Genomic DNA, 110,684 nt, shown 5'->3' with positions numbered 1-110,684 from the left:
CCGATTATCAAAATCAACGATTCATCAAGAAAAAACCCCGGCGGTTGCCCGCCGGGGTTTTCTAGTTTGCGCGATCGATGATCAGAAGTTGCGCTGAGCGCGCAGCAGCATGCTCACCGAGTTCTGATCCTTCAGCTCGTACACAGCTGCCGGCTTCGCCGCGGAGGCAATGCCCGGGCTCGCGATGGCGCCAGAGTACTTCTGGTCCAGACGCGACCAGCTCAGGTCGGCAGTGAACGCCAGGTTCTTCACCGGAGTCCACACGGTGTTGACACCGAGGACCGAGAAGTTGAAGTCCGGATTGCAGGTCGAACCTGCCACGGAGATCGCAGCGAAGTTGGTGCAGATCAGGGCCTTGCCCGTATTGCCGTACTTCAGCTGAGCATAACCACCGTAGATGGCGCTCGCCCAGTTCGGGCTCCAGTTGTGGGTATAGCCACCACGGAGACCCCAGGTCTTGACGGTATCGATGCCGGTAGCAGTTCCAAAGACGCCGTCAGAAAGACCGGCGAAACCGGTGCTCTGATACGCCGTGCTGCTGCCGCTGAACATGAAGAAGCTCTGCGGAAACAGGCTCTGGAAATTGTAACGAGTTGCACCGTCCGTGTAGACGGCCTGCAGGTTGATGTTGTCGCCCGCACCGGTCGGGATGTTCTTGATCGACAAGGAGCCCTGCACAGCCCAGCCCCACTTGTCTTCGGGGTGACCGCTGACTTCCGTCGCGCCGTAGTAGCCGGCATGGAGGTCATGCGCGACAACCGAAAGCTGGGCTAGACCCCAAGCCTGGTCAACACGGACCGCACCAATGATATCGGGTGAACGCGTTCCACCCCAACTGTTGGCACCGTAGACACCCGTCACGAACTGAGAGGCCGTACCCGCCGACACGTTCCAGAGGTTCGACTGGCCGTTCGACGCCGTCGTTTCCTCCTCCAACGCGAGCGAAGCGGTGATGCCTTGGCCGAAGTCGGCCGTGTAGGCAGCCTGGTTCACACCGTTGACGTGGTTGGAGCCGCCCGGAATGGAGTCGGGACCGCCAGCCGGATAGCTCTGCCACGGGGCATCGAAGATCGAGACCGTGCGGCCGAAGGTGAAGCCGGCGAACTGGATGAACGCATGGAAGAGACCGAGCGCCGGCGCACTGGGCGAGATCGCCGACGGGCTACTGCCGGTGACGTTCGACGTATCATAGGTGAAAACCATGTCGGCGTAGGTGCGAACAACGCCGTATTCGGTCGCCGTGCGGGTATCGACGTTGAGGTCGAAACGAGCGCGGCTGTAATAGTAGTTGGTCAGACGGTTGTTTGACCCACCGTTCGCAGAGCTGGTGCTGTTATTGAAACCATAGTCGCCAGCGCCGCCGAGAATTGCGTCAGCGCGCAGGTAACCACCCAGCTTGATGCAGGTGTCGGTGCCCGGCATGTAGTAGAAACCCGCACCGTAGAGCGAGCAGATCTTCACGTATTCGACCGCCTTGGCCTTGACCGGAAGATCAGCCGCCTGAGCTCCACCGACGGCGATCAGGGTCGCCGCAGTGCCGAGCAAAAGGCTCTTCACCACTTTCATATAAAACCTCCAAGTTGCTCATTTTACGGAGACCGGACCGTGAGGCCCCCCAGATCCCCGTCTCTTCATCAAATCCGCTCGGCCGCTTCGCGCTTTCGGACGTACCCGCATTCGACGCGAGGGACGTAAGCGAACCACCTGCAACGGGACGATTGAGAACCCCCCACCGTCACGATCAATATGCCTGCGCCGTTCCGTTAATCAAAATAGTTTATTAGATCAGCTTTCCGGTTTCCCTAACTCTGTGTCCGCAGCGCAACACCCGATTCTGACCCCGAAAATACTGATCTGATCATATTTGTAATTTCTGTGACACAATAACCCTGCTCTGCACTTGCGTCAGGGCAGACTTGCGTGGACTATGACCACGCGAACACTGGCCAGAAAGAAATCAGTTTGCGGGAGTGAATGTGTCAGCGACGAGGAAAGAAGGGGCGCGCCTCCGCTCCGTCGGCAATCTCGATATCATCAGGCGATTCACCTGGGAGATATCGTCGATCAACATGTATCTGGAGGAGCTGCGTCAGTTCTGGGCCAGGACGCTCGGCATCAGCGGACCGCAATGGCTGATCCTGATGGCGATTTCCGACCTCGACAAGGACGACGGCGTGCCCGTCAACGTGGTCTCCAAGCTGCTTCATGTCGACCCGTCCTTCGTCACCACCCAGTCCAAGCTGCTGGAGAAGAAAGGCCTGCTGCGCCGCCGCCCCTCGCCGACCGACGCCCGCGTGGTGCGGCTGTCGTTGGTCGAAAAGACTCAGAAGCACATTGCGAGCCTCAACGAGCAGTACAAGACGATTCGCGAATTCGTCTTCCAGGAGTTCGACGAGAACGAACTGACCGAATTCACCACGAAGCTCGCGACGCTGAAGACCCGGCTCGAGAAGGCCTGCGTCAGGATCTCCCTCGACTTCTAGGGCGCAAAGCCGCTTCTAAGCTCAGCGGCCGCGCTCAGATCCGCTTGCCGGTGGTACCGAGCCGCGATTCGAGCCAGTCGAAGATGTATTCGTTCGCGAGGCTCGGATTGTCTGCGTGGGCCTGCGCCGCGCCGGTCTCCGCCGCGGTGAACACCTTGAGCACAATGTCCGAACTGCCGAGCCGGGACTTCTGCACGATCTGACGCGCCCGGTCAGCCTCGAGCCAGCCGTCCTCGCCAAGCGTGATCAGCACCGGACATTCAGCGCCCGAGGCCATCAGCGGCGCATGCGGCACCGGGACGATGCTGAGGTCCCTCATCGCAAAGCGGCTGGCAAAAAACGACCGCTCGTGCAGGTCCCAGAGGCCGCCGTCGCAGACAGCCGCAGCAAACCGTGGCTCCTGCAACACCGCGCGTGCCACGAAAGAAGAGCCCCACCCGTCGGCCACGATCGCGACACGATCGAAATCGACGTCCTTGCGCTGCTCCAGATAATCCATCGCGCTGGCAACCGAGCTTTCGAGATCCCGGCGCTGCATAAGCATGTCGGTGTAATCGTCGCGTTGGTCGCCCAGCAGATCCAGGGCAAGCATCGACAACCCGCGCTCGCGCGCATGGGGCGCGAGCTTGAACAGGAACTCTTCCTTGCGGTGGCCGGGCTCGCCGATGCAGATCACCGTCGGTGCGCGACCGTTCGCCGCAGGCGCAGGCAGGAAGTAGCCCTGCAACGCATGTCCTTCGGCCCAGGGAATCGTCACGACCTCGCCGGCCGGTCCGCGCGCCGTGACGAATCGGCGGGCGCATTCCTGCATCGCAAGGACCGCGACCCAGCGGCGCTCGTCCGCGGGATCGAGCGGCATCGCGGCCGCGCCGTAGTAATTCATCGCGCGCAGCCAGTTGCGCTGCGCCGTCGCCAGATGGCCTTCCGCAAACGCCGCCTCGGCGCGCTGCCGGTTGGCTTGCGCAAGCCTCTTCCACTCGCGATGCCAGGACTGCTCGTCACCGCGCTTCAGCTGCCGCGCGATCATCAGGCATTCGGCGATGGTGGCGCCGCCCTCCTGGGCCGCGGTGAGCAGCCGCGTGAATTCAGCGGAGATATCCTCTCTCTCCGGGCAAAGGACAAAGTCGTCGGAGAGGCATGCGGGTATCATCTGAGCTACGCTCTATCGTGGCATTACCCTTGATTGGGTAAACTATTTTAGTTCGCCAACCAAGCTGGCTTGCGCCGAATGAGACACGTTCGAGATCACCATCGCTTGAACGCATGTCATATGTCGCATGCGTGACATTCCGTATCGTCATAAGACGACGAATGCGCGCGGGGCGGAAGGTCAAGTCACCTGAGTAAAATGACTCGCGCGCCTCTTGCGATGATGATCATCATGCCTACATACGCGCGCGATCGTCGATGGTCTCAGCCAAGCCGCCAGCCGACTTCCTGGGTGAAACTTTCGTAGAAGGCGCGGTCATAGGCTTGCTCGGGCGCCGCGCGCACCCGCCCGTCGAGCAGCTTGGCGTCTTCGCCCACCAGGATGCGCCAGCGCTCGGCCTTCACGCCGTCCAGGATGATCTTGGCGGCCTGCGCGGCCGTCGTCGGAGCATCCTCGAGGAAGCTGCGGGCGCGTTCGGCGAACCCCGCCTGGATGTCGTCGTCCGACATTATGTCAGCATCTGGCACACCGGCCGCGACCATGCGCTTGCGGGTCAGCACGATTTCATCGGGATTGAGACGCTCCGATCCATCGCCGCTCTGCACCTTGCGTGAGTTGGAGACGATCGAGGTGCCGATATGGCCGGGCATCACCACCGAGCATTTGACGTGCGGCGCGTGCAGGCGGAGGTCGTTGATCAGCGCCTCGCTAAATCCCTTCACCGCGAACTTTGCCGAACTGTAGGCGGTGTGCGCCTGGTTCATTCCGATCGAGGCCCAGAAGCCGTTGACGCTGGCGGTGTTGATGATGTGGGCTTCATCGGCCTTGACCAGCATCGGCAGGAAGGTGCGGACGCCGAGATAGACGCCACCCCAGCAGATGTTGAAGGTGCGCTCCCACTGCTCGCGCGTGTTGGAGAACAGGCTGCCGCCACCGCCGATGCCGGCGTTGTTGAACAGCAGATGGATCTTGTCGGTCTTCTGCTGATCGGCGAGTTCATCGCGAAAACGCTTGAGATGATCCTCGATCGACACGTCGGCGACATGCGTGGTGACGCGCAGGCCCTGCGGCAGCTTCTCGACTTCGCAGAGCCGCCTGGTCTCCGCCATCGCGGCTTCCGAGACGTCGCACATCGCGACATTGCAGCCCTCGGCAACAAGCTGCCGTGCGAGTTCGCGCCCCATACCCGTGCCACCGCCGGTGATGACGGCGATCTTTCCAGCAAATTCCTTCATGGGACTTCGGCCCCTCCCCTTATCGGCATGTTTCTTCGTCGTTGGCGCGTCGCGCATGCGGCGCGCGCGAAATCTAGCAGCGCCGCATCAGCAGGTAAAAGCCAATCGGCGCCGCTGTCTTCAACATCAGTTATTTCGACGTGCAGACTATTCGGCTGCTTCGACGCGCACCCCATTCAGGGCACCGAGTGCCTCCAGCGCCTTGCGGGTCGCAGCCTGCTGTGTCGCCGAGGCCTCCGGCATCGGTGCACGCGGATAGGTTCTCGGCAGGCCCTGGAGAGTCTGGGCGTAGCGGGTACAGGCCGGCAGATTGTCGGCGATGACGGCGTTCCACAGCGTCAGCAGCTTCTTGTGCAGCTCCAGCGCGAGCGGATGGTCGCCCGCCTTCACCGCATCCCACAGCGCCACGGAAGCATGCGGCGCAGCGGTCAGGATCGCGGCGATCGAGCCATGGGCTCCCAATGTGTAGGACGGATACATCAGGGCATCGACCGCGCTGTAGATCAGCTTGTCCGGCGCCATCATCATGAGGTCAGCAAACAGCTTGAGGTCGCCCGCGCTCTGCTTGACACCGACGACCAGCGGCACCTCGGTCATGATCCGCGTCAGCAACGCCGGCGACAGATACGACCATGGCACGACGTTGTAGATGATGATGGGCATGCCGGTCTCATCCGCCATGGCGCGAAAATGCGCCACCATCGCCTCGTCATCGGGCTTGAACAGGTAGTGCACCGGCGTGACCTGGAGTGCGGCCACATTCATGTCGCGCACGAGCTTGCCGCGGCGGATCGCATCGCGGGTTGAGTCCACAATGATGCCGGCGATTACGGGAATGCGTCCCTTCACCGCATCCACCGTCGCTTCCATCAGGTCGCGATATTCCTCGTGGTCGAGCGTGTGCCCCTCGCCGGTCGAGCCGCCGGCCGCAACGCCATGCGCGCCGGCACCGATCATCCAGTCGACCTGGGGCGCCACGAGCTTATAGTCGATCTCGCCGTCTTTCCGGAACGGCGTCGTCATCGGCGGGATCACGCCGGTCGGTCGTGCCTTCATGGTCTGCCCACGCGTTTCCTTTGGTCCTGTGGCGGTCCCGCTCTTTTGACGAGTATCCGCACGCTTCCGAGCCTATCGGCTGTGCCGGCCTTGTGAAGGGCGGCTCGCGCGGCGCTGCCCCCACAATCGCTCATTCCTGCCATTTCCTTGTGAGTTCCCCGTAGTTGTCCGGCTTCGGTTTAGGGATAATCTTTTTACAATCCGAATCGTCAAATGGGGTTGGACGCTGGGTCGAGTCGGCCAGGCCAGCGTGTTGTTTGCGTCACAGGCTCTGGCACTCCGCTTGCATCCTCTTCGTGATCGAAACGACCGATGAGGTGACTGGAATGTTCATAACCGTCGTTGCCGTGCTCTGCCGGCTTAGCGCTGCTGCCTCAGGCAGCTGTGTCGAGGAAATCGTGACCGACAGCAACATGACGCCCGATATGTCGATGATGGCGTGTGCTGTCGGTGCGCAGGCCCCGCTTGCAAAATGGATGGGCGAGCATCCGATCTATCACGCCAACTGGCGCCTTGACCGCTACAAATGCGTGCCGGGTCACTACGAGATCAAGAGCCACGCCTAAGGCTCCGCAAAACTATTGATATCGAGGAAACGCCCGGGGCCGCCCTTTCCCCGCGCGAGCTTGCAGCGCCAGAGCCATTGCGGCGGCGCCTGCGTGACAAAGATCACGCCTTCCCCTTACACCACCGCACGCAGAATATTCGCGCGCGCCTGCCTTCCCTCCGGCGTCGGCATCAGCGCATAATTGTGCGGCTGGTCACGGAGCAGATGCAGATCGACCGACACGCCCGCCGCCCTCGCCCGCTCCGCAAGATCGACGCTGTCGGGATAGAGCAGATCGCGCGTGCCTGAAAAGATCGTCATTGGTGCGAGCGAACGGAAGGCACCATTCAACGGGCTGACGAAGGGATGGCCGATATCGAGCTCGCCGGCATAAAGCCGCCCCGCCTCGATGATTCCCGGAATGTCCTGGATCGGATCGCGCGCCGCGATCTCGACCTGCTCCAGACGGCTGATCGATGCATCGGCCGCAGGCGAGATCAACACCAGCCGGTTCGGTTGCCGATGGCCGCGGTCACGTAGCCATTGGCACGCGGCAAGCGCGAGGCCCGCACCGGCCGAATTGCCGACCACCGTGACCTTTGCCGATCCAACATCTTCCAGCAGCATCCGCAACAGCGCGGCCGTCGCCGGCACGACGTCCTTGGCGGTCGCGCGCGGCGCAAGCGGATAGATCGGCACGACGCAAACGACACCTGCCTTGCGCGTCATCTGCCCGACGAAGCGCCAATGCGCGGGCACGATCTCGTTGATGTAGCCGCCGCCATGCAGGAACATCACGTGGTTGCAGCCTTCGTGCCCCGATGACGGCGCGGTGTAATAGACCGGCCATCCGCCCATCTTGGTCAGCGTGACCTCGACGCCACGGCCAAGCCCGGTAGGCTCATATGAGGCTGGCGCCAATGCGAGCTTCTGCACATGCGCCTGCACGGCCTCCGCTGAGGCAAGCTGCTCCTTGATGGGGAGCTGCCCGAGCAGCAAGTTGAAGACGCGGCTCTGCAAGCTCGGCGCGGGATCGCCTGAAAGCTTCGCCCGCGAGAAATGTCCTTCGCAAAGCCGCCCGATCGACAGCATCTTCGCAACGCTCATGCTCCTGCCCTCATTTGCTGCGCCGGCCGACGCCAACTTGCTTCTATCAATTGGCCACCGACGCGGCCTATAATGCGAGCATTCACTCGCTTTTCCTACTCGCATTCGGAATGCAGGATCATGGCGCGCAAGCCACCGACAAAACCCCGGAAAAATGCATCGCAGGAGCGATCTCGCGCCACCGTCGACGCGCTGGTCGAGGCGACTGCTCGCATTCTAGTTCGAGAGGGTTTTGAGAAGTCGAGCACCAACCGGATCGCCGAGGTCGCCGGCGTCAGCGTCGGCTCGCTCTATCAGTATTTCCCAAGCAAGGAGGCGCTGGTCGCCGCCGTGATCGACCGTCACAACGAGGAGATCATGGGGCTCGTCCGCGCAACCCTCACCGAAGTCGCCGACATGCCGATCGAGAAAGCCGTGCGCCGCCTCGTCACCGTCGCGATCGACGCGCACCGCATCAACCCCGAACTCCATCGCGTCCTCGCCGAGCAGATCCCGCGCGCCGGAAAGCTCGACGTCGAAGCCTTCAACCGCGAGGTCCACAGCCTCGTTCGCGCCTATTTCGAGCGCCACCGCAAGGAAATGCGCAAGATCGACCTCGATGTCGCAACCTTCATCTGCGTCAGCGCGATCGAAGCAGTCGCGCACAACACGGTGCTGAACGAGGCTGAGATGCTGTCGGAGAAGATGGTGCGAACGCTGGTGGACGAGACGGCGAGGATGGTGGTGGGGTTTTTGAGGCCCTCCGCCTAGCATTCGTTGTTGGACAAAGCTCCGGCGCTGGACGTGATCGAATCAAAGCCGCATCAGGTCGCGGCGATCAGAACGACACGCATCACCTCGTTAAAAAATTGTCGCGCTTCAAGAACGCGTCCGCAAACCCTCCGAGGGGTTGAATCGTACACGGAAGCACATACCTTATGAAGTCAGATGATTAAGTCACCAGAATGGAAGGCAATCGCCGTCGCAGTAACGGTTGCGCTTGTGTCAATATCCCTGTTGGCAGTCGACGCGGCGCTGGACCTGAACGTCAGCGGGTTGGCTAAACGTCTGGAGCGCGCGCAAGCCTCCTTCGTAAACGCGATGGGGCGGCATCAACTCGCCTTCGCCGTTCCGACATGGGCCCGTGACAAGGCCCGCGGAGCAGGAGTGCCCGCGAAGCCGGTGCTGACTGCCGACCGCTGACACTGGATTGCTCAGAACACAGGAGATCGCATGCACGATCCATGATCGTGCAGACTGTTGGTCGATCTCAGAAGAAATGGTCGGAGCGAGAGGATTTGAACCTCCGACCCCTAGTCTCCCAGTGATTCCACGGGCAAAAGTCACGAAAGCCCACCGCGTACCTAGCGATAGAATTAACGTCGTAAATTCAATACGATAGGTCCTATCAACTCGTATCACTAGTTACCAACGGTAACCGGCCAATCCCGCGCCGATGTTTCCCAAAAGTTTCCCAAATCGGCTATAAACGGCTCCGGCACACCATTAGAGACTAGGGCGCTAGGAGGGGTAGGAACATGGCTACAGGTCGAAACAGGCTCGCCGCTAAAGCGGTCGACAAGGCCATTGCGGAGGCCAGGGATACGGGAAAGCGGGTCGAGCTGAGCGACGGGGGCGGATTGGTCTTGCGCTGCCCGCCGTCTGGCGTGGCGAAATGGACCTACGCCTATCGCTCCCGGGCCAAGGGCGGCATGCGCCGGGTGACGCTGGGGCTGTACGGCGCCAAGGCCCCCGCCCTCAGCCTGAAGCTCGCCCGGGACGCACGGGACCGGGAAGAGGCCAGGAACGGCCAGGGCGAGGACCCGAAGGCCGCACAAGAGCGTGAGCTTGTCGAGCACCGTAAGGGCGTCGTCACGTTTGGCGAGCTGTGCGACCAATACCTAGCGCACATACAGGCTATCGACCCTCGCACCGGCAGGCCCCGCAAGAGCAGTTGGAAAAACGACGAGGGATACCTGAACCGCCCCAAAGCGAAGTTCGGCAAGCGCGCCGTAGGTTCGATTACCCGGGGCGAGATCAGGGAGTTTCTTGAAGAGATCGCCAAGACCTCCCCGTCTTCGGCGAACCGAACTCAGTCGGTCACTCTCGGGCTTAGCGTTGCTTTCAGAGGCCAGACTGGAGATGCCTCGTTTTTAGGCCTGCGAAATTCGTGCAGTGGATGTTTCGTCAATTCGGGAGATGCAGAAGTCCAAATGCTTTCCCTATCGAGTGCGCTGGTACAAAGCATGCTGGCAGTCAGCATCGAGTCCGACTTGCCGCGCGAGCAGGCGCTCGGCTCGCTCAACGCTGAAGACCCCCTCGCGGGGCTCGCAGCTCCAAAAGGCATTTCGCCCGAAGACTGGGCTAAAGCCAAGATCGACTTTTACAATAACATCAAAGTCGATTTGCAGCCGGGAGTCATCAACCATCTGCTTCGCGGCGACAAGATGCACGTTCAGGGGGACCTTCCCATCGCTCGGGAAGACGTAGAGCCCGACCTGTGCGAACTGGAATGCGTTCTTCTTGTTGCGCGATCTACGCGCACCCGAATTGTCGATTCGGTCGATTGTCATCGAAATTTCTTTCTGAGAGACTTGGAGACTTTTTGTTTGGGATCAGCGCGCAGAGCTTCCAGCGCCTTGCGACCACGCGAGACGTTCTGCCTCACCGCCGCGGCGCTGATGCCGAGTTCAACCGCGATCTCTTCCGAGGAAAATCCAGCTCCCGTTAGCTCCAGGCATCTCCACATTTCCGGACCGATAACTTTCGCGGCAAGCTCAATGAGGTTTTTCGCATCGAGCTGCTTCTCTCGTTCGCCTAAGGTCGTTTCGTCGGGAATGGTCGACACGAAGTCTTCCGCCTCGACTTCGGAATTTTCTCCCGCGGTGTCAGGATCGAGTTCACAGAAGAGCTTGCAGCGCTGGCGGCTCTTGTGCTGATCGTGGGCGACGTTCTTCATGATCTGCCGCAACCATGCAGTCATCGCTCCTTGCGCGCTGTACGCCGCCTCGCGCTTAAGGGCGCGCGAAAGCGTTTCCTGTAGAAGGTCGTCGGCAAGATCGGCGCCGCCTAGCTTGCCTGCATATCGACGGAGCGCGGGTGCGCATTTCAGCAATTCGTCTCGGAACGCGGACGCAGTGGGTGCATGAGAATCGGCGCGGCAAAGCGCGTCGGGCGGAATGTGTTTCAAATTGAGTCCTCGGAACGGTCGACCAAGAGCGCAGGTGCGAGCCGCCGTCGAAGGGCGGTCACTACAGCGCGGGTCGCGGGCTCTATCGGGAAGGATTCAGGGCTAGTGCGCGGTGGGGCGGGCGCCAGTCATCGCTCGAAGCCAGCGTCGCGCACGGCCGCCATCACGGACTCGGGCCATCGATTTAGATGACCCAGCTTCCGAGGCTGCGGGATTTTTCCGGCCGCCAACCAGCGATTGAACGACGTGACGGACGGGCCGCCGAGCACCTCAATGAAGAGGTCGCGTCCACCAAGTCGGGCGGGATGGGGGAAGTCGTGAGGGATGGTTTCGCGCGTCGCGCGGTTCGCATGGGCAGTCATAGCTATGGCTCCAAGTTGGTTGATTCTCGGAGCCCGCCTGCGCATGCGGGAATTGGTGCTTGTTAAGCGCTTGTGGGGTCCACCGGGGCGGACGGCCTGCCTTCCGGCAATACCTGCGGGTGTTCGCCGCTACACAACCGGGGAGGACAGCTCTTGCGGCTGCCTAGTCCCCCGCTCCACGCCGCGCACATCTCCGTTGCGCGGCGCTTATCCTTCAAATCGATACACGAGGCTGGACCGTCTCGGCAACTTGTGGGGCATGACGGCCTTCCCTGCCTCTCGGTGGTCTAAGTAGAAATCTAACGCCCCAACCCCAACCATTTCTTTTTCGGAGGCGCGAAAAAAAATCGTCGCGACGATACCCCTCCCGCCAATGTTTCCCGGGTGTTTCCCAGCGCGAATTTTGAGGGTGCAAGGCTTCCGGCTAAGCCTTTGATTTTATTGGTCGGAGCGAGAGGATTTGAACCTCCGACCCCTAGTCTCCCAGACTAGTGCGCTAACCGGGCTGCGCCACGCTCCGAACGTCGTTCCATTAGCTAGGATCGCTGCTTTGCGCAAGGCGAGCCCGACCATTTTGGTATCTTGGCCAAAAGCCCAGGGAACGGAGCGCAAAGGCGACGAAAAGCGCCCTCAGCCTTCCTTCAGCGCCTGATCGAGCATTTCCCGGCAGGCGACGAGGTCGGCGAGCACCCGTCCGAGCCGCTCCCGGTCCATCGCGCTCGGGCCGGCCGGCGCGGCGGGGGTACCGCCCTTGCGGAAGGTGGTGAGGATGTCCTCGTCGTCGACCTCCGTGAAGCGGAAGTCGATGCCTTCCTCTTCGTTGCCCTGGTAGTCGTCATCGTCGGCATCAGTGACGCCCTTGATGGGCGGTTCGTCGTCGGGCTCCATCAGGCTCGCCCCGATGGCGTCCTCGATCGCCCCGAACGAGACCGCGGCCGAGCCATCGGCCAGCCCTTGCACCGATTTGACGCCGTGCTCCTTCAGGATCCGCTGCACCCCGCGGATGGTGTAGCCCTCCCCGTAGAGGAGCCGGCGGATGCCCTTGAGCAGGTCGACGTCGTCGGGGCGGTAATAGCGGCGGCCGCCGCTGCGCTTCATCGGCTTGATCTGGGAGAATCGCGTCTCCCAGAACCGCAGCACGTGCTGCGGAATGTCGAGTTCCTGCGCTACTTCGCTGATGGTTCGGAACGCATCCGGCGCCTTGTCCAAATGCCAAATCCTTCGCGCAGGCGCGACTTACGCCTCGGGTTGAGCCTTGCTGGCGTCGCCATTGGTGCGGTGCTGGGCGTTGATCCGCTGTTTCAGGATCGCCGATGGCTTGAACACCATCACCCGGCGCGGCGAGATCGGCACCTCGGTGCCGGTCTTCGGGTTACGACCGATGCGCTGACCTTTCTTTCGAACCATGAAAGACCCGAACGAAGACAGCTTCACCGTCTCGCCCTTTTCAAGGCAATCGGTGATCTCCTTCAGCACCAGTTCCACGAACGCAGACGATTCCGTCCGCGACAGCCCCACCTTCTGGTAGACGGCTTCGCAGAGATCAACACGCGTTACGGTTTTACTTTGATCGGTCATCGCCCTGCCCCACATCACGGCGAACAATTGTTGTCTGAAATTATGAGGTTACGATACGACGGTCAACAGCGCTCATCAATGCAGACGCATCGATAATCCGCGCTGATTCGGGCAAAATTTTATCGATTGTGGCTCTACCAGCGCACCAGCGCGGAGCCCCAGGTGAAGCCGCCGCCCATCGCCTCCAGCAAAACCAGGTCGCCGCGCTTGATGCGGCCGTCATTGCGGGCCACCGACAGCGCCAGCGGGATCGAGGCGGCCGAGGTGTTGCCGTGACGGTCCACCGTCAGCACCACCTTCTCCGGCGCGATATGGAGCTTGTGGGCGGAAGCATCGATGATTCGCTTGTTGGCCTGGTGCGGCACGAACCAGTCGATGCTGTCTGCATTGAAGCCGGTCGCCTCGAAGGCGTCGACGATGACGTCAGTGATCATGCCGACCGCATGCTTGAAAACCTCGCGGCCCTCCATGCGCAGATGGCCGACCGTCTGGGTCGAGGACGGCCCGCCGTCGACAAACAGCTTTGCCTTGTGACGGCCGTCAGAGCGCAGATGCGTGGTCACCACGCCGCGGTCGGTCGCGGCCTTGCCCGGCTGCTCCTGCGCCTCCAGCACCACCGCACCGGCACCATCGCCGAACAGCACGCAGGTGCCGCGATCATTCCAGTCGAGGATGCGCGAGAAGGTCTCGGCACCGATCACCAGCGCGCGTTTGAAGGCGCCGGTGCGCAGGAAGTTGTCCGCAGTCGCAAGCGCAAACACGAAACCCGAGCACACCGCCTGGAGGTCGAAGGCCGCGCCGTGATTGATGCCAAGCCCGTGCTGCACGGCAACCGCGGTCGCCGGAAAGGTGTTGTCCGGTGTCGAGGTCGCGAGCACGATCAGGTCGATCGACTGCGCGTCCAGCCCGGCATCGGTGAGCGCGGCCTGCGCCGCCTTGATCGCAAGATGCGAGGTGAACTCGCCCTCGGCCGCGATGTGCCGCTCGCGAATGCCGGTGCGCTGCACGATCCACTCATCGGACGTGTCGATGCGCGCCGCCAATTGGGCGTTGGTCACCACCTGCTCCGGCAAATAGGAGCCGCAGCCCAGCACGACCGAACGAATTTGAGTCACGAAACATCCTCCGGCGCGGTTGGCACGTAACCGAGCGCACTCCCCTCGCGGTTGAGCATCTGATTGATCTTGTTCAGAAGATCGAATTTGACCATCTCATAACCAACATCGGTCGCATAGGCAAAGCCTTCGGCGCCAGCTCCGCCATGGCTCTTGACCACTAGTCCCTTCAAACCCAGGAAAACACCGCCGTTGGACTTGTTCGGGTCCATCTTGTTGCGCATGGCCTGGAAGGCATTGCGGGCAAAGAGATAACCGAGTCTGGACAGCCAGCTCCGCTGAATCTCGTTGCGGAGCAAGTCCGCCATCTGGCGCGCCGTTCCCTCGGCGGCCTTGAGTGCGATGTTACCGCTGAAACCCTCGGTCACGATGACGTCGGCCAGCCCCTTGCCGATGCCATCGCCCTCGACGAAGCCGATATAGTCAAGCTCCGGCAGATTCCTCCCACGCAGGATTTCGCTGGCCTCGCGAATCTCCTCGTGCCCCTTGATCTCCTCAGCACCGATGTTCAGCAGGCCGACTGTGGGCCGCTTCTTGTCGAACAGCACGCTTGCCATCGCGGCGCCCATGAGCGCGAGCGACACCAGATGGTGCGCGTCGCCGCCGATGGTGGCGCCTAGGTCGAGCACAACGGACTCGCCGCGCCTGGTCGGCCATATCCCGGTGATCGCCGGGCGGTCGATGCCCGGCAAGGTGCGGAGATTGAAGCGCGCCATCGCCATCAGCGCGCCGGTATTGCCGGCGGAAACGGCAACATCCGCCTCGCCCTTCTTCACCGCATCGATGGCGAGCCACATCGAGGAGGTCTTGCGGCCGCGACGCAGCGCCTGACTCGGCTTGTCCTCCCCGCTGACGGCAACGTCGGTATGGATGATTCGGGAGGCGGCCTTGAGCTTCGGGTGGCGGTCGAGCTCGGGCTCGATTCTTGCGCGATCCCCGACCAGCAGAAACTCGGTCTCGGGATGCCTGCCGAGCGAGATGGCCGCGCCTGGAATGACGACAGGGGCGCCGACGTCGCCCCCCATGGCGTCAAGCGCGATACGAACCTTGCTTGGCATCAAAATCCCGGAAACCTGGTCTGGCGCGGTCGTCGATCAGCGGGGCCGCGGAATGGGTTCGCCATGGACACGGCGACCGGCCAAGCGCCACGCCGCGCCCGGACCGGGGCGGACAATAGCGTTTTGTTATCCCGAAACAACCTCTTGCCCCCAGCCTTTTGGATTAAGGGCGACCCGCCGGCCAACACTCGAATTCACAAAAATCGCTTGGAAATCAAAGAGGTGGGCTAATCCTTCAAACCAGGCCCGCAAACACTTCACACCCGGTAGCACAGCGGTCTTACGGGGAATGCCCAGCTATTTGCCCTTCTTCTTGCCCTGCTTGTTGTCCTGCAGCGCCTTCAACGCCGCGAACGGATGGTCCTCGGGGTCCAGAGCGGTGACCTCCGCCTCGAACACAACACCCGGCTTGCGGGGATAAGGATCGATCGCCAGGAACAGCGCATCGGTCGCAATCCGGCCGAGATCAATGATCCCGTTGACGATGGCCTCCGGCGGATCGGCAACCTCCGGGGACTCGTCGTTGTCCCGCCCTTCTTCAACAAGGTCCTCCAGCGGCCGCGCCTCGGCCTCTGGCACAAATGTCAGGTCGATCTCCTCGTCGATCTCGCTCTCGATCGGATCGAGCGTGACCACGCAGGTCTGGCCGATCCGGGCCCGGACATGGCCCGTGACCTGGACCCGGCCGCCGCTCTTCGGCACGACCTCGAAGGTAGCATGGGCCGATAGGACGTCGCGCAGGCCCGCCATATCGGCCATGGCCTCACGCTCGGCAGCCGAAGCCTCGACCTCACGATGCAGGCCGGTATCGGGAATCTGCGCCACGGTTACGGGCGAACGCCAGGGGTCAGGTCCGGACCCGGTCATCGGTCGGTTCATAGCGTTCCATCCTCCCGAAGCGGTGCGGGAAACGAGAAAGATCCGCGCAGCAGCGCGGGGTCGGTGGTCCGGCCGAAGTCGGCGTTGGCGGCCACTGCATAAGCGGCGAGCCGCCGCGCCTGATCCAGCCCGGCACCATTCAAGATATTCTTGCAGATTGCCTGCGCCAGCGCCTCCGCGCCAGTTTCGATCGCCTGGTCGTAGGCCTGGACGCGGCCGTAAAAGGCCTCGCCGAACGCCCGCATCCGCTTGGGGACGGTCTGGTCACCCACGCCCATTTCCCGCAGATTGTCGTCCATGTCCTCGCAGAAGCGATCGAACAGGGCCTGCGACAACTCCGTCCCGCCTTGGGCCGCTATCCGCAGCCGTCTCAGCAACAGCCAGAGGTGCAGAAGCAACAGGTCGAAACGGCCGTTAACCGTATCAGGCACGCCCAAGTCCCGGTAAAATATGGGTTCTCGCGCCTGCGTCACGATCATGCCATAGATGGCCTCGATGGTGCCGGCTTGGGCTAGCCGGGGTTTCCTGAAGTGATTGAACGGCCAAAGCATTGTGGTTTCCGCAAGCGGGCGCGCGCGAGTTGCATTCAGAGCCTCCGCCCGGTACTTCAGCGCCTCGCGCGACGCAAGGGGACGGAATCAGTTCCACTATGACGATAACGAACCAGACCAGCCTGCGCGCAGACAAGCGGCGCGGCCTTTCTGCACGCTGGCGCTGTTTGCGCATGCTTGCGGCCGTGGCTCTGGTCGGCGGCGCCCTTGCGGGCTGCACCGGCGAGCAATTCCAGAAGGGCTACATCCTGCCGCCCGGCGCGCTCGAGCAGATTCCGATCGGCGCGAGCCAGGATCAGGTGCTGATCGTGATGGGCACCCCCTCCACGGTCGCGACCCTGGACGGTGAAGTGTTCTACTACATCTCGCAGCGCTCCGAGCGCATGGTCGCCTTCATGAACCAGAAGGTGGTCGATCAGCGCGTCATCGCCGTTTATTTCGACAAGAACCGGCGCGTGCGCCGCCTTGCGAATTACGGTCTCCAGGACGGCAAAATCTTCGACTCCATCAGCCGGACCACGCCGACGTCCGGTCAGGAGATGAGCTACCTCGCGCCGCTGTTCAAGCTGCTCAGCTTCAACTGAGATCATGAGCTGACTTTTCGGCCTGCGGCGTCGTGCCGCTCTCCGCACGATGCCCACCGCCGCATGCGACTTGCCGTTGCACGCCTGGTTCCATACGCTCTCTGCAAAATAAGAAGCAGGGAGTGGATTCGTGCCCAAGAAACCTCAAAACAGACTTCAGAACAAATTGCTGTCGCGTCGTCGCGTGCTCGCCGGCGCGGCCGGTCTGACGGCAGCAGCCATCTTACCGCGATCGAGCCTTGCCGACTGGAAGCCGACCGAGAATATCCGCATCATCGTGCCGGCCGCGGCCGGCGGCTCGACCGATGTGATGGGACGCTTGCTCGCAGCCCATCTCCAATCCGCTTGGGGCCAGACCGCGGTCGTGGAGAATCGTTCGGGCGGCGGCGGCACGATCGGGACGGCCGAAGTCGTTCGCTCCAAGGCCGACGGCCACGCCGTCCTGATCGGCAATCCCGGTCCGAACGCGATCGCCTACAGCATCTTCAAGAACCTCAATTACAAGCCGGACCAGCTCCAGCCGGTCTCCAACATGATCCGGATCCCGAACATCGTGTCGGCGCATCCGAAGACCGGCATCAAGTCGGTCGCCGAGCTGATTGCCTTTCTCAAGGCCAACCCGGACAAGCTCAGCTACGCCTCGTCCGGAGTCGGCCAGAGCCCTCACCTCACCGGCGCCTGGTTCCTCCAGCTTACCGGGCTGAAGATGACGCACATCCCGTTCCGTGGCGCCGGGCCTGCACTTCAGGCTGCGCTCGCCGGCGACATCCAGATCCTGTTCGACAATCTCTATCCGAGCCTGCCGCAGGTGCAGAACGGCACGCTCAACGGCCTCTGCGTCACCACGACTGAGCGGAGTGATCTCGCACCGAACCTGCCGACCATGCGCGAGAGCGCGCCGGAGCTCGCGAACTTCGACGTGTCGTCATGGTTCTCGGTGTTCCTGCCGAAGGGAGTCCCGGCGCCCGTGCTCGAAGCGCTCAATCTCCAGGTCAAGGCGATGCTGGAGCGCGACGACATGAAGAAGCAGATCACCGCCATGGGCGCCCGCGCCGACTACGGCACGCCGCAGCAGTTCTCCGAATTCGTGGACGCCGAGACGAAGAAGTTCGCCGGCATCATCCAGAAGGAAGGGCTGCAGATGGACGTGCAGTAGCTCCAAAGCGAGCACTAACCGCCCTCCGTCATTGCGAGCGCAGCGAAGCAATCCAGAATCCCTCCGCGGAAAGACCTTGGATTACTTCGTCGCACCAGCGCAAAATTGCTTCGCAATTTTGTCGCGGGCTCCTCGCAATGACGGGGTGAGAGCAACCAAACAAAAACCCCGCGGCTCGCACCGCGGGGTTCTGTCTTGCAAAGTTGACTCCGCTCAGTGCGCCAGGATCGCCAGCAGCAGCAAAGCCACGATGTTGGTGATCTTGATCATCGGGTTGACCGCAGGTCCCGCCGTGTCCTTGTAGGGATCGCCGACGGTGTCGCCGGTCACGGCCGCCTTGTGGGCATCACTGCCTTTGCCGCCGTAATGGCCGTCCTCGATGTACTTCTTGGCGTTGTCCCAGGCGCCGCCACCCGAGGTCATCGAGATCGCGACGAACAGGCCCGTCACGATCACACCGAGCAACATCGCACCTACGGCCGAGAACGCTGCCGACTTGCCGGCCGCGCCGCCGCCCGCGATGAAGTAGATCAGGAAGTAAACGACGATCGGCGACAGCACCGGGAGCAGCGAGGGGATGATCATCTCCTTGATCGCCGCCTTGGTGAGCAGGTCGACCGCCCTGCCATAGTCCGGCTTGTCGGTGCCCTGCATGATGCCTGGCTTCTCACGGAACTGGCGGCGGACCTCCTCGACGATCGCGCTGGCCGCGCGGCCGACAGCCGTCATGCCCATCGCGCCGAACAGATATGGCAAGAGGCCGCCGAACAGCAGGCCCACCACCACGTAGGGGTTGTTGAGCGAGAAGTCCGGATTGACGCCGGCGAAGTAGGTGTGGTGCGCGGAGTCCGCAATGAAGAACTTGAGGTCCTGATTGTAGGCCGCGAACAGCACCAGTGCACCGAGACCGGCGGAGCCGATCGCGTAACCCTTGGTCACCGCCTTGGTGGTGTTGCCGACCGCGTCGAGCGCATCGGTCGACTTGCGCACCTCCTTCGGCAGGCCCGCCATTTCGGCGATGCCGCCGGCGTTGTCGGTCACCGGGCCAAAGGCGTCGAGAGCGACGACCATGCCGGCCAGCGCCAGCATGGTGGCGGTCGCGATCGCGATGCCGAACAGCCCTGCCAGGCTGTAGGTGACCAGGATGCCAGCGATGATCACGATCGCAGGCAGCGCGGTCGACTCCATCGAGATCGCCAGCCCCTGGATCACGTTGGTGCCGTGGCCGGTCACTGACGCCGCGGCAATCGACTTCACCGGGCGATAGTCGGTGCCGGTGTAGTATTCTGTGATCCAGATGATCAGCGCGGTGACGATGAGGCCGACCACGCCGCATTCGAACAGCGACATGCCGGTGTAGTCGACACCGTCGAGTTTGCCGAAGCCGATCAGGTAGTAGATCACGCCGGCAATGCCGATCAGCGACAGGATGCCGGTGGCGATCAGCCCCTTGTAGAGCGCGCCCATGATCGACTGGCTCGGCCCAAGCTTCACGAAGAATGTGCCGATGATCGAGGTGATGATGCAGATACCGCCAATCGCAAGCGGCAGCGTCATCATGTTGGCCAGGATCGGAGTCTTGGCGAAGAAGATCGCCGCGAGCACCATGGTCGCAACCGCGGTCACCGCATAGGTCTCGAACAGGTCGGCGGCCATGCCGGCGCAGTCACCCACGTTGTCACCGACGTTGTCGGCGATCGTGGCCGGGTTGCGCGGATCATCCTCCGGGATGCCCGCCTCGACCTTGCCGACAAGATCGCCGCCGACATCCGCACCCTTGGTGAAGATACCGCCGCCGAGACGGGCAAAGATCGAGATGAGCGAGGCGCCGAAGCCGAGCGCCACCATGGCGTCGATGACGGTGCGGCTGTCAGGTGCAAGGCCCAGGGAATGGACCAGGAAGCCGAAATAGAGGGTCACGCCGAGCAACGCGAGACCGGCCACCAGCATGCCGGTGATGGCGCCCGCCTTGAAGGCGAGCTCGAGGCCGCCAGCGAGCGACGTCGTCGCGGCCTGTGCGGTGCGAACATTGGCACGGACCGAGACGTTCATGCCGATGAAGCCGGCGGCCCCCGACAGGATGGCGCCGATCAAAAAGCCAATGGCGACGTAGAGACCAAGGAAGTAGGCGAGCAGGACGAAGATGACGATGCCGACCATGCCGATCGTCGTGTATTGGCGCCGCAGATACGCCTGTGCACCCTCAGCGACCGCTCCCGCGATCTCCTGCATGCGCGGTGACCCCGCATCCGCACTCAACACCGAAGACGTCGCCCAAATCGCGTAGACGACGGAAAGCACTCCGCAGAGCACAATCAACCATAATGCTGTCATGTGATTTTTTGCCTCAGATCCTTGATGTACGTACCCCCGGCGCCTTTTGTTTTTCCGTCAAGCGGTGGCGCCCTTATGTTGAACAGGGCCGCCCCTTGCACGAAGGTGTGGCCCCAGTCGGTCACAAGCTTGCCAAAATCAAATTGAGGGTGCAACGCCGGATAGGGTCGAAAAAGCCGATCTCGGCAAGTATTTAGACCTAATCGCGAGCGTCTGGCCGCCGGCTTGGCGCGATTCCTAGAAGTGGCTGTAGGACAACCGCTTCAAGACCAGTTCCTGGCCCTGTCCATCGAGGAAGCGCGGCCGCTCATGGCCCGCTACGATTGTGCCGATCGCCGTGACGGCAAGGCCCGCCGCCCGCCCCTTGGTAATCAGCGCATCGCTCTGTGCTGGCGGTACCGTGCACAGCACCTCGTAGTCGTCGCCCCCGGCAAGCAGCGTCTCAACGCAAATAGCGTTGCAGGCGATCAGCCCGGCCGCAGCGGATGACAGGGGCACGCTTGCCGCCTTGACCGTGGCCGAGACGCCGGACGCTGCACAGAGTTTCGTCAGGTCGCCGGCGAGCCCATCGGAGACGTCCATTGCCGCAGTCGCGTAGTCGCGCACGGCCTGCGCCAGCACATTGCGCGGCTGAGGGACGCGATAGCGTGAGATCAGCGCTTCCTTTGCCGCTGGATCGGACGTAAGCGCTGTGGCCACCGCGCCGCCCGCGAGGACGTCCAGGCCGAGCGCGGCATCGCCGATCGTACCCGTCACCAGGATAAGGTCACCTGGCCTGGCGCCGGTTCGGCCCACCATTCGCCCCTTCGGTACGCGGCCGAAGGCAGTGATCGAGATCATCTGCGGCCCCGGCGTCGACACGGTGTCGCCGCCGAGCAGAGGGCATCCGAAGCTCTTTGCGTCCTCGCCGAGCGCATCCGCAAACGGCCGCAGCCAGCCATCCTCCTTGCTGCGCAGCGCCAGCGTCAGCACGAAGCCGGCGGGCGCAGCTCCCTTGGCGGCGAGATCGGACAGGTTCACCCGCAGCGCCTTGCGCGCGATAGTGTCGGGGGGATCGGTGGCAAGATAATGCACGCCCTCGACCACGGCATCGGTGGTGACGACGATGTCGTCGCCGGACGAGGACAGGATCGCGGCGTCATCGACCAGGGCGAACGCACCGGGATCGGTCGCCAGCGGCTTGAAATAGCGCGCGATGAGGGAGTCTTCGGCGGAGGGATCGTTCGGAGTGGTCATCGGCTCGATCCGTCATCTCCCGCCGTCATTGCGCGCGAAGCGAAGCAATCCAGGCTGCCTCTCCAGAAATAGTCCGGATTGCTTCGTCGCTGCGCTCCTCGCAATGACGACCCCAAATTACCCCCGCCCGAACTCGTCACCGCGAAACTGGCGGCCGATCTGGTCGAGCACCGCGTTGACCATGCCGGTCTCCTCGCGGTCGACGAAGGCATTGGCAACATCGACGTATTCGGAGACGACGACGCGGCCCGGCACGTCCTTGCGGTGTTCCAGTTCGTAGGCCCCTGCCCGCAGCACTGCGCGCAAAATCGCCTCGATCCGCTTCAAAGGCCAGCCCTTCGACAGCGCCTCGTCGATCAGGGGATCGAGCTTCTTCTGGTCGCGCACGACGCCGGAGACGACGTCGCGGAAGAACGCGGCTTCCGCCGGCAGATAGGTGTCGCCCTCGACTTCGTTGCCCAGCCAGTGGCTTTCGAACTCCGCAAAGATGTCGTTGATACCCGCGCCGGCGATGTCCATCTGATACAGCGCCTGAACGGCTGCGAGCCGCGCCGCACCGCGCCGGTTCGCTTTCTTCTCCGCAGGCCCCGCCGGTTTCCTGGTGTCAGCCATCGCTCAGGCCCGCGCCATGCGGCGTTTGATGCGCAGCATCGCAAGTGCTGCGCGCGCGGCATCGCCGCCCTTGTCGAGCTCGCTGGCGCGCGCCCGCGCCCAGGCCTGGTCCTCATTGTTGACGGTAAGGATGCCGTTGCCGAGCGGCAGCTTTCGCGCCACCGCAAGGTCCATCAGCGCGCGCGAGGATTCCTGCGAGACGATCTCGAAATGGATGGTATCGCCGCGGATCACGCAGCCGAGCGCAATCACCGCGTCGTAGGGCTTGCCGTTCGCTGCAGCCGCGTCGACCGCGATGGCGACCGCCGCCGGGATCTCCAGCGCGCCGGGAACTGTGATGACGTCATGCGTCAGCCCGGCCGCCTTCAGCTCGGCGACCGCGCCGTCCAGAAGCGCGTCCTGGAGATCGTCATAGAACCGCGCCTCGACAATCAGCGCACGCGCGCCGGAAATGTCGGTCTGGTCCTTCAGGGGTGCGCGCCGCGCGTCTGCCATCGTCTCAATCCGTTTAGTTAAGTCGTCTCATGGTTGGTCTCTTGGGTCGGCGCGTTATGTAGTCGCCGCAAGCGGATAAGCCAAGTTTTAAACCGTCATCTCCGTCAGCCGCGCTGCATAGCGAGCCATCAAATCGACCTCGATATTAACCTCGCTCCCGGCCTTCCAGCCCCCGATCGTCGTGACATCCAGCGTATGCGGGATGATCAGCACCGAAAAGGTCACGTCCTTGACCGTATTGACCGTCAACGAGACACCGTCGAGCGTGATCGAGCCTTTGGTGGCGATGAAGCGGGCCAGCTCCCGCGTTGTCGAGAGCTCGAACCGTGCCATGTCGGGCAGGTCCTCGCGGCTGACGATGGTCGCGATCCCGTCTGCGTGGCCGGCGACGATATGGCCGCCGAGCTCGTCGCCGATCTTGAGCGCGCGCTCGAGATTCAACCGCGTGCCTTCTTTCCAGTGCTTCGCGGTTGTCAGCGCCAGCGTCTCGGCGGCGGCATCGACATCGAACCAGGTCCTTTGAGCAGAGTTTTTGCCGCCCGCGACGCCGGAGGCGACCACGGTGAGGCAGACGCCGTTGCAGGCAATCGAGGCGCCGTCGGCAATGGTGGTCTGATCATAGCTGCAGGCGATGCGCAGCCGGTGCAACTGGCCCTGCGCCGTTGGCGTGAAGCCGACGATCTCGCCGATATCGGTGACAATGCCGGTGAACATGTTAAGCGCGCTCGTAGATGGTGAGAGTATCGTGATCAAATGTCTCGCTAGCATGAACCTTATAGGCCTGCGACTGCGTGATTTTCGACAGCGGCAATGCATCGAGCGCATCGACGCCGCCAGCGCCAACCTCTTCCGCGCCGCGGAACAGCCAGATCTCGTCGACAAGGTCGGCGGACACGAACGATGCCGCAACGCGGCTCCCGCCCTCGACCATCAAGCGTGTGATGCCCTTCTCGGCCAGCGCATGCAGCACGGCCGGAAGGTCGAGCCCGGATGCATTGCCAAGCGCCATTCGCATGATCTGCGTGCCGGAAGCGCCAAGGCGGGTCGCGGCCGCAGCCTCTGCAAGCTCAGAGCCGATCACCCAGACCGGCGTCTCGCGCGCGGAACGCACGAGCTGGCTCGAGGCGGGAATGCGCAGGCTCTGGTCGAGCACCACGCGTACCGGCGAGCGCGCCGCCATGCCCGGCAGGCGGCAATTGAGCTGCGGATCGTCTGCCAGCACCGTGCCGATGCCGACGAGGATGGCATCGCTCGAGGCGCGGAGCAGATGCACGCGGTTGCGTACCGGCTCGCCCGTAATCGCGAGCGGCTTGCCGCCGGCAGCGCCAATCTTGCCGTCGGGCGAGACCGCGAGCTTCAGGATCACGTGCGGGCGCTTGTCGCGGATGCGGCGGAAATGGCCGGCATGATCGAACGCGGCCTCCGCCGCGCACAGGCCGACATCCACCGTGATGCCGGCAGCGCGCAGGCGCGCATGGCCCTGGCCTGCGACGTCCGGATTGGGATCCTCGATCGCCGCCACCACCCGCTTGATGCCGGCGGCGATCACCGCATCGGCGCAAGGCGGCGACTTGCCGAAATGCGAGCATGGCTCAAGCGTGACGTAGAGCGTAGCACCGCGCGCCGCCTCGCCGGCCCGGCGCAACGCTTCGGGCTCGCCATGCGGCCGTCCGCCAGGCTGCGTCCAGCCGCGGCCGACGATGACACCGTCCTTGACGATGACAGCGCCCACGGCCGGATTGGGCCAGGTACGCCCCTGTCCGCGCCGACCCAACGCCAGCGCCAGCTGCATGAAGCGGCGATCGGCGTCTTTGGTCTCGCGGATTTTCTGGGCGAACTGATCTTCCAGGATGCGGAAGATCATTTGCGGATCGCGGCGAGCCGCGCTTCCTCCTCACCGGAGAGCTCGCCGAGCACGTCGGCGAAATCCTTGGCCTCGCGGAAATTCCGGTAGACCGAGGCGAAGCGTACATAGGCGACGTCATCGAGCGTGCGCAGATGCTCCATCACGGTCTCGCCGATCACCTCGGACGAGATCTCGGCCTCGCCCCCGGTCTCGAGCTCGCGCACGATGGTGGAGACCATCTTCTCCACCCGCTCCGGCTCAACCTGCCGCTTGCGCAAGGAGATCGACACCGATCGCATCAGCTTGTCGCGGTCGAACGGCATGCGGCGGCCGTTGCGCTTGATCACCGTGAGTTCGCGCAGCTGCACGCGCTCGAAGGTGGTGAAGCGGAATTCGCAGGCGACGCATACGCGACGCCTGCGGATGACGGAAGAATCCTCGGTCGGACGCGAGTCCTTCACCTGCGTATCGAGACTGTTGCAGTTCGGGCAGCGCATCCGTTTACCTTGACCGGTTTACTTGGACCTTACTGATAGATCGGGAACCGGTCGGTGAGCGCCTTGACCCGTTCCTTGATCGCGGCTTCGACCAGCGGCGCCTTGCCGTCGTCGGACTGCGCAATCGCGTTGAGGACCTCGGCGATCATGCCGCCGACCTGCTGAAACTCGGCGACGCCGAAGCCGCGGGTCGTCGCCGCAGGCGTGCCGAGACGCAGGCCCGAGGTGACGAACGGTTTTTCGGGGTCGAACGGAATGCCGTTCTTGTTGCAGGTGATGGCGGCGCGGACCAGCGCCTTCTCGGAGACGTTGCCCTTCAGACCCTTCGGCCTGAGGTCAACGAGCATCAGATGGTTATCGGTGCCGCCGGAGACAATATCGAAGCCATGGCTCTTCAGTGTCTCGGCCAGCGCCTTGGCGTTCTCGACGACGTTCTTCGCATAGACCTTGAAGTCGGGACGTAGCGCCTCGCCGAAGGCCACAGCCTTCGCCGCGATCACATGCATCAGCGGGCCGCCCTGGAGACCCGGGAAGATCGCCGAGTTGAGCTTCTTGGCCAGCGCCTCGTCGTTGCTCAGGATCAGGCCGCCGCGCGGGCCGCGCAGCGACTTGTGCGTTGTGGTGGTGGTGACGTGGGCATGCGGCACGGGCGAAGCATGCACGCCGCCGGCAACGAGGCCCGCGAAGTGCGCCATGTCGACCAGCAGATACGCGCCGACCGAGTCCGCGATCTCGCGGAAGCGCTTGAAATCCCAGGCGCGCGAATAGGCCGAGCCGCCGGCGACGATCAGCTTCGGCTTGACCTCTTCGGCCTGCTTGGCGACCGCGTCCATATCGATGAGCTGGTCCTCGCGGCGCACGGTGTAGTGCGCGGCCTTGAACCACTTGCCGCTCATGTTGACGGGCGAGCCGTGGGTGAGATGGCCGCCCGCCGCGAGATCGAGACCCATGAAGGTGTCACCGGGCTGGAGCAGCGCCAAAAACACCGCCTGGTTCATCTGGCTGCCGGAGTTCGGCTGCACGTTGGCGAAGTTGGCACCGAACAGCTTCTTGGCGCGATCGATCGCGAGGTTCTCGGCGATGTCGACCCACTCACAACCGCCGTAGTAGCGCGCGCCCGGATAACCCTCTGCGTATTTGTTGGTCATCACCGAGCCCTGCGCTTCCAGCACGGCGCGGCTGACGATGTTCTCGGAGGCGATCAGCTCGACTTCATGGCGCTGCCGGCCGAGTTCGCCCTTGATGGCGGCGGCGATTTCCGGGTCGGCCTGCTCGAGCGAGGCGGTGAAAAACGAATCGGGCGCGGAGGCGGTTTTGGCGAAGGTCATCTTGCGAATATCTCCACCGCCGCAGCCTTTTGGCGGGCTACGGGCGGGTCTGGTGTGGTGATCGGAAGCGGCGAGCGCGATCTACCACATCGCCCGCCCCCGGCCAAGGGTTTGCGGGTCGGGCGTGATATTTATGCAAGATATGGTGGGCACTGAAGGATTTCGGCGCCCGGATGGCTCGCTGGAACCGCCCCGATCCGATCATCCCAGAAGGGCCCGCTTCGGACCCTAATGACGCCCCAGGGCCGGCCGGATCCCCCTCTACAGCCCAGTATACCCCGCCTTCACCGGGTCCACGCTGCCGTCGAGCTGGCGCAGATAGGTCAAGCCGCAGACTGTCAACCTGTGGGTGTCTTTCTCGCCGGCTTCCATCAACGTATTGAGGTAGTTCGTCACCTTCAGACGCGCCTCTGCACTCGCCGCGGACGTGCGGTTGGCGAGCAGGTCATAGGTCTGCATGATGCGGTCAATGGCGGCTTCCATAGCACCCTCTGTTTCTCTGGGATTTTGGGAGGCTTGATCAAGCGGCTCGGGCACCGGAGTGCGCCTCGAACCTGACGATGGCCTTGTTGGCCAGTCTGATCTTGTTGAGTTCACCGTGCTGGAGCAGCTTGATGATGATCTCGAGCAGGTGCTCATTGGTGACGAGCGTATCGGGAATCGCGCCGGAGCGACGGAGGTAATTCGCGGCGATCGCATAGGCATCGCTCACGAGCTCGACGTTCATTGCCTGCAACCCGCGTTCGACCAGCATCGTATCCTCCGATCCGGAGAGACAACTGCGGTGCGGGGAACTGGTTCCGCCTTGCCGGCACTTTTTTTCGCAAGCGCGAGATGACGACAAAACGCACCGGTCCGGGCAGAAGCCGGGCCGGCGCGCTTGGGGAAGTCTAGGCACGTTCGGGACGGCTTGCCGGTCTTGTTGCGGGCCGGCTTGGCCAAATCCCTTCGAAAGCTCAGAGCCGATACAGGATCTGGTCGGTCCAGAACCGCTCGAGGCGGTGCAGCGACTTGTTGAGGGTCGAGAACTCCTCGCCCGAGATGCCGCCGACCTGTTCCACCGTCTTGACGTGCTTCTGGTAGAGCGAGTCGACGATGCGACGGACTTCCTGTCCCTGCGGCGTCAGGCGGATGCGCACCGAGCGGCGGTCAACGCGCGAGCGCTGATGATCGAGGAAGCCGAGCTCGACGAGCTTCTTCAGATTGTAGGAGACGTTGGAGCCGAGATAGTAGCCGCGCGTGCGCAGTTCGCCCGCGGTCAGCTCCTTGTCGCCGATGTTATAGAGCAGGAGCGCCTGCACGGAATTGATGTCGGCGCGGCCACGACGATCGAACTCGTCCTTGATCACGTCGAGGAGACGGCGATGCAGCCGCTCCACCAGAGTCAAAGCTTCCAGATAGAGCGTCTGCACCGAACCCTGCGGGCCCGAAACGCGTTCCGCGGTATCTGCCGCAGTTGCGACGGCTTTCATCATGACACTTCCCCTGTTGTCGTTTTTATCGACACTCATTCGACGAAACTTGTGTCCCGTCTGATAGGTGCAACTTAAGGGGGGCGTTTGAAGATCGGCTTAAATAAGAGAATAAAGAGATCATGAATTTAAGACAGTGAATTGCGGATTAAGCCTGTCCCACAAGGGCTTTTCGCAACCCTCTGTTGACCGTCGCAAGGTCCTGTTCACCCTCCGTCCGCACCGATTGTCGCATTCCAGAACAGCCTCGCCCCGTTTCGAAACGCACGCGTAAGAGGTGTGGCGGATATCGCTAGGTCAACGAAAAGTTACCTCGAATTTTACGCAACGAGTGGTCAACCAAGCGCGCGTGAAACCTCTGGTGTCCCGGAGCTGAACAGACCGTAGGATGGGTGGAGCGAAGCGAAACCCATCATGCTCGCGCGGTTGCATCGATGGGTTTCGCTTCGCTCCACCCATCCTACAAGATGCCTGCGCGCGATCCCTATGGCGGCCGTTCGCGCGCGGCCATCCAGGCCAGCGCGAGATACGCAGCGAGCATGAAGGCCTCGACGCCGACCACGACCAGGCTGCCGCCGTAGATTCCCGGGAACATCAGCTCGATCACCGCCATCGAGACCACGGTCGTGAGCCACACCACCGCGCCCCAGGGCGTGGCGAGCCAGAGGCCGACGGCGGCCACGAGTTCGATGACGGCGAAGTAGATGGTTGAGGCCTGCCAGGCCATCGACTGGTTCTCGAATGCCTCGTCCTCGCCGCCGACGAAGCCCGTCACCTGCGCCCAGTGATAGAGACCCTTGAGGATCGACAGCAACGCCATCACCCGCAGGAACAGCACCAGCCGGCGCGTCCAGACATTGTCGTCGGACTCGGGGCGCTCCGACGAGATCGCCGCCACCGACATCGCATTGTCTCGGGCGTTGTCTCTGACGGCGTCCCTGGCATTGGCACTATCGCGGGTGGAGATCTCGGACATGGCCCCCTTCTGGCTGTTTCGTCCAGCAAAATCAATCGGCAGCGCAAGTCGGTTCACTCAAGCCGGTTCAATTCTGCCTTGGGGCAGGTCAAGCCGCGGTGACGGGAACCATGCGAGCTGGTATAAGAATAATTCCAGACGGAGGAAGAGTGATGGCGATCAAATACGGACGTCCGATCGAACTGCGCGAGGTTGCGCGCGGGACGGGTGCAGCCGTGCCCCATGCCCTCGACCTGACCGTCCGCCCGCGCCGCAACCGCAAGGCCGAATGGGCCCGGCGCATGGTGCGCGAGAACGTCCTCACCACCGACGATCTGATCTGGCCACTGTTTTTGATCGACGGCAACAACAAGCGCGAGCAGATCGCCTCGATGCCCGGCGTCGAGCGTCTCAGCGTCGACCAGGCCGTGCGCGAAGCCGAGCGCGCCATGAAGCTGACGATCCCTTGCCTTGCGTTGTTTCCCTATACTGATCCCTCCTTGCGCGACGAGGAAGGCACGGAAGCGACCAACCCGAACAATCTGGTCTGCCAGGCGGTGCGCGCCATCAAGAAGGAGTTTCCTGAAATAGGCATCCTCTGCGACGTCGCGCTCGATCCCTTCACCAGCCACGGCCATGATGGCCTGATCGTCGACGGCAAGATCCTGAACGACGAGACGGTCGCGGTGTTGGTGCGTCAGGCGCTGGTGCAGGCCGAAGCCGGCTGCGACATCATCGCGCCCTCCGACATGATGGACGGCCGCGTCGCCGCGATCCGCGAGGGCCTGGACCGCAGCGGTCTGCTCGACGTGCAGATAATGGCCTATGCGGCCAAGTATGCCTCGGCCTTCTACGGCCCGTTCCGCGACGCCATCGGCTCGGCCAAGACGCTGACCGGCGACAAGCGCACATACCAGATGGACAGCGCCAACACCGACGAGGCGCTGCGCGAGGTCGAGCTCGACATCTCCGAAGGCGCCGACATGGTGATGGTGAAACCCGGCATGCCCTATCTCGACGTGGTCCGCCGCGTGAAGGACACGTTTGCGATGCCGACCTTCGCCTACCAGGTCTCCGGCGAATACGCGATGATCGCAGCCGCCGCCAACAACGGCTGGCTCGACGGCGACCGCGCGATGATGGAGAGCCTGCTCGCATTCAAGCGCGCCGGCGCCGACGGCGTGCTCAGCTATTTCGCGCCGAAGGCGGCGGAGAAGCTGCGCGCCCACGAGTGAGCTGTCGTAGGATGGCCAAAGCGTAGCGTGCCCACAAAGCGTAGCGTGCCCACTTTTTGGTAGCGATGGCGACAAATCGTGGGCACGGCGCAAACGCGCCTTTGCCCATCCTAGCGCGGTTGCGCCAGCGGCTACCCCGCCCCCGAATTGCCGGAATATTTCGGCTTGTTAACCCCTGAGCACCCTTGGCAGGGGAAGAGCCTGTTCCCATGTCCTGCCACGGGAGTTTTCCCTGGGAGGACGGACGATGTCGTATGACTCGGGTAGTTCAGGCGCCTGGCGCAGTGATGGCGCGGCTCACGCCTACGATCCGTATCTGCATCCGGAACTGTTCCGCGGTGTCGCGACGCGGCGGGTGCTCGCGTTCCTGATCGACATGGTCGTGATCTCCGTGCCCGTCATCCTCGGCTACATCTTCATCGCCGTGTTCGGCGTGGTGACGCTCGGGATCGGCTGGGCGCTGTTCTGGCTGGCCTGGCCGGCCTCCGTGGTCTGGGCCATCGTCTATTACGGCGCCTGCATCGGCGGTCCCTCGTCGGCGACGATCGGGATGCGGATCATGGATCTGGAGCTGCGCACCTGGTACGGCGCGCCCGGTTATTTCGTACTCGGCGCCACCCATGCCGTGCTGTTCTGGGTGACGGTGTCGTTCCTGTCGCCCTTCGTGGTGCTGGTCGGCCTGTTCAATAGCCGCCGGCGCCTGTTGCAGGATTTCGTGCTGGGAACGGTCGTGATCAACAATTCCGTTCGTGCGCCTGTGCCCCAGACGGCAAGGACCTACTAACCAGGACCCGCTAGACTGAGTGATCTGACCTGCCGAGCGGACCGATTGACCGGGGGCTTTCGTAGCGCGATGCTGATACTCACTTCGGAGGCCCACGACGTCCCTTGACCCAGCACTCGCGCGACACCCCACAATTTTACCTCACGGCGCCGTCCCCCTGCCCGTATCTGCCGGGGCGGCATGAGCGCAAGGTGTTCACGCACCTCGTGGGTGAGCGCGCCGGCGACCTCAACGACCTCCTGACCCATGGCGGGTTCCGCCGTAGCCAGTCGATCGCCTATCGGCCGGCCTGCGACCAGTGCCGGGCCTGCGTCTCGGTCCGGGTGGTCGCCAACGAGTTCCGCCCGTCCCGCAACTTCCGCAAGGTGATGGCGCGCAACGCCGACATCGTCGGCGAGCAGCGCAGCGCGGTGCCGACCTCCGAGCAATATTCGGTGTTCCGTGCCTATCTCGACTCCCGCCACCGCCATGGCGGCATGGCCGACATGACCGTGCTCGACTACGCCATGATGGTCGAGGACAGCCATGTCGAGACCCGCATCATCGAATACCGCAAGCGCGGTCCCGACAGCGGCATCACCGGCCGCGGCGAGGAGTTGATCGCGGTGGCGCTCACCGACGTGCTCAGCGACGGCCTGTCGATGGTCTATTCGTTCTTCGAGCCCGGCCAGGTCAGCCGCTCGATGGGCACCTTCATGATCCTCGACCACATCGCGCGCGCGCGCCGGCAGGGCCTGCCCTACGTCTATCTCGGTTACTGGATCGAAGGCTCGAAGAAGATGGACTACAAGGCCCGCTTCCTGCCGCAACAGCGCCTCGCGCCGTCAGGCTGGCTGCGCATCGACGCGCAGGGTGACGCGGCGTCCGAGCCGCAGGATTAGCGCGCTCACCCGAACAGCGTATCCACCAGCAGCTTTACATTCAAAACCACGATCACCCCCGCCACGATCCACGCGATCGCGGCGACATACGGCGAAATCGCGAACTGGCCCATCTTGCGGCGGTCGGAGACGAATCGCACCAGCGGGATGACGGCGAAGGGCAGCTGCATCGACAGCACGACCTGGCTGAACACCAGCAGATCCGCGGTGCCGCGCTCGCCGTAAATCGCGGTGACGACGATCACCGGAATGATGGCGATGCCGCGCGTCAGCAGGCGGCGCGCCCAACTCGGCAGGCGCAGGTCGAGAAAGCCTTCCATCACGATCTGGCCGGCCAACGTGGCCGTGACGGTTGAATTGAGGCCCGAGGCCAGCAGCGCCACCGCAAACAGCGTTGACGCAATGCCAAGCCCGAGCAACGGCGAGAGCAACTCAAACGCCTGGCCGATCTCGGCAACGTCCGAATGGCCGCTCTTATGGAATGTCGCGGCCGCTACGACGAGGATCGCGGCGTTGATGAACAACGCCAGCATCAGCGCGATGGTCGAGTCCGTCGTCGCCCATTTGATCGCTTCGCGACGGCCCTCGGCGTCGCGCGCATAGGCGCGCGTCTGCACGATCGACGAATGCAGATAGAGATTATGCGGCATCACGGTCGCACCGATGATGCCAATCGCGATGTAGAGCATTTCAGGGTTGGTGAAGATCTCGGACTTCGGCACAAATCCCTGCAGCATCTCGGCAACCGGCGGCGCTGCCGCGGCAAGCTGGACCGTGAAGCAAACTGCGATCACGACCAGCAGCGCGATGACGAAGGCCTCCAGGAAACGGAAGCCGCGATTCATCAGGATGAGGAGCAGGAACGCATCCAGCGCTGCGATCAGCGCGCCGCCGACCAGGGGGATGCCGAACAGAAGTTTCAGAGCGATCGCGGTGCCGATGACCTCGGCCAGATCGCAGGCGATGATCGCCGCCTCGCAGGCCAACCAGAGCAACAAGTTCACCGCGGGTGAATAGGTCGCGCGGCAGGCCTGCGCGAGGTCGCGATCGGTGACGATGCCGAGCCGCGCCGCCAAGGACTGGAGCAGGATCGCCATCAAATTCGAGAGCAGGATGACCGAGAGCAGCGTGTAGCCGAACCTCGACCCGCCGGCGAGGTCGGTCGCCCAATTGCCAGGGTCCATGTAGCCGACCGAGACCATGTAGCCCGGGCCGACGAAAGCCAGCAGCCGCCGCCACCACGCCCCCGCCGTGGGAACGGCCACGGTGGCATTCACCTCAGCCAGGCTCTTGGTGATCGGCGCGTCGGTGCGCCAGCCGGCGGCGTCTTGGGTCAGGTCCTGGGTCAGGTCCTGGGTCAGATCGGGCGATCGGGCATCCATGGGGCGACAATACCGATGTCAGGCCTTATTGCAACTAATTTGCAACTGCATCTAGCCGCATCGGTTCCCGGTTGCCCGCCCGTTTTGCCCAGCGCTGTCGGGAAGCGGGTGGGTTTGGCCGCCCCCGAAAGCCGATATTGGCGCCAGCCCGACTTTGCAGGAAATGAGCCATGTCGAATCCGCCCCATCTCCCCGACACCTTCAACCGCCTCGCCTGGTCCAATCTCGCGGCGCAATCGGCCGAGCAGATCGCGCTGGCCGCGGCCCCCATTGTCGCGGTGCTGACGCTGGGTGTGGCGGAGGGGCAGACCGGCCTGCTCCAGACCGCCCTCACCCTGCCCTTCGTCCTGTTCGCAATTCCCGCCGGCCTGCTCGCCGACCGCATCTCCCGCCGCTCGCTGATGGCCAGCGCCGAGGCGCTGCGCGCGGTGGCGCTCGCGGCGATCGTGCTGCTGCTCGCGGTCGGCGAGCTAAATTTGCCGCTGCTGGCGCTGCTGGGCTTTACTGCTGTGTGCGGCACCGTGGTCTACAGCGTGGCCGCGCCGGCGCTGGTGCCCTCACTGGTTAGCGGGGAGCTGTTGCCGGCTGCGAATGCCCGGATCGAACTCGCGCGCACCATTGCCTTCGCCAGCGGCCCTGCGCTCGGCGGCGCGCTGGTCGGCTGGTGGGGCGCGAGCCCGGCCTTCGGCTTTGCTGCGGCGCTCTCGGCCATCGCCGTCGTGCTGCTCTCCGGCATCTACGAACCCGAGCGCGCGCCCGTCCCTCGCCGGCATCCGTTCCAGGACATCCGCGAGGGCGATGCCTTCGTGTTTCACCATCCGCTGCTGCGGCCGGTCTTCATCACCCAGTTCATTTTCAACACCGGCTGGTTCCTCCAGATCGCCGTGTTCGTGCCTTACGCCGTGCGCCATCTCGGACTGACCGCCGCCGGCGTCGGCATCGTGCTGACAATGTACGGCGTCGGCATGGTGATCGGCGCGCTGTTCGCCACGCGTGTGATGAAGCGCATCGCGTTCGGCACCGTGGTCGGCCTCGGCCCGGTCACCGGCTTCGTCGCCGCTGTCGTAATGGCGTTGACGGTGCTGGTGCCTTCACCCTGGCTGGCCGGCCTCAGCTTCTTCCTGCTCGGCGTCGGTCCGATCCTGTGGGTAATCTCGACCACGACCTTGCGCCAGTCCGTGACGCCGCCGCGCTTGCTCGGCCGCGTCTCCGCCATCAACATCATGAGTTACGGCGCCCGTCCGCTCGGCTCGGCGCTGGGCGCGATCGTCGGCGGCTTCTGGAGCGCGGAAGCGTGCCTCTATCTGGCGGCAACCGTGTTCGGCGCGCAGGCGCTGGTGATCTGGCTGTCACCGGCGGTGGCGCTGGATCGGCAGCCGGCCATGGTGGGGGACGAAGCGACGGCGCGGTGCTAAATTAGTTCGCCAGATACCGCTCGTAGCTCCCCGTCACCGGCTCGCTCGCGTCGACCTCGAGATCGAGCGTGTAGAGGTCCTGCGCGCGGCCGATGCCGCGCAGCGCGTAGCGGCCGGTGGAGACGAGGTAGCGGCGGCCGGCGGCATCCAGTCCCTTGTAGAATTCCGCTGACGCCAGCAGCTCGCGATCGACCGAGCGGCTCATCGAGGCGATGCGGCTGACTTCGTTGACAGTCGGGCCGACCACGGTGAAATCGAGCCGGTCCTCACTGCCGATATTGCCGTAAAGGACCTCACCGACGTGCAGGCCGATATAGGCTGATGTCGTCGGACGGCTCTCCGCCGCCCGGCGTGCATTCAGAGCCGCGACATTCTTGCGGAACAAATGCTCGGCGCGTAGCGCGGCGCGGCGGGCATCCGCCATGTCCGCAGCCGTGAACATCGCGAGCACGCCGTCCCCGATCAGCTTCAGCACGTCGCCGCCGGCATCGTGGATCGCGTCGATCACGGCCTGCGCATAGTCGTTGAGGAACGGGATGATTTCGTCCGGGCCGATGCTCTCGCTGATTCCGGTCGAGCCGCGCAAATCCGAATACCAGAGCACGGCATTGATGCGCTCGGTGACACCGCGCGAGATGCGCCCGCGCAGGACTTGCTCCGACGCATCGCGTCCGAGATAGACGCGTCCCAGCGTCCGAACGATATCGACCTGCTGCGCCGATTTGATCGCGAGGCCCAGCACCGGCACCAGATCGCGCAGCGCGGCGAGTTCAGCCTCGCTGAATCCTTCCTCTCGCCGTGTCGTCCAGTTCGAATAAAGACAATCCATCTGGCCGAGCGCGCCGGTCTCACCGAAACGGTGGACAAACGCGAGATAGTGGCGGTGCCCTTGTTCGATGAGATCGCCAAGCTGCGAGAAATCGAATGAACCGGAGCCTGTGAGATCGAGAAGCATTTCGTCGTGGCCGTGCTCGAGCATGTGGAAGAAGGTCGAGCGCCGCCAGTTCCGGGCCGCATCGCCCTCCGCGGTCGAACCATATTCGATGACGTCGCTCTCATTCGTCGGCACGTCGCTCCAGCGAAACCCGCGTCCTTCATAGATCGGATGCAGCGTATCGATCAGGACCAGTGCACGCGCCAGTTCCAGCCCTTCGGCGCGGCAGCGCTCGCAGAAGCCGCGAAGCAGCTCGTTTTCGGGAAGGCCGGTGAGGCCCTGACCGGTCAGCCAGTTCATCAGCGCAAGGCGCGAGGTCAATTGCATACGCTATTATGGCGTGCGTTCGCGATGAGCGAAAGGCCGAGCACAACCAAGGCTCCCTCCCGCAGCAGGTCGAATATGCCGCGGACGCTGTTGACGCGCGCGCGCCTAGGGCCGCAAATGCAAATGATGGGATCAACGATCACACATATGGCGACATGAGCCAGCGCCAGCTTCCAATCATCCTGGCGCTCGGCACGACGCAGACGTTGGCGTGGGCCTCCAGCTATTATTTGCCGGCCCTGCTCGCCGATCCGATGGCGCACGACCTGGGCATCTCAACGAACTGGATCTTTGGCGCGTTCTCGGCCTCGCTCGTGATCTCCGCGATGCTGGGGCCGCGCATCGGGCGGCAGATCGACCTCGTCGGCGGGCGGCAGGTGCTGTCGGCCTCCAACCTGATCATCGCCGCCGGCCTTGTCCTGCTTGGCTTCTCGCAATCGGTGGCCGTGATGGCGTTCGCCTGGCTCGTGCTCGGCATCGGCATGGCGATGGGGCTCTATGATGCCGCCTTCGCCGCGCTCGGCCGCATCTATGGGACCGAGGCGCGCAGGCCCATCACCGGCATCACGCTGATGGCGGGCTTTGCCTCGACTGTGGGCTGGCCCCTCACCGCTTGGGGACTTTCCCATATCGGTTGGCGCGACACCTGTTTTGCCTGGGCCGCCGCCAACATCCTGATCGGCCTGCCCCTCAATTTCTTCATGCTGCCGGCGATCAAGGGCGCGAAGCAGGCCGCGGCGACCACGGAGAAGCCGCACCTCCCGCTCGACCGCACCATGATCCTGCTCGCCTTCGTTTTTGCCGCGGTCTGGACCGTCACCGGCGCCATGGCCGTGCATTTCCCGCGTATCGTCGAGGCAACGGGCGCAACGCATGTCGAGGCGATCGCGGCCGGCGCATTGATAGGTCCGGCGCAGGTGATCGCGCGCATCCTCGAAGCGAGCGTTCTCTCCCGCTTCCATCCCCTGTGGTCGACGCGGCTCGCCTGTCTCACCCATCCTATCGGAGCTGCCGTCGTCGCTATCTTCGGCGCTCCTGCCGCAAGCGCCTTCGCGCTGCTGCACGGCTCCGGCAACGGCATCCTGACGATTGCCCGCGGAACGCTGCCGCTCTCAATCTTCGGCCCGAAAGATTTCGGTTATCGCCTCGGCGTCATCGGCGCGCCGGCGCGGATGGCGCAAGCCGTAGCGCCGCTGGCCTTCGGCCTGCTGATCGACGTCATGGGGACCAAGGTGCTGATGGTTTCGTCCGCGCTCAGCCTGTCCGCGCTGGCGGCGCTATTCCTGATCCGCGCAGAGCGGCGTTCGGATTGACCGGGCTACCGCTTTCGCGCACAAGCGCACCATGACCGAAGACAACCGCCCGCCCCGCACTTTCAAAGGCCTTCTGCGCTGGGCGGTCACGCCACCGCAGGCCTGGGGCGTCTATCTGCTGGCCATCATCCTGGTCTGGCTGCTCTCGTTCTATGCCGGCACGATGAAACCGAAAAAGACGCCGGAAGGCGGACCGCCGCCGGTGACCGCGCCGCGGAGCTAGGCCGCCTCGCCTCCCATCCCATCCCGGAGCCTTTGGGGGCGCCTAGCACATCCCTGCTGCCACTACTGTGGCAACAGGGCCGCCGGCGAAGCTAGTCATAAAACTCCGGCGACATCTTCTGGCTGTCGCGCTGAGCCTTGTCGTGGTTGATCCAGAGCTGCCCTTTCTCCTTGGTCAGCGTGTCGGCGATCTTCTGCATCGAGGCGACCGACTGGTCCTTGCTGACATTGTTGACGGGAACGCGCCGGTTCTCCCAATTACTCTTGAAGTGGGCGGCATCGCCGGAGAGCACGACCGCCCCGGTCTTCGGCAATTTCACCAGCAGCGACTGATGCCCCGGCGTGTGACCGGGCGTCGACAGGATGGTGATGCTGCCATCGCCGAAAACGTCCTTGTCGCCCGCGAGCAGCTCGACCGGATGCGAGGGCTTGAACCGCGGCTCGTTGTTGGCGCCCGGCCAGTCATATTCGGCCTTCTGCACGTAGAGAGTCGCCTGCGGGAACATCTCGACATTGCCGATGTGATCGGGATGCGTATGCGAGACGCCCATTGCCTTGACGTCGGCGGGTTTCACGCCGATCTGCTCGAGCTGAGCTGCAAGCGTCTTCGGACGTCGCCAGGTGACGGCCTTCGGATCGGCCGGCGCAAGCCCGTTCGGCATCGCGGCGACGGCATCGGGAATGCCGGTGTCCCACAGGAACCAGCCCTGGCTGTGCTTGATGAGATAGCAGGTGTCGACGAAATCCATCGACTTGCCTTCGTTCACCCCGGGCGACCAGCGTCCGATGTCGCCGGCAACGCCCTCCCCGCAATTGAGAATGTAGAGTTTCTCGACACCCGGCTTCTGCGCGAACGCAGCCTGGGCGGACAGCGCGAGTGCGGCAACGACGAGAGCGAGCGTGATCTTGCGTGTCATCCTTGATCCTTCCCTGCAGCGCTTTCTTGCTGCGACCGAGGGTCAACCCCGCCCCCGCCGCAGAATTCCGCTTCCACACGGCCAGTATAGGCCCGAGCCACATATCTTTCTGACGTTCAGTGCCGGCGAAACCTTCGATTGACAGGCCGGCGCGGTTTCGCTGTAATCAGCGCCATGGGGATCGAGCGATCTCCCCACGAGGCGACATGCCCAAGTATCGCGTCCCCCGATTTTTCGAGGACGCATCATGTCAAGTTTCACAACCATATCATCTGACAAATTGGCGCGCCTGATCGGCACGGCCAATGCCCCCGCCCTGATCGACGTGCGGACGGAGGAGGATTTTGCCGCCGACCGGCGGCTGATCCCCGGCTCCATCAAGCTAAGCCACGACAACGTTCCCGACTGGGGCGCCGCCTTTGCCGGCCGCACCGCCATCGTCTCCTGCCTGCGTGGCGCCAAGCTCGCGCAGGGAACGGCCGCCTGGCTCCGCCAGCTCGGCGTGGCGGCCGAGACGCTCGATGGCGGTTTTGAGGCGTGGAAGGAAGCGAAGCTGCCGCTGCTCGACACGCGCAAGCTGCCGCCGCGCGATGCCAAGGGACGCACTGTCTGGGTGACGCGCGCACGGCCCAAGGTCGACCGCATCGCCTGCCCCTGGCTGATCCGCCGCTTTGTCGATCCCAATGCGGTGTTTCTGTTTGTGGCGCCATCCGAAGTTGTCCCGGTCGGCGAGCGCTTCAACGCCGCGCCCTTCGACATCGAGAACGTGTTCTGGAGCCACCGTGGCGAGCTCTGCACCTTCGACGTCATGATCGAGGAGTTCGGCATCGCCACGCCGGCGCTGCTGCGGCTCGCGACACTGGTGCGCGGCGCCGACACCGCGCGGCCGGACCTTGCGCCGGAAGCGCCCGGCCTGCTGGCGGCGTCCCTCGGGCTGTCGCGGATGTACGATGACGACCTCGAACAGCTCGAAGCCGGCATGCTGCTCTACGACGCCTTCTATCGCTGGTGCCGCGACGCCACGGGCGAAACTCACAACTGGCCGACCAACAAGGTGAAGGCGTGATGGATACCCGCAGCCTTCAAACGGGAGCTGATGCCGGTCACGGCATCAGCTCCGGTGAAGCCTTTCGCGTCTGGCTCCGCGTCGCCTGCTTGAGCTTTGGCGGGCCCGCGGGCCAGATCGCGGTGATGCACCGCATCCTGGTCGAGGAGAAGAACTGGATCTCCGAGGGCCGTTTCCTGCATGCGCTGAACTACTGCATGCTGCTGCCGGGACCTGAGGCGCAGCAGCTCGCGACCTATGTCGGCTGGCTGATGCATCGCACTGCCGGCGGACTGATGGCGGGCGGGCTGTTTATCCTGCCCGGCATCATCGCCATCATGGGCCTGAGCTACGTCTATGCCGCCTACGGCAATGTCAGTTTCGTCGAGGCGCTGTTCTTCGGGCTGAAGGCTGCCGTGCTCGCGATCGTCATCGAGGCCGTCTTCCGCGTCGGCAAGCGGGCGCTGAAGAACCGCATCATGATCGCGCTCGCTGCGATCGCTTTCGTTGCGATCTTCTTCTTCGCCGTCCCCTTTCCGATCATCATCATCGCCGCCGGTTTGATCGGCTATGCCGGCGCGCGCGCCGGTCGACCGGAGTTCGCGCCTGCCGGTCACGGCCATGGGGGGAGCAGCGCCGTGATCGACAGCATGCTCGGCGAGACCGTGCCGGAGTATGTCCGCCCCAACACCGCGCGCGCGGTCCGGACCGCTGCGCTGTGGCTAACGCTTTGGCTGACGCCCGTGATCGTGCTGCTGCTAGTCCTCGGCCAGGCCAGCGTGTTCAGCCAGATCGCGCTGTTCTTCACCAAGATGGCGCTGGTCACGTTTGGTGGCGCCTATGCGGTGCTGGCCTATGTCGCCCAGCAGGCGGTCGAGCATTATCACTGGCTCAAGCCGCACGAGATGCTCGACGGCCTCGGCATGGCCGAAACCACGCCGGGCCCGCTGATCATGGTGCTCCAGTTCGTGGGCTTCATGGCCGCCTATCGCGACCCGAGCGGCCTGTCGCCGATGCTGGCGGCAATGCTCGGCGGCTTGCTCGCGACCTGGGTCACGTTCACGCCCTGCTTCCTCTGGATCTTCGTCGGCGGCCCCTATATCGAGCGGCTGCGCGGCAACACGGGGCTCGCCGGTGCATTGAGCGCGATCACCGCGGCCGTCGTCGGCGTGATCCTCAACCTCTCGATCTGGTTCGCGCTGCATACGTTGTTCCGCGAAACCGTGTCGGTGCATGCCTTCCCGCTGGATTTCGACAGGCCGGTGCTGACCAGCGTCGATGTGCCAGCGCTGGTATTGTCAATCGCGGCCGCCACCGCGATCTTCCGGTTCAAGCTCGGCATGCTGACGGTGCTCGCGGGCAGCTGTGCTGCCGGCGTGGCGTTGCGGATAGTGGGGGTGATCTGAGGTTTAAGTCCCGTCCCCGCTGGGTCGCCCGGCTTGACCGGGCGACCCAGTATTCCGAGACGGCAGTGAGATGCGGAGAGGCCGCCGTGTACTGGATGTCCCGCCTTCGTGGGGCACGACACCGTTGTTATCGCTCTACCGCATCATCATCCGCGCAATCGCTTCCCCGATCACCACCGTCGTGAAGTGGGTGTTGGCGCGGCAGTCGGACGGCATGATCGAGGCGTCGGCGACGCGCAGGCCCGAGATGCCCTTCACGGTGCCATCAGGATTGACCACACCATCGGCGTCGTTGTTGCCAGTCATGCGGCAACTGCCGGCGGCGTGCTGGATGTCGCCTGTTTCGCGCCGCAGCAACGCATCGAGCTCGTGGTCCGGCAGTGCCGCGGCCTGCGGCAATGTCAGATCGGTGTCGGTCAGCCTGATCCAGTCGGCAATACCGGCCAGCGCCGGCTGCGAGGTGATCACGGCCAGCCGCTTCACCGCATCCATCATGCGCAGCATGTCGCGGGGGTCGGCGAGCATGTTCTCCTCAACGATGGGATCGACGGATGGGTCGGTTGAAGCCAGCTTGAGCGTGCCGCGCGAATAGGCGTTGAACAGTCCGGCGCCGATCGCCCCGGGCACGCCGATGCCACGGTGATTGAATGCGATCAGGATCATGTCGCGCTTGCCACCATCCGCGAGACCGGAAGAATAGGTCACGCAACAATTGGTGTGACGGGTGTCCGGATCGGTCGGCCGCAGATTTTCGTGAAGCTGAATCGTGGCGCGAAACAGCGGGTGATCGAAGAAGTGGCGGCCGACCGGCAGGTCGCGCTCAACTGCAATCCCCATCGCCTTCAACTCCTCCGCAGGTCCAATGCCCGAGCGCAGCAGGATCGCCGGGCTGTGGATGGCACCGGCGCACAGCACGATCTGGCGCGCGCTGATCTCGCTGGTGCCCTGCCCCTCGGTGTGAACACGGAGGCCGGTTGCCCGGCCGTCGCTGATCAGCACGCGATCGACCAGCGTCTTACCCCGGATCTCCAGATTGGCGCGGCCGCGCGCGGGCTCCAGATAGCCCTCGTTGGTCGTGATGCGGCGGCTGTCGCGGCTATTGATGGGATAGCAGGCGACGCCCTCGCCGTCCGGGCCGTTGAGATCGGCGCACCAGGGATAGCCGCTCGCCAGCGCCGCATCGCGCAAGCCGCGATCGATCGGGCCCCATTTTTCCGGCGGCGCGCGATAGACCGGCAACGGTCCGCCGCGGCCGTGACCTGCGGCGTCACCGAACTCCAGATCGTCCTCGATCACCGAGAATAACGGCATCACCTCTTTGGCCGACCAGCCGGTGCAACCATTGGCCGCCCATTCGTCGAACGCGTCCGCAACACCGCGGATGGCGATCTGGCCGTTCATCATCGACGAGCCGCCAAGCCCCTTGCCACGCCAGTAGAAGCGCGGCTCCTGCCCCGCCACACGGCGCGTCAGAAGATCAGGCCATTGCCATTTCTCCTGATACTCGCGCTTGTGAATAATCGGGATCGGGTTCGGCGTCCTCACTTCCCAGGGCGCCTCGTCGGCACGCCAGTCCAGTCCCGCTTCGAGCAGCAGAACGCGCCGTGCGGGATCTTCGGAGAGCCGTGCCGCAACAGCGGCGCCGGCCGAGCCGCCGCCGACAACGATGACATCGTACATGGCGTTATTTCCCAACCTTCCAGAACACCGGGATGGCGGACGGTATCAGACCGCGCAAACCAGCGCAGCGACGCCGTAGATGTTGCTGCGCGTTCAGGACACGAGAGTTACCCGATCACCTTGCCGAACTTGTTCGACTTCGGGAAACCCTTCGGCGGCAGGCGGCCGGCGTCGGCGCGGGAGCCTTGCCACTCGGCGAGCTCCTTCATGGTCGCGGAGAATTCGCGACCGGCGGAGTCCCTCCAGGTCAGGCCTGCCTTGGCCCCGAAGACAGCGACGTCGGACAGACCGCCGTCCTTGTACTTCTGCAAGCGTACGCCGCGACCGCGCGCCATCTCCGGCACCTGATCGAGCGGGAAGATCAGCATCTTGCGGTTCTCGCCGATGACCGCGACGGTGTCGCCGATCACCTCGGTGACCGTGCGCGCCTCGTTCGGCATGTCGACGTTGAGCACCTGCTTGCCCTTCTTCGTCGTGCCGACGCAATCGTCCTCGTTGACGACAAAGCCCTGGCCCTCATGGCTCGCGACCAGGAATTTGCGTCCGCCCTTGTTGACGAACAGCGTGACCGGCGCGGCCTCCGGCTCGAGGTCGATGAACTGGCGGATCGGCTCGCCGTGACCGCGGCCGCCCGGAAGCTTCGCCACGTCGATCGAGTAGAACTTTCCGTTGGTCGCGAACAGCAACAGCTTCGAGGTCGTCTCCGCAAAGAAGGCGAAGCCGAGCTTGTCGTCCTGCTTGAAGGCCAGGCCCGAGAGATCCTCGACATGGCCCTTCATGGTGCGGATCCAGCCCTTGTCGGAGACGACGACCGTCACCGGCTCGCGCTCGACGAGGGCCTCCTCCATCGCGGCGAGATCGTGCTCGGGTGCATCGGCAAAGGTGGTACGGCGCTTGCCGAGCGGCGTCTTGGGTCCGAACATATCGCGGACCTTGCCGACCTGCTCGGCAACCTTCTTCCATTGCTCGGGTTCGGAAGCGAGCAGGCCTTCGATACCCTTCAGCTCCTTGCGCAGATCCTTGTCCTCGGTGCGGATCTCCATCTCTTCGAGCTTGCGCAAGCTGCGCAGGCGCATGTTGAGGATGGACTCTGCCTGGATCTCGGTGAGCTTGAACGCCTTCATCAGCGCCGGCTTCGGCTCATCCTCGGTGCGGATGATCCTGATCACCTCGTCGATGTTGAGGTAGGCGATCAGGAGACCGCCGAGAACTTCCAGCCGGTGCTCGATCTGCGCCTTGCGGTAGTTGCTGCGGCGGATCAGCACGTCGCGCAGATGGTCGAGCCACTCGCGCAAGCACTCCGCGAGCCCCACCACCTTGGGCACGCGGCCCTTGATCAGCACGTTCAGGTTCAGCGGAATCTTGTTTTCGAGCTCGGTCAGCCGGAACAGCGATTCCATCATCAGCGCCGGATCGACGTTCTTCGATTTCGGCTCGATCACGATGCGGACGTCTTCAGCCGACTCGTCCCTGATGTCGCCGACCAGCGGCAGCTTCTTCTGGTCGAGCAGCTCGGCGACCTTCTCGATCAGCCGCGACTTCTGCACCAGAAAGGGAATCTCGGTGACGACCACGACCCAAACGCCCCGCGCACCCTCTTCCTGCTCCCACCTGGCGCGGACACGGAACGAGCCACGGCCGGTCGTGTAGGCCTCAGCGATGGCCTGCTTGGAATCGACACAGATGCCGCCGGTCGGGAAATCCGGGCCCTTGACCCATTTGAGCAACGCCTTGGACTTCGCGTCGGGCTTCTCGATCAGATGCAGCGCGGCGTCGCAAAGCTCGGCGGCGTTGTGCGGCGGGATCGAGGTTGCCATACCGACGGCGATGCCTTGCGCGCCGTTGGCGAGCAGGTTCGGGAAGCCACCGGGCAGCACGACCGGTTCCTTCGACTGGCCGTCGTAATTGGCGCGGAATTCGACGCCGTCCTCGTCGATGCCCTCGAGCAAAAGCCGCGCGACATCGGTCATGCGCGCTTCGGTGTAGCGGTAGGCGGCCGGATTATCGCCGTCGATATTGCCGAAATTGCCCTGGCCGTCGACCAGCGGGTAGCGCGAGGAGAAGTCCTGCGCGAGGCGCACCATGGCGTCGTAGATCGCCTGGTCGCCATGCGGATGGAACGAACCCATCACATCGCCAACGATCTTTGCGGATTTCTTGAAGGCCGTGCCGGGGTCGAGCCTGAGCAGGCGCATGCCGTAGAGGATGCGCCGGTGCACCGGCTTCAGGCCGTCGCGCGCGTCGGGCAGCGCGCGATGCATGATGGTAGAGAGCGCGTACGCGAGATAGCGCTCTTCCAGCGCCTCACGCAGCGGCACCTCATGAATTTCGGCCGGTTCTTCCGGCGGAACGATTCGTTTTCCCATGCCGCCCGGTTAAACCGTGGAAGCGAATCGGGCAAGGATGGATTGGTTCCCTGAAGGCGGCTACTGCCCCGCCCAGCCGGCGGTCACGGTCGGCTGGACCTTGGCTTGTGCGGTGACCGGCGTATTGGCCACACAGCGGCGCGCAGCCACGATTTCGGCCTCGGTGGCGCCATGGGACCGCGCCCATGTCTCTGCGGCCCCTGCGGAATATTTCGCCACATAATATCGGACGAGAGTGCAGGATGCCCGGCGAAACACGCCAGGTTGCGGCTCGCCGGCCATTGCGTCAGGCGCAAAAGCCAGCAGCGCCGCGGTCAGCGCAAAACCCCTGATCAACATTTGGGCTGTCCCCGTTGTGGAACCTGCGGGGCAAACTCAAGCTGGCCGATTTTGTTCCGGGACTGCCATGTCGTCAGGCGGGGCAGAGGCGCGCTGATGTCATGGCGCGAGAATCACCGCTTTGGTCTGCTGCCGCGTGAGGGCGTTGATAAAGCCCGCACGCGCGTCGGAATGGGCCTGCCCGCGCGGCTCCAGCACGTGGCGCAGCAGGAAGAGGCCGGTGAGCCGAAAGCCATCCTGGAGATCCTCGTCGGTGAGGTCGTCGTGCACCTCGCCCTGGCGCAGGAACGGCGGCAGCCGCAGCAACCGGTCGCGCCACGGCTCGCCCGCTCCGCGCGACACCGCGCCGCCGGATTTCGGCGAGACGTAGATCAGGTCCGTGGTCTCACCGGTGACCGCACAATTCTCCAGGGCCAGCCCGAAGCCAAGCTCACCGAGCATCGCCAGCTCGAAATGGATGACGTGCACAGCCGCGCTGCCGATGTCGTCAAAATCATCGAGTGAATGTTCGAGCTGCGTAAAGATATCTTGGTGCGGATCGCGCTCCGGCAGCAGCCGCGCAATCGAGGCCAGATGGGTGACGCCATAGACGCCATGGGACGATCCCAACAGCGTCGCCGCGCGCAGCTTCAGGCCCTCGATGGCATAGGTGCCGAGATGCTCGTCGAGCCGCGCCCGCCACACCGCGCTGACACTGTTGCCGGGCTGCAGCAGCGGCCGCAGCCGGGAGCTCGCACCGCCGCGCACAAGACCGAGATGCCGGCCGTGCTGGCGCGTCAGCAGTTCGACGATGGCGCTACTCTCGCCATGCCGCCGCACGCCCAGCACGATGCCTTCGTCGGTCCATTCCATGGGATGAAGTGTAGCCCAGTTCGAGGGATCGTAGGGTGAGCAAAGCGAAGCCTGCCCACCAATTTGATCCACGGCGCGATTATGCTGGGCACCGCGCCCAGCCTCACGCGTTGAACCAGCCCTGGGCGTCTCCGGTGAACGAGAAATACAGACCAAACGCCGTCAGGACGCAGGAGACGATCTCGATGACGCTGTCGAGCTCGAGGCCCCGTTCGCCGATGATCTGGCCGAGCGAAATCACCGATAGTACCAGCGCCGCCGCCAGCACCCAGCGCGGCCAGTTCTTGCGCCAGCGCGCAGCCAGCCGAACGAAATAGACCAGCAGCAGGATCATCCCGCCGGCGAGCAGGGTCGACGTCATGATCATCTGCTCGGTCATCTCGATGGTGGTCGTGCGGTCCTGCACCGCCACCGACAGGGCTTCCAGCATCAGCGATGCATAGAGCAACGCTTCGAAGCGCTGGACGTTGCGGGGTACGCTCATCGGGACCGAATCTTTTCTTGGCTATTCTTTGGGAAATTCCAGGCCCATCTCGCGGTAGCGATCGGGATCGTCACCCCAGTTCTCGCGCACCTTGACGAACAGGAACAGATGCACCGGCACTCCGACGATTTCGGCGAGCTCCTTGCGGGAGTCCGCGCCGATCGACTTGATGGTGGCGCCGCCTGCACCAAGCACGATCTTGCGCTGGCTCTCGCGCTCCACGAAGATCGTCTGCTCGATGCGCACCGACTTGTCCTTGCGCTCCTCCCACTTGTCGGTCTCGACCGTGGACTGGTAGGGCAACTCCTGGTGCAGCTTGCGATAGATCTTCTCGCGCGTGATTTCGGCCGCAAGCTGCCGCATCGGCGCGTCCGACATCTGGTCCTCGGGATAGAGGAACGGCCCCGGCGGCACGATCTCGGCAAGTGTATGCCTGAGGTCATCGACGCCGTCGCCCGAGATCGCCGCGATCATGAAGGTCTTCGCAAAAGGCATGCGCTCGTTGGCGGCCTGCGCCAGCGCCAAGAGCTTCTCGCGCTGGACCAGATCGACCTTGTTGATCACCAGGATCTTCTCGTGTTTCACGCTGGCGACCTTGGCGAGGATCGCCTCAGCCTCCTCGTCGATCCCGGCCTTGGCGTCGAGCAGCACGCAGACGAGATCGGCATCGTGCGCCCCGCTCCAGGCGGTCGAGACCATGGCGCGGTCGAGCCTGCGCTTGGGCAGGAAGATGCCGGGCGTGTCGACCAGAATGATCTGCGCGTTGTTCTCGATCACGATGCCGCGGATCAGCGCGCGCGTGGTCTGCACCTTGCGCGAGACGATCGTGACCTTGGCCCCCACCAGCGCATTGACCAGCGTGGACTTGCCGACATTGGGCGCGCCGATCAGCGCGACGAAGCCGCAACGGGTAGCGGTGGGCGCCTCGCCGCTTGTTTCAGCCGTCATTGCCGCCGCCAACACCTTCACGTTCGATCATCACTGAAGCAGCCACCTTCTCTGCCGCGCGCTTGCTGCCACCGGTGCCTTCGGCCGGTGCCAGTCCCGGCAGGTCCACTGCGACACGGAACTCCGGATCGTGATGCGGGCCGGTGCGCTCGACCTCGCGATAGACCGGCGTCGGCAGTCCCTTTCCCTGCGCCCATTCCTGCAGCACGGTCTTGGGATCGCGTAAGGGCCGCCGCGGCTTGTGCATGCGTTCGGTCCAGTTGGCTTTGACGAACTCGTCCGCCGCCGCATGGCCGCCGTCGAGGAAGATCGCGCCGATCACGGCTTCGCAGATGTCGCCGAGGATGGATTTGCGCAGGCGGGCATCGGCGCTGGAGCCGACCGAACCGAGCTTGATGTCGTCGAGCAGACCGAGCGACTTGGCAACGTCGGCGCAGCTCTCCTTGCGCACGAGTTCGGCAAGACGCTTGGACAACTCGCCCTCATCGGCGTTGGGGAAGGCATGATAGAGCATGTCAGAGACGACCAGCCCGAGCACGTGGTCGCCGAGGAATTCCAGCCGCTGATAGCTGTCGCCGCGCTTGCGCCCGGACTTCAGCGCCGAGACATGCGTGATTGCCTGCATCAGCAGGTTCGGATCGGCGAAGCTGTGGCCGATGCGAGCCTCGAGCGCCGCATTCGCGTCGGCTGCCGCCTTCGCCTTGCTGCTCCGCGTCCGCTTCTTCTTCGCAGGCGCTTTGGTTTCAGAGGTCTTGGATTCAGAGGTCTTGGCTTCAGCAGTCTTGGTCGCAAGCGTCTTGGTTGCAGCTTCGCCCTCAGGAGCGGCTTGCGCCTCGATCGATTGGGTCGCGATGTCCTTGGCTTCGTCTTTCATCGGACGATTTTGAAGAAGCGATTCCAGCGCACCGCCCACGGCCAGCGCCAGAACATCCAGGCATGCTCGCCCTCGCCGATCGAGAAGAAGATCATCTGGGCGCGGCCGATCAGGTTCTCCTGTGGCACGTAGCCGACCTGGCCGAGGAAGCGGCTGTCGGTGGAGTTGTCGCGGTTGTCACCCATCATGAAGAAATGGCCGGGCGGCACGGTGTAGACGTTGGTGTTGTCCATGTAGCCGTTGTCGGCGCAATCGAGCGTCTCGTAAGAAACGCCATTCGGCAGCGTTTCCTTCCAGCGCTTCACCCGGGAGATGCCGCCGCCTTCGGAGCCGCAGGGATCCTCGCCGACAAACTCGCTCATGCGCTGGCGCTCGACCGGAGTGTCGTTGATGTAGAGCAGACCGTCCTTCATCTGGACGTGGTCGCCGGGAAGGCCGATCACGCGCTTGATGTAATCGGTGGTGTCGTCCTTCGGCAGCCGAAACACGACGACGTCGCCGCGGTTCGGATCCGAGCCCCAGATCCGTCCCGAGAACAGCGGCGGCGAGAATGGGATCGAGTAGTGGCTGTAGCCGTAGGAATATTTCGAGACGAAGAGGTAGTCGCCGACCAGCAGCGTCGCCTTCATCGAGCCGGACGGGATGTTGAAGGGCTGGAACAGAAAGGTGCGGATCACCAGCGCGATCAGCAGAGCGTGGATCACGACCCGGATCGTTTCGCCGACGCCGCTCTCAGTTTTCGTTCCCGAAGTCACGCTCATTGCTCTCTCAATTCCGGCCGGCGATCACAGAACGCCCACCTTCCACGAACGGCCCACCGGTTCGTAGCCCTAGGAGATTGTCCTGATTCTGATAGTGAGGGCCAATTCCGGCGTAAAGCCGAATTCGCCCAGCCTGATTTGCGTCGGCGGACTTTTAGACGGTTGTCGCAGGCCACGCAATCAAGGATCGCATCAAAAACCAATAAGATATTGATTTTTAACGCGAATTATTAAATCACCATCAAGCTCTCAGGGCTTGGCCCGCGGGACGGCGGAAATGATCACAAAGGCCTGCGCCAACGGCCAGTCGTCGGTGATCGACAGGTCGATCTGGGCCTCGAATCCCGCCGGCGTCAGGGCCTGGAGCCGGGCCAGCGCCCCCCCGGTCAGCCGCATGGACGGCCGCCCTCCGGGCAGATTGACGACCCCCATGTCGCGCCACCAGACGCCCTGCCTGATGCCGGTACCGAGCGCCTTGGAGCAGGCCTCCTTGGCGGCAAAGCGCTTGGCATAGGTCGCCACCACCATCTTCTCGTTCTTGGCCCGCCGCTCGGCCTTGGCCCGCTCGGCCGCGGTGAAGATGCGGTCGAGGAAGCGCTCGCCATGCCGCTCCATCACCTTGCCGACGCGGGTGATATCGATCAGGTCGGAGCCGATGCCGATGATCATGCCCGGCTCCGTCCCCGGTCCATCGCCGCGCGCATCTCGCGCACGGTCTCCGCGAGACCGACAAAGAGCGCCTCACCAATCATGTAGTAGCCGATGTTGAGTTCCATGATTTCCGGCAGACCCGCGATCTTCTCAGCCGTCGCATAGTCGAGCCCGTGCCCGGCATGGACCTCGAGCCCTGCGTCCTTCGCCAGCTTTACGCCCGCCACGATCCGCCGCCATTCAGCCTCGGCCTTGTCGGCGTGGCCGTCGACCACGGCGTCGCACCAGGCGCCGGTGTGGATCTCGATCACGGGTGCGCGCAGCCGCGCCGCCATCTCGATTTGCGCGGGGTCCGCCGCGATGAACAGCGAGACCCGGATGCCGGCATCGTTGAGCCGCGCGATATGGGGCGACAGCGCGTTGTGCTGGCCGACGACGTCGAGCCCGCCCTCGGTCGTCACCTCCTGACGACGTTCCGGCACCAGACAGACCGCATGCGGCTTGGTGGCGAGCGAGATGCGCATCATGTCATCGGTCGCTGCCATCTCGAAATTCAGCGGCTTGGAGATCTCGGCCTTCAGCCGCGCCATGTCCTCGTCACGGATGTGCCGGCGGTCTTCGCGCAGATGCGCGGTGATGCCGTCGGCGCCGGCCTCAATCGCAAGCAGCGCGGCGCGGACGGGATCGGGATGGCGGCCGCGGCGGGCGTTACGGACGGTCGCGACATGGTCGATATTGACGCCGAGGCGGAGCGGAGGTGCGGGCATTTCAGGACTCACGAGATCGGAAAGACGGGCGGCCAAGACAAACGCCTATCCATTAACACGTTCGACGCGGGCGACGACCGCCTTGGCGCGCAGCTGTGCCAGGATCGCGCTCAAATGCTTGAGATCGTAGACTTCGAGATCGATCGTCGTCTCCGTGAAGTCGGGTGAGCGGCGCTGCATGCTGATATTGTCGATATTGCCGTCGTGCTCGGCGATCACGGTCGCGATCTGTGCCAGCGCGCCGGGCTCGTTGACGTTTTCGACCTTGATCCGTGCCGGAAAGCGCTGCGGCGCGGAATCCTCGATGTCCCAGCGGACGTCGAGCCAGCGTTCCGGCTCCTCCTCGAAATCCTTCAGCGCCGGCGACTGGATCGGATAGATCGTGATCCCCTCGCCCGGCGTGACGATGCCGACAATGCGGTCGCCCGGCACGGCACCGCCGTTCGGCGCAAACTTCACCGGCAGGTCGGAATTGTTGCCACCGATGGGAATCGCAACCGGGCGGCGCGACGGCTCCGGCGACTTCTCCTTGAGCTTGGCGGCGAGCCCCTTCTTGATGCCGTAGCGCGCGACGCGCTCCTCCTTGTAGTCGGGATACATCGCGCGCGCGACGTGGGAGGCCTTGATCTCGCCGCGGCCGACCGCCGCCATGACGTCCTCGATCGAGGTGCGCGCCAGCCGCGGCAGCGCGCCCTTGAGCTTGTCGTCGGCGTATTCGATCTTGGCGCGCTCGAACAGGCGCTCGACGATGCGCCGGCCAAGGCCAACATATTGATCGCGCACCGCGGTGCGGGTGGCGCGGCGGATCGCGGCGCGCGCCTTGCCGGTGACCGCAAGCGTTTCCCAGGCCGACGGCGGCGCTGACTGCGCTTCCGAGGTCAGCACCTCGACCTCGTCGCCGTTCTGGAGCTCCGAGGACAGCGGCGCGAATTGGCCGTTGACCTTGCAGCCGACCGCGCTGTTGCCGACGTCGGTATGCACGGCATAAGCGAAGTCGATCACGTTGGCATGGCGCGGCAGCGCGATCAGCTTGCCCTTCGGAGTGAAGCAGAACACCTGGTCGTGGAACAGCTCGAGCTTGGTATGCTCGAGGAATTCCTCTGGATTGGCGCTCTCCGAGAGGATGCCGATGGTGTGGCGCAACCAGGCGAACGCCGTCGACTCGCGCTTGAGGAGTTCGGTCGGCGAGCCCACGCCCTCCTTGTAGAAGACATGCGCGGCGATGCCGCGCTCGGCGATCTGGTCCATCGCCTCGGTGCGGATCTGGAGCTCGACACGCTGGTTGCCGGGACCGATCACCGTGGTGTGGATCGAGCGGTAATCGTTCTGCTTCGGCGTCGAGATGTAGTCCTTGAAACGTCCTGGCACGACCGGCCAGGTGGTGTGGACGATGCCGAGCGCGCGATAACAGGACTCGATGTCGTTGACGACGACGCGGAAGCCGAAGATGTCAGACAACTGCTCGAAGCCGACGGACTTGCGCTCCATCTTGGTCCAGATCGAGAATGGCTTCTTGCTGCGGCCGTAGACCCGCGCGCCAAGGCCCTTGTGGCGCAGATTGTTGGAAAGCTGCGCCTCGATCTCGCCGATCAGATTGCGATTGCGCTCGGCAAGCGCGTCGAGCCGCTGCATCACCACCGAATAGGCTTCGGGATCGAGGGTCCGGAAGGACAGATCCTCCAGTTCCTCGCGCATTTCCTGCATGCCCATGCGCCCTGCCAGCGGCGCGTAGATGTCGAGCGTCTCCTCGGCAATGCGCCGCCGCGATTCCGTCGGCACGAAATCGAGCGTGCGCATGTTGTGCAGGCGGTCGGCGAGCTTGACCAGGAGCACGCGGACATCGTCGGCAATGGCCAGCAACAATTTGCGCAGGTTCTCGGCCTGCTTGGCCTCGCGCGACACCAGCTCCAGCCGCTTCAGCTTGGTCAGGCCCTCGACCAGTGCGCCGATCTCGGCCCCGAAGATCTGGTCGATCTCGGCCCGCGTCGCCTCGGTGTCCTCGATCGTGTCGTGAAGCAGCGCAGCGACGATGGTTGCGTCATCGAGCTTCAGGTCGGTGAGAATCGCCGCCACTTCGAGCGGGTGCGAGAAATACGGATCGCCGGAGGCGCGGGTCTGCGACCCGTGCGCCTTCATGGCGTAGACATAGGCGCGGTTCAGCAGGTCTTCATTGGTGTTCGGATTGTAGGACCGGACGCGCTCGACGAGGTCATATTGACGCATCATCCGCGCGCGTGGCTTCGCTGGCCTTGCCACCGGCGCAGTCGGGGCCACGGCAACCGATTCGGTTGCGGCCTGCATCTGCGTAGATCTTCGGCCTCGATACACCATGCCGTCCTGCCTTCAAACGGACCATGAAACGGCCCGTTGTATACATCTTAAGCTCCGATCGCGAACGCGGCCGATCAATTCAATGACAGGCGCGCGGCGCGAACCGGAAACGCGATGGTAACCACGAAAACGCCAACAAAAGCAAAGGCCCGAACGCGGGTTCGGGCCTTTGATAAGATCACAAGAAGTCGACGATCGCGATAGGACGATTACTCGTCCTCCTCGGGCTGCTCTTCCGGCGGCGCGAGGCCTTCGAGGCCCTTCAGGAGCTCCTCTTCGGTCATGCGCTCCACAGCCACTTCGGTATCGTCCGCATCAACGCTGGCGCCGGCGGAACCGATCAGCGGCACCGTATCCGGCTCGGGCTCGTCCACCTCGACGAACTTCTGGAGGGAGTGCACCAGCTCCTCGCGGAGGTCCTCCGGCGAGATGGTCTCGTCGGCAATTTCACGCAAAGATACAACAGGGTTCTTGTCGTTATCGCGGTCAACCGTTAGTTGTGAACCGGACGAAATCATGCGGGCACGGTGGGCGGCCAGCAGGACCAGGTCAAACCGGTTGTCGACCTTGTCGATACAATCTTCTACGGTGACGCGAGCCATGGACTGTCGCTCCGCTGTGGGTGGGACGAAATATGTGGATGAAGTCGGCTAGTTATAGGGACCGGGGCGGTTTCGCAAGGCCATTTTGTGATTTGGCCTCGCCAAACGGCTCTGCTACCCCCACATTGGGACTGGGACGGGTGGTTTCCCGGACTGCCTTTGTAGGCGGCGCCGGGTGTATGAGAGTCCGCCATAACTATACCTTGATTGCACCGACTTCTCCGGATTTGCGGTTTCGACGGGTTTCGGCAGGACTTTGAACTGCGCGGCTTGCTGCCGCGCGCCAACAATAAACGAATTGATCACGAACACTACGCGAGCAAACTGAATGTCACCTTCCTCTACCGACAAGATCGCGCTCTTCATCGACGGGGCCAATCTTTACGCAACGGCGAAAACTCTCGGCTTCGACATCGATTACAAGCGCCTTCTGAAGGAATTTCAGAGCCGCGGGACGCTGGTGCGGGCGTTCTACTACACGGCGATCATCGAGGATCAGGAGTATTCCTCGATCCGCCCCCTGATCGACTGGCTCGACTACAACGGCTACACCGTCGTCACCAAGGCGACCAAAGAGTTCATCGATGCCTCCGGACGCCGCAAGGTGAAGGGCAACATGGACATCGAGCTTGCGGTCGATGCCATGGAGCTCGCCGAGCATATCGACCAGATGGTGTTGTTCTCCGGTGACGGTGACTTCCGCTCGCTGATCGAAGCCGTGCAGCGCCGCGGCGTGCGGGTCACGGTGATCTCGACCATCGCCAGCCAGCCGCCGATGATCGCGGACGAACTTCGCCGCCAGGCCGACGTCTTCACCGACCTCGTCGAGTTGCAGTCCAAGCTTGGCCGCGATCCGTCCGAGCGCCCCGCGCCGCGCGATCGCGGCGAGCGCGAGGCGCGCCACCACGCACCGCAGTTCCTCCAGCGCGCGACCACGATGGCGCCGAGGGGCGATGACGACTTCGAGGAGTGAGGCGGCCCGGTCAAGCCGCCATGCCCCCACCCTCGTCCCCGACCGTGACTGTCCGCTCTGCCCGCGCCTGGTTGCCTTTCGTGAGGCAAACCGCGCGCGAGAGCCGCTCTGGCACAACGCGCCGGTTCCGCCCTTCGGCGATATCAAGGCGCGCCTTTTGATCGTCGGCCTCGCGCCGGGCATGCAGGGCGCCAATCGCACGGGACGGCCGTTCACCGGCGACTATGCCGGCGACCTGCTCTATGCGACGCTGCTCGAATACGGCTTTGCCAAGGGCACCTATCAGGCCCGTCCCGACGACGGCATGAAGCTGGTCGACTGCCGGATCGCCAATGGCGTGCATTGCGTGCCGCCGCAGAACAAGCCGCTGCCGGTGGAGATCAACACCTGCCGGCAGTTTCTTGTCGCGAATCTCGAGGCGATGCCGAAACTGCGCGCGATCGTTGCGCTCGGGCGGATCGCGCACGACACCGTGCTCAAGCCGCTGAAGCTGAAGGCGTCGCAAGCCCCCTTTAGCCACGGCGCCGTGCATCAGGCTGGCCCGTTCAAGCTCTACGACAGCTATCATTGCTCCCGCTACAACACGAACACCCGTGTGCTGACGACGGACATGTTCCGCAGCGTGTTTGCGAAGATAAAGGCCGACCTCGATTAGGTCTCTGCCGGAGTCTTTGCGGGATTGGCCTTGAGCCAGTCCAGCACATCGCCGGCGTTCCGATCGGGTGGGAACACCGGATAGAACACTTGCGTGATCCTGGCGTCGTCGATGATCAGCGCGAGTCGCTTGATCAGCGTGAGGCCTGCGACCTCCATGGTCGGCAGATTGAGCGCGCGCGTGAACGCCAGCTTCTCGTCCGAGAGCACCGGGAACGGCAGATGCAGCCGAGAGGCCATCTCGGTCTGGTAAGCGTTGCTCTGGGTTGAAAGGCCGAACACCTGGGCGGCGCCGGCGGCCTTCAACTCGGCAAACAAGTCGCGAAACGCACATGTCTGCGGCGTGCATCCTCGCGCCCCCGGGATCATGTCCCAGTCGTCGACCAGCGCGATCTTGCCTGGCTCGCCGGTGCGCGGATAGGCGAACACCACGGTGCGGCCAGGGAGCGCCGACAGATCCACCGAATTGTCATCGGTCGCACGCAGGCTGATCGCAGGCAGAGTCAGGCCCTTCAGATGCGTGGTACCGCCATCGTCAGCCGGTGCGGGAATCTGGCTCCAATCGACCTCGAGCAGGTTCTTCTGGGTCATCCTGTCCTCTTGCCGCTATCCCCTCGCCCGCATCAGCCGGCCCTTCTCCCGGCTCCAGTCGCGCTTCTTCTCGGTCTCGCGCTTGTCGTGCAGCTTCTTGCCCTTTGCAACCGCGAGCTGCAGCTTGGCCCGCCCGCGCTCGTTGAAATAGAGCTTGAGCGGGATCAGCGTCATGCCCTCGCGGTCGACCGCGCCCATCAGCTTGTTGATCTGCCGGCGATGCAGCAGCAGCTTTCGCGGCCGTTTGGGCTCGTGGTTGAAGCGGTTGCCCTGGAGATATTCGGGAATGGTGGCGTTGATCAGCCAGATCTCGCCGCCCTTGGAGTCGGCATAGGACTCCGCAATCGTGCTCTTGCCGTTGCGGATCGACTTTACCTCGGTTCCGGTCAGCGCAATGCCCGCCTCGATCGTATCCTCGATCGCATAGTTGAAGCGGGCCTTGCGATTCTCCGCCATGACCTTGATAGGACGTTCGTTCTTATCGGCCATGACCTAGAAAACCTGGGCAACAAACCTGATCGACATACGCGCGTAAGCTAATAGTTTGGATGAAGCGCGCGCGTCACTTCTTGAGGAGATCGCGGATCTCGGTCAGCAGCGCGACCTCGGCCGACGGCTTCGGCGGCTCCGCGGGCTTGGCGTCATCCTTGCGCTTGAACTGGTTCATGGTGCGGATCACCATGAACAGCACGAAAGCGATGATGACAAAGTTCACGACCAACGTGAGGAAGCTGCCGTAAGCCAGCACCGCACCCTGCTTCTTGGCTTCGACGAGATTGGTCTGCGTGACGTTTTTGGAGAGTCCGACGAAATAATTGGAGAAATCCAGGCCGCCGGTGATTGCGCCGATGATCGGCATGATGATGTCGCTGACCATCGACGTCACGATGGCACCGAAGGCGGCGCCGATGATGACCGCAACGGCGAGATCGACGACGTTGCCCTTCATTGCGAATTCGCGGAATTCCTTCAGCATGTCCGTCCCCTTCCTTCGCTGTCACGCACCGGGTAGCCCAGCGCGATTCCCCAAATTTCAGTTGATCAGACCAGCATGCACCATGGCGCTGCGCACGGCAACGCGGGTCGGCTCGGAGACCGGCACCATCGGCAGCCGCAGCGTCTCGTCCAGCTTGCCGAGCAGCGACAGCGCATACTTGATCGGCGCCGGGTTGCTCTCGATGAAAAGATTGTTGTGCAGCGGCATCAGCTTGTCGTGCAGCTTTAGCGCGGTGGCATGATCGCCCTTTGCCCAGGCGGCCTGGAACTCCGAGCACAGGCGCGGCGCGACGTTCGAGGTCACCGAGATGCAGCCGTGGCCGCCATGGGCCATATAGCCCAGAATGGTCGCGTCCTCGCCGGAGAGCTGGTTGAACTCCTCGCCGAGCGCAGCACGCTGTTGCGACACGCGCACCATGCTGGCGGTGGCGTCCTTGACGCCGGCGATGTTCTTCAGCTCCCACAGCCGCTTCATTGTGTCGACCGACATGTCGATCACCGAGCGCGGCGGGATGTTGTAGATGATAATCGGAATTCCGATCGCATCGTTGATCGCCTTGAAGTGCTGATACATGCCCTCCTGGGTCGGCTTGTTGTAGTAGGGCGTCACCACCAGCACGGCGTTGGCGCCCGCCTTCTCGGCGTGTTGGGCCAGTTCGACCGCTTCCTTGGTCGAGTTAGAGCCGGCGCCGGCGATCACGGGCACCCGGCCCCTGGCTTCCTCGATGCACCATTCGACGACCTTCTTGTGCTCGTCGTGGGAGAGCGTCGGGCTCTCGCCGGTGGTGCCGACCGGGACCAGGCCGTTGGTGCCCTCGGAGATCTGCCAGTTGACCAGCGATCGGAACGCCGCCTCGTCCAGCGAGCCATTTTTGAACGGCGTGACCAAGGCGGTAAACGACCCCCGGAATTTCGTCTTGGCTGCCATGGACTTCCTCCGTACGCGGCGAGATTTTAGAGCAAGCCTCATTCTTATCGGGTCTATCCCGTTGGTAAAAGGGCTGCATCCGTGTGACGCACCGTTTAGGCCGCGATTTTGCCGCGGTGGTGGTGCAAACCCGGCGAAGGTAAGCGGCTGTTGGTATTTTGTCCGCATATTCAATCAAATACAGCCAGATCTTGTACAGATAGGTCTTGAGCCAATTGACTGATTCGGGGCGACGAACCGCCGTGACCTCCTTTCCTCGTGCCGCATGGCGATCCGCCGGTCTGGCCATATGCCTGATGGCCGGCCTGTCGATCGGCTGCGTCGCCCTGGCCAAGTCCAATGAGACGGCCGAGGACACCGCGAAGGAATCCGCCAAGCCAGTTGCGAAGGGAACCGCGAAGCCAGCCGCAAAACCACCCGCGAGGGACGCGGCCAAGGGATCGGCCAAGGAGACAATCAAGCAGACAGCCAAGGAAACCGCCAAGGAAACCACCAAGCAAACCGCTAAGGGCACGGGCAAAGAAACCGCCAAGGGCGCAAGCAAGGGAGCGGCTTCCACGCCGGCCAAGGATGCTGCAAAGAAGCCCGCTGCCAAGGATGCTGCCAAGGACAAGCCGAAGCCCGCTGCGGCCGCCTCCGTGCCAAAAGCACGACCGGCCGCCAATGCTCGGGCCTCCCATGCAGCGCCGGCGGTGACGGCCACCGTCAGACCTTCCGCCCCGCCCCCCGCCTCCGCCAGACCGGTCGCAACGCCAGTGCTGGCGCCTGCGACCCGCCAGCACGCCGCGCCGCGCAAGCCGGTCACGCCGGCCGCGGTCGCTGCGACTTCGTCGACATCGCAAGCCGACAAGGACACGCTCGAGAACGTCATCGAGCTGGTGCGCAAGCGCAAGCCGGGCGACGCCAGCAGTTACGCGGATTCGATTTCCGACCCAGTTGCGCGAAAGCTCGCGGAGTGGATCATCCTGCGCAGCGAGGACAATGGCGCGAGCGTCGAGCGCTACCGTGCCTTCCTCTCCGCCAATCCGAGCTGGCCGTCACAAACCTTCCTGCGCCGGCGCCTCGAAGCCGCGATGTGGGACGACAGGCGCGACGATTCCGTTGGCTGGTCGTGGTTCGAGAACGAATCCCCTGTTTCGGCCAAGGGCCGCTTCGTCCTCGCCAAGGCGATGCTGGCGCGCGGAGACCGTGCCAATGCCGAGCGGCTGGTGCGCGAGGCCTGGCGCAGCGATCCGATGTCGGAGGACACCGAGAACAACGCGCTCGATCAGTTCGGCGCCCTGCTCACGCCGGGTGATCAGAAGGCGCGGATGGACACGCTGCTCTATGGCAGCGAGCACGAGGCGGCGATGCGCGCGGCAAAACGGCTCGGCGCCGGCTATGTCGCGCTCGCCAAGGCCCGTATCGCCTCCTTCAAGAAGGCACCCAACACGCGCGCGCTGCTCGAAGAAGTGCCGCGCGAGCTGCACAGCGATCCCGGCTTCATCTTCAGCAAGATCCAGCTCCTGCGCCGCGAAGAGAAGTTCGCGGAAGCAGCCCAGCTGATGCTGTCGGCGCCGAAGGACCCTGGCCGGCTCTACAATCTCGACGAATGGTGGATCGAGCGGCGCCTGCTGGCGCGCAAGATGATCGACACCGAGGAATTCCGCAGCGCCTATCTGATCGCGCGCGACGCGGCGCTACCCTCGCGCGACATCTACAAGACCGAGCAGGAATTCACGGCGGGCTGGATCGCGCTGCGCTTCCTCAACGATCCCGCGGCAGCCGCCCAGCACTTTGCCCGCATCGGCGTCGGCAGCGTCAATCCGACCACGCTGGCGCGGGCCGGTTACTGGCAGGGCCGCGCGGCCGAGGCCGCCGGTCGCCAGCAGGAGGCGCGCAACGCCTATGCCCGCGCTGCCGAGCAATCCACCAGCTATTACGGCCAACTGGCGCGCGCAAAGCTCGGCCTGCCGCAAATCGAGCTGAACAGCCAGCCGCGCGGCCGCGGCGCCGAACGGCTGGAGATCGTGCGCGCGGCGCAATTGCTCTACGAGCTCGACGAGCGCCAACTCGCCGTACCGATGCTTGCCGACATGGGCGAGAACGGCGATCCCGAGGCGCTGACCGGCCTCGGCGAGCTGACTCAACGCTACAGCGACGCGCGCGGCATGCTGCTGGTCGGCAAGGCCGCGCTCAATCGCGGCCTGCCGTTCGATTTCTACGCCTATCCCGTCAACGGCATTCCGCAGTTCAGGCAGATCGGTCCCGAGATCGAGCGCAGCATCGTCTACGCGATCGCGCGACAGGAAAGCGCGTTCAACCAGTCCGTGGTCTCGCCGGCGCAGGCCTATGGCCTGATGCAGGTGACGCCGGACGCCGCGCGCTACGTCTGCAAACGGCACGGCGCGACCTATGACCTCTCCCGGCTGAAGAACGATTCGTCCTACAACGCCACGCTCGGCGCGGCCGAGCTCGGCGGTCTGCTCGAGGATTATCGCGGCTCCTACATCATGACCTTCGCGGCCTACAATGCCGGTCGCGGCAGCGTGAAGAAGTGGATCGATCGCTATGGCGACCCGCGCGACGCCAAGGTCGACGCGGTCGACTGGGTCGAGCTGATCCCGTTCTCCGAGACGCGCAATTACGTGCAGCGGATCATGGAGAATCTGCAGGTCTACCGCGCCCGCTTTGGCGGCGGCACGCGGCTGCAGATCGACGCCGATCTGCGCCGCGGCGCCGGCAGCGTCGAGTAGCGGCCTCCTCTCTCGCGTGTAAGAGGCACGCTCTCGCGATAACAGGCGTGCGCGCCTCAAGTCGAAACGACCGTCGCCATCGCCGCAGCAATGAGCGCGAAACACCGTACCGCCGCGCTGTTGCGCGCTTGCCGCCCACTTGGCGCGGCGCCAGTAAGCTTTCCAGGACGATCCGAGCTTCGCATCCTCGGATGCCTCGCATCCTCGGACCAGCGCCGCCGCCAGCCCGTGTCCACCACCTCAAGCCGTTCGACTTGGGCACTGCGCCTATCACTGTCCATAAGGACAGGTCTCAACACCGCGCTTCGTTCGGCAAGGCGGCCTTCGCCGGAAGGATGCGATTTCGATGGCCGGCGGCCGACAAGTGCAGCCGATTGGCGTCACAAGGCCCCGCGATAGCGCTAAACAGCAAAAAGCCCCCGGCGGCTTCCCGCCGGGGGCTCTCTATCGATCGATAGATCGATATTAGAAGGTACGCTGAGCGCGGAGCAGCAGGGTCAGCGAGTTCTGATCCTTCAGCTCATACGTTGCAGCCGGCTTGGCAGCGGTGGCAACTGCAGTGTTCGCGCCCGAAACGGTGCCCGAATACTTCTGGTCGAGACGCGACCAGCTCAAGTCCGCAGTGAACGCCAGGTTCTTGACCGGAGACCAGACGGTGTTGACACCGACGACGCCGAAGCTGAAGTCCGGGTTACAAGTCGCACCCGGGCTCGCAATGGCGGCAAAGTTGGCGCAGATCAGCGTCTTGGCCGTGTCGCTGTACTTCAGCTGAGCATAGCCACCGTAGATGGCGCTCACCCAGTTCGGGTTCCAGTTGTGGGTGAAACCACCGCGGAAGCCCCAGGTCTTGGTGGTCTCGATGCCACCAGCACCACCACCGAACACGCCGTCAGAGATACTAGCGAAACCAACGCTCTGATAAGCGCCAGCCAGGCCAGTGCCGCTGTACATCATGAAGTTCTGCGGGAACAGGGTCTGGAAGCTATACTTGCTTGCACCTCGGTGTAGACGGCCTGCAAGTTGATCGAGTCACCCGCACCAGTCGGGATGTTCTTGATCGACAAGGCGCCCTGGACCGCGAAACCCCACTTGTCGGAAGGATGACCGGTGGGTTCCGTCGTGCCGAAGTAGCCGGAATGCAGATCATGCGCGGCAACCGACACCTGGGCGAGACCCCAAGCCTGGTCGACACGGATCGCACCAACGATATCGGGGGAGCGCGTTCCGCCCCAACCCTGGACACCGTAGGTACCCGTCATGAATGCACCGCCAGCAGCAGCAGCAGCAGTCGTGAAGCCGCTGGTGTTCCACAGGTTCGACTGGCCGGAGGTAAGCGTCGTCAGATCTTCGATCGACACCGAACCGGTGATGCCCTGGCCGAAGTCAGCGGTATAAGCGAACTGGTTCACACCGGTGACGTGGTTGGAGCCGCCCGGAATGGAGTCGGGACCGCCAGCCGGATAGCTCTGCCACGGGGCATCGAAGATCGAGACCGTGCCGCCCATGGTGAACCCAGCGAACTGGATGAACGCATGGTAGAGGCCGAGCGACGGGTTGCCGGCCAAGAACGCCGACGGGGCGCTGCCGGTGACCTGAGACGTATCATAGCTGAAGATCATATCAGCGTAGGTACGGACAACGCCGTATTCGGTCGCCGTGCGGGTATCGACCGTGAGGTCCATACGAGCACGGGTGTAGTAGTAGTTGGTCAGACGGTTGTTTGACCCACCATTCGCAGTCGCCGAGCTCTGATTGAAACCGTAGTCATTGGCACCGCCAAGAACTGCGTCAGCGCGCAGGTAGCCACCCAGCTTGATGCAGGTGTCGGTACCCGGCATGTAGTAGAAACCCGCACCGTACAGGGAGCAGATCTTCACGTATTCGACCGCTTTGGCCTTCACGGCCTTTAACCTATTGTTATTACTGTCGCTTTTTCACCGGTTCCATTTGCCGCCGAAGTTCCCGGTTTGACGGCGCGCGGGCCGGCTTACGCACAGTCACGCGTCCGAAACACTCGAACGAGACACTCGAATCGAGGAATCGCCACCAAGACCAGTGGGTGTGTAACGCATCGTAACGCGAGGTGATCTCTGCCAGGAAATCGTCGGCGCGCAGGACGTGGCGGAGCCTCTATGTGCCGGGACGTTACAAAGCCGGAGCAGTCCGGGCCGTTCGAGAAGCAGGGCCCGGAAATGGCTGGGAATATTCGCGAAAACACGCGCTTCCAAATTGACCATACCAAGTAAATCGATGCATAAGGCTCGCACCGGAGAGGTGGCCGAGTGGCTGAAGGCAACGCTTTGCTAAAGCGTCATACGGTCTCAAGCTGTATCGAGGGTTCGAATCCCTCCCTCTCCGCCATCCAGCGGCAGAATCAAGGTCGGGCGCATTCCGTCACCTGAAAGCGATCGTGAAGCTGGCGCGAAAGCCGGGCGCAAGGATTCGCGCGGCTGAGCTCAACCGATTCGCGCGCTCTCTATATATGTGTGTCCGCGCCTGGCAGGTCGGATCGCCAGATCCGCCAGTGGGGGCGAGATCCTTGAACCAGACGCCGGCCCAGCGCGCCGGCACGAAAAGGTCCATGATCTCCAGGAACCTGGGCAGAATGCCGGCCTTGCACGGCCGTCCGAGTTCCAGATCGCAATCGTCTGGCGCGATCTGAATCGGCATCCGGGTTCGTCAACGCGTAAAGGCAATAATCGAGAGCCCGTTCCGACTTCATCGGAACGGAAAGGCTCTAGTGCGCGGACACCCAGGCCCTCGCCTCACGCTGCGCGGCCGAGATCTCGATTTCCGACATCTGGCCGGCCACTTCCTGGCGCAGCGGAACGGCGTCCTTGCGGCCCTTCAGCGCGGCGAGGTTGAACCATTTGTGCGCGGCGACGAGGTCGACCAGGCCCGAACGGCCGCTCGCCCAATAAATCCCGCGCTCGAACAGAACGTCCGACAGCGCGCTTGCATCGATCGGCGTCGCCGCCTCGAGATCGAAAGTACCCTGAAACATAACGCATCCCCTTTTTCTTATGCCGCCTCGTTCCCCCGAGCGCGGCTCCCGTCCAACTCTGATTTGCGTGATCCTTCTGGATCATGCGCTGTTCGACTTACCCCCATGCCGTTTGCCGGCTTGTTGGAGGTGATGATGGCGGGCAAATTTGAATGGCAGTTTAAGTATCGCGATGAAGCAGACGTAAACGCCAGCGCGCGCCACGCGCGCCGGAGTTTCAAGAAGTCCCTGATTTGCAGGCACTTCTGCGATTCGTCAGATTCGGTTTACCTTGGGATTTTGGGAGAACGATAACCATCGCGCGCGGTGGCGCGTGTCCTGTGGTTTCGTCACACGCTGCCGTCACCCGGTATTCCAGAAACAGCAATGCCCCGGGAGAAGCCGCGGCGTACTGGATCGCACGGTCTGAGCCGGGCGATGACACCGCGAATGGAGAAGCGGATCGCCAACAGCGGGCAAACAGGCCACAGCTCTCGCCTGTCCCAAGACCAGGCGGCCAAGGCAACGCAACAACGCCGACGCAGCTGCGTCGCGGTCAGATCAACAATGCAGGAGAAGGGAATGCCGGCAATACCCCGGCTTCAGGGAACGAGGGCGTCGGCGAACACGTCAGGACCAGATTCCAAATTGACCCGAAGGCCGCTTGTGGAATTGCGGAGCCCTTTTGAAGGAGACCCGCACCGAACGAAGAAAACTTGTTTCTTCTGCCGGACCGGACTTTGGCGAGCAAGCCCGCGAAGCTGACGATCCGACCGTTGACCTGATGTCTCGCCGACACCCTCTGTCGTCGACCAGAACCTTTTGAGGGGCGCTGGTGACGTGCCGGCTCTCTAGGAGCCGGCAACTTCAGAAGCGAAGTTACTTCTTCTTGGCGACCTTGCGGGTCTTCTTCGCAGTCTTCTTCACTGCGGACTTCGCCTTCTTCGCCTTCTTCGCCTTCTTAGCTTTCTTGGCCATGTTGCCCTCCGATGTGTGAGATGGCTTAATCGCTGCATGCATTCGGGGATCGAGTGCACACTCATCCCGAATACACCAACACGACGAAAAAAACATCTTCTCACTTAAGGAAGTGTTGACGACGCAACGCGCGTGCGCCAGCCGCGCTTGATTTGCCGACGCGCAGAGACCCGCGTCTGCGATTGCAAATGCTCCTTGTAACATCGACGTCGGCAAGCGTAGCGATTGCCGGAAAACACTATGCAACAAGTATTATCCTGCGCGCGCACATCACGAATGATCAGCGCGATGACGCGCGCCGCAGAGCGCGCGATGGCGTCGTGGAGGCGAGTCGCGGACTCTGAGTCGCGAATTTTGGCAACGAAATTATTTTCATGCTTAACGGCGGAAGCGCTCGTCAGAGCGAGTGCAAGCCGCCGTTTTGTGCGAATCGCGCCACCGCGATTCGCAACTGCATCGTGACCTCGACGGGATGAAGTTTGCTGTCTGCGATGCGTGCGCGCGTCTCGTCTCGACGTCACGCGAGGTGATGGCGAGCGTCTCGCCGTCTCGCCCGAGCGCGTGACGTCAGACGCCGAGCTTGGACTTGAGCAGCTCGTTGACCGCCTGCGGGTTCGCCTTGCCGCCGGATGACTTCATCACCTGGCCGACGAACCAGCCGAGCGACTGCGGCTTGTCCTTCACCTGCGCGGCCTTGTCGGGATTGGCCGCGATGATGTCGTCGACAACCTCTTCGATCGCCGAAAGATCCGTGACCTGCTTCATGCCGCGGCTTTCGACCAGCGCGCGGGGGTCGCCGCCCTCTTGCCAGACGATCTCGAACAGATCCTTGGCGATCTTGCCGGAGATCGTGCCCTCGCCGATCAAGTCGATGATCGCAGCCAGCTGCTCGGAGGTAACAGGAGAGCCCGTAATATCCCGGCCTTCCTTGTTGAGACGGCCGAACAGTTCGTTGATCACCCAATTCGCCGCCGTCTTGCCGTCGCGGGCGCGGTTGGCGAGCCCGTCGAGCACGGTCTCGTAGAATACCGCGCTCTCCCGCTCGGCGACCAGCACGCTCGCATCATAGGTCGACAGGCCGAGGTCGGAGACGAAGCGCGTCTTCTTCTGGTCCGGCAACTCGGGAAGCTCGGCCTTCAGCGCGTCGACGAAGCTTTGCGAGAACTCCAGCGGCAGCAAATCCGGATCGGGGAAGTAGCGGTAGTCATGCGCCTCTTCCTTCGAGCGCATCGAGCGCGTCTCGCCCTTGTTGGGGTCGTAGAGCCGCGTCTCCTGGTCGATCTGGCCGCCGTCCTCGAGGATTTCGATCTGACGCCGCGCTTCGTACTCGATCGCCTGGCCGATGAAGGTGATCGAGTTCATGTTCTTGATCTCGCAGCGGGTGCCGAGCGGCGCGCCCGGCTTGCGCACGGAGACGTTGACGTCGGCGCGCAAGCTTCCCTTCTCCATGTCGCCGTCGCAGGTGCCGAGATAGCGCAGGATCGAGCGCAGCTTGGTCACATAGGCCTTGGCCTGCTCGGCGTCGCGGATGTCGGGCTTGGAGACGATCTCCATCAGTGCCACGCCGGAGCGGTTGAGATCGACATAGGTCATGCTCGGAGACTGGTCGTGCAGCAACTTGCCGGCGTCCTGCTCAAGATGCAGGCGCTCGATGCCGATAGAGACGCTGCGGCCGCCGTCGAGTTCGACCACCACTTCACCCTCGCCCACCACCGGCGACTTGTATTGGCTGATCTGGTAGCCCTGCGGCAGGTCCGGATAGAAATAGTTTTTCCGATCGAACACCGAACGCAGGTTGATCTTTGCGTTGAGGCCGAGCCCGGTCCGGACAGCCTGCCTGACACATTCCTCATTGATGACGGGCAGCATGCCCGGCATCGCAGCATCGACCAGCGAGACGTGGCTGTTTGGCTCGCCGCCGAACGTGGTCGAAGCGCCCGAGAACAGTTTTGAGTTCGACGTCACCTGGGCATGGATCTCCATGCCGATGACCACCTCCCAGTCGCCGGTTGAGCCCTTCAGAAGCTTGTGCGTGGCCGTGCTCATGTCTTGCTCCCGAGCAGCGTGGCAGCGATCCGCTCCCACTCCGCTTCCAATGAATCCTTTGCCGCAGGCTGGCCCGCCTGGCGATACCAATAGCCGGCATTGCCGAGATCGCCTTCGACGCGGTGCAGATAGGCGTGCACCCAGGCGGCGTCGCGACCCTGATCGTCCTGGACGATCTTGTGCGCGTGATCCCAGTCGCCCTTCGCGGCCCACCAGAGACCGGCGAGCGGCGCGCTCAGGCCAGGCGCGGGCGCCGCGCCGTCGAGGCTCGCGATGATATCAGCGACATTCACCACCACCTCGCCGGCGTGAAGCGGCCAGCGGCCTGCTCGATCACCTCGCCGAGCGAGAACAGCGTCTCCTCCTCGAACGGACGGCCGATCAGCTGCAGGCCGAGCGGCAGGCCTTGCGCGTCCTTGCCGGCGGGCACGGCGATGCCCGGCAGGCCCGCCATGTTCACGGTCACCGTGAAGATGTCGTTGAGATACATCTCGACCGGGTCGGCGCCGCCCTTCTCGCCGATGCCGAAAGCCGCCGACGGCGTCGCCGGCGTCAGGATCGCGTCCACGCCCTTGGCGAAGCAATCCTCAAAATCCCTCTTGATCAGCGTGCGCACCTTCTGGGCGCGCAGATAATAGGCGTCGTAATAGCCGGCCGAGAGCACATAGGTGCCGATCATGACGCGGCGGCGCACTTCCGCGCCAAAACCTTCGGCGCGGGTGTTCTCGTACTGCTCGATGATGTTCTTGCCCTGCTCGCGCAGGCCGTAGCGGACGCCGTCATAGCGCGCGAGGTTGGACGAGGCCTCCGCCGGCGCCACGATGTAATAGGCCGGCAGCGCGTACTTGGTGTGCGGCAGCGAGACCTCGACCAGCTCGGCGCCGGCCGCCCCCAGCCAGGCCGCGCCCTCGCTCCAGAGCTTCTCGATCTCAGCCGGCATGCCGTCGAGGCGATACTCCTTGGGAATGCCGATCTTCATGCCCTTCACGGACTTGCCGATCGCCGCCTCGTAATCCGGTACGGGAATGTCGACCGAGGTCGTGTCCTTCGGATCGTGGCCGGCCATCGAGCGCAGCAGCATCGCCGCATCGCGCGTGCTCCGCGCGATCGGACCGGCCTGGTCGAGCGAGGACGCAAAGGCGACGATGCCCCAGCGCGAGCAACGGCCATAGGTCGGCTTGATGCCGACGGTCGCGGTGAACGCCGCAGGCTGGCGGATCGAGCCGCCGGTGTCGGTCGCAGTCGCCCCCATGCAGAGCAGCGCGGCGACGGCTGAGGCCGAGCCGCCCGACGAGCCGCCCGGCACCAGCGTCGTGTTGCTTCCCTCGCGTCGCCAGGGATTGCCGACGGGGCCGAAGCAGGAGGTCTCGTTCGCCGAGCCCATCGCGAACTCGTCGTTGTTGAGCTTGCCGAGCATCACCGCGCCGTCGCGCCAGAGCTGCGAGGTGATGGTGGACTCATAGGTCGGCACGAAATTGCCGAGGATCTTCGAGCACGCCGTGGTGCGCACACCCTTGGTCGCGAACAGGTCCTTGATGCCGAGCGGGATGCCGGCCAGCGGACCGGCGTTGCCCTTGGCGATCTTCTCGTCCACGGCCTTCGCCATGTCACGCGCGCGATCGGGCGTTTCCATCACGAAGGCGTTGAGCACGCGCGCGGCTTCGATCGCGCTCAGATGCGCGTCGGTCAGCTCGAGGGACGTGAAAGTCTTGTCGGCGAGGCCCTTGCGGGCCTCGGCGAGCGTCAGCGATGTCAAATCGGTCATTTATTGATCGGGCTGCAGAAGAAGGGAGACAGGGTCTTGTCGTTGGCAGGGTCGTCTTTTTTCCTAGCGGCGGCATTCGCAGCGGCCTCGATCTCGTCGAGCACGGCATTGACGGCGACATTGGGGTCGGCAGCCTTGCCCTGCCGCTCCATCTTGTCGAGGTAGTTCATGTAGGCCTGATAGGCCTTCTCATCGTCGCAAAGCATGCACATCGGACGGCGTCCTGAATTGAACTACTCGACAACCTTGGGCACCAGGAAGAAGTGACCTTCGGTCGCAGGCGCGTTGGCAACGATATCGTCGGCGATCTCGCCGTCATTGACGACGTCTTGCCGCTTCTTCATCTGCATCGGGGTCACCGAGGTCATGGGCTCCACGCCCTCGACATTGACCTCAGAGAGCTGCTCGACAAAGGCGAGCATGGCGTTGAGCTCGCCCTGCAGATGCGGAACCTCGTCCTCGGAAACCGCAATGCGCGCCAGATGCGCGATGCGGCGGACGGTAGCGGCGTCGACGGACATTATATAAGGCCTCTCACGGCAAAACCTACGTGCCGTATAGCAGAGGCCGGTTTTGCGCCGCAACCGGCGTGGCTGGCCTAGCCAGCCAGCGCTTTCATGCGGGCCAGTGCCGATCTGGCAAAATCCCGGGTCAATTCGGCGGCGGGAAGGTCCCGACCCATGCCAATCGCCTGCCCAGCCCAGAGATTGGTGAAATCCACCCTGCCCTGCTTTTCGGCAGCATTCTTCAGCGGCCCCAGCGCGGTCGCCGCATGGGGAAACGGCGGCGCGTCCGGCGAGGTCGGGCCGGCCTCGCGCATCAGGCGGTTCTGGACACCGCGCGCCGGGCGTCCGGTCATGACATTGGTGATGACGGTGGAATCGTCTCGCGCCTCGGCAAGCGCCTTGCGACCGCCCGCGCTGACCTTGGATTCCGGACAGCGCAGATAGGCGCTGCCGATCTGCACGCCGGAGGCGCCGAGCGCGAAGGCGGCTGCGATGCCGCGCCCGTCCGCGATGCCGCCGGCCGCGATCACCGGCACTTTCACGGCATCAGCGACCTGCGGCACCAGCGCAAACGTGCCGGGCTGCTCCGATATCTTGTCGGTCAGGAACATGGCGCGATGACCGCCGGCTTCGGCGCCTTGCGCGATGACGGCATCGACGCCGTGCTGTTCCAGCCAAACCGCTTCCTTCACCGTGGTGGCCGACGAGATGACCAGGCAGCCAGCCGCCTTGACGCGCTTGAGCAGCACCGCCTCCGGCAGGCCGAAATGGAAGCTGACGACCTTCGGCTTCAGCTCCTCGACGACCTCGCAGAAGGAGACGTCGAACGGCGCGCGGTTCGCGGCGTTGATCGGCGCGGCGGGGTCGAGGCCATGCTCCGTATAATAGCCCGTGAGCCGCTGCTTCCAGCGCGCTTCGGCCTCGGCCGTGAGCTCGATCGGCGTGTGGCAGAAGAAGTTCATGTTGACCGGCGCCTTCACGCGCTGCCGGATGATGTTGACCTGCTCGCGCGCCTTCTCCGGCGACAGCATCGCGCTCGGCAACGAGCCGAGCCCGCCGCCCTCAGCCACAGCGATCACCAGCTCGGCATCCATCACGCCCGCCATCGGCGCCAGCACGATCGGGAATTCGGTCTTGAAGAGATCGATCAGTCGACGGTCAGGCCACATGGTGTGCGTCTCTCTTTTTAAACCCTCTCCCCTTGCGGGAGAGGGTGGCTTCGCGAAGCGAAGTCGGGTGAGGGGTTTCTCTCCGCGGAAGCAGTCCCCTCAAATCGGATTCGTCTCCCCGCGGATAGAACCCCTCATCCGGCGCTACGCGCCACCTTCTCCCACAAGGGGAGAAGGGAAAGATGCGATGGAGTTGCGCCGGCCGGCAAGAAGCTGCTCGGCCTCAGACGCAATCCGTTCGACGATCTCGGCCGCCGGCGGAATATCATGGATCAGGCCGACCGCCTCTCCTGCAAAGACGGCCGCGATTTCGAAATCGCCCGCCATTTTCGCTGCGGCATACTCCCCCGCGACTTCGTCTGCGCGCTGCATCAGCTCGATCTCACGGCCGGTCCAACTCTTGATATGGCCGTTGACCAGCGTTCGCGCGGTAAACGGCGCCGGCCAGAACAGTTTCCGCGACCAGTCGGGAATGACGCCGCGGACAGTGCCGTTGCCGTCAGCAGTGCGGATGCGCTCCTTGGCCCCGTCGGCACCATTGGCCTCCACGCTCGCGTAAAAGCGCGTGCCGATCAGCACGCCGGATGCGCCGAGCATCATCATCGCCGCCAGACCGCGACCATCGGCGATCCCGCCGGCCGCGACCACCGGCACGTGGCCGGCCGCGAGATCGACGATCGCGGGCACGATATCGACGGTGGTGCGCGATGCGCCATGGCCGCCGGCTTCAGTACCCTGCGCGATCAAAATCTCCGCGCCGGCATCGAGCGCCTGCTTCGCCATGTCCTCGCTCTGCACCTGGCAGATCAACCGCGCACGGCTCGCCTTGATGCGCGCCGCGAACGGCGCGGGATCGCCAAATGACAGCATGACCGCCTGCGGGCGCGCATCGAGCGCGATATCGAGAAGCTCTGGCTGTTTTGCCAGGCTCCAGGTGATGAAGCCGATCCCGAACGGTGCAAAACCCTTCAACTCCGAGGCCTCAGCCTGAAGTCGGACGCGGTCGCCGTAGCCACCGCCGAGGATCCCGAAACCGCCGGCCTCGCTGACGGCGCGGGTCAGCCGGGTGCCGGCGATCGTGTCCATCGGGGCCGACAGGATCGGATGCCTGATTCCGAGAAGCTCCGTCAGCGGCGTGGCGATCGGCATAGGTTCTCCCACTCTGGACAGGAACATTAGGCGCAACTAGCATTCACGAAAAATGAATTGTTGCGAACGTTGCCATCACAAAAGCGGAACGATGCCATGGAACTGAGTGACATCCAGACCTTTGCCGCGGTCGCCCGCACCGGCGGCATCACCCGCGCCGCCGAAGAGCTCAACACGGTGCAATCCAACGTCACCCAGCGCGTCAAGGCGCTGGAGGCCGAGATCGGCACACCGCTGTTCGAACGCCACAGTCGCGGCATGACCCTCACGGGCGCTGGCAAACGCCTGTTGCCTTACGCGCAACGAATGGCGGCGTTGTCGCACGAGGCTGTGCTGGCTGCGCGCGACGACGGCGAGCCGAAGGGGCCGCTTGCCATCGGCTCGATGGAGACGACGGCCGCGGTGCGGCTGCCGCCGCTGCTCGCCGATTTCCACCGCCGCTACCCGGCCGTTCGGCTCAGCCTGCGGACGTCGCCGACCGCCGATCTCGTCGCCGGTGTGCTCGAAGGGACGCTCGATGGCGCTTTCGTCGCTGGTCCCATCGCGCATGCCGACCTTACCGCCACCAGCGCGTTCCGCGAAGAGCTGGTGCTGGTCAGCGCGCGGCGCTGGGCCTCGCTCGCCGAGTTGCGCGCCGGCACGCCCGAGTCAGGCCCGACTGCGCTGGTGTTCCGTACCGGCTGCACCTACCGGCAGCGGCTCGAGCAGATTTTTGTCGAGTTCGGCTGGCCGTCGGCCGCGCGCTTCGAGCTCGGCACGCTCGACGGCATGGTCGGCTGCGTCGCCGCCGACATGGGCGTCACACTGCTGCCGCGCGCGGTGATCGAGCGCAGTTCAATGAATGGCAGCGTGACGATGCATCCGCTGAGCCCATCGCATGCCCGCGTCGAGACGCTGTTCATCCAGCGCAGCGCCGGCCATCAAACCAGCGCGCTCGGTGGCTTCCTGTCGTGCCTGACCAAGGACGACGACATCATCGCGGCCTGACCAACCACCGCCGCAACGCAACGAAGGCCCAGATCGCCTCGACCAGGCCGAACGGCCAGGCGCCCTGCAGGAAACCGTACGCGGACCCGAGCGCGCAGGACGCCGCGAACAGCAGCACGAACCAGTGGCTGCGATCCTCAAGGGCATAGCAGACCAGCATCGCCGTCACCGCAAACAGCCCGAATAGTGTCAGTGCATCCATCGTTGTGGGTTCACTCCGCGGCGCGACGCGTGATATGCGCTAGTCCCATGCCGGCTCTTATCCTGCCTTTGATCGATGCTGCAACCCACTGGCCCGAACGCGGTGGGCTGGTCGGCCTTGATCTCGGCACCAAGACGATCGGCGTTGCCGTGTCCAATCCGGACCGGCGGCTCGCCACCGGCGTCGAGACCATCCAGCGCAAGGCGTTCAAGCAGGACGCGGCCCGGCTGCTCGCTATCGCAGCCGAACGGAAGGCGGTTGGCTTTGTGCTCGGCCTGCCCATCAACATGGACGGCAGCGAGGGGCCCCGCGCGCAATCCACCCGCGCCTTCGCCCGCAATCTCGCCAACCTGACCGCACTCCCGATCGGCCTCTGGGACGAGCGCCTGTCGACCGCAGCGGTCGAACGCGAGCTGATCGGCATGGACGTCAGCCGCGCCAAGCGCGCCGAGGTGATCGACGAGCACGCCGCGATCTTCATCCTGCAGGGCGCGCTCGACCGTCTCGCCAATCTGCGCACGGCATCGGGGAACAGCTGATCCATGGTCGTCGTGATCGCGGCGCTGCTGCCGGTCTTCATTCTCATCGTGCTCGGCGTGGTGCTCAGGCGCAGCCTGATGCGGCTCGACACCCAATGGCACGGGCTGGAGCGACTGACCTACTTCGTGCTATTTCCGATGCTGTTGATCCAGACGCTGGTCAAGGCAGACCTTTCAAAGGTGCCGATCGCCGGTGTGGGCGGTGCGCTGCTGCTGTCGACGCTTGCAATGTCGCTGCTGTGCCTCGCGCTGCGTCCTGCGCTGGCGCGGCTCAACATCGACGGCCCCGCCTTCACATCGATCTTCCAAGGCGCGACACGCTGGCAGACCTATGTGGCACTGTCCGTCTCGGCCAATTTGTACGGCGATGTCGGCCTAGCGCTGGCCTCGGTTGCGATGATCGCGATCATCCCGCTGGTCAACGTATTCAGCGTCGCCGTGCTCGCACATTACGCATCGCCCGAAAAGCAATCCGCGCGCGCCATCGTCATGACCGTGATCCGCAATCCCCTGATCTGGGCCTGCGTCATCGGCCTCGTCATCAACGTCACTCACCTACCCTTGCCAAAGATCTGGCACGAGGTCGCGGACGCGCTCGGTCGCTCCTCCCTCGCCATCGGCCTACTCGTCACCGGCGCCGGCCTCCAGCTCAAGGGCCTGCTCCGCCCGAGCGTCGGCGTGACCCTCGGCGTGACGTTCAAGCTAGTGCTGATGCCGGTGCTCGCACTGGCGCTCGCCATGTGGTTCGGCCTGTCAGGCACCAACCTCGCGATCGTGGCGATCTGCGCGGCGGTGCCGACCTCGCCGAGCGCTTATGTATTGGCCCGCCAGATGGGCGGCGACGCACCTCTGCTGGCGCAGATCATCACGCTGCAGACGATTTTGGCGGCGATCACGATGCCGATTGCGATCGCGCTGGTGGCTTAGAACTCGTCATTGAGAGCGCACCTCTCTCACCTTCGTCATTGCGAGCGCAGCGAAGCAATCCAGGCTGCCTTCGCGGAGAGATCCTGGATTGCTTCGCTGCGCTCGCAATGACGGAACGTGGGGCAACCGCCGGGCCTATTTCCCCAGCCACATCGTTAGCACCACCGCCGTCATGTTGTTCAGCGCATGCAGCACGATGGTGAGCCAGAGCGAGTTGGCGCGGTAGCGCATGTAGCCGAACCACAGGCCGATCGAGAACACCTCGGCGAGGAAGTACAGATCGTATTGCACATGCACCGCCGTCCACACCAGCGACGACAGGATGATCGCGCCGGGCACACGCAAAAAGCTCGCCGACCAGCCGCGGAAGAGGAAGCCGCGCGCGAGCACCTCCTCCGACATCGGCGCCGCCACGCTGAAGGCGAACAGCAGCAACAGCGCCGCGCCCTTGTCGCGGCCCGACTTCAACAGGTCGGTCATGAAGCCCGGCGTCGCCTCGCGGCCGAGGGATCGCGACACCACCTCCCAAGCCATCACGGTCAGGAGGAGCCCGGCAGCGCCGAGCAGGAATTGCCTCCAGGTCGGCCAATGCAGTGCCAGATAATCGACGAAGGATTCCTTCTTGATGCGAATGGCGAGCCACGCGACCCCAAGCGTCGCGGGCAGACCCATGATGACCGACAGCGCCAGCGCCTGAGGCTCGGAACCAATGAGTTGCATCGATGGGAGGTTGAGCGGCAGACCGCGGTGCATCACGAGCAGGACGATCGCACCGATCTGTCCGACGAACATCGCGACGAAGAGCAGGACGCCCCACAGCGCCGTGCCCCAGAACTTCCAGACGCGTAGCGGCGCCTGCTCAGCAGATGTTACGGTGAGCGGCAGATGGACGGGATCGAGGGGATTGACGTCGTCGGTGATGATCGCGGGCTCTGTCATGGCGCTTCCTGCGGCCGGAATCAGTTCCGCCGCGGCTGGATCGGGAAATCATAGGCCGCCCCGCCCGCCCCCGGCAGGGAAAAATGCCACCACTCCTTCGAATAGTTCACAAAGCCTTGCTTCGCCATCGCAGCCACCAGCCGCCCGCGCCAGGCGCGCTGATCCCGTGTGATCGACGGTGCTGCGGTATGCCCCTTCGCATCCGTGCAATCATAACCGGTGCCCATGTCGACGCTGCCTTCCGGCAGCCGCGCCTCGACCGGCGCCGTGCAGTCCGCATAGGATTTTGACGGGTCGATCGTGGCGGAATTGTCCGCCTTGAGATCGACCAACGTGAGGTCGAGCGCAGCACCCGTCGAATGCTGCGAGCGGCTTGCGATATAGCCGAGGCGAAACAGCTCGGTCTTGCGGATCCGCGGATTGTAGCGCCGGTCGGCTGATGTCTCGTGGCCGTTCTGCGACCATCTCACCATGTCGCGCGAGGCGCGCGCCGGCCGGTAGCAGTCGAACATCTTGAGCGAGAGATTTTGCGCCGCAAGCTCCTGCTGAACCGCCTTCAGCCGCAGGCCGACTTCGCGCTTCACCACGCATTCGCCGGCGCCGTAGCCGGCGAGCGGACGGCCGACGAAATTGTTTGCGGTGGCGTAGCGGATGTCCTGGACGATGGTGGGATCGACGCCGCGCAGATAGACGAAGCCGCCGGGGAGCGATTGGGCGAGGGCTGCCGGGATGGAAGCCATTGCGAGAAATGAAATCAAAATCGATCCAACCAAGCGCATTCGCTTTCCCTGTCGTTCCGGGTCAAGGTCACAGATCGGGGGATAACTCACCACCCCGGCTTTGCCCCTTGCTCCCCCAGCCATCCGCGCCTATAGCTCTCGCTTTAATGACATCAAAATCGACCTTCGTCCTCGGCCACCGGCATTTGCTGGGCATCGAGGGCCTTTCTGCGGCCGACATCACCGGCCTCCTCGACCTGTCCGAAGAATATGTCGAGCTCAACCGCCAGGTTGACAAGAAGCGCACCGTCCTGCGTGGACGGACGCAAGTAAACCTCTTCTTCGAGGCTTCCACCCGCACCCAGTCCTCATTCGAACTCGCCGGCAAACGGCTGGGCGCGGATGTCATGAACATGTCGGTGTCCTCCTCGTCCATTAAGAAGGGTGAGACGCTGGTCGACACCGCGATGACGCTCAACGCCATGCACCCGGATATCCTGGTGGTGCGCCATCACGCCTCCGGTGCGGTGGAACTGCTGGCCCGCAAGGTTGACGGTTCCGTGATCAATGCCGGCGACGGCGCACACGAGCACCCGACGCAGGCGCTGCTCGACGCGCTCACCATCCGCCGCAACAAGGGCAGGATCGAGGGCCTCGTGGTCGCAATCTGCGGCGATGTGCTGCATTCGCGCGTTGCGCGCTCCAACATCATCCTGCTCAACGTGATGGGCGCCCGCGTCCGCGTCGTCGGCCCCTCCACGCTGCTGCCGCCCGGCATCGAGCGGATGGGCGTCGAGGTCGCCCGCGACATGCGCGAAGGCCTCAACGGCGCTGACATCGTGATGATGCTGCGGCTGCAGCGCGAACGCATGAACGGCTCCTTCGTGCCGTCGACCTCCGAATACTTCCACTATTTCGGGCTCGACCAGAAGAAGCTCGGCTACGCCAAACCCGATGCGCTGGTGATGCATCCCGGTCCCATGAACCGCGGCGTCGAGATCGACACCGCGGTCGCCGACGGCGCGCAGTCCCTGATCCGCGAACAGGTCGAGATGGGCGTGGCCGTACGCATGGCCGTGCTCGAAGCGCTCGCCCGCAACCTGCCGAACGCGTGATGCCCATGCTGACCGACCGCCGCCCGATCCTGCTCGCCAACGCCCGCGTCGTCGATCCCTCTAGGGATTTCGACGGTCCCGGCGATGTCCTCATCGCCGACGGCATCATCCGCGAAACCCGCCGCGGCATTGGTGCGGCCGGCGTCCCCGAGGGCACCGACGTCGTCAACTGCTCCGGCAAGATCGTGGCGCCCGGCCTGATCGACATCCGCGCCTTCGTCGGCGAGCCCGGCTTCAGCCATCGCGAGACCTTTGCGTCGGCCAGCCAGGCGGCTGCGACCGGTGGCATCACCACCATCATCTGCCAGCCAGACACGTCTCCCGTGATCGACAATTCGGCAACCGTCGATTTCGTGATGCGCCGCGCGCGCGACACCGCGATCGTCAACATCCTGCCGATGGCCGCACTCACCAAGGGCATGCGCGGCGAGGAGATGACCGAGTTCGGTCTCCTCAAGGCTGCCGGCGCCGTCGCCTTCAGCGATGGCGATCGCAGCGTCACCAATGCGCAGGTGATGCGGCGCGCGCTGACCTACGCTCGTGATTTCGACGCGCTGATCGTCCATCACACCGAGGATCCCGATCTGGTCGGCGAAGGCGTGATGAACGAAGGCGAGTTCGCGAGCCGGCTCGGCCTGATGGGCATCCCGAAGGCCGCCGAGGCCGTGATCCTCGAACGCGACATGCGCCTCGTCGCGCTCACCGGCGGCCGCTATCACGCGGCGTCGCTGTCCTGCATCGAGTCGCTCGAGATTATGAAGCGCGCCCGTGACGCCGGCCTCGCGGTCAGCGCCTCGGTCTCGATCAACCATCTTGCCCTGAACGAGAACGACATCGGCCCCTATCGCTCCTACCTGAAACTGTCGCCGCCGCTGCGCACCGAGGACGACCGTCGCGCGCTGGTGGCGGCTGTCGCCTCCGGCCTCGTCGACGTCATCATGTCCGATCACAATCCGCACGACGTCGAGGTCAAGCGGCTGCCGTTCGCAGAAGCAGCTCCGGGCGCGATCGGCCTCGAGACCATGCTGCCGGCGGGCCTGCGGCTGGTTCACAATGACGAGCTCGACCTCAAGACGCTGATCCGGGCGATGTCGACGCGGCCAGCCGAGCTGCTCGGCTTGCCGGGCGGAACCCTGCGCACCGGCGCGGCGGCCGATGTGGTCGTGATCGACCTTGATGTGCCCTGGGTTGTCGATCCCGCCGACCTCAAATCGCCCTGCAAAAACACCCCGTTCGATGAGGCCCGCTTTACAGGCCGCGCTATCAGGACCATCGTCGGCGGGCGAACGGTGTTCGAGCATGTCTGACATGCGGAGTTCTCACCATGGGATCTGCAGACATGGGGCTTGAAGCATTGCTGCCGGTGGCCTTCGTCATCGGCTATTTCTTCGGCTCGATTCCGTTCGGCCTGATTCTGACGAAACTCGCCGGCACGCAGGATCTGCGCTCGATCGGCTCCGGCAGCATCGGCGCCACCAACGTCCTGCGCACGGGACACAAGGGTCTCGCCGCAGGCACCCTGCTGCTCGATGCGCTCAAGGGCACGGCGGCGGTCATCATCGCCGGCTATATCGCAGGTCCCAATGCCGCGATGGTGGCAGGCCTCGGCGCATTCCTCGGCCACCTCTTTCCGGTCTGGCTGAAATTCAAAGGCGGCAAGGGCGTTGCTGTGTATATCGGCATCCTGCTCGGTCTGTTCTGGCCGGCGATGGTGGTGTTCTGCCTGATCTGGCTGGCGACCGCCTTCACTGCTCGCTACTCCTCGCTCTCGGCGCTGGTGGCGGCCTTTATCACGCCGCTGTTCCTGTGGTGGTTCGGCCACCTTGCATTGGCGGCGCTTTCCGTGGTTTTGACGCTGCTGCTGTTCTACGCGCATCGCGAGAACATCAAGCGACTGCAAGCAGGTAAGGAAAGCCGGATCGGCGAGAAAGCGTAAAGCCGGAAAAAGTACGGATACCGCCACAAGGCCTCCGCATTATATGCCAATTCCTGTTCGCAACTTCGGTCGAACTCGTGGCCGGGAGTGGCGAACAGGTTTCATGCCTGTCATCCTGACTCAGGAAATGGCGTTACGCGGTTGCTCAGAATGAGCGAGAAGATTGACGGCACGCATGACGATGGTGGCTCGCAAGTCACTGCGGCAAGCCGTCTGCTCTCGTCGACCAGCATCTGGTCCGATGCGCCCTTGCCGCCTCCTGCGCCAAAGCCGGCTGCCGCTTCGCTGCCATCCGCTCCTGTCTTGCAAGCTCCGGTAACGGTCGGTGGTGTCGCGCCAACGTCGGCGCCTGCTCCGACTCGCGCCGAGCAATGGCCGCCCAAGAGACTGTCACTGGCACTCCAGGGCGGCGGCACATTTGCCGCCTTCACCTGGGGCGTGCTGGAGCGGCTGCTGGAAGAGCCGTCCATTGAATTCGACACCATCAGCGGCGCCAGCGCCGGCGCCATCAACGCGCTGCTGCTGGCCGGCGGCCTTGCCGAAGGCGGCCGCGAAGCGGCTCGCGGCCGGCTGAACCGGTTCTGGATCCGGCTGATGCATGAGGCTTCGTTCCGCTCGCTGATGCTGATCGGCGGTTTCTCGCCGGCGGGAAGCTCGGTCGCGTTCGGCCCGACGTTGCGCTCCGGCCATTTCGATCCGTTCGATCTCGATCCGCTGCGCCAGGCACTGTTGCGCGACATCAATTTTGCGGCCCTGCGCGACGCCAAATGTCCAAAGCTCCTGATCGCGGCGACGCGCATTCGCGACGGCCAGCAGCAGATTTTTGGCAATGAAGCTGTGACCGCCGACGTCGCGCTCGCCTCGACCTGCCCGCCCCTCGTTCACTGCGCCGTCGAGATCGACGGTGAGGCCTATTGGGATGGCGGCTTTGGCGGCAATCCGCCGCTGATCAAGCTGGCGCAGCAATCGGCAACCGCCGATTTATTGCTGATCCAGGTCACGCCCACGCGCGACAGCTACGTGCCGATCACGCTCGCCGCGATCGATCGCCGCCTCGACCAGATCGCGGCCAACGCTGCCCTCAATGCCGAGATCGCGGCGATCGCATGGGCGCAATCACACGCGGCGCCCGCGCTGCGGCTCTCCAAAATCGCAGCAGAAGACTCGATCGAGGGCCTGGCGCAACGCTCATCGACCGATCTTGGCCGCGGCTTCATCCGCACGCTGCACCGAAGCGGCCGCGAAGCCGCCGAGCGCTGGCTTGGGCAAGGCGCAACAGGCGCTGAGGCCCAGCGCGCCCTGCCCGTCGCTGAGCCGGCGCTAGCCTGATTTCGCCAGCGCATTCTCCAGGAACCACGCGGCAGCGAGCGCGCCGGGATCGTTGCCGAAGCGCGCGATCACCTGCACGCCGATCGGCAGGCCACCGACCTTCATCACCGGCACGTTGACGCAAGGATTGCCCATCAGCGTCCAGAGCCGGTTGTAGCGGGGCGACCCGGTCGAGGCGAGCTCCTTGGCTGGTGCTGCGCCCGGTGCCGAATAGGTGAGCAGCACGTCGAAACGTTCGAACAGCTCGCCAATCTCGCGACGGCCGCGGCGGGCGACCCGGCGTGCGTCGTCATATTCCTTCGGCGTCAGCCCGACCGTCTCATCGAGACTGGCGCGCAGCATCGGCGCGATCTCGTCGTGGCGCGCATCGAACTCCCAGGCGAGCGCGCGATGCGCCTCAAAGTCCTGGATAATGGGATGGATGCGCCAGGCCTCCTTCACCGCTTCGGGCAAGTCGATGATCTGCACGCTGGCGCCGGCCTTTTCAGCGGCCTTGATCGCAGCCTGCAGCCCCTCTTCCGCCGCCGGCTCCACGGCCTCGGCAAATTCTTGCCGGACCACACCGATGCGCGGCGACTTCGCTGGGACAATGTCTGAGAATTCGGTGCGACCAGTCATTCCCAAAAGTCCGCGCGCGAGATCTTCCGCGCACGATCCGAACAGGCCGACGGTGTCGAGCGCCCACGAATAGCACTTCACGCCAACCGTCGGCAGCATCCGGAACGACGGCTTGATCGCAGCAGCGCCGCAATAAGCGGCCGGCCGGATCACCGAACCGCCGGTCTGGGTGCCCAGCGCCAGCGGGATCATGCCGGCGCCGACGGCGGCCGCCGAACCCGAGGACGAGCCGCCCGGCGTATGGCCGAGATTATGCGGATTGAGCGTCGGCGTCGGGTCGCGCGAGGCGAACGCCGTGGTCGTCGTCTTGCCGATGATGGTGGCGCCTGCCCGCTTCAGCATCATCACGACAGGGGCGTCCGCGCGCGGCTGCCAGCCGCGATAGATTTCCGAGCCCATCTCGGTCGGCATATTGGCGGTGTCGATGATGTCCTTGATGCCGACCGCAATGCCGCGCAGCGGTCCGGAGGCCTGCGCCTTCGCGGATTTGTCGTGACGGACGAAGGCGCGAACGTCTTTCTCTTTGGCCTCGATCGCCGCGTGCGACTGGGCGATGGCGTCATCGGGCGAAAGCTCTCCGCCGGCGATGCGGCGCTGGAGATCGGCGAGTGAGATCATGGCAATACCCTTCTTATTGGTGTCGCTTTTAGCATCGCGACGAGGCCGCGCAAGCGCACGTGACTGTTGCCCACGCCCTCAGGTTGTTCCATGCTGCGCCCGCAAGGAGACGCCGTGGACGCCATCAATCCAAGTGTGGAGCTGACCGACGCTGACAGGCTCGACCGCCTACGGCTGATCCGTTCGGACAATGTCGGGCCGCGCACCTTTCGTTCGCTGGTCGATCATTTCGGCACCGCGCGTGCCGCGCTGGAGCGGCTGCCGGATCTGGCGCGTCGTGGCGGCGCGTCGCGATCTGGGCGCATCTGCAGCGTGGACGAAGCACAGGCCGAGCTCGCCGCGAGCCGCAAATTCGGCATCGCCTGGCTCGCGCCCGGCGAGGACGGCTATCCGGCGCGGCTGGCGATGATCGATGATGCGCCGCCTTTGCTCGCCGTGCGCGGTGACAACGCAACGCTCATGCGCCCGATGATCGCGATCGTCGGCTCGCGCAATGCCTCCGGCGCGGGCCTGAAGTTTGCCGGCCAGCTCGCGCGCGAGTTGGGCGAAGCCGGCTTCATCATCATCTCGGGGCTCGCCCGCGGCGTCGATCAGGCCGCGCATCGCGCCAGCATCGAGAGCGGCACCATCGCGGTGCTCGCCGGCGGCCATGATTGCATCTATCCGCCGGAGCACGGTGATCTGCTTGCCGCGATCCTCGACCGCAAAGGTGCTGCGATCTCCGAAATGCCACTCGGTCACGAGCCACGCGCCCGCGACTTTCCCCGTCGCAACCGCCTGATCTCCGGCGCCGCGCTCGGCGTCGTCGTGGTGGAAGCGGCGCACCGCTCGGGCTCGCTGATCACCGCGCGCATGGCCGCCGAACAGGGCCGCGAAGTGTTCGCAGTCCCCGGCTCGCCGCTCGATCCGCGCGCGGCCGGCACCAACGATCTGCTCAAACAGGGCGCGACGCTCGTGACCGAAGCCTCCGACATCGTCAGCGCTGTCGCACCGATCATGGAGCGGCCGCTGATGCATCCGATGAGTGAACCCGACAGCGAGCCGTTCGAGACCGATCCGCAAGGGCACGACCGCGACCAGATCACCGGCCTGCTCGGCCCTACCCCGATTTCGATCGACGACCTCGTGCGAATGTCCGGCGCCTCGCCCGCGATCGTACGCACGGTTTTGCTGGAGCTGGAGCTCGCCGGCCGACTCGAACGTCATGGCGGCGGATTGGTATCGCTTCTCTAACCGCTGTTTCGCTCGTCGAAGCGCGTGCGTGCCGACGCGATCTGCTCCTGATGCGTCATCGCCCACTCGCCCAGCGCCTTTACCGGCTCCTGAAGGCCGCGGCCGAGATCGGTCAGCTCGTAGTCCACGCGCGGCGGAATGGTCGGAAAGATCGTGCGCGTGACGAGGCCATCGCGCTCCAGCCCGCGCAAGGTCAGGGTCAGCATCCGCTGCGAGATGCCGTTGATCATGCGCTTCAGCTCATTGAAGCGTTTTGGCCCGCCGCTCAGCATCATGATGACGAACACGCTCCACTTGTCGCCGACGCGCGCGAGGATCGAGGCGACGCCACGACAGTCGGCATGGTCCGGGTGCGGCGCCTGCAAGCCAGGCAAATCGGTGTGTGTCGGTTCCAAAGATGTGCCCATGGCTCAAAAAAGTGCGTTCTTGCGGGGATTTATTTAGTCACTCATGTAGCCCTGGTTACAAACTTATACCAGGGTGATCCCGAATGAAACTCCTCCATATCGACTCCAGCGTCCTCGGCCCCCACTCCGTTTCCCGGCAGGTTTCCGCCGCCATCGCCGACCGGCTGCGACAGGCGACGCCCTCGCTTGACGTGACCTATCGCGACCTGACCCAGACCCCGCTCGCCCACCTCTCCGGATCGCACCTTGCGGCCGCGCAAGGCGCGCCCGCGCCGGCGGAACTCGAACCCGATCTTGCGGCGAGCGCGACCGTGCTGAACGAGTTCCTCGACGCCGACATCGTTGTGATCGGCGCGCCCATGTACAACTTTACGATTCCAAGCCAGCTCAAGGCCTGGATCGACCGCGTGCTGGTGGCCGGGAAGACGTTCAAATATGACGCGAACGGAGCGCAGGGCCTTGCCGGCGGCAAGCGGGTGATTTTTGCAATCTCGCGCGGCGGCTATTACGGCGCGGGCTCACCGGCTGCGTCGCTGGAGCATCTCGAAACCTATTTGCGCGGCGTGTTCGCCTTCATGGGCATCACCAATCCCGAATTCATCAGCGCCGACGGCATTCAGGTCGGACCCGAGCATCGCGAGAAGGCGCTGGCTGGCGCGCTCCAGGCGGCCACCAGCTTGCGCGCGGCATAAGGTTACGCCGACGACAGCCGCTGCCGGACTCCGGCGGCGGCTGACAGATCGCGTGGACTAAAACCAGGCGCCTTGCACACCCAGGATCACGGCGAGAAGCGAAATGAAAAGCCCGATGCCGGAGAAGATCGCGACCCCGATGAACTCGGACGTGTCGGAGTGCTTGGCGGGAACTGCGGAACGTTCGGTGTAAATACGCGGTGCTGAAATCGGAGCAAAAATGCGTGCTGCTTTTGGCATAACGGGCTCCTTCAAAATGAGTCTTATGACCCCTGCCCGTAGAAAGGTCTTGTCAGCACGCGCGAAGGTTCAACGCATCACGCAAGCTTCAGCAATTACATCTCGCAAGACGTGGGAACCGGCCGGCGCAACCGTGTCTCGCGCGCCGACCGATTCAATTTTCGTCAACGTCGATCAACCGCGATAGATCGGCGCGCCGGCCGGAGACGCAACCGCGCCGCCGTCGACGAAGATCTCCTGGCCCTGAATGTGGCCAGCATCGTCGGAGGCGAGGAACAGCACCGTCTTCGAGATGTGATCTGGTTCACCAATTCGCCCGAGCGGCGTCGACAGCCCGATGCGCGTCTCGAACGCCTTCTCCGCTTCCGGTGTTGCGATCGCAGCGCCCCAGATCGGCGTGCGGATTGCGCCGGGCGCGACCACGTTGACGCGGATTCCGCGCGGCGATAGCTCCGAGGCCATGATCCGCGCCATTGCCCGCACGCCGGCTTTCGCCGCTCCGTAAGCGGAGTAACCGGGAATGCCGAGCACCGAGATCACCGAGCCGTTGAGGATGATCGAAGCGTTGTCGTTGAGATATGGTAGCGCCGACTGCACCGTGAAGAACACGCCGGTCAAGTTGGTGCTGATGACCTTCTCGAACACCTCGAGCGTCGCCGATCCGAGCGGCGTGCCGCCGGGAATCCCGGCATTGGCGAACACGATGTCGAGCTTGCCGAACTTCTCGGTGCCCTTCTTGATCGCAGCTTCCGTCGCCGCGATGTCGGTCGCATCGGCCGCGACCGCGAGCCCGTTCGGACCGAGCTCCTTCGCGGCCGCCTCCAGCGTCTCCTTGTTGCGCCCGGTGATGATCACCTTGGCACCCTCGGCCACGAACAGCTTTGCGGTTGCCAGTCCAATGCCGCTGTTGCCGCCGGTAATCAGTGCCGTCTTGTTCTTCAGCCTCATGCTCGTCTCCAGTGGTTGCATAATGAAACTTGATTGCCATGTAGGCCAAACGGTTTTATGATGCAACCACACAAGCGCGTGATCGGCGCCGAGATCGTGCGAACACGACAGGACCTGAGACGATGGTGAAACGAACGAGTTTTGAGGGTGACGGTTGTCCGGTCGCGCGGTCGCTGGAGGCGATCGGCGACTGGTGGTCGCTGCTGATCATCCGCGAAGCGATGCTCGGCGTGCGCCGCTTCGGCGAGTTTCAGAGCAAGCTCGGCATGGCCAAGAACATCTTGTCGGCGCGGCTGCGATCAATGCTCGACCACGGCATTCTGGCGATGGCCCCCGCCTCCGACGGCAGCGCCTACCAGGAATATGTGCTGACGCCGAAGGGACGCGGCCTCTTCCCGATTTTGGTCGCGCTCCGGCAATGGAGCGAGGAGTTCGACGATCACCCGGAAGAGATCGCGACCATTCTGGTGGATCGCGCGAAAGGCCGCCCGGTGAAGAAGCTGGAAATGCGCGCCGAGGATGGACGATTGCTCAGCCCGGCCGATACGATGCTGAAGCCGCGGCCCGCGCCGCGGCGGAAATCGGCGTGATGAGACTACACTGCCACCCACACACTCGGTCATTGCGAGCGCAGCGAAGCAATCCAGACTACCACCGCGGAAAGACTCTGGATTGCTTTGCTACGCTCGCAATGACGGGGTCAGAGCGGCGCGCTCAAATCCCTCCCGTCACCCTGAGGTGCTCGCCTCTTCGGCGAGCCTCGAAGGGCGACGGCCCGGCTGTTGCGGCGGGGAGTGCGTTGAAGCACCTCGGCCGCTCATCCTTCGAGGCTCCCGGCGCGATGCTTTGCATAGCGCCACTCGCACCTCAGGATGACGGGTCGGATAGCAGCCGCTCAGGTCTCGCGCGCCGCCCTCACGACAGCTTGCGCCTGCTCCGCAGTCGCAGATGCTCGTCGGCCTCGAGCTTGGTCATCCCCAGGAGATAATGAAGCACATCGAGCTTGTGACGCTCGGCGAGCTTCCGCAGGGCCGCGACCTGCTCGGCGATGAAGCCCACGGCTTCCTCGACGCCGCCCTCCCCCGGTTCCTCGTTGCGCGAGCCTCCCCGCACGCCTGATGCGGCGCGCGCCCGTTTCTTTCCTGGCTTTGTCACCAGCCCCACCCGAATCCATGCCCCGCGGAAACATTACGCCGACACCGGCCACAACTCCAAGGTGGTATTTCGCAACTTTCTCGATATGAAACTTTTCCCATTTGGCGCGCCTTCAACACCCTTCGATTTGACAGCGAGGGCCTCACCACCCATGTTCGGGACGAAACGGCCGACGCGAATCTTGTTGAAATCGGCCCAGAATTCCCCCGTAAGTTACTGGAACTACATGAACATCGTCATTGTGGAGTCGCCGGCGAAAGCCAAGACGATCAACAAGTATTTGGGCTCGTCCTACGAGGTTCTGGCCTCATTCGGCCATGTCCGCGACTTGCCCGCGAAAAACGGTTCCGTCGATCCCGACGCCAATTTCAAGATGATCTGGGAGGTCGACCCCAAGGCGGCCGGCCGGCTCAACGACATCGCCAAATCGCTGAAGAACGCCGACCGCCTGATTCTCGCGACCGACCCTGATCGCGAGGGCGAGGCCATCTCCTGGCACGTGCTGGAGGTGCTGAAGGAAAAGCGCGCGCTCAAGGACCACAAGATCGAGCGCGTGGTGTTCAACGCCATCACCAAGCAGGCCGTCACGGACGCGATGAAGCATCCGCGCCAGATCGACGGCGCGCTGGTCGACGCCTATATGGCGCGGCGCGCGCTGGACTATCTGGTCGGTTTCACCCTCTCCCCCGTGCTGTGGCGCAAGCTGCCGGGCGCCCGCTCGGCCGGCCGCGTCCAGTCGGTGGCACTGCGTCTGGTCTGCGATCGCGAGCTCGAGATCGAGAAGTTCGTTGCTCGCGAATATTGGTCGCTGATCGCGACCCTGCTGACACCGCGCGGCGATGCCTTCGAGGCCCGTCTCGTCGGCGCCGACGGCAAGAAGATCCAGCGTCTCGACATCGGCACCGGCGCGGAAGCCGAAGACTTCAAGAAGGCGCTGGAAACGGCCGCCTATGCGGTCACCGCGGTCGACGCAAAACCGGCCCGGCGCAACCCGCAGGCGCCCTTCACCACCTCGACGCTGCAGCAGGAAGCCAGCCGCAAATACGGCTTTGCGCCCGCGCATACGATGCGCATCGCGCAGCGCCTTTATGAAGGCATCGACATCGGCGGCGAGACCACCGGACTCATTACTTACATGCGTACCGACGGCGTGCAGATCGATCCGTCCGCGATCACCCAGGCACGCAAGGTGATCGGGGAGGATTACGGCAACGCCTACGTGCCGGACGCCCCGCGCCAGTACCAGGCCAAGGCCAAGAACGCGCAGGAAGCGCACGAGGCGATCCGCCCGACCGACATGTCGCGCCGCCCCGACAGCATGAGCCGCAAGCTCGATACCGATCAGGCGCGGCTCTATGAGCTGATCTGGAAGCGCACCATCGCGAGCCAGATGGAATCGGCCGAGCTCGAGCGCACCACCGTCGACATCACGGCGAAGGCCGGCGCCCGCACGCTGGAATTGCGCGCCACCGGCCAGGTCGTCAAGTTCGACGGTTTCCTGGCGCTCTACCAGGAAGGCCGCGACGACGAGGAGGATGAAGACTCCCGTCGCCTGCCCGCCATGAGCCCGCGCGACGCGCTGAAGCGGCAATCGCTTGCCGTCACCCAGCATTTCACCGAGCCGCCGCCGCGCTTCTCCGAGGCCTCACTGGTCAAGCGCATGGAAGAGCTCGGCATCGGCCGGCCCTCGACCTATGCCTCGATCCTCCAGGTGCTGAAGGACCGCGGCTACGTCAAGCTGGAGAAGAAGCGCCTGCACGGCGAGGACAAGGGCCGCGTCGTGGTCGCGTTCCTCGAGAGCTTCTTCGCCCGCTATGTCGAATATGATTTCACGGCCAATCTGGAAGAGCAGCTCGACCGCGTCTCCAACAACGAGATCTCCTGGCAGCAGGTGCTGAAGGATTTCTGGACCGGCTTCATCGGCGCCGTCGACGAGATCAAGGATCTGCGCGTCGCCCAGGTGCTGGACGTGCTCGACGAAATGCTGGGCCAGCACATCTATCCGCCGCGCACCGATGGCGGCGACATCAGGCAGTGCCCGAGCTGCGGCAACGGCCGGCTCAATCTGAAGGCCGGCAAGTTCGGCGCCTTCGTCGGCTGCTCGAACTATCCGGAGTGTCGCTACACCCGTCAGCTCGCCGCCGACAGCGAGACCACCGCGGACCGTTCGCTCGGCCAGGATCCTGATACGGGTCGCGACGTCTGGGTCAAGGCCGGCCGCTTCGGCCCCTACATCCAGCTCGGCGAGCAGAAGGATTATGAGGAAGGCGAGAAGCCGAAGCGCGCAGGCATCCCCAAGGGCACCTCGCCCGGCGATGTCGAGCTCGAGATTGCGCTGAAACTGCTGTCTTTGCCGCGCGAGATCGGCAAGCATCCGGAGACTGGTGAGCCGATCACGGCAGGCCTCGGCCGCTTCGGGCCGTTCGTGAAGCACGAGAAGACCTATGCCAGCCTCGAGGCCGGCGACGAAGTCTTCGACATCGGCATCAACCGCGCCGTGACGCTGATCGCGGAAAAGATCGCGAAGGGCCCGAGCCGCCGCTTCGGCGCCGATCCCGGCAAGGCGATCGGCGATCATCCGACCCTCGGCACCGTCACGGTAAAGGCCGGCCGCTACGGCGCCTATGTCACGGCCGGCGGCGTCAACGCGACGATACCGAGCGACATCGAGAAAGACGCCATCACACTGCCGCAGGCGATCGCGCTGATCGATGAGCGCGCGGCCAAGGGCGGCGGCAAGAAGCCGAAGAAGGCGGCGAAGCCGGCCAAGGCCAAAAAGGCTGCGGACGGTGATGACGCCGCGGCGAAGAAGAAACCGGCTGCAAAGAAAGCGGCCAAATCGAAAACTGAATCCACCAGCAAGGCGCGCGCAGCCGTGTCGTCGTCCGCCAAGACGTCGCCGACCAAGGCAGCCGCGACCAAAGCTCCGGCCAAGAAGAGTGCCGGCACCAATTAGAGGTTAAGTGAAACGCAAGAATGACCATGGCTTTCCCGACAGGGCAGCCATCGTCGCCTTCATCAAGGCACATCCAGGAAAGGTCGGGACCCGCGAAATTGCGCGCGAGTTCGGCCTGAAGAACGCCGATCGCATCGAGCTCAAGCGCCTGCTGCGCGAGCTCGCCGACGACGGCACCATCAAGAAAAAACGACACACGGTCTCAGAGCCGGACAGTCTGCCATCGACGCTGGTCGCAGACATCACGGGGCGCGACTCCGACGGCGAGCTGATCGCCTCCCCCACCGAATGGGACGAGGTCGAAGGCGGCGAGCCTCCGAAAATCCGCATCCAGATGCCGCGCCGGCCCAAGCCGGGCACCGTCGCCGGCGTCCGCGACCGCGTGCTGCTGCGCGTCGAGCCGACCAACGAGACCGAAGGCCCGGCCTATCGCGGCCACATCATCAAGGTCTTCGACAAGACCAAGACCCGCATTCTCGGCGTGTTCCGCGAGCTTCCCGAAGGCGGTGGACGCCTCGTCCCTGTCGACAAGAAGTCCGCCGATCGCGAGCTGAACATCGCGGCGGCCGATATGCACGGCGCGCAGGATGGCGACCTCGTCAGCGTCGACATCGTGCGCTCCCGCGCCTTCGGGCTGGCCTCGGGGCGGGTGAAAGAGAAGCTCGGCTCGGTCAAAACCGAAAAGGCGATCAGCCTGATCGCGATCTACGCCCACGACATTCCGCTGCAATTCTCCTCCGCCGCCGAGCGCGAGGCGGAAGCGGCGGAGCCCGCCAATTTGAAAGGCCGCGAGGACTGGCGCGATGTCCCCCTCGTCACCATCGATCCGCCGGATGCGAAGGATCACGACGACGCCGTGCATGCGCAAGCAGATCCCGATCCCAACAACAGAGGCGGCTTTATCGTCGACGTCGCCATTGCGGATGTGAGCTTCTACGTGCAGCCGGGCACCGCGCTCGACCGCAACGCACTCGACCGCGGCAACTCGGTCTACTTCCCCGACCGCGTCGTGCCGATGTTGCCCGAACGCATCTCCAACAATCTCTGTTCGCTGGTGCCGGGCGAGCCGCGTGGCGCGCTCGCGGTGCGCATGATCATCGCGCCGGATGGCCGCAAGCGCTCGCACAGCTTTCATCGCATCCTGATGCGCTCGGCGGCCAAGCTGAGCTACGCGCAGGCGCAGGCCGCGATCGACGGACGGCCTGACGACACCACCGGCCCCCTGCTCGATCCGATCCTGAAGCCGCTTTATGCGGCTTACGCCTGCGTCAAGCGCGCGCGCGACGAACGCGATCCGCTCAATCTCGATCTGCCCGAGCGCAAAATTCTCCTGAAGAGCGACGGCACCGTTGATCGTGTCGTCGTTCCTGAAAGGCTAGATGCGCACAAGCTGATCGAGGAGTTCATGATCCTCGCCAACGTCGCGGCCGCCGAGATGCTGGAGAAGAAATCGCTCCCGGTGATCTACCGCGTGCATGACGAGCCGACACTGGAGAAGGTTCACGCGCTCGCGGAATTCCTGCAAACACTCGACGTTCCCTTCGCCAAGACCGGCGCGTTGCGCCCCGCGCTGTTCAACCGCGTGCTGGCGCAGCTCGAAGGCCATGACCACTTCCCGCTGGTCAGCGAGGTCGTGTTGCGCGCCCAGGCGCAGGCCGAATATTCCTCGGAGAACTACGGTCATTTCGGCCTGAATTTGCGCCGTTACGCACATTTTACCTCGCCGATCCGCCGCTATGCCGACCTCGTCGTGCACCGCGCGCTGGTCCGAGCGCTCGGGCTTGGCGAAGGCGCCCTGCCCGACAGCGAGACGGCGGAAACCCTGAGCGAGGTCGCCGCGCATATTTCGGTGACCGAGCGGCGCGCAATGAAGGCCGAGCGCGAGACCGTCGACCGCCTGATCGCGCATCACCTCGCCGATCGCATCGGCGCGAGTTTTCAGGGCCGCGTCTCCGGCGTCACGCGCGCCGGCCTGTTCGTCAAGCTTGCCGAGACCGGTGCCGACGGATTGATCCCGATCCGATCCCTTGGCACGGAATATTTCAACTATGACGAGGGCCGCCACGCGCTGGTCGGCACGCGCAGCCGCACCATGTACCAGCTCGGCGACGTCGTCGACGTCCGTCTGATCGAAGCAGCGCCCATCGCAGGCGCACTGCGTTTTGAGCTGCTGTCGTCATCCAGCGAGACCGCGCCGCGCGACCGCAGGCAACCCGGTCCGCAACGCCGCCCCTCGTTCAAGGCGCATCCCGGACGCAGTCCGGCGAAGAAGCATAAGCCGTCGAAGCCAGAGCCTGGCAAAGCGAAGAAGAGCCAAGGAAAAAACAAAGGGAAGAACAAGGGTAAAGGCGGGGGCCAGAAGGGCAAGGCATGGTAACCATGAGCACGGTCCCAAAGATCTGGACGCGCGAGACCGGCCTCGTCGAGAAGCGCGATGTCTGGGCTGCGATGAAGCGCGGTTGTCGCGGCCGCTGCCCGCGCTGCGGCGAGGGAAAGCTGTTCCGCGCCTTCCTGAAGACGGCCGACAATTGCGCAAAATGCGGCCTCGACTTCACACCGCATCGCGCCGACGACCTGCCCGCTTATCTCGTGATCGTCATCGTCGGCCACATCACCGTGCCGACCATCCTCTGGATCGAGACCAATTATACGACGCCGGTCTGGCTGACCTTCGCGGCCTATTTGCCGTTCACCTTTTTCGCTTCGCTCGGGCTATTGCAGCCGGTCAAGGGAGCTGTGGTCGGCTTGCAATGGGCTCTGCGCATGCACGGGTTTGACGACAACCCGCCGGATGGTATTCCGCCTGTGTAAGCCAAATAAGCAAGAACAGTTTGGGTGAGGACATGACGGATACATCGCAAACGGCCGAAAAGGCCAAGATCCACGAGGGCAAGGAAGCCGATCACCATCCCTATTTCCGCCCAAGGGATGCGGCGACCCTGATCCTGGTCGATCGCAGCGGCGCCATTCCGAAAGTCCTGGTCGGCAAACGCCACGACAAAGTGGTGTTCATGCCCGGCAAATTCGTCTTCCCCGGCGGCCGCGTCGACAAGGACGATTACCGCGTGCCGGTCGCAGCCCCCATCACCACTGAGTTGGAAACCAATCTCGCCAAGGGCAGCCCGAAGACGCCGGCCTCACGCGCAAAGTCGCTTGCCGTTGCCGCGATTCGCGAGGCCTGCGAGGAGACCGGTCTCTGCTTGGGGCGCAAGAATGAGGGCAAGGCCAGGCTCGAAGGCGCCTGGAAGCCGTTCGCGGATGCGGGCTTGCTGCCCGATCCCTCGAGCCTGTTCCTGATCGCCCGCGCGATTACCCCGCCCGGCCGCGTCAAGCGCTTCGACACGCGCTTCTTCACGGCGGATGCCTCTGCGATCACCCATCATGTCGAGGGCGTGATCCATGCCGACGCCGAGTTGGTCGAGCTGGTGTGGGTCGAGCTCGGCTCAAAGCCGCTCGCTGATCTGCATCCCATGACACGGAATGTGCTCAACGAACTCGACACCCGCCTTGCAACCGGCCCGCTGCGCCACGACGCGCCGGTGCCGTTCTTCCATTTCTACGGCGGCAAGATGCAGAAGGATATTCTGAGCTGATCAGATATCAGCGTCGTCGGTATCAGGCTCGGTGCCGACATAGTCGCGCGCCGGCAGCTTGAGGACGCGGCCGATCTCACTCGCGAGCTTGTCCGCCTCCTCGCGCCTGGTGAAGCTCTGAAGCGTGATCGCCTCGACGCCCTTGTTGCCACAGAGATTGACGTCGTAGGTCGTCGCTTGCGGATCGTAATCATCCGTGATGCTGATGAAGTGATAGTCGGCGAGATCACGCTGCTTGCGAATATTCAGCGGGCCGAACTGCCGGGTGATGACGATCTGGCGCAGCGCCTCGTTCAGCACGACGAAGGTGCGGAAAGTGAGCAGGATCACGCCGGGAATGCCGACGAGCAGCCCGAGCCCTGTGAACACCAGCACCGGCACGAGGTCGTCGGCGAGCCTGCCGAAGCCGGAAAAATCCTGTCGCAGGCCGAGCGCGACATTCCACAAGAGATAGGCGCTCGCCGCCAGCAGCGGCAGCGACAGCAGCCGGCCGAACCAGGGCATCGGACGTTCGATGCGGACGATGCTGCCGTCCACGGTCATTGCGCCTGCCATCAAGTGTCTCCTCGGGAGCAAAGGTCATGGCTTGGTGGGCACGAGCGGCCGGTTGGTTCGACCGACCCCGTCCCGCCGCTACGCTGCGCGCCGGAAATGACGCGATTGTGCTGTGCGCGTCGCAAAAAACAAAAAATTCTTCCCGCCTCCCCCAATGGCGGAGTTCCCGCTCGTGCCTATGTCTTCCCCCAAGAACACTCAGAACGGATGTAGGGCGCGATGGCACAACGGCAACTCAAGCTCGGCGCGTTCATGCGCCCGGTCAGCATCCACACCGGTGCATGGCGCTATCCCGGCGCCTGGCCCGATGCCAATTTCAATTTTGGTCACATCAAGCAGCTGATCAGGAAGCTCGAGGCCGGCAAGTTCGACGCCTTCTTCATGGCCGATCACCTGGCCGTGCTGAACATGCCGGTCAATGCGCTCAAGCGCAGCCACACCGTGACCTCGTTCGAGCCGTTCACGCTACTCTCCGCACTGTCCGCCGTCACCGAGCGCATCGGCCTGATCGCGACGGGCTCGACCACATTCGACGAGCCTTATCACGTCGCCCGCCGCTTCGCCTCGCTCGACCATCTCAGCGGCGGCCGCGCGGGCTGGAACATCGTCACCACCTCGAACCCGGACGCGGCGCTGAATTTCGGCCTCGACGATCACATGGAGCACGCCGAGCGCTACAAGCGCGCACGCGAATTCTACGACGTCGTCACCGGCCTCTGGGATTCCTTCGCCGATGACGCCTTCGTGCGCGACGTCGAGAGCGGACTTTTCTTCGATCCCGCGAAGATGCATGTGCTCGACCACAACGGCAAATATCTGAAGGTGCGCGGGCCCCTCAACATCGCCCGCCCCGTGCAGGGCTGGCCGGTGATCGTGCAGGCCGGCGCCTCCGAGGACGGCAAGCAGCTCGCGGCCGAAACGGCGGAAGCCGTGTTCACCGGCGGCGGCAGCCTCGCCGACGCACAAAAACTCTATGCCGATATCAAGAGCCGCATGGAAAAGATCGGCCGCGATCCAGAGCATCTCAAGATTCTGCCCGGCGCCTTCGTCGTGGTCGGCGACAGCGTCGACGAAGCCAAAGAGAAGCGCGCTTTGCTCGACAGCCGCGTACATTACGACAGCGCCATCGCCTCGCTCTCGGTCGTCCTCGGCACCGACGCCTCCGGCTTCGATCCGGACGGACAATTGCCTGATATCCCCGAGACCAACGCCAGCAAGAGCGGCCGGCAGCGCATGGTCGACCTTGCCAGGCGCGACAAGCTGACGGTGCGCCAGCTCGCCCAGCGCGTCGGCGGTTACGGCGGGCTCTCCTTCGTCGGCACCGCCAAAACCATCGCCGACCAGATGGAGGAGTGGCTGGTCGGCCGCGGCTCGGACGGCTTCAACATCATGTTCCCGTTCCTGCCCGCAGGCCTCGACGATTTCGTCGACAAGGTCGTCCCGGAGCTGCAGCACCGCGGGATTTTCCGGAAAGAGTATGAAGGGGCCACTTTGCGGGAGAATCTGGGCCTGCCCCGGCCGAAAAACCGCTTCTTCGAGCGGTAAAATGGCCCGATTTGAGTGGTTTTCAGCCCCTAAATCCTTGACTTCTCCCGGTTTCTGGCTAGGTTGCCGGCCAACGCGGGCCGTTTGGCCGGCTCCAGATTCCCCAATATTCTGAGGTTCAGAACATGGCCAAAGCGGTCACCATCAAGGTCAAGCTCGTGTCCTCGGCCGACACCGGCTTCTACTACGTCGCCAAGAAGAATTCGCGCACCATGACCGACAAGCTGGTCAAGAAGAAGTACGATCCGGTCGCGCGCAAGCACGTCGAATTCCGCGAATCCAAGATCAAGTAAGATCGACGAAGCGTTGAAGAGTTTGCGGGGCCCTTTCGGGCCCCGTTTTCATTTAGGCCCCGCTCTCTCCGCGCCGTCGTTGCGAGGAGCTCTTGCGACGAAGCAATCCAGACTGCCGCCGCGGAAAGATTCTGGATTGCTTCGCTACGTTCGCAATGACGGAGTGTGGGTGGCAGCATTGCCCTCCTCTCCCGCCCCCGACGCGCTGCGAGCCCAGGCGATGCCCAGCGTCAGCCTCGCGAAATCCTGGCGTGGTTAGAAGAAAGTGCTGCCTTCAATTGCAAGGCTGCTTCGGATCATTTTCCAGCCATTCATGAATCGCAGAGAGCGCCAGGCCGCGGCCACACAATCCGGACAAGCGACGCCGGCGACGCTTTGCCAGGCTGGCTTCGCGCATTTTCAATCGGGACGAATTGCCGAAGCCGAGCTCTGTTGCCAGCAGGCGCTGACGCTGGACGAACAAGATCCGGATGCCTTCCACCTGCTGGGCGTGCTTTGTTTTCATGCGCAGCAGCCAGACGCCGCCGCGGAATGGATCGGACGCGCCGTCCAGCGGTCACCGAAGGCAGAATATTTCTTGAGTCTCGCCACGGTGCTGGAACGACAGGGGCGGCTCGACGAAGCACGACAACACTACAGCCAGGCCCTGAGCCTCAAACCCGAAGATGCCGGCCTCTGGAATCACCTCGGCAATCTGCTCTGGCAACTCGCGCAGAGCGAAGAGGCTGTGCTGCACTATCAGCAGGCCCTGAAGCTGAATCCGCAATATTGGGAGCCCGCGCAAAACTGCGGCATGCTGCTGCTTGAACTCGGCCGGCATGCGGAAGCCCTGGAATGGTTCAACAAAGCCGAGAAGCTGAATCCGAATTCGGCAGCCCTCTACCAAATGCGGGCCGTCTGCCTCTCGGCCGCGAACCGGTTCGAGGAAGCGGAGGCCGACTACGAAAAGTCCATTGCGCTGGATCCGAGCCTCGCGGAGACGCACAACAATCTCGGCCTGCTGCATTGGCGATTTGATCGACTGGAGCAGGCTTTCGCGTGTTTCGATTCCGCGCTGGCACTTCGCCCGGATTTTCATGCGGTGCTCAACAACAAGGCCGTGGTCTTGTTGCATCTGCAATTGCTGGATGAGGCGTTCGCGGCCCTTCACAAATCCATTGCGGCCGCTCCCAACGATGCGCAGACGCTTTTCTATCTGGCAACGCTGCAACTCCTGACCGGAGACTTCGAGCGCGGCTGGCTTGCGCGCGAAGCGCGTTGGCGACTTCCCTCGGTCGGTCTGGTCGATCGAGGCTTTTCGCAAGCCCTGTGGCTTGGTGACCAGCCGATTGCAGGCAAGACCATCTTGCTTCACTCCGATGAGGGACTGGGCGATGCGATTCAGTTCGCCCGCTATGTGCCGATGGTGGCCGCGCTCGGGGCTCGGGTCATCCTGGAGGTCGAGCCTCCGGTCCAGCAGCTTCTGAGCGGAATCACCGGGGTTACAGAGTGTATCGGCCGGTCGTCCTCGCCGGCGTTCGACCTGCACTGCCCTCTCGGAACGCTGCCGTTAGCGTTCGGGACGCGGCTGGATACGATTCCGCTCGCGGAAGGTTACGTTCCTGCGCCTCCGGCGGCGCGCGTGAAGGCATGGCAAGATCGGCTTGAAGACCGGCCAGGCCCCCGCAATCGCTTCCGCGTCGGTCTGGTCTGGACAGGCAATCCGGATCACAAGAACGACCACAATCGATCGATGACACTGCGCACCCTTGCGCCACTGCTGGATTGCGACGTCCAGTTCGTCTCCTTGCAAAAAGGTGTCCGCGATCAGGACAAGGTTTTCCTCAGCCAACGCCCGGACATCGTCGACCTCACAGAGCAGCTGACGGATTTCAGCGAAACAGCCGCGCTGATGACCTGTCTCGATCTGGTGATCTCTGTCGACACCAGCGTCGCCCACCTCGCCGGCGCGCTGGGCGCTCCGGTCTGGACGATGGTGCCTTTCAATCCCGATTGGCGCTGGCTGCTCAACCGCGACGACAGCCCGTGGTATCGGTCGATGCGGATGTTCAGGCAAACGAAGCGAGGCAATTGGGCCAGCGTCGTGGACGACGTTCGCGTCGAACTGCAGAAGCAGGTCGCCGCCTGGCGCGCAAAGCAGGCGCCGCTGCTGCCTGCTTGATTGGCCCCCTCCCAGAATTGTCGCGTCCGCTATGCGTGCAGAAACCGACGTTGAAGTCGGCACCAGCCCCTGTTCATCACGAAGGTCAACAAAGTGGCGATGCCTGACTCAAGTTGCGAACTTATCTCAACGGCACGAACTTCAGGTCGGGAATCATTCGGCTACTTCTGCTGCCTGAGCGTCCCCTTGCCTTTCGCCGCTGTCCGAGCGTCGAGCTGCTCGGTACCGGCCAGGCGATAGGCCATGATATCGATGAAACAGCTTCGAAAACGCCGCCGCTGTCTCGTAACCGACCCGGCTGGCAATCCGTGCGATGGGCTCATCGCTGGTTTCCAGCAGGAACGCCGCTTCCGCCATCCGCCGTTCGATCACATAGCGATGCATGGACTGGCCGACGAGCTTGGTAAAGCGCGCCGAAAATACCGAGCGGCCGAGCCCGACGCGGTGGCCAAGGTCGCTCAGCGTCCAGGGCTGCTCCGGATGTTCGTGAATCAGTTTGAGCGCCGGTCCGATATGCGGGTCAGAGATGGCCCCGAGCCAGCCGCCTTGTCCGGGCCTGAGAGACGCGATCCAGCTTCGGAGCACCTCGACAAAGAGCACTTCCGTCAGTCGTGAAAGCGCGACACGTTGACCAGGACGCTCGAGCGCGGACTCGCTGACCAGGCGGCGCAGGATTGCTTCAAGCCAACCATTGTCGGCCGTCGGCTTCAGCAGGAGCACGGGCGGGAGTAGCTCCAGCACGCTGCCGAACAGCGGTCGCGACACCGTGAAATTGCCGCAGATCATGTTCGAGAGCAGCTTTCCACGGCTGCCGTGACGAACGACGCCAAGACGCGGGGACGATCGATCGATATCCATAATCCGCAAAGGCTTGGCCCGGCGATCCGAATAGAACACATGGGGCTCTCCGCGTGTGATGACGACAAAATCGCCCTCGGTCATCTCGATTACCTGCCCCTGTTCCAGCGCGAGGGTCGCTGAGCCCTGGCTGAGATAGTGAAACAAGGCGTAGGGGCGCGCCGGCAACTCAAGATGCCAGGGATGGCCGAGCTCGAAGTGAAAGAGCAGCGTCCCGCTGAGACGAACGCGATCGAGCACTTGGGCGAGTATGTCCATGCCGCGACATTAGATGGGCGGACGATCGGACACAACATCCGGACGATTGATCTCTATCGTCCGAAAGGTCCCCGGAATAGGTCATGTCGCGGCGGGCCGACGTCACGTACGGCAACCATTTCGCCAACGGCAGATGGAAGAACCGCGATCTTGCTGGAAACGCCTGTCCATTCCCCCGGACCTTATTCGGTCCGACATGCCCACAGGAACACTTGATGCGAAATATCCTCCTTACAGCCGCCACCGCACTCCTGGCCGGGTCGACATTGGTCGGCTCCGTCCGTTCCGCCGAGCTACCCAAGGGAGCAGCCCACAACATCGTGCTCGTGCACGGCGCTTTCGTGGACCAGACGAGCTGGCAGCCCGTTGCCGATATTCTCACGAAGAAAGGCTACAGCGTCACGCTCGTCGAAAATCCACTCACCTCGCTTGCCGCTGATGTCGATGCCACCAAGCAGGCGCTCGCGAAGCAGGACGGCAAGACCGTTCTGGTCGGCCATTCATGGGGCGGCGTGGTGATCACGCAAGCCGGCAACGATCCTAAGGTTTCGGCGCTGGTCTATGTTTCCGCCTTCGCACCGGAGGTCGGTGAATCCCTGGCGTCGCTGGCAAAGGCCGGCCAGCCGACCGAAGGCGGCAATGCGATCCATCCGGACGCGAAGGGCAATTTGTACATCGATCCCAAAGTGTTTCCGTCGGCCGTCGCGGCTGACCTTCCTCCGGAAATCGCTGCGCACCTGGCCAACTCGCAGCTTCCGTTGAATCACGTTGCTTTCGAAGCCCCCGTCGACATTGCCGCCTGGCATGACAAGCCGACGTTCTATGTCATCAGCACGAAGGACAAAGTCCTCGCGCCCGAGGCCCAGAAGTCGTTCGCAGCCAGGATGAAGGCTCAGACGACGGAAGTCGCCGGCAGCCATGCCTCGCTCGTCGTCCATGCGACGCAAGTCGCTGAAGTCATCGAAAAGGCAGCGCTCGCGAAGTGACGGTACCGCTCCCGGCGCGAAAGCGCCGGGAGCGCGCACGCTCGCTGCGCTCGATTATTTTATGCCAAGAATCCGGACCGCTTATGAATAACCTTCCCTCCTACGCCGTCCGCAACACCGGCGCCGGCGGCTGTGACAGCCTGATCAGCGCGAACGCGACCTGGATGATGCCGCCGGCCAAGCCCGGCGCCCCGCCGATGCGCCAGGCCATGCTGTAGGAGCCGAGTGGGTCGCAGATCACCCCTCCTCCGTAGGCGCCGAGGAAGCTGCCGGTGCCTTTGGCCGGGATCGCCGGATCGTCGGGTGCCCGTGACTCCAGATGGCAGAGGGAGTAGCTTCGCTGGGAACAGGCCCTGATCTCGGCCGAACAAGGGGACGCATCGCGAGGACCGCGCCATGGGATAGTGCTCGAAAGTGCGCTGAGCCGTGCCAACGGCGAGCAGACGGTTCGAGTCCAGAACCGTCTGCTGGCCGGTCTTGCGCCGGCATCCTTTGAGCGCCTTCGTCCCTTCCTGCAGCCCGTTGCGCTCAAACGCCGGGCGATTCTTCAGGACTACCACCGTCCCATCGAGCACATCTACTTCATCGAACGCGGCGTCGCATCGCTGCTGGCGCGAACGCAGCGCGATGGACCGGTCGAGGTCGCGATGGTCGGACGGCTCGGTTTTGTCGGTGTCACGGCGGCGCTTGGCATCCAGCGCTCGCCCAATCGCTGCCTGATGTCGGTCCCCGGTTATGCATTGCGCATCGCGGTGCCTGACCTGCGCCGAGCCGCACACAGATACCCGGACATCCAGCAGCAACTGTTCAGCTATGTCCACGCGCTGTTGGTCCAGAACACCCAGACAACTCTTTGCAGCGCCCGCCACAGCCTCGAGGAACGGCTGAGCCGCTGGCTGCTGCTTGCAGCCGACCGTCTGGATGAGCGGGTCATTCCCGTGACGCACGACGTGCTGTCGGTCATCCTGGGCGTGCGACGCGCCAGCATCACGACGACGCTTGCGGAGCTGGAGCGCTGCGGCGGTCTCATCAGACAGCGAGGCGGCATCGAAATGTGCGATCACGCGGCCCTCGCGCTTCGAACATGCGATTGCTATCAGATCATAGCGTCGGAATACGGGTACCTAACTCGCAGCGGCCTGCATGAGCACCGCATTTCCGCGGCCGCCGGCCTCATGCGTAGCTGCCTTTGCTGCGTCTGACAGTCATCCAGACAGCTTGCTTACGGCCAGCGCGCGTGACGTTGTCCCCCATCAATCCTTGTACGGCAGCGTACCAAATGATCGGCTTTAGTAGAAAGGCCGATCGGGACCTCAAGGCTATAGTGACGTTGAATTAGCAGAATCCAGGATCGAGCTAGACTGATCCCCCATCTGGATGAGCCTTCTCAAACTGGCAAAATCCACAGGAGGAATCGAGATGAGCACGGGTAAATTCTTGCGCGTCACGCGACGCCGTTTCCTGAAGCAAACCGGTCTTACCCTTGCTGCGGCCTCTGCGCCCTCCCTTGCGACGCCATTCATTTCCAGAGCACTTGCGGACACCAAGTCGCTTTCCATCGTGCAATGGAGCCATTTCGTTCCGGATTACGACAAGTGGTTCGATACGTTCGCAAAGGACTGGGGACAGAAGAACAAAATCGAGGTCACGGTCGATCACGTCCCGGTCGCCAACGTCGCGGCGCGCGCAGCCGCCGAAGCTTCCGGCCAATCGGGCCACGACCTGTTCGGCTGGAACGGCGCAGGCGGGGCACACCTCTACCGCAAATTCCTCGTCGACGTGACAAGCCTCGTCGAGGCGACTGAGAAGAAGTACGGCAAGGTCAGCACGATCGGCCGCCAGATCGGCTACAATCAGGACGACAAGACCTGGTCGGCTTTCCCCGATTTCTACATCAACTTTCCTTCCATGTATCGCAAGAGCATGTGGGACGAGATCGGGATGAAGCCGGACACGTGGGACAATGTTCGCACCGGCGGCGCCAAGCTGAAAGCCAAGGGCCATCCGGTCGGCATTTCCCTCGGGCACAGCAACGATCCGAATACGACCTGGCGCGGCCTGCTGTGGAGCTTTGGCGGCGCGCTTCAGGACGAGACCGGCAAGAACGTTGTGCTCAACAGCAAGGAGACGGTCGAAGCCGTCAAGTCCGTGGCCGCGCTCTACAAGGAGGCGATGACGTCAGAGGTGCTGTCTTGGGATGATTCGAGCAACAACCGCTATCTTGTTTCGGGTATCGGCTCGATGATCATTAACCCGATCTCGGCCTATCGGACGTTCCAGAAGGCAAACAAGAAGGGCGCCGACGACACGTTCGTGATGGCTCCGCCGAAGGGACCGGTGCGCCAGATCATGGGTGGCGCGTCCGAGTTCTACGGCGTCTGGAAGTTCGCCAAGAACAAGGAAGGCGCGATCGAGTTCCTCAAATACTACGTCGATCATTGGCCGGAAGCGTTCAAGGCGAGCGAAGGATACAATAACCCCTGCTTCGCCAACCTTGTGCCGAAGCCGATGCCCATCCTCTCGAACGATCCGACATCGACGCCGGCCGACAAATTGGCGGTGCTGCAGGATTCCGAACAGTGGTCGGCTTCTCCGGGATATCCCGGCCCGTCCTGGCCGGCCGTCGACGAAGTCTACAACGACTTCATCATCTGCGACATGATGTCGAAGGCGGCGACCGGCCAGATGTCCGCCGAGGACTCGGTCAAATGGGCGCACCAACAGGCCGAGGCCATTTTCAGGAAGTGGCACGAGAAAGTCTGACGGCTGCCCGGGCGGCGTCGCCTTTTCGCCGCCCGGGACGCGGCTGCTTTCCGCCGCTGGGCAGCACAATTGGGCTTCCGTCGAGCGGTCCGCGCGTCGGAAAGGCGGCATGCTTTGGTTTTAGGAGGTTTGATGGCTGCCGTATCGACCAGGGATATCGTCAAGAAATTCGGCGAGGTCGCCGCCGTCAACGGCATTTCGCTCGTGGTGCCGGACGGCGAGTTCATGGTGCTGCTTGGCCCCTCTGGCTGCGGCAAGACGACGTTTCTGCGCATCATTTGCGGCCTCGAACAACAGACAAGCGGCGATTGCCTGATCGGCGGCAACGTCGTCAACGACATCCCGCCCCGGGCCCGCGGCGTTGCGATGATGTTTCAGAGCTATGGCCTTTATCCGCACTACACGGTACGCAACAACATCGCGTTCCCGCTGCGTACGCAGCGCGTGCCCCGCGAGGAAATCCAGAAAAAGGTCGATTGGGCCTCGCAATTGCTCGGCATCGAGCATCTTCTCGACCGGCGGCCACGTCAGCTCTCCGGCGGCGAGCGCCAGCGTGTTGCGCTCGCGCGCGCCCTCGTCCGCGAACCGACAGCGCTTCTGCTCGACGAGCCGCTCTCCAATCTCGATGCCAAACTGCGCACCTTTGCTCGCCAGGAAATCAAGAACTTTCAGCAGCGCGTTGGCCTCACCACCATCTACGTCACGCACGACCAGGTTGAAGCGATGGGCATGGGCGACCGTATCGCGGTTATCGACCATGGACGGGTTCGGCAGGTGGGAACGCCGACCGAAATCTACGAGAATCCTGCCGACCTTTTTGTCGCGACCTTTGTCGGCGCGCCGTCGATGAATATCGTGCCCCGCAACGGCGGCGGCTATCTCGGATTTCGGCCAGAGAATTTCCTGCCGAAGAATATGATCGATGACGGCGGCGCGACTGAATTTTCCTTTCGCGTCGACCGCGCCGAATATCTCGGGTCCGAGCGCATCGTTTACGGCGTGATAGACGGCTTCGACTCAAAGCAGCCGATCACGGCGAAGTTGCCGCCAGCCCACGTCGCCGAAGGAAGCATTCGTCCCGGAGAGTGGCATCCGTTCGCCGTGAAGAACAACGCGCTACGCCATTTCGATGCCACCGGCAATCGTAGCAGTCGCCACTGAACCGGGGATTCACCGATGGCTGTCATCGCAGAGTCTGTCGCCAAGCCGATTTCGCGCTTTCACTTCATCCTCGACCGTCGCGAGGTGCTCGAAACGATTTTGGTCGCGCCGGCGATCCTCTACGTCCTGCTACTTGTCGGTCTTCCACTTCTGCTCGCGGTCTACTACTCGCTCAGCGCCTACACGATCTACAACCCGACCTGGAGATTTGTTGGCCTGGCGAACTTCGAGCAGATCCTGCAGAATCCGACTTTCTTCGAGACGCTGCGCAACACCTTCGTCTTTACGTTCGGGTCGCAACTGCTCGGCCTCGTACTCGGAAAGTTCGGCGCCTTCCTGCTGTTGCAGCCCTTCCCCGGCCGCAAGATCGTGCGGGCGTTGATCATCCTGCCTTTTGCGGTACCGGTCGCCCTCGCCACGATCGCCTGGCAGTGGATGTTCGATTCGCTCTACAGCGTGATCAACTGGACCATGATTGCGGCTGGTATCCTTACTCGCGAGGAGGCACCGAACTGGCTCGGCAATCCGTACCTCGCGATGCTGTGCATCGTCATCATCAACGCCTGGCGATTCTTTCCATTTGCCATCGTGATCTTCCTCGCCGGCATCACCGCGGTTCCGCAGGACGTGATCGACGCCGCAACGGTCGATGGTGCGGGTTTTTGGCGCCGCAACTACCAGATCATCCTGCCGATGATCCTGCCGATCGTGGCCATCGGCCTGATCTTCGGCATCGTGTTCACCTTCACCGACCTTTCCATTGTGTTTTTGCTGACCATGGGCGGTCCCGGTGGCGCGACCTCGGTTCTGGGCTTTGCGGGCTTTCAGACCGGCATCGTTTCAGGCGATGTGTCGCACGGTGCGGCGATCTCGCTGTTCATGCTGCCGGTGCTGCTTGTCGTGGTGATTTTCACGCTGCGCTTTATTCGTCGCCGGGAGATTTGACATGTCGCGCCCCGTTCTCCGCTGGCTCCGCAAGACCGGTTTCTTCCTCGGTGTCGCATTCTTTGTCATCCTCGCTGTGTTTCCGTTCTATTGGATGGCAATCACGGCGTTCAAACAGAACAGCGATCTCTACGACGTCACCAACATCCCGTTCTGGTTCAATGCGCCGCCGACGCTCGAGCACATCAGGTACCTGTTCGAGGAGACCTTGTTCGCGCGCTGGCTGTTGAACTCGCTGATCATCGGCGTCTGCGTCACCGCGATTACCCTGGTCACCGCGGTCCCGGCCGGTTACAGCCTGGCCCGCATGACCAGCCGTAAGGGCGAAGCACTCGGCATCACGATCTTCCTGACCTACCTGGTGCCGCCGACCTTGTTGTTCCTGCCGCTGTCCCGGATCATCGCCGAACTCGGCCTGCAAAACTCGATGTGGTCGCTTGTACTGGTCTACCCGACGTTCACGATCCCGTTCTGCTCCTGGCTGCTGATGGGATTCTTCAAGGCGCTGCCCGTCGAGATCGAGGAAGCCGCGATCGTCGACGGCTGCAGCCTGTTCGGCGCCTTCATCAAGATGGCGATCCCGCTGTCGGTGCCGGCGATCCTGACAGTGGTGATCTTTACGTTCACCCTGACCTTGCAGGAGTTCGTCTACGCGCTGACCTTCGTCTCGTCGTCCGACCAAAAGCCGATCACGCTGGGCGTGTCGACCGACCTGATCCGCGGCGATGTGTTCTTCTGGGGCGAGATCATGGCAGGGGCCTTGATCGCCGCCATCCCGGTCGCGATCGCCTACAATCTCTTCCTCGATCGCTTCATCGCGGGCATCACCGGCGGCGCCGTCAAATAGCCGTAGTCCCGCTTTGGCAAGCGGGTGAGAACTATGCATCATTATTCAACGCAGCGTCAGCTTTGCGCTCCGAAGCTGGCGTTTACGAGCGCCCGCCCCAAGCTACGCCGTCCGCAACACCGATGGCGGCTGCGCCGGCCGGATCAGCGCGAACGCGACCTGGATGATGCCGCCGGCGAGGCCGAGCGCCACGCCGATGCGCCAGGCCATGTTGTAGGAGCCGAGTGCGTCGTAGATCACCCCTCCTCCGTACGCGCCGAGGAAGCTGCCGATCTGGTGGCTCATGAAGGCGAGGCCCTGGATCATGGCCTGCCAGCGCAGGCCGAACATCTCGGCGACGGCGCCGGCGACCAGCGGGCCGACGCCCATCCAGAGGAATCCCATGATCGCGCCGAACAGCAGCGTCGATGCCGGCGTCGCAGGCAGCATGAAGTACCAGGCGAGCGCGAGCGAGCGCAGGATGTAGATGCCCCCCAGCAACGCCAGCTTGTTCCAGCGCTGGCCGGCCCAACCGAAGAACAGCGAGCCCAGCACGTTGAAGCCGCCGATCATGCCGAGCGTCTGCGCGCTCAACATCGGATCGAGGCCGCAGATCGCCAGATACGACGGCAGATGGGTGGTGAGGAACACGAGCTGCATGCCGCAGACCAGATAGGCGCAGGTCATCACCACGAAGGAGGCATTGCCGAACGCCAACTTTGCGACGGATGCGGCCGTGGCGTCGCCGATGTCGTCGGCGGCCGGCTTCGGCAGCGGGATGGCGTCGACGCGGCCGGCGTACCACGCGGCAGGGATCATCAGCACCGACATCACGACGAAGCCGGCAAGCCCGATGCGCCAGCCAAAACCCTCGTTGAGCATCTGCCCGATCGGCGCCGATAGCAGCGCACCGAGCGAGCCGGCGCCTGAGACGATACCGAGCACGGTCGAACGCACCGTCGCAGGGACCGCACGCGTCGCCACCGACATCGCGATCGCAGCCGCTGTGCAGGCGAGTGAGGTGCCGATCAGCACGCCGGCGCCGATCATGATGCCGACCAGCCCGTTGGCTGTCGTCATCAAGACCAGACCCGCGATGTACATCAGCGATCCCACGATCATGATGGGACGGAAGCCGTAGCGCACGGTCATCGCGCCGGCGAGCGGCTGGAGAAAGCCCCAGGCGAGGTTCTGCACGGCGAGTGCCAGCGTGAAGTCCGACACCGAGAGGTGGATGTCATGCGTCAGCGGCTGCATGAAGATGCCGAGCGACTGCCGCAGCCCCATGCTCAGCGTCAGCATGATCGAGGCGCCGATCAGGATCGGCAATGTCGGACGCAGGACCTGCAACAGGGGCATTTTTTATCTCCCTCGTGGGCGCGGCGCACGCGCCAGCGTCTGCAATTCGCGTTGATTTTGGTTACACAGACCTGTGTAACTAGTCTATAGAAGGACCGCACTGTCAAGCCAAGAGAAGCTCAACAGGACTTGTCCGGCCGCATGGCTCCCCCGCCCGCCCCACAGACGATGAAAGAGCGGATCCTCGAGACCGCCGACAAGCTGTTCTATCTGCAAGGCATTCGCGCCATCGGCGTCGACACCATCGCGGCCGAGATCGGCATCTCCAAGCGCACGCTGTACAACCACTTCCCGTCCAAGGATGCGTTGATCGCGGCCTATCTGGAGCGCCGCTTCGTCCACGCGCGCTCCTCCGACAAGCCCCCGGCCGAGCAGATTCTCGCCACCTTCGATTCGCTGGAGCGGCGCTTTGCCGCGAAGGATTTTCGCGGCTGCCCATTCGTCAATGCGGTCGCCGAGCTCGGGCCTCAAGACCGCGCCGTGAAGAAGATCGCCATCGCCTTCAAGGAAAGCCGCCGTGTCTGGTTTCGCGACCGGTTGACCGAGCTTGGTGTTGCGGATGCCGACGCGCTCGCGACGCAGCTCGTGCTGCTGGTCGACGGCTCGATCGCGCAGGACCTCGTCCGCGACGATCCCGCGATGGCGCGCGCGGCGAAGGAAGCGGCGAAGGTGCTGCTGCGGAATGCGGGGGTCGATGTCGGTGGTGGTGCGGCGAAGGGCAAGCGGTCGTAGCAATAAGGATTGTCGCCGTATTGCTCGGTATGATTACCGCGATTCAGTGCCCCTGGGGGATGGACACGGGAGTGGATGACACGCGCCGCGGATCGCGCGTCGATGACGACAATCGTACACAATAACCTTTATGAACGACTAATACATTTTACTACCGATCCGCGAGCAAAACACCGTTGCTAACCGCTTAGATCGCACCGAAAACTGCCCCTGGCTGGAGGCGAAGGCCGGGGGAACGGCTGATGCCAAGGACTATCCAGGAGCAGCTGGACGAGGTGGAGCGTGATATTAAAATTTTCACCGACTTTGATGCGGCGGAGAAAGCTCGCTTCGCTCGCGAGTGCTTTCTGTGGACCGCGGAAGATCGGATTGAGTGGCAGGAGACGCAGCTTTCAAATGCACAATATCTGCGCGCCCTGAACGATAAGCGCGTTGCATTGCTCAAAGAGCTCAAGAGATGACTTGCCATGCGCAGTCCTGAAGGGAGTGGACGGCATTTTTCCGATCAGCTGGCGTCCTCGGCTCTCAAAGCGGGGATTTTGGATGACTTTCGATCCTGCAGACATCGTGGATTTTCCGAATGCGCCGCGCGCCTGAGGGGGCACGCGTGATGCTGATTCCTTCTCAAGGAGGGTGTGATGACGGACGCAGGCGCCGGCGCCGGCCTCACGCCGCCTGCGACACCACGCGATTTCGCCCGTCGTGCTTGGCGCGGTAGAGCGCCGTGTCGGCGCGCTTGAGGACGTCGGCGACCGCCTCGCCCTTCTGTTCCAGCGTGGTGAGCCCGATCGAGATCGTGACCTCGATGCGCTTGGTGCCCTTGTGGACCGCGAACGGCTCGCCCGCGATCGAGCGGCGCAGGCGTTCGGCGACCATGCCGGCGACGTGAAGATCGGTCTCCGGCATCACGATGACGAACTCCTCGCCGCCGTAGCGGCAGGCGAGATCGATTCCGCGGATCGACTTGCGCACGCGCACGGCGAATTCGCGCAGCACGTCGTCGCCGGCATCGTGGCCGTAATTGTCGTTGATCGACTTGAAATAGTCGATGTCCAGGATCATCAGCGCCAGCGGCTTGCCGCGGGTCGAGGCCTGCTCGGCCAGCGTCGCCAGATGGCTCTCCATGTAGCGGCGATTGTGCAGGCCAGTGAGCGCATCGGTGATCGCCATCTCGATCGAGTTCTGCACGTTGTCGCGCAGATGATCGGTGTAGCGGCGGCGGCGGATCTGGGTGCGGGCGCGCGCCAGCAGTTCGATCTTGTCGATCGGGCGCAGCAGATAGTCGTTGACGCCGATCTCGAGGCCACGGAGCAACCGCGTTGCGTTTTCCGCTTCCGCAATCGCCAGGATCGGCACGTGGCGCGTGCGCTCCAGCGAGCGGGCCTGGCTGCAGAGCCGCAGGCCGTCGAAATTGTTCAGATCGAGCGAGACGATCAGGAGATCGTAATTGCCCTCGGCCGCGTGGAACAGCGCTTCGGTCGGATTCGGCTCGACGTCGATGGTGTGCTCGGCCGCGAGGATCGTCGCCAGCCGCTCATAGGACGACTGCCGGTCGTCGACCAGCAGGATGCGGCCGCCCTTGCCGGCATCGGCGATGGCGCTGCGCTCGGGCGCCTGCATGCCGATCTCGAGCGAGGTGATGGCGCGCATGCGCAGCTCGTCGGTCATCATCTTCAATCGCGTCAGCGAGCGCACGCGCGCGATCAGCACGACGTCGGAGACGGGCTTGGTCAGGAAATCGTCAGCGCCGGCTTCGAGCCCGCGGTTGCGGTCGGACGGGCTATCGAGCGCGGTGACCATCACCACGGGAATATGGTGCGTGGCCGGATCGGTCTTGAGGCGGCGGCAGACTTCGAAGCCGTCCATGTCGGGCATCATCACGTCGAGCAGGATGATGTCGCACTCGGCGCGGCGGGCGAGCGCTAGCGCTTCGGTGCCGTTCGAGGCCGTCGTCACATCGAAATATTCGGCCGAAAGACGGGCTTCGAGGAGTTTGACGTTGGCGGGAACGTCATCGACGACCAGGATACGCGCGGACACTCTGAACTCACTTCCTATCCGATAAAACGCCGGACCGTCTCAATGAATTTGCCGACCGAGATCGGCTTGGACAAATAGGCTTCGCAACCGCCCTCGCGGATGCGCTCTTCGTCGCCCTTCATCGCGAAGGCCGTGACCGCGACGACGGGAATGGCGCGCAGCTCGGGATCGTCCTTGATCCAGCGCGTCACCTCGAGGCCCGAGACCTGCGGCAATTGGATATCCATCAGCACCAGGTCGGGCCGCATCTTGCGCACGAGGTCGAGCGCCTCGTAGCCGTTGCTGGTGCCGGAGGTTTGGTAGCCGTGCGCCTCCAACAGGTCGCGGAAGAGCTTCATGTTGAGCTCGTTGTCTTCCACGATCAGGACGGTCTTAGCCATCCCGCCCTCCTGATTGGCACGAAGCCCTATACATGTGACGCCTCAGGCGCCGCTTTCCGGCGCTTCGAAAACTGGATTCAAACTAGCCTCAGATTCGCTTGAGTTTCGTTAAACCCGAGGGGCCACTTTCTGCGATGTGGTTTCCAGTTGCTTGTCTGGGCCAGCAAGACTCAGGTCCGAGACTCAGTCCCAAGACTCGGGCATATTCCAAAGTAGACACCGAAAGTTAACGGAAAGGCAAACTGGGCCCGTGAAAAAGCCTGTTCACAACCCTCGCGAAGTCGCTGAAATCGTTGCGATTCAGGCGCTGTCGTTTATTGCGGGCGACCCTGAAAGGCTGGGCCTGTTTCTGGCTGAGACAGGGGTCGGTCCGGAGACGCTCCGGAACGCCGCCTCGGACCCGCATTTCCTGCTCAGCGTGTTCGATTTCGTGCTGCGCGATGACGACACCGTGAAGGCCTTTGCCAAGGCCTCGGAACTGCATCCGACCAACGTTGCCGCAGCGCGGCAGGTGCTGGGCGATGCGCTCGGCGACCGGACCTGGGAGCGCGACGTGCCGTGAGCGCCCCAGATCCGGCCGGGCCCCGCTGCTTCTGCCGGGATTGTCTGGCCGATCTGGACATGGCCGTACGGCGCTGTTCCGCCTGCGGCTCCCCTCGCCTCGTCCGCCACCGCGCGCTCGCAAGGCTGACCATCGCCCATATCGATTGCGACGCCTTCTATGCGACGGTCGAGAAGCGCGACAATCCTGACATCGCCGACAAGCCCGTCATCATCGGCGGTGGCAAGCGCGGCGTGGTGTCGGCGGCCTGCTACATCGCACGCACCTATGGCGTGCGTTCCGCGATGCCGATGTATAGAGCGTTGGAAGCCTGTCCGCATGCGGTCGTGATCCGACCCGACATGGCGAAGTACGTCCGCGTCGGCCGCGAGGTGCGCCAGGCCATGCAGGCGCTGACGCCGCTGGTCGAGCCGCTCTCGATCGACGAGGCCTTTCTCGATCTCTCCGGCACCGAGCGCGTGCACGGCATGATCCCGGCAAAGGTGCTCGCGCGCTTTGCCCGCGACGTCGAGCGCGAAATCGGCATCTCTGTCTCGGTCGGCCTCTCCTGCAACAAGTTTTTGGCCAAGATCGCCTCCGATCTCGACAAGCCGCGCGGCTTTGCCGCGCTCGACCAGGAGGAAGCCCGCTTGATGCTGGCTTCGAGGCCGGTCGGCTTCATCTTCGGCGTCGGACCTGCGACCCAGGAACGCCTCGTGCAGCGCGGCTTCCGCATCATCGCCGACCTGCAAAAGGTCGACGAGATCGAGCTGATGCGGCAGTTTCCGAGCGACGGCCGCAGGCTATGGCGGCTCGCGCGCGGCATCGACGACCGCCGCGTCGAAGCCGATCGCGGCGCCAAGACAATCTCCAGTGAAACCACCTTCGAGACCGACATCCGCGATTTCGCGACGCTGGAAAAGATTTTGTGGCGGCTGTGCGAGAAGACGTCGTCGCGGCTCAAGAGCAGCGAGCTTGCCGGCTCAACCGTCACGCTCAAACTGAAGACCGCTGACTTCCGTCAGCGCACACGCTCGCAATCGATCGCGGCGCCGACGCAGCTTGCTGCAAAGATCTTCGCAATCTGCCGCGAGATGCTGGCCAAGGAAATTGACGGCACCGCCTTCCGCCTGATGGGCGCCGGGGTCAGCGCGCTGCGCGACGGCTCCCCCGCCGACGACACCGATATGCTCGACCGCCGCGCCGCGCATGCCGAGCGAGCCGTGGACAGTCTGCGCAAGAAGTTCGGCAATGCTGCCGTCATTCGCGGTATCGCGTATGACGGGCCGGAGAAGGGGCAGGAATGAGTTGGCTGCGACGGAGGTGTCGTCCCG

112 protein-coding genes, 2 tRNA genes and 2 pseudogenes are annotated in these 110,684 nt (G+C 63.7%); 46 read left to right on the top strand and 70 right to left on the bottom strand.

Features of this window, described 5'->3' with window-relative positions:
- Nucleotides 1-81 precede the first annotated feature (81 nt).
- Nucleotides 82-1,566 carry a porin gene (locus ABIA96_RS15090; protein ID WP_354137839.1) on the bottom strand — a complete coding sequence of 495 codons (1,485 nt, stop codon included), beginning with the start codon at nt 1,564-1,566 and terminating at the stop codon, nt 82-84.
- 410 nt (nt 1,567-1,976) lie between these two features.
- Here ABIA96_RS15090 and ABIA96_RS15085 point away from each other — a divergent pair, with 410 nt between their 5' ends.
- Nucleotides 1,977-2,483, top strand: a complete 507-nt coding sequence (locus ABIA96_RS15085) for a MarR family winged helix-turn-helix transcriptional regulator (RefSeq protein ID WP_354137838.1) — start codon at nt 1,977-1,979, stop codon at nt 2,481-2,483.
- A gap of 34 nt (nt 2,484-2,517) precedes the next feature.
- Here ABIA96_RS15085 and ABIA96_RS15080 read toward each other — a convergent pair whose 3' ends face one another.
- The 3 genes from ABIA96_RS15080 to ABIA96_RS15070 form a co-directional block, all read right to left on the bottom strand.
- Nucleotides 2,518-3,633: an alpha/beta hydrolase family protein gene (locus tag ABIA96_RS15080; protein WP_354137837.1), complete on the bottom strand. Its 1,116-nt coding sequence runs from the start codon at nt 3,631-3,633 to the stop codon at nt 2,518-2,520.
- A gap of 263 nt (nt 3,634-3,896) precedes the next feature.
- On the bottom strand, nt 3,897-4,868 hold the full coding sequence (locus ABIA96_RS15075) for an SDR family NAD(P)-dependent oxidoreductase (protein ID WP_354137836.1): 972 nt from the start codon (nt 4,866-4,868) through the stop codon (nt 3,897-3,899).
- 147 nt (nt 4,869-5,015) lie between these two features.
- The gene (locus ABIA96_RS15070; RefSeq protein WP_354137835.1) at nt 5,016-5,924 is read right to left on the bottom strand and encodes a dihydrodipicolinate synthase family protein; all 909 of its coding nucleotides are present in this window, start codon (nt 5,922-5,924) and stop codon (nt 5,016-5,018) included.
- A 326-nt stretch (nt 5,925-6,250) separates the two neighbouring features.
- Here ABIA96_RS15070 and ABIA96_RS15065 point away from each other — a divergent pair, with 326 nt between their 5' ends.
- Nucleotides 6,251-6,490 carry a hypothetical protein gene (locus ABIA96_RS15065; RefSeq protein WP_354137834.1) on the top strand — a complete coding sequence of 80 codons (240 nt, stop codon included), beginning with the start codon at nt 6,251-6,253 and terminating at the stop codon, nt 6,488-6,490.
- A 116-nt stretch (nt 6,491-6,606) separates the two neighbouring features.
- Here the strand turns inward: ABIA96_RS15065 and ABIA96_RS15060 are convergent, their stop codons facing one another.
- Nucleotides 6,607-7,578, bottom strand: coding sequence for an alpha/beta fold hydrolase (locus tag ABIA96_RS15060; protein ID WP_354137833.1), 972 nt, complete (start codon nt 7,576-7,578; stop codon nt 6,607-6,609).
- Nucleotides 7,579-7,698: 120 nt separating this feature from the next.
- Here ABIA96_RS15060 and ABIA96_RS15055 point away from each other — a divergent pair, with 120 nt between their 5' ends.
- The 3 genes and pseudogenes from ABIA96_RS15055 to ABIA96_RS15045 all read left to right on the top strand — a co-directional run.
- Entirely contained in the window at nt 7,699-8,328 is a 630-nt protein-coding gene (locus tag ABIA96_RS15055; RefSeq protein WP_354137832.1) for a TetR/AcrR family transcriptional regulator, read from the top strand.
- 177 nt (nt 8,329-8,505) lie between these two features.
- Nucleotides 8,506-8,760 (top strand): hypothetical protein, encoded by a 255-nt coding sequence (locus tag ABIA96_RS15050; RefSeq protein WP_354137831.1) that lies wholly within the window; start codon nt 8,506-8,508, stop codon nt 8,758-8,760.
- A gap of 335 nt (nt 8,761-9,095) precedes the next feature.
- Nucleotides 9,096-9,389, top strand: a pseudogene (locus tag ABIA96_RS15045) (Arm DNA-binding domain-containing protein); the annotation flags it as partial.
- 390 nt (nt 9,390-9,779) lie between these two features.
- On the opposite strand, the gene ABIA96_RS15040 reads toward ABIA96_RS15045, so the two are convergent.
- The 10 genes from ABIA96_RS15040 to ABIA96_RS14995 all read right to left on the bottom strand — a co-directional run bounded on the left by ABIA96_RS15040 (nt 9,780) and on the right by ABIA96_RS14995 (nt 16,290).
- Complete coding sequence (locus ABIA96_RS15040; RefSeq protein WP_354137830.1) at nt 9,780-10,130, bottom strand: hypothetical protein; 351 nt, start codon at nt 10,128-10,130, stop codon at nt 9,780-9,782.
- Entirely contained in the window at nt 10,127-10,747 is a 621-nt protein-coding gene (locus ABIA96_RS15035; RefSeq protein ID WP_354137829.1) for an RNA polymerase sigma factor, read from the bottom strand. Before ABIA96_RS15035 ends, ABIA96_RS15040 begins: the two co-directional genes overlap by 4 nt.
- 128 nt (nt 10,748-10,875) lie before the next feature.
- On the bottom strand, nt 10,876-11,109 hold the full coding sequence (locus ABIA96_RS15030; protein ID WP_354137827.1) for a hypothetical protein: 234 nt from the start codon (nt 11,107-11,109) through the stop codon (nt 10,876-10,878).
- A gap of 442 nt (nt 11,110-11,551) precedes the next feature.
- A tRNA-Pro gene (locus tag ABIA96_RS15025) sits at nt 11,552-11,629 on the bottom strand.
- A gap of 110 nt (nt 11,630-11,739) precedes the next feature.
- Nucleotides 11,740-12,318, bottom strand: coding sequence for a MerR family transcriptional regulator (locus tag ABIA96_RS15020; protein WP_354137826.1), 579 nt, complete (start codon nt 12,316-12,318; stop codon nt 11,740-11,742).
- 27 nt (nt 12,319-12,345) lie between these two features.
- Complete coding sequence (locus tag ABIA96_RS15015) at nt 12,346-12,687, bottom strand: integration host factor subunit alpha (protein WP_018456841.1); 342 nt, start codon at nt 12,685-12,687, stop codon at nt 12,346-12,348.
- A 134-nt stretch (nt 12,688-12,821) separates the two neighbouring features.
- The gene (locus tag ABIA96_RS15010; protein WP_354137825.1) at nt 12,822-13,802 is read right to left on the bottom strand and encodes a beta-ketoacyl-ACP synthase III; all 981 of its coding nucleotides are present in this window, start codon (nt 13,800-13,802) and stop codon (nt 12,822-12,824) included.
- A complete protein-coding gene (gene plsX / locus ABIA96_RS15005; protein ID WP_354137824.1) occupies nt 13,799-14,860 on the bottom strand; it encodes a phosphate acyltransferase PlsX in 1,062 nt (353 codons plus the stop codon). Before plsX ends, ABIA96_RS15010 begins: the two co-directional genes overlap by 4 nt.
- A gap of 297 nt (nt 14,861-15,157) precedes the next feature.
- On the bottom strand, nt 15,158-15,739 hold the full coding sequence (locus ABIA96_RS15000) for a YceD family protein (RefSeq protein WP_354137823.1): 582 nt from the start codon (nt 15,737-15,739) through the stop codon (nt 15,158-15,160).
- The gene (locus ABIA96_RS14995; RefSeq protein ID WP_354137822.1) at nt 15,736-16,290 is read right to left on the bottom strand and encodes a ubiquinol-cytochrome C chaperone family protein; all 555 of its coding nucleotides are present in this window, start codon (nt 16,288-16,290) and stop codon (nt 15,736-15,738) included. Before ABIA96_RS14995 ends, ABIA96_RS15000 begins: the two co-directional genes overlap by 4 nt.
- Nucleotides 16,291-16,388: 98 nt before the next feature.
- Between ABIA96_RS14995 and ABIA96_RS14990 the strand changes: the two genes are divergently transcribed.
- A complete protein-coding gene (locus ABIA96_RS14990) occupies nt 16,389-16,874 on the top strand; it encodes an outer membrane protein assembly factor BamE (protein ID WP_354137821.1) in 486 nt (161 codons plus the stop codon).
- Nucleotides 16,875-17,004: 130 nt separating this feature from the next.
- Nucleotides 17,005-18,030 (top strand): Bug family tripartite tricarboxylate transporter substrate binding protein, encoded by a 1,026-nt coding sequence (locus ABIA96_RS14985; protein WP_354137820.1) that lies wholly within the window; start codon nt 17,005-17,007, stop codon nt 18,028-18,030.
- A 213-nt stretch (nt 18,031-18,243) separates the two neighbouring features.
- Here ABIA96_RS14985 and ABIA96_RS14980 read toward each other — a convergent pair whose 3' ends face one another.
- From ABIA96_RS14980 to ABIA96_RS14925, 12 genes are all read right to left on the bottom strand, one after another.
- A complete protein-coding gene (locus ABIA96_RS14980) occupies nt 18,244-20,364 on the bottom strand; it encodes a sodium-translocating pyrophosphatase (protein ID WP_354137819.1) in 2,121 nt (706 codons plus the stop codon).
- 237 nt (nt 20,365-20,601) lie between these two features.
- On the bottom strand, nt 20,602-21,600 hold the full coding sequence (thiL, locus tag ABIA96_RS14975) for a thiamine-phosphate kinase (RefSeq protein ID WP_354137818.1): 999 nt from the start codon (nt 21,598-21,600) through the stop codon (nt 20,602-20,604).
- A gap of 117 nt (nt 21,601-21,717) precedes the next feature.
- Nucleotides 21,718-22,212 carry a transcription antitermination factor NusB gene (gene nusB, locus ABIA96_RS14970; protein ID WP_354137817.1) on the bottom strand — a complete coding sequence of 165 codons (495 nt, stop codon included), beginning with the start codon at nt 22,210-22,212 and terminating at the stop codon, nt 21,718-21,720.
- Between the two features lie 3 nt (nt 22,213-22,215).
- On the bottom strand, nt 22,216-22,707 hold the full coding sequence (gene ribH, locus ABIA96_RS14965) for a 6,7-dimethyl-8-ribityllumazine synthase (RefSeq protein WP_354137816.1): 492 nt from the start codon (nt 22,705-22,707) through the stop codon (nt 22,216-22,218).
- Between the two features lie 87 nt (nt 22,708-22,794).
- Entirely contained in the window at nt 22,795-23,421 is a 627-nt protein-coding gene (locus ABIA96_RS14960; protein WP_354137815.1) for a riboflavin synthase, read from the bottom strand.
- Between the two features lies 1 nt (nt 23,422).
- Nucleotides 23,423-24,571 (bottom strand): bifunctional diaminohydroxyphosphoribosylaminopyrimidine deaminase/5-amino-6-(5-phosphoribosylamino)uracil reductase RibD, encoded by a 1,149-nt coding sequence (gene ribD, locus ABIA96_RS14955; RefSeq protein ID WP_354137814.1) that lies wholly within the window; start codon nt 24,569-24,571, stop codon nt 23,423-23,425.
- Nucleotides 24,568-25,050, bottom strand: coding sequence for a transcriptional regulator NrdR (nrdR, locus tag ABIA96_RS14950; protein ID WP_354137813.1), 483 nt, complete (start codon nt 25,048-25,050; stop codon nt 24,568-24,570). Before nrdR ends, ribD begins: the two co-directional genes overlap by 4 nt.
- Nucleotides 25,051-25,079: 29 nt before the next feature.
- A complete protein-coding gene (gene glyA, locus ABIA96_RS14945) occupies nt 25,080-26,378 on the bottom strand; it encodes a serine hydroxymethyltransferase (RefSeq protein WP_354137812.1) in 1,299 nt (432 codons plus the stop codon).
- Between the two features lie 261 nt (nt 26,379-26,639).
- On the bottom strand, nt 26,640-26,861 hold the full coding sequence (locus tag ABIA96_RS14940) for a hypothetical protein (RefSeq protein WP_354137811.1): 222 nt from the start codon (nt 26,859-26,861) through the stop codon (nt 26,640-26,642).
- A 37-nt stretch (nt 26,862-26,898) separates the two neighbouring features.
- Nucleotides 26,899-27,132 carry a hypothetical protein gene (locus tag ABIA96_RS14935; protein ID WP_354137810.1) on the bottom strand — a complete coding sequence of 78 codons (234 nt, stop codon included), beginning with the start codon at nt 27,130-27,132 and terminating at the stop codon, nt 26,899-26,901.
- A gap of 202 nt (nt 27,133-27,334) precedes the next feature.
- The gene (ldtR, locus tag ABIA96_RS14930; RefSeq protein WP_354137809.1) at nt 27,335-27,853 is read right to left on the bottom strand and encodes a transcriptional regulator LdtR; all 519 of its coding nucleotides are present in this window, start codon (nt 27,851-27,853) and stop codon (nt 27,335-27,337) included.
- Nucleotides 27,854-28,334: 481 nt separating this feature from the next.
- Nucleotides 28,335-28,826, bottom strand: coding sequence for a DUF6163 family protein (locus tag ABIA96_RS14925; RefSeq protein ID WP_354137808.1), 492 nt, complete (start codon nt 28,824-28,826; stop codon nt 28,335-28,337).
- Nucleotides 28,827-28,978: 152 nt separating this feature from the next.
- Between ABIA96_RS14925 and hemB the strand changes: the two genes are divergently transcribed.
- From hemB to ABIA96_RS14910, 3 genes are all read left to right on the top strand, one after another.
- Nucleotides 28,979-30,040, top strand: a complete 1,062-nt coding sequence (hemB, locus tag ABIA96_RS14920) for a porphobilinogen synthase (protein WP_354137807.1) — start codon at nt 28,979-28,981, stop codon at nt 30,038-30,040.
- Nucleotides 30,041-30,287: 247 nt separating this feature from the next.
- On the top strand, nt 30,288-30,824 hold the full coding sequence (locus ABIA96_RS14915) for an RDD family protein (RefSeq protein WP_354137806.1): 537 nt from the start codon (nt 30,288-30,290) through the stop codon (nt 30,822-30,824).
- Nucleotides 30,825-30,928: 104 nt separating this feature from the next.
- Nucleotides 30,929-31,705: an arginyltransferase gene (locus ABIA96_RS14910; protein ID WP_354137805.1), complete on the top strand. Its 777-nt coding sequence runs from the start codon at nt 30,929-30,931 to the stop codon at nt 31,703-31,705.
- Between the two features lie 5 nt (nt 31,706-31,710).
- On the opposite strand, the gene ABIA96_RS14905 is transcribed toward ABIA96_RS14910, so the two are convergent.
- A complete protein-coding gene (locus ABIA96_RS14905; RefSeq protein ID WP_354137804.1) occupies nt 31,711-33,087 on the bottom strand; it encodes an Nramp family divalent metal transporter in 1,377 nt (458 codons plus the stop codon).
- Nucleotides 33,088-33,257: 170 nt separating this feature from the next.
- On the opposite strand from ABIA96_RS14905, the gene ABIA96_RS14900 reads away from it, so the two are divergent.
- Complete coding sequence (locus ABIA96_RS14900) at nt 33,258-34,502, top strand: MFS transporter (RefSeq protein ID WP_354137803.1); 1,245 nt, start codon at nt 33,258-33,260, stop codon at nt 34,500-34,502.
- A gap of 1 nt (nt 34,503) precedes the next feature.
- Here the strand turns inward: ABIA96_RS14900 and ABIA96_RS14895 are convergent, their stop codons facing one another.
- Nucleotides 34,504-35,763, bottom strand: coding sequence for an adenylate/guanylate cyclase domain-containing protein (locus tag ABIA96_RS14895; RefSeq protein ID WP_354137802.1), 1,260 nt, complete (start codon nt 35,761-35,763; stop codon nt 34,504-34,506).
- A 155-nt stretch (nt 35,764-35,918) separates the two neighbouring features.
- Between ABIA96_RS14895 and ABIA96_RS14890 the strand changes: the two genes are divergently transcribed.
- Nucleotides 35,919-37,076, top strand: a complete 1,158-nt coding sequence (locus ABIA96_RS14890) for an MFS transporter (RefSeq protein WP_354137801.1) — start codon at nt 35,919-35,921, stop codon at nt 37,074-37,076.
- 31 nt (nt 37,077-37,107) lie between these two features.
- On the top strand, nt 37,108-37,299 hold the full coding sequence (locus ABIA96_RS14885; protein WP_354137800.1) for a hypothetical protein: 192 nt from the start codon (nt 37,108-37,110) through the stop codon (nt 37,297-37,299).
- Between the two features lie 91 nt (nt 37,300-37,390).
- Here the strand turns inward: ABIA96_RS14885 and ABIA96_RS14880 are convergent, their stop codons facing one another.
- Nucleotides 37,391-38,215 carry an N-acyl homoserine lactonase family protein gene (locus ABIA96_RS14880; protein ID WP_354137799.1) on the bottom strand — a complete coding sequence of 275 codons (825 nt, stop codon included), beginning with the start codon at nt 38,213-38,215 and terminating at the stop codon, nt 37,391-37,393.
- Nucleotides 38,216-38,462: 247 nt separating this feature from the next.
- Here ABIA96_RS14880 and ABIA96_RS14875 point away from each other — a divergent pair, with 247 nt between their 5' ends.
- Both ABIA96_RS14875 and chrA read left to right on the top strand, forming a co-directional pair.
- Nucleotides 38,463-39,281, top strand: a complete 819-nt coding sequence (locus ABIA96_RS14875; protein WP_354137798.1) for a chromate resistance protein ChrB domain-containing protein — start codon at nt 38,463-38,465, stop codon at nt 39,279-39,281.
- Nucleotides 39,281-40,666, top strand: coding sequence for a chromate efflux transporter (chrA, locus tag ABIA96_RS14870; RefSeq protein WP_354137797.1), 1,386 nt, complete (start codon nt 39,281-39,283; stop codon nt 40,664-40,666). Before ABIA96_RS14875 ends, chrA begins: the two co-directional genes overlap by 1 nt.
- A 135-nt stretch (nt 40,667-40,801) precedes the next feature.
- On the opposite strand, the gene ABIA96_RS14865 is transcribed toward chrA, so the two are convergent.
- The 12 genes from ABIA96_RS14865 to rpoZ form a co-directional block, all read right to left on the bottom strand.
- Nucleotides 40,802-42,346, bottom strand: coding sequence for a GMC family oxidoreductase (locus tag ABIA96_RS14865; RefSeq protein ID WP_354137796.1), 1,545 nt, complete (start codon nt 42,344-42,346; stop codon nt 40,802-40,804).
- Between the two features lie 107 nt (nt 42,347-42,453).
- A complete protein-coding gene (parC, locus tag ABIA96_RS14860; protein ID WP_354137795.1) occupies nt 42,454-44,712 on the bottom strand; it encodes a DNA topoisomerase IV subunit A in 2,259 nt (752 codons plus the stop codon).
- Between the two features lie 60 nt (nt 44,713-44,772).
- Complete coding sequence (locus ABIA96_RS14855) at nt 44,773-45,051, bottom strand: hypothetical protein (RefSeq protein ID WP_354137794.1); 279 nt, start codon at nt 45,049-45,051, stop codon at nt 44,773-44,775.
- Between the two features lie 99 nt (nt 45,052-45,150).
- The gene (gene recO, locus ABIA96_RS14850) at nt 45,151-45,903 is read right to left on the bottom strand and encodes a DNA repair protein RecO (protein WP_354137793.1); all 753 of its coding nucleotides are present in this window, start codon (nt 45,901-45,903) and stop codon (nt 45,151-45,153) included.
- Between the two features lie 103 nt (nt 45,904-46,006).
- Nucleotides 46,007-46,387 (bottom strand): hypothetical protein, encoded by a 381-nt coding sequence (locus ABIA96_RS14845; protein ID WP_354137792.1) that lies wholly within the window; start codon nt 46,385-46,387, stop codon nt 46,007-46,009.
- 21 nt (nt 46,388-46,408) lie between these two features.
- Nucleotides 46,409-47,335 carry a GTPase Era gene (gene era, locus ABIA96_RS14840; RefSeq protein ID WP_354137791.1) on the bottom strand — a complete coding sequence of 309 codons (927 nt, stop codon included), beginning with the start codon at nt 47,333-47,335 and terminating at the stop codon, nt 46,409-46,411.
- Nucleotides 47,325-48,209, bottom strand: a complete 885-nt coding sequence (gene rnc, locus ABIA96_RS14835; RefSeq protein ID WP_354137790.1) for a ribonuclease III — start codon at nt 48,207-48,209, stop codon at nt 47,325-47,327. The genes era and rnc overlap by 11 nt, the downstream gene beginning before the upstream one ends.
- Complete coding sequence (gene lepB / locus ABIA96_RS14830; protein WP_354137789.1) at nt 48,206-48,970, bottom strand: signal peptidase I; 765 nt, start codon at nt 48,968-48,970, stop codon at nt 48,206-48,208. The genes rnc and lepB overlap by 4 nt, the downstream gene beginning before the upstream one ends.
- 249 nt (nt 48,971-49,219) lie before the next feature.
- On the bottom strand, nt 49,220-49,639 hold the full coding sequence (acpS, locus tag ABIA96_RS14825; RefSeq protein WP_354137788.1) for a holo-ACP synthase: 420 nt from the start codon (nt 49,637-49,639) through the stop codon (nt 49,220-49,222).
- The gene (locus tag ABIA96_RS14820) at nt 49,636-50,388 is read right to left on the bottom strand and encodes a pyridoxine 5'-phosphate synthase (RefSeq protein WP_354137787.1); all 753 of its coding nucleotides are present in this window, start codon (nt 50,386-50,388) and stop codon (nt 49,636-49,638) included. Before ABIA96_RS14820 ends, acpS begins: the two co-directional genes overlap by 4 nt.
- Nucleotides 50,389-50,433: 45 nt before the next feature.
- Nucleotides 50,434-52,719, bottom strand: a complete 2,286-nt coding sequence (locus ABIA96_RS14815; protein WP_354137786.1) for a RelA/SpoT family protein — start codon at nt 52,717-52,719, stop codon at nt 50,434-50,436.
- 209 nt (nt 52,720-52,928) lie between these two features.
- On the bottom strand, nt 52,929-53,321 hold the full coding sequence (gene rpoZ / locus ABIA96_RS14810; RefSeq protein WP_014494742.1) for a DNA-directed RNA polymerase subunit omega: 393 nt from the start codon (nt 53,319-53,321) through the stop codon (nt 52,929-52,931).
- A gap of 328 nt (nt 53,322-53,649) precedes the next feature.
- Here rpoZ and ABIA96_RS14805 point away from each other — a divergent pair, with 328 nt between their 5' ends.
- Both ABIA96_RS14805 and ABIA96_RS14800 read left to right on the top strand, forming a co-directional pair.
- Nucleotides 53,650-54,294 (top strand): LabA-like NYN domain-containing protein, encoded by a 645-nt coding sequence (locus ABIA96_RS14805; RefSeq protein WP_354137785.1) that lies wholly within the window; start codon nt 53,650-53,652, stop codon nt 54,292-54,294.
- Nucleotides 54,275-54,949: a uracil-DNA glycosylase gene (locus ABIA96_RS14800; RefSeq protein ID WP_354137784.1), complete on the top strand. Its 675-nt coding sequence runs from the start codon at nt 54,275-54,277 to the stop codon at nt 54,947-54,949. Before ABIA96_RS14805 ends, ABIA96_RS14800 begins: the two co-directional genes overlap by 20 nt.
- On the opposite strand, the gene ABIA96_RS14795 is transcribed toward ABIA96_RS14800, so the two are convergent.
- From ABIA96_RS14795 to dapA, 4 genes are all read right to left on the bottom strand, one after another.
- Entirely contained in the window at nt 54,946-55,539 is a 594-nt protein-coding gene (locus tag ABIA96_RS14795; RefSeq protein WP_354137783.1) for a peroxiredoxin, read from the bottom strand. The two genes, ABIA96_RS14800 and ABIA96_RS14795, sit on opposite strands and share 4 nt — an antisense overlap.
- Nucleotides 55,540-55,554: 15 nt before the next feature.
- Nucleotides 55,555-56,028, bottom strand: a complete 474-nt coding sequence (smpB, locus tag ABIA96_RS14790) for an SsrA-binding protein SmpB (protein ID WP_354137782.1) — start codon at nt 56,026-56,028, stop codon at nt 55,555-55,557.
- A 73-nt stretch (nt 56,029-56,101) separates the two neighbouring features.
- A complete protein-coding gene (gene mscL / locus ABIA96_RS14785; RefSeq protein WP_354137781.1) occupies nt 56,102-56,515 on the bottom strand; it encodes a large conductance mechanosensitive channel protein MscL in 414 nt (137 codons plus the stop codon).
- Between the two features lie 57 nt (nt 56,516-56,572).
- Nucleotides 56,573-57,463, bottom strand: a complete 891-nt coding sequence (dapA, locus tag ABIA96_RS14780) for a 4-hydroxy-tetrahydrodipicolinate synthase (protein ID WP_354137780.1) — start codon at nt 57,461-57,463, stop codon at nt 56,573-56,575.
- 296 nt (nt 57,464-57,759) lie between these two features.
- Here dapA and ABIA96_RS14775 point away from each other — a divergent pair, with 296 nt between their 5' ends.
- Complete coding sequence (locus ABIA96_RS14775) at nt 57,760-60,198, top strand: transglycosylase SLT domain-containing protein (protein WP_354138182.1); 2,439 nt, start codon at nt 57,760-57,762, stop codon at nt 60,196-60,198.
- A gap of 465 nt (nt 60,199-60,663) precedes the next feature.
- On the opposite strand, the gene ABIA96_RS14765 is transcribed toward ABIA96_RS14775, so the two are convergent.
- The gene (locus tag ABIA96_RS14765; RefSeq protein ID WP_354137779.1) at nt 60,664-61,152 is read right to left on the bottom strand and encodes a porin; all 489 of its coding nucleotides are present in this window, start codon (nt 61,150-61,152) and stop codon (nt 60,664-60,666) included.
- On the bottom strand, nt 61,149-62,099 hold the full coding sequence (locus ABIA96_RS14760; RefSeq protein ID WP_354137778.1) for a porin: 951 nt from the start codon (nt 62,097-62,099) through the stop codon (nt 61,149-61,151). Before ABIA96_RS14760 ends, ABIA96_RS14765 begins: the two co-directional genes overlap by 4 nt.
- Nucleotides 62,100-62,466: 367 nt before the next feature.
- Here ABIA96_RS14760 and ABIA96_RS14755 point away from each other — a divergent pair.
- Nucleotides 62,467-62,559 (top strand) — tRNA-Ser (locus tag ABIA96_RS14755).
- Between the two features lie 376 nt (nt 62,560-62,935).
- On the opposite strand, the gene ABIA96_RS14750 is transcribed toward ABIA96_RS14755, so the two are convergent.
- The 8 genes from ABIA96_RS14750 to ABIA96_RS14715 all read right to left on the bottom strand — a co-directional run bounded on the left by ABIA96_RS14750 (nt 62,936) and on the right by ABIA96_RS14715 (nt 70,794).
- Nucleotides 62,936-63,202, bottom strand: a complete 267-nt coding sequence (locus tag ABIA96_RS14750) for a hypothetical protein (RefSeq protein WP_354137777.1) — start codon at nt 63,200-63,202, stop codon at nt 62,936-62,938.
- A gap of 1,524 nt (nt 63,203-64,726) precedes the next feature.
- On the bottom strand, nt 64,727-66,205 hold the full coding sequence (gene gatB, locus ABIA96_RS14745; RefSeq protein WP_354137776.1) for an Asp-tRNA(Asn)/Glu-tRNA(Gln) amidotransferase subunit GatB: 1,479 nt from the start codon (nt 66,203-66,205) through the stop codon (nt 64,727-64,729).
- Nucleotides 66,202-66,504, bottom strand: coding sequence for a hypothetical protein (locus ABIA96_RS14740; RefSeq protein WP_354137775.1), 303 nt, complete (start codon nt 66,502-66,504; stop codon nt 66,202-66,204). Before ABIA96_RS14740 ends, gatB begins: the two co-directional genes overlap by 4 nt.
- Nucleotides 66,495-67,970, bottom strand: coding sequence for an Asp-tRNA(Asn)/Glu-tRNA(Gln) amidotransferase subunit GatA (gatA, locus tag ABIA96_RS14735; protein WP_354137774.1), 1,476 nt, complete (start codon nt 67,968-67,970; stop codon nt 66,495-66,497). The genes ABIA96_RS14740 and gatA overlap by 10 nt, the downstream gene beginning before the upstream one ends.
- Entirely contained in the window at nt 67,967-68,182 is a 216-nt protein-coding gene (locus ABIA96_RS14730; protein WP_015685637.1) for a hypothetical protein, read from the bottom strand. The genes gatA and ABIA96_RS14730 overlap by 4 nt, the downstream gene beginning before the upstream one ends.
- Before the next feature lie 21 nt (nt 68,183-68,203).
- The gene (gatC, locus tag ABIA96_RS14725; protein WP_008548395.1) at nt 68,204-68,491 is read right to left on the bottom strand and encodes an Asp-tRNA(Asn)/Glu-tRNA(Gln) amidotransferase subunit GatC; all 288 of its coding nucleotides are present in this window, start codon (nt 68,489-68,491) and stop codon (nt 68,204-68,206) included.
- Between the two features lie 77 nt (nt 68,492-68,568).
- Nucleotides 68,569-69,645 (bottom strand): NAD(P)H-dependent flavin oxidoreductase, encoded by a 1,077-nt coding sequence (locus ABIA96_RS14720; protein WP_354137773.1) that lies wholly within the window; start codon nt 69,643-69,645, stop codon nt 68,569-68,571.
- 144 nt (nt 69,646-69,789) lie between these two features.
- Nucleotides 69,790-70,794: an NAD(P)H-dependent flavin oxidoreductase gene (locus ABIA96_RS14715; protein ID WP_354137772.1), complete on the bottom strand. Its 1,005-nt coding sequence runs from the start codon at nt 70,792-70,794 to the stop codon at nt 69,790-69,792.
- Between the two features lie 96 nt (nt 70,795-70,890).
- Here ABIA96_RS14715 and ABIA96_RS14710 point away from each other — a divergent pair, with 96 nt between their 5' ends.
- On the top strand, nt 70,891-71,781 hold the full coding sequence (locus ABIA96_RS14710; RefSeq protein WP_354137771.1) for a LysR family transcriptional regulator: 891 nt from the start codon (nt 70,891-70,893) through the stop codon (nt 71,779-71,781).
- Here ABIA96_RS14710 and ABIA96_RS14705 read toward each other — a convergent pair.
- Nucleotides 71,768-71,983: a hypothetical protein gene (locus ABIA96_RS14705; RefSeq protein ID WP_354137770.1), complete on the bottom strand. Its 216-nt coding sequence runs from the start codon at nt 71,981-71,983 to the stop codon at nt 71,768-71,770. The genes ABIA96_RS14710 and ABIA96_RS14705 overlap by 14 nt on opposite strands.
- Nucleotides 71,984-72,030: 47 nt before the next feature.
- Here ABIA96_RS14705 and ruvX point away from each other — a divergent pair, with 47 nt between their 5' ends.
- Nucleotides 72,031-72,522, top strand: coding sequence for a Holliday junction resolvase RuvX (ruvX, locus tag ABIA96_RS14700; protein WP_354137769.1), 492 nt, complete (start codon nt 72,031-72,033; stop codon nt 72,520-72,522).
- A 3-nt stretch (nt 72,523-72,525) separates the two neighbouring features.
- Nucleotides 72,526-73,449 carry an AEC family transporter gene (locus ABIA96_RS14695; protein ID WP_354137768.1) on the top strand — a complete coding sequence of 308 codons (924 nt, stop codon included), beginning with the start codon at nt 72,526-72,528 and terminating at the stop codon, nt 73,447-73,449.
- 135 nt (nt 73,450-73,584) lie between these two features.
- Here the strand turns inward: ABIA96_RS14695 and ABIA96_RS14690 are convergent, their stop codons facing one another.
- Together ABIA96_RS14690 and ABIA96_RS14685 are read right to left on the bottom strand one after the other, a co-directional pair.
- Complete coding sequence (locus tag ABIA96_RS14690; protein WP_354137767.1) at nt 73,585-74,388, bottom strand: CPBP family intramembrane glutamic endopeptidase; 804 nt, start codon at nt 74,386-74,388, stop codon at nt 73,585-73,587.
- Nucleotides 74,389-74,408: 20 nt separating this feature from the next.
- Nucleotides 74,409-75,128 (bottom strand): M15 family metallopeptidase, encoded by a 720-nt coding sequence (locus ABIA96_RS14685; RefSeq protein WP_354137766.1) that lies wholly within the window; start codon nt 75,126-75,128, stop codon nt 74,409-74,411.
- A gap of 146 nt (nt 75,129-75,274) precedes the next feature.
- Between ABIA96_RS14685 and ABIA96_RS14680 the strand changes: the two genes are divergently transcribed.
- From ABIA96_RS14680 to ABIA96_RS14665, 4 genes are all read left to right on the top strand, one after another.
- Nucleotides 75,275-76,222 (top strand): aspartate carbamoyltransferase catalytic subunit, encoded by a 948-nt coding sequence (locus ABIA96_RS14680; RefSeq protein ID WP_354137765.1) that lies wholly within the window; start codon nt 75,275-75,277, stop codon nt 76,220-76,222.
- A gap of 5 nt (nt 76,223-76,227) precedes the next feature.
- Nucleotides 76,228-77,529 (top strand): dihydroorotase, encoded by a 1,302-nt coding sequence (locus ABIA96_RS14675; RefSeq protein ID WP_354138181.1) that lies wholly within the window; start codon nt 76,228-76,230, stop codon nt 77,527-77,529.
- A 32-nt stretch (nt 77,530-77,561) separates the two neighbouring features.
- On the top strand, nt 77,562-78,158 hold the full coding sequence (gene plsY, locus ABIA96_RS14670) for a glycerol-3-phosphate 1-O-acyltransferase PlsY (protein ID WP_354138180.1): 597 nt from the start codon (nt 77,562-77,564) through the stop codon (nt 78,156-78,158).
- A 150-nt stretch (nt 78,159-78,308) separates the two neighbouring features.
- Nucleotides 78,309-79,487: a patatin-like phospholipase family protein gene (locus tag ABIA96_RS14665; protein ID WP_354137764.1), complete on the top strand. Its 1,179-nt coding sequence runs from the start codon at nt 78,309-78,311 to the stop codon at nt 79,485-79,487.
- On the opposite strand, the gene ABIA96_RS14660 is transcribed toward ABIA96_RS14665, so the two are convergent.
- Nucleotides 79,479-80,723, bottom strand: a complete 1,245-nt coding sequence (locus ABIA96_RS14660; protein WP_354137763.1) for an amidase — start codon at nt 80,721-80,723, stop codon at nt 79,479-79,481. The genes ABIA96_RS14665 and ABIA96_RS14660 overlap by 9 nt on opposite strands.
- 90 nt (nt 80,724-80,813) lie before the next feature.
- On the opposite strand from ABIA96_RS14660, the gene dprA reads away from it, so the two are divergent.
- On the top strand, nt 80,814-81,956 hold the full coding sequence (gene dprA / locus ABIA96_RS14655) for a DNA-processing protein DprA (RefSeq protein ID WP_354137762.1): 1,143 nt from the start codon (nt 80,814-80,816) through the stop codon (nt 81,954-81,956).
- Here dprA and ABIA96_RS14650 read toward each other — a convergent pair.
- The gene (locus ABIA96_RS14650; protein WP_354137761.1) at nt 81,953-82,363 is read right to left on the bottom strand and encodes a winged helix-turn-helix transcriptional regulator; all 411 of its coding nucleotides are present in this window, start codon (nt 82,361-82,363) and stop codon (nt 81,953-81,955) included. The two genes, dprA and ABIA96_RS14650, sit on opposite strands and share 4 nt — an antisense overlap.
- Nucleotides 82,364-82,446: 83 nt before the next feature.
- Here ABIA96_RS14650 and ABIA96_RS14645 point away from each other — a divergent pair, with 83 nt between their 5' ends.
- A complete protein-coding gene (locus tag ABIA96_RS14645; RefSeq protein ID WP_354137760.1) occupies nt 82,447-83,055 on the top strand; it encodes an FMN-dependent NADH-azoreductase in 609 nt (202 codons plus the stop codon).
- A gap of 57 nt (nt 83,056-83,112) precedes the next feature.
- Here the strand turns inward: ABIA96_RS14645 and ABIA96_RS14640 are convergent, their stop codons facing one another.
- Nucleotides 83,113-83,295, bottom strand: a complete 183-nt coding sequence (locus ABIA96_RS14640; protein WP_234678791.1) for a hypothetical protein — start codon at nt 83,293-83,295, stop codon at nt 83,113-83,115.
- 174 nt (nt 83,296-83,469) lie between these two features.
- Nucleotides 83,470-84,243 carry an SDR family NAD(P)-dependent oxidoreductase gene (locus tag ABIA96_RS14635; protein WP_354137759.1) on the bottom strand — a complete coding sequence of 258 codons (774 nt, stop codon included), beginning with the start codon at nt 84,241-84,243 and terminating at the stop codon, nt 83,470-83,472.
- Nucleotides 84,244-84,365: 122 nt separating this feature from the next.
- Here ABIA96_RS14635 and ABIA96_RS14630 point away from each other — a divergent pair, with 122 nt between their 5' ends.
- Nucleotides 84,366-84,833 carry a winged helix-turn-helix transcriptional regulator gene (locus ABIA96_RS14630; protein WP_354137758.1) on the top strand — a complete coding sequence of 156 codons (468 nt, stop codon included), beginning with the start codon at nt 84,366-84,368 and terminating at the stop codon, nt 84,831-84,833.
- A 325-nt stretch (nt 84,834-85,158) separates the two neighbouring features.
- On the opposite strand, the gene ABIA96_RS14625 is transcribed toward ABIA96_RS14630, so the two are convergent.
- Nucleotides 85,159-85,398, bottom strand: a complete 240-nt coding sequence (locus ABIA96_RS14625; RefSeq protein WP_354137757.1) for a hypothetical protein — start codon at nt 85,396-85,398, stop codon at nt 85,159-85,161.
- Between the two features lie 226 nt (nt 85,399-85,624).
- Here ABIA96_RS14625 and topA point away from each other — a divergent pair, with 226 nt between their 5' ends.
- From topA to ABIA96_RS14605, 4 genes are read left to right on the top strand one after another with little or no spacing between them, the layout of a single operon-like run.
- A complete protein-coding gene (gene topA, locus ABIA96_RS14620; RefSeq protein ID WP_354137756.1) occupies nt 85,625-88,354 on the top strand; it encodes a type I DNA topoisomerase in 2,730 nt (909 codons plus the stop codon).
- A gap of 7 nt (nt 88,355-88,361) precedes the next feature.
- Nucleotides 88,362-90,731, top strand: a complete 2,370-nt coding sequence (rnr, locus tag ABIA96_RS14615) for a ribonuclease R (RefSeq protein ID WP_354137755.1) — start codon at nt 88,362-88,364, stop codon at nt 90,729-90,731.
- A complete protein-coding gene (locus tag ABIA96_RS14610; RefSeq protein WP_354137754.1) occupies nt 90,725-91,165 on the top strand; it encodes a DUF983 domain-containing protein in 441 nt (146 codons plus the stop codon). The genes rnr and ABIA96_RS14610 overlap by 7 nt, the downstream gene beginning before the upstream one ends.
- A 32-nt stretch (nt 91,166-91,197) precedes the next feature.
- Nucleotides 91,198-91,947 (top strand): NUDIX hydrolase, encoded by a 750-nt coding sequence (locus ABIA96_RS14605; RefSeq protein ID WP_354137753.1) that lies wholly within the window; start codon nt 91,198-91,200, stop codon nt 91,945-91,947.
- Here ABIA96_RS14605 and ABIA96_RS14600 read toward each other — a convergent pair whose 3' ends face one another.
- Nucleotides 91,948-92,502, bottom strand: a complete 555-nt coding sequence (locus ABIA96_RS14600; protein ID WP_354137752.1) for a hypothetical protein — start codon at nt 92,500-92,502, stop codon at nt 91,948-91,950.
- Nucleotides 92,503-92,721: 219 nt separating this feature from the next.
- Between ABIA96_RS14600 and ABIA96_RS14595 the strand changes: the two genes are divergently transcribed.
- From ABIA96_RS14595 to ABIA96_RS14585, 3 genes are all read left to right on the top strand, one after another.
- Nucleotides 92,722-94,047 carry an LLM class flavin-dependent oxidoreductase gene (locus ABIA96_RS14595; protein ID WP_354137751.1) on the top strand — a complete coding sequence of 442 codons (1,326 nt, stop codon included), beginning with the start codon at nt 92,722-92,724 and terminating at the stop codon, nt 94,045-94,047.
- A gap of 125 nt (nt 94,048-94,172) precedes the next feature.
- On the top strand, nt 94,173-94,340 hold the full coding sequence (rpmG, locus tag ABIA96_RS14590) for a 50S ribosomal protein L33 (protein WP_045008041.1): 168 nt from the start codon (nt 94,173-94,175) through the stop codon (nt 94,338-94,340).
- A 265-nt stretch (nt 94,341-94,605) separates the two neighbouring features.
- Nucleotides 94,606-96,501 (top strand): tetratricopeptide repeat protein, encoded by a 1,896-nt coding sequence (locus tag ABIA96_RS14585; protein ID WP_354137750.1) that lies wholly within the window; start codon nt 94,606-94,608, stop codon nt 96,499-96,501.
- 153 nt (nt 96,502-96,654) lie between these two features.
- Here ABIA96_RS14585 and ABIA96_RS14580 read toward each other — a convergent pair whose 3' ends face one another.
- A complete protein-coding gene (locus ABIA96_RS14580; protein ID WP_354137749.1) occupies nt 96,655-97,617 on the bottom strand; it encodes an AraC family transcriptional regulator in 963 nt (320 codons plus the stop codon).
- Between the two features lie 215 nt (nt 97,618-97,832).
- On the opposite strand from ABIA96_RS14580, the gene ABIA96_RS14575 reads away from it, so the two are divergent.
- Nucleotides 97,833-98,603, top strand: coding sequence for an alpha/beta fold hydrolase (locus ABIA96_RS14575; protein ID WP_354137748.1), 771 nt, complete (start codon nt 97,833-97,835; stop codon nt 98,601-98,603).
- Between the two features lie 100 nt (nt 98,604-98,703).
- Here ABIA96_RS14575 and ABIA96_RS14570 read toward each other — a convergent pair.
- Nucleotides 98,704-98,874 (bottom strand): annotated as a pseudogene (locus ABIA96_RS14570) (MFS transporter); the annotation flags it as partial.
- A 133-nt stretch (nt 98,875-99,007) separates the two neighbouring features.
- Between ABIA96_RS14570 and ABIA96_RS14565 the strand changes: the two are divergent.
- The 5 genes from ABIA96_RS14565 (at nt 99,008) to ABIA96_RS14545 (ending at nt 104,319) form a co-directional block, all read left to right on the top strand.
- Entirely contained in the window at nt 99,008-99,805 is a 798-nt protein-coding gene (locus ABIA96_RS14565) for a Crp/Fnr family transcriptional regulator (RefSeq protein WP_354137747.1), read from the top strand.
- A 217-nt stretch (nt 99,806-100,022) separates the two neighbouring features.
- Nucleotides 100,023-101,366, top strand: a complete 1,344-nt coding sequence (locus ABIA96_RS14560; protein WP_354137746.1) for an extracellular solute-binding protein — start codon at nt 100,023-100,025, stop codon at nt 101,364-101,366.
- 132 nt (nt 101,367-101,498) lie between these two features.
- Nucleotides 101,499-102,527, top strand: a complete 1,029-nt coding sequence (locus tag ABIA96_RS14555) for an ABC transporter ATP-binding protein (RefSeq protein ID WP_354137745.1) — start codon at nt 101,499-101,501, stop codon at nt 102,525-102,527.
- A 15-nt stretch (nt 102,528-102,542) separates the two neighbouring features.
- The gene (locus tag ABIA96_RS14550; protein ID WP_354137744.1) at nt 102,543-103,472 is read left to right on the top strand and encodes a carbohydrate ABC transporter permease; all 930 of its coding nucleotides are present in this window, start codon (nt 102,543-102,545) and stop codon (nt 103,470-103,472) included.
- Nucleotide 103,473: 1 nt separating this feature from the next.
- Nucleotides 103,474-104,319, top strand: a complete 846-nt coding sequence (locus ABIA96_RS14545; protein ID WP_354137743.1) for a carbohydrate ABC transporter permease — start codon at nt 103,474-103,476, stop codon at nt 104,317-104,319.
- A gap of 102 nt (nt 104,320-104,421) precedes the next feature.
- On the opposite strand, the gene ABIA96_RS14540 is transcribed toward ABIA96_RS14545, so the two are convergent.
- Entirely contained in the window at nt 104,422-105,657 is a 1,236-nt protein-coding gene (locus tag ABIA96_RS14540) for an MFS transporter (protein WP_354137742.1), read from the bottom strand.
- A gap of 141 nt (nt 105,658-105,798) precedes the next feature.
- On the opposite strand from ABIA96_RS14540, the gene ABIA96_RS14535 reads away from it, so the two are divergent.
- Nucleotides 105,799-106,389: a TetR/AcrR family transcriptional regulator gene (locus ABIA96_RS14535; protein WP_354137741.1), complete on the top strand. Its 591-nt coding sequence runs from the start codon at nt 105,799-105,801 to the stop codon at nt 106,387-106,389.
- A 242-nt stretch (nt 106,390-106,631) separates the two neighbouring features.
- Nucleotides 106,632-106,850 (top strand): hypothetical protein, encoded by a 219-nt coding sequence (locus ABIA96_RS14530; protein WP_354137740.1) that lies wholly within the window; start codon nt 106,632-106,634, stop codon nt 106,848-106,850.
- A 205-nt stretch (nt 106,851-107,055) separates the two neighbouring features.
- On the opposite strand, the gene ABIA96_RS14525 is transcribed toward ABIA96_RS14530, so the two are convergent.
- A complete protein-coding gene (locus ABIA96_RS14525) occupies nt 107,056-108,429 on the bottom strand; it encodes a PleD family two-component system response regulator (RefSeq protein ID WP_354137739.1) in 1,374 nt (457 codons plus the stop codon).
- A gap of 14 nt (nt 108,430-108,443) precedes the next feature.
- The gene (locus tag ABIA96_RS14520; RefSeq protein ID WP_008566616.1) at nt 108,444-108,809 is read right to left on the bottom strand and encodes a response regulator; all 366 of its coding nucleotides are present in this window, start codon (nt 108,807-108,809) and stop codon (nt 108,444-108,446) included.
- 250 nt (nt 108,810-109,059) lie between these two features.
- Between ABIA96_RS14520 and ABIA96_RS14515 the strand changes: the two genes are divergently transcribed.
- Both ABIA96_RS14515 and ABIA96_RS14510 read left to right on the top strand, forming a co-directional pair.
- Nucleotides 109,060-109,371 (top strand): DUF3572 domain-containing protein, encoded by a 312-nt coding sequence (locus ABIA96_RS14515; RefSeq protein WP_354137738.1) that lies wholly within the window; start codon nt 109,060-109,062, stop codon nt 109,369-109,371.
- Nucleotides 109,368-110,657 carry a DNA polymerase IV gene (locus ABIA96_RS14510; RefSeq protein WP_354137737.1) on the top strand — a complete coding sequence of 430 codons (1,290 nt, stop codon included), beginning with the start codon at nt 109,368-109,370 and terminating at the stop codon, nt 110,655-110,657. Before ABIA96_RS14515 ends, ABIA96_RS14510 begins: the two co-directional genes overlap by 4 nt.
- Nucleotides 110,658-110,684: the final 27 nt, after the last annotated feature.

It is taken from the genome of Bradyrhizobium sp. LB11.1 (assembly GCF_040549385.1).
Taxonomy (GTDB): domain Bacteria; phylum Pseudomonadota; class Alphaproteobacteria; order Rhizobiales; family Xanthobacteraceae; genus Bradyrhizobium.
The sequence above is the reverse complement of the archived record's forward strand: the minus strand, read 5'-3'. Positions and strand labels throughout refer to the sequence as shown.

Coding starts and splice junctions, on each gene's coding strand:
- ABIA96_RS14600 (WP_354137752.1), bottom strand. CDS start 92,502: ATGGCAGGCGCAATGACCGTGGACGGCAGCATCGTCCGCATCGAACGT.
- ABIA96_RS14750 (WP_354137777.1), bottom strand. CDS start 63,202: ATGTTTCAGGGTACTTTCGATCTCGAGGCGGCGACGCCGATCGATGCA.
- ABIA96_RS14680 (WP_354137765.1), top strand. CDS start 75,275: ATGACATCAAAATCGACCTTCGTCCTCGGCCACCGGCATTTGCTGGGC.
- ABIA96_RS14545 (WP_354137743.1), top strand. CDS start 103,474: ATGTCGCGCCCCGTTCTCCGCTGGCTCCGCAAGACCGGTTTCTTCCTC.
- ABIA96_RS14640 (WP_234678791.1), bottom strand. CDS start 83,295: ATGCCAAAAGCAGCACGCATTTTTGCTCCGATTTCAGCACCGCGTATT.
- ABIA96_RS14715 (WP_354137772.1), bottom strand. CDS start 70,794: ATGCCGATCGCCACGCCGCTGACGGAGCTTCTCGGAATCAGGCATCCG.
- ABIA96_RS14650 (WP_354137761.1), bottom strand. CDS start 82,363: ATGGGCACATCTTTGGAACCGACACACACCGATTTGCCTGGCTTGCAG.
- ABIA96_RS14915 (WP_354137806.1), top strand. CDS start 30,288: ATGTCGTATGACTCGGGTAGTTCAGGCGCCTGGCGCAGTGATGGCGCG.
- ABIA96_RS14845 (WP_354137792.1), bottom strand. CDS start 46,387: ATGAGCGTACCCCGCAACGTCCAGCGCTTCGAAGCGTTGCTCTATGCA.
- ABIA96_RS14960 (WP_354137815.1), bottom strand. CDS start 23,421: ATGTTCACCGGCATTGTCACCGATATCGGCGAGATCGTCGGCTTCACG.
- ABIA96_RS14995 (WP_354137822.1), bottom strand. CDS start 16,290: ATGCTTTGGCCGTTCAATCACTTCAGGAAACCCCGGCTAGCCCAAGCC.
- ABIA96_RS14905 (WP_354137804.1), bottom strand. CDS start 33,087: ATGGATGCCCGATCGCCCGATCTGACCCAGGACCTGACCCAGGACCTG.
- ldtR (WP_354137809.1), bottom strand. CDS start 27,853: ATGATGAAAGCCGTCGCAACTGCGGCAGATACCGCGGAACGCGTTTCG.
- ABIA96_RS15080 (WP_354137837.1), bottom strand. CDS start 3,633: ATGATACCCGCATGCCTCTCCGACGACTTTGTCCTTTGCCCGGAGAGA.
- ABIA96_RS14645 (WP_354137760.1), top strand. CDS start 82,447: ATGAAACTCCTCCATATCGACTCCAGCGTCCTCGGCCCCCACTCCGTT.
- ABIA96_RS14880 (WP_354137799.1), bottom strand. CDS start 38,215: ATGACACGCAAGATCACGCTCGCTCTCGTCGTTGCCGCACTCGCGCTG.
- ABIA96_RS14555 (WP_354137745.1), top strand. CDS start 101,499: ATGGCTGCCGTATCGACCAGGGATATCGTCAAGAAATTCGGCGAGGTC.
- ABIA96_RS14980 (WP_354137819.1), bottom strand. CDS start 20,364: ATGACAGCATTATGGTTGATTGTGCTCTGCGGAGTGCTTTCCGTCGTC.
- mscL (WP_354137781.1), bottom strand. CDS start 56,515: ATGCTGAAGGAATTCCGCGAATTCGCAATGAAGGGCAACGTCGTCGAT.
- ABIA96_RS14605 (WP_354137753.1), top strand. CDS start 91,198: ATGACGGATACATCGCAAACGGCCGAAAAGGCCAAGATCCACGAGGGC.
- ABIA96_RS14720 (WP_354137773.1), bottom strand. CDS start 69,645: ATGTGGCCTGACCGTCGACTGATCGATCTCTTCAAGACCGAATTCCCG.
- ABIA96_RS14895 (WP_354137802.1), bottom strand. CDS start 35,763: ATGCAATTGACCTCGCGCCTTGCGCTGATGAACTGGCTGACCGGTCAG.
- ABIA96_RS14530 (WP_354137740.1), top strand. CDS start 106,632: ATGCCAAGGACTATCCAGGAGCAGCTGGACGAGGTGGAGCGTGATATT.
- ABIA96_RS15000 (WP_354137823.1), bottom strand. CDS start 15,739: ATGAACCGACCGATGACCGGGTCCGGACCTGACCCCTGGCGTTCGCCC.
- gatC (WP_008548395.1), bottom strand. CDS start 68,491: ATGTCCGTCGACGCCGCTACCGTCCGCCGCATCGCGCATCTGGCGCGC.
- ABIA96_RS14765 (WP_354137779.1), bottom strand. CDS start 61,152: ATGATGTACAGCGGCACTGGCCTGGCTGGCGCTTATCAGAGCGTTGGT.
- ABIA96_RS14535 (WP_354137741.1), top strand. CDS start 105,799: ATGGCTCCCCCGCCCGCCCCACAGACGATGAAAGAGCGGATCCTCGAG.
- ABIA96_RS14550 (WP_354137744.1), top strand. CDS start 102,543: ATGGCTGTCATCGCAGAGTCTGTCGCCAAGCCGATTTCGCGCTTTCAC.
- ABIA96_RS14885 (WP_354137800.1), top strand. CDS start 37,108: ATGACCGAAGACAACCGCCCGCCCCGCACTTTCAAAGGCCTTCTGCGC.
- ABIA96_RS14710 (WP_354137771.1), top strand. CDS start 70,891: ATGGAACTGAGTGACATCCAGACCTTTGCCGCGGTCGCCCGCACCGGC.
- ABIA96_RS15050 (WP_354137831.1), top strand. CDS start 8,506: ATGATTAAGTCACCAGAATGGAAGGCAATCGCCGTCGCAGTAACGGTT.
- hemB (WP_354137807.1), top strand. CDS start 28,979: ATGGCGATCAAATACGGACGTCCGATCGAACTGCGCGAGGTTGCGCGC.
- ABIA96_RS14990 (WP_354137821.1), top strand. CDS start 16,389: ATGACGATAACGAACCAGACCAGCCTGCGCGCAGACAAGCGGCGCGGC.
- glyA (WP_354137812.1), bottom strand. CDS start 26,378: ATGACCTTCGCCAAAACCGCCTCCGCGCCCGATTCGTTTTTCACCGCC.
- ABIA96_RS15040 (WP_354137830.1), bottom strand. CDS start 10,130: ATGACAATCGACCGAATCGACAATTCGGGTGCGCGTAGATCGCGCAAC.
- recO (WP_354137793.1), bottom strand. CDS start 45,903: ATGGAATGGACCGACGAAGGCATCGTGCTGGGCGTGCGGCGGCATGGC.
- ABIA96_RS14890 (WP_354137801.1), top strand. CDS start 35,919: ATGAGCCAGCGCCAGCTTCCAATCATCCTGGCGCTCGGCACGACGCAG.
- parC (WP_354137795.1), bottom strand. CDS start 44,712: ATGGGAAAACGAATCGTTCCGCCGGAAGAACCGGCCGAAATTCATGAG.
- ABIA96_RS15090 (WP_354137839.1), bottom strand. CDS start 1,566: ATGAAAGTGGTGAAGAGCCTTTTGCTCGGCACTGCGGCGACCCTGATC.
- ABIA96_RS14730 (WP_015685637.1), bottom strand. CDS start 68,182: ATGTGCATGCTTTGCGACGATGAGAAGGCCTATCAGGCCTACATGAAC.
- ABIA96_RS14935 (WP_354137810.1), bottom strand. CDS start 27,132: ATGCTGGTCGAACGCGGGTTGCAGGCAATGAACGTCGAGCTCGTGAGC.
- ABIA96_RS14635 (WP_354137759.1), bottom strand. CDS start 84,243: ATGAGGCTGAAGAACAAGACGGCACTGATTACCGGCGGCAACAGCGGC.
- plsX (WP_354137824.1), bottom strand. CDS start 14,860: ATGCCAAGCAAGGTTCGTATCGCGCTTGACGCCATGGGGGGCGACGTC.
- ABIA96_RS14805 (WP_354137785.1), top strand. CDS start 53,650: ATGTCACCTTCCTCTACCGACAAGATCGCGCTCTTCATCGACGGGGCC.
- ABIA96_RS14580 (WP_354137749.1), bottom strand. CDS start 97,617: ATGGACATACTCGCCCAAGTGCTCGATCGCGTTCGTCTCAGCGGGACG.
- acpS (WP_354137788.1), bottom strand. CDS start 49,639: ATGATCATCGGCATCGGCTCCGACCTGATCGATATCACCCGCGTCGGC.
- ABIA96_RS14900 (WP_354137803.1), top strand. CDS start 33,258: ATGTCGAATCCGCCCCATCTCCCCGACACCTTCAACCGCCTCGCCTGG.
- chrA (WP_354137797.1), top strand. CDS start 39,281: ATGGATACCCGCAGCCTTCAAACGGGAGCTGATGCCGGTCACGGCATC.
- ABIA96_RS14520 (WP_008566616.1), bottom strand. CDS start 108,809: ATGGCTAAGACCGTCCTGATCGTGGAAGACAACGAGCTCAACATGAAG.
- ABIA96_RS14660 (WP_354137763.1), bottom strand. CDS start 80,723: ATGATCTCACTCGCCGATCTCCAGCGCCGCATCGCCGGCGGAGAGCTT.
- gatB (WP_354137776.1), bottom strand. CDS start 66,205: ATGAGCACGGCCACGCACAAGCTTCTGAAGGGCTCAACCGGCGACTGG.
- ABIA96_RS14690 (WP_354137767.1), bottom strand. CDS start 74,388: ATGACAGAGCCCGCGATCATCACCGACGACGTCAATCCCCTCGATCCC.
- ABIA96_RS15065 (WP_354137834.1), top strand. CDS start 6,251: ATGTTCATAACCGTCGTTGCCGTGCTCTGCCGGCTTAGCGCTGCTGCC.
- dprA (WP_354137762.1), top strand. CDS start 80,814: ATGCTGCGCCCGCAAGGAGACGCCGTGGACGCCATCAATCCAAGTGTG.
- rpmG (WP_045008041.1), top strand. CDS start 94,173: ATGGCCAAAGCGGTCACCATCAAGGTCAAGCTCGTGTCCTCGGCCGAC.
- ABIA96_RS15070 (WP_354137835.1), bottom strand. CDS start 5,924: ATGAAGGCACGACCGACCGGCGTGATCCCGCCGATGACGACGCCGTTC.
- lepB (WP_354137789.1), bottom strand. CDS start 48,970: ATGAGCGTGACTTCGGGAACGAAAACTGAGAGCGGCGTCGGCGAAACG.
- topA (WP_354137756.1), top strand. CDS start 85,625: ATGAACATCGTCATTGTGGAGTCGCCGGCGAAAGCCAAGACGATCAAC.
- ABIA96_RS14940 (WP_354137811.1), bottom strand. CDS start 26,861: ATGGAAGCCGCCATTGACCGCATCATGCAGACCTATGACCTGCTCGCC.
- ABIA96_RS14575 (WP_354137748.1), top strand. CDS start 97,833: ATGCGAAATATCCTCCTTACAGCCGCCACCGCACTCCTGGCCGGGTCG.
- ABIA96_RS14705 (WP_354137770.1), bottom strand. CDS start 71,983: ATGGATGCACTGACACTATTCGGGCTGTTTGCGGTGACGGCGATGCTG.
- thiL (WP_354137818.1), bottom strand. CDS start 21,600: ATGACCACTCCGAACGATCCCTCCGCCGAAGACTCCCTCATCGCGCGC.
- ABIA96_RS14865 (WP_354137796.1), bottom strand. CDS start 42,346: ATGTACGATGTCATCGTTGTCGGCGGCGGCTCGGCCGGCGCCGCTGTT.
- nusB (WP_354137817.1), bottom strand. CDS start 22,212: ATGGCTGACACCAGGAAACCGGCGGGGCCTGCGGAGAAGAAAGCGAAC.
- ABIA96_RS14610 (WP_354137754.1), top strand. CDS start 90,725: ATGGTAACCATGAGCACGGTCCCAAAGATCTGGACGCGCGAGACCGGC.
- ABIA96_RS14875 (WP_354137798.1), top strand. CDS start 38,463: ATGTCAAGTTTCACAACCATATCATCTGACAAATTGGCGCGCCTGATC.
- ABIA96_RS14775 (WP_354138182.1), top strand. CDS start 57,760: ATGGCCGGCCTGTCGATCGGCTGCGTCGCCCTGGCCAAGTCCAATGAG.
- ABIA96_RS15015 (WP_018456841.1), bottom strand. CDS start 12,687: ATGACCGATCAAAGTAAAACCGTAACGCGTGTTGATCTCTGCGAAGCC.
- era (WP_354137791.1), bottom strand. CDS start 47,335: ATGACGGCTGAAACAAGCGGCGAGGCGCCCACCGCTACCCGTTGCGGC.
- ABIA96_RS14800 (WP_354137784.1), top strand. CDS start 54,275: ATGACGACTTCGAGGAGTGAGGCGGCCCGGTCAAGCCGCCATGCCCCC.
- gatA (WP_354137774.1), bottom strand. CDS start 67,970: ATGACCGATTTGACATCGCTGACGCTCGCCGAGGCCCGCAAGGGCCTC.
- ribH (WP_354137816.1), bottom strand. CDS start 22,707: ATGGCAGACGCGCGGCGCGCACCCCTGAAGGACCAGACCGACATTTCC.
- ABIA96_RS14820 (WP_354137787.1), bottom strand. CDS start 50,388: ATGCCCGCACCTCCGCTCCGCCTCGGCGTCAATATCGACCATGTCGCG.
- ABIA96_RS14685 (WP_354137766.1), bottom strand. CDS start 75,128: ATGGCTTCCATCCCGGCAGCCCTCGCCCAATCGCTCCCCGGCGGCTTC.
- ABIA96_RS14815 (WP_354137786.1), bottom strand. CDS start 52,719: ATGGTGTATCGAGGCCGAAGATCTACGCAGATGCAGGCCGCAACCGAA.
- ABIA96_RS15075 (WP_354137836.1), bottom strand. CDS start 4,868: ATGAAGGAATTTGCTGGAAAGATCGCCGTCATCACCGGCGGTGGCACG.
- ABIA96_RS14675 (WP_354138181.1), top strand. CDS start 76,228: ATGCTGACCGACCGCCGCCCGATCCTGCTCGCCAACGCCCGCGTCGTC.
- ABIA96_RS14540 (WP_354137742.1), bottom strand. CDS start 105,657: ATGCCCCTGTTGCAGGTCCTGCGTCCGACATTGCCGATCCTGATCGGC.
- ABIA96_RS14695 (WP_354137768.1), top strand. CDS start 72,526: ATGGTCGTCGTGATCGCGGCGCTGCTGCCGGTCTTCATTCTCATCGTG.
- ABIA96_RS14665 (WP_354137764.1), top strand. CDS start 78,309: ATGAGCGAGAAGATTGACGGCACGCATGACGATGGTGGCTCGCAAGTC.
- ABIA96_RS15030 (WP_354137827.1), bottom strand. CDS start 11,109: ATGACTGCCCATGCGAACCGCGCGACGCGCGAAACCATCCCTCACGAC.
- ABIA96_RS15055 (WP_354137832.1), top strand. CDS start 7,699: ATGGCGCGCAAGCCACCGACAAAACCCCGGAAAAATGCATCGCAGGAG.
- plsY (WP_354138180.1), top strand. CDS start 77,562: ATGGGGCTTGAAGCATTGCTGCCGGTGGCCTTCGTCATCGGCTATTTC.
- ABIA96_RS14795 (WP_354137783.1), bottom strand. CDS start 55,539: ATGACCCAGAAGAACCTGCTCGAGGTCGATTGGAGCCAGATTCCCGCA.
- ABIA96_RS14595 (WP_354137751.1), top strand. CDS start 92,722: ATGGCACAACGGCAACTCAAGCTCGGCGCGTTCATGCGCCCGGTCAGC.
- ruvX (WP_354137769.1), top strand. CDS start 72,031: ATGCCGGCTCTTATCCTGCCTTTGATCGATGCTGCAACCCACTGGCCC.
- rnc (WP_354137790.1), bottom strand. CDS start 48,209: ATGAAAGACGAAGCCAAGGACATCGCGACCCAATCGATCGAGGCGCAA.
- ABIA96_RS14560 (WP_354137746.1), top strand. CDS start 100,023: ATGAGCACGGGTAAATTCTTGCGCGTCACGCGACGCCGTTTCCTGAAG.
- ABIA96_RS15060 (WP_354137833.1), bottom strand. CDS start 7,578: ATGAGCGTTGCGAAGATGCTGTCGATCGGGCGGCTTTGCGAAGGACAT.
- ABIA96_RS14925 (WP_354137808.1), bottom strand. CDS start 28,826: ATGTCCGAGATCTCCACCCGCGATAGTGCCAATGCCAGGGACGCCGTC.
- smpB (WP_354137782.1), bottom strand. CDS start 56,028: ATGGCCGATAAGAACGAACGTCCTATCAAGGTCATGGCGGAGAATCGC.
- ABIA96_RS14630 (WP_354137758.1), top strand. CDS start 84,366: ATGGTGAAACGAACGAGTTTTGAGGGTGACGGTTGTCCGGTCGCGCGG.
- rpoZ (WP_014494742.1), bottom strand. CDS start 53,321: ATGGCTCGCGTCACCGTAGAAGATTGTATCGACAAGGTCGACAACCGG.
- ribD (WP_354137814.1), bottom strand. CDS start 24,571: ATGATCTTCCGCATCCTGGAAGATCAGTTCGCCCAGAAAATCCGCGAG.
- dapA (WP_354137780.1), bottom strand. CDS start 57,463: ATGGCAGCCAAGACGAAATTCCGGGGGTCGTTTACCGCCTTGGTCACG.
- nrdR (WP_354137813.1), bottom strand. CDS start 25,050: ATGCGCTGCCCGAACTGCAACAGTCTCGATACGCAGGTGAAGGACTCG.
- ABIA96_RS14855 (WP_354137794.1), bottom strand. CDS start 45,051: ATGTTGATCAGGGGTTTTGCGCTGACCGCGGCGCTGCTGGCTTTTGCG.